This window comes from Microbacterium sp. IO18, from assembly GCF_049099505.1.
In the GTDB taxonomy this organism is placed as follows: domain Bacteria; phylum Actinomycetota; class Actinomycetes; order Actinomycetales; family Microbacteriaceae; genus Microbacterium; species Microbacterium aurugineum.
This window is the reverse complement of the sequence record NZ_JBMJAF010000001.1, coordinates 1-112,165: the sequence shown is the minus strand read 5'-3', so window position 1 is coordinate 112,165 and position 112,165 is coordinate 1. Positions and strand designations below refer to the sequence as shown.

The window sequence follows — 112,165 nt, the reverse complement described above, 5'->3', positions numbered from 1 at the left end:
ACGTAGCCGAGACGCTCGTTGAGCATGCGCCCGGTCCACTTGGGCCACCAGAAGTAGAAGCCGGCGAACATGGCGAACACGACCGTACCGAACACCACGTAGTGGAAGTGCGCGACGACGAAGTAGGAGTCGGAGAGCGCGAAGTCCAGCGGCGGGGCCGCCAGGATCACACCGGTCAGACCACCGAAGACGAACGAGACCAGGAACCCGAGGGCGAACACCATCGGCGTCTCGAAGGTCACGGACCCTCGCCAGAGCGTTCCGATCCAGTTGAAGATCTTCACGCCGGTCGGCACCGCGATGAGCATCGTCATCAGAGCGAAGAACGGCAGCAGGACCGAGCCGGTGACGTACATGTGGTGAGCCCACACCGCCACCGAGAGCGCGGCGATCGCGATCGTGGCGTAGACGAGCGTCTTGTACCCGAAGATCGGCTTGCGGCTGAAGACCGGGAAGATCTCCGACACGATGCCGAAGAACGGCAGGGCGATGATGTAGACCTCAGGGTGCCCGAAGAACCAGAACAGGTGCTGCCAGAGCAGGACACCACCGTTGGCCGGATCGTAGATGTGAGCGCCCAGGATACGGTCCGCGGCTGCGGCGAAGATGGCCGCAGCGAGAACCGGGAACGCCATCAGGATCAGGAGGCTCGTGATGAGCGTGTTCCACGAGAAGATCGGCATGCGCCACATCGTCATACCGGGAGCACGCATCGTGATGATCGTGGTGATGAAGTTGACGGCACCGAGGATCGTTCCGAAACCGGAGATTCCCAGTCCCACCATCCACAGGTTCCCACCGGCACCCGGCGAGAAGGACGCGCCGGCGAGTGGCTGATAGGCGAACCATCCGAAGGAGGCCGCACCCTGCGGCGTGAGGAAGCCCGCGACCGCGATGGTCGAGCCGAAGAGGAAGAGCCAGAAGGCGAAGGCGTTCAGACGCGGGAAGGCGACGTCGGGCGCACCGATCTGCAGCGGAAGGATCGCGTTGGCGAAACCTGCGAACAGCGGCGTCGCGAACATCAGCAGCATGATCGTGCCGTGCATCGTGAACAGCTGGTTGTACTGCTCCTTCGTCGGGATGATCTGCATGCCCGGCGCGAACAGCTCAGCACGGATGACGAGGGCCATCACACCACCGAGGAGGAAGAACATCACCGAGGCGATCAGGTACATGTACCCGATGGTCTTGTGGTCGGTGGACGTGATCCACTTGACGACGATGTTGCCCTTCTGCTCCACGCGCGAGGAGCTCATGAGAGCGGCCTGGCGGGCGGGCAGACTGGTGGGACGAGATCTGGGAGCCTCGTCGGTACGGGGAGCTTCAGTGGTCGACATGGCTTACTCCCCTCCTTCCTCGGTGTCGGTCGTCGGGGTCGTTCCCGGGAAGTTCGAGAGACGGTCATAGGCGTCGGTGATGTCGCCCGTGTTGCCCTTCTCTTCGAGCGTCTGGAGGTAGGCCTCGTAATCGTCCTCGGAGACGACCTTCACGTTGAAGAGCATCATCGAGTGGTATTCACCGCAGAGCTCGGCGCACTTGCCGGCGTACTCGCCCTCGCGGGTCGGGATGAAGGACCACGAGTTGTCCTTCCCGATGTACATGTCCTTCTTGTAGAGGAAGTCGATGATCCAGAAGGAGTGGATGACGTCACGCGACTGAAGGTTGATCGTGACCTTCTTGTCGACGGGCAGCACCAGCGTGGGCAGCTGCGCCTGGTCGATGTTGCCGTCCTTGTCGGGCTGAGCCTGGATGCCCATCGTCCAGACGGCGTCGGAGTTGTCCTCTTCGTCGCCGTCGTACTGGAAGTCCCACGCCCACTGCTTGGCGATCGCGGTGATCTCGACGTCGGGTTCGTCCCACTTGGCTTCGATCGCGGTCTGGTCGCGAGCCGTGAAGAAGAACATGCCCAGCACGAGGATGAGCGGCACGATCGTGTAGAAGATCTCGATCGGCATGTTGTAGCGCATCTGCACCGGCAGGCCGGTCTGGCCCTTGCGACGGCGGTACGCGATCGCAGCCCAGGCCATCAGGCCCCAGGTGATGATTCCGACGGCGAGGAGCACGATCCACGAGTTCACCCAGAGCGATGAGACGCGCTCGGTCTGATTGGTGGCTGCGGGGCCACCCTCCACGAAGCCCGGAAGAAAGCCGTTCAGCTCGGTGGGAGAGCATCCCGCCAGGGCCAAGGCTGCCGCAACTCCCACAGGGAGGGCGGCCCAACGAAGGCTGCGTTTCGAGGGCACGATGCACCTTTCAGATCGCGAACAGAGCACACCCAAGTCTAGGGCAACCTCACACCTGATTCATGCCATCCACGCAGGTTGCCGGATGCAGAACGGCCGCCGTCACCGATCGGTGACAGCGGCCGTGGTCCGCGAAGCGAGGATCAGTGGAAGCTGTCGCCGCACGCGCAGCTACCCGCTGCGTTGGGGTTGTCGATCGTGAAGCCCTGCTCGGAGATCGTGTCCTTGAAGTCGATCGCCGCACCATCGAGGTACGGGACGCTCATGTTGTCGATGATCACCTCGACGCCGTCGAAGTCGACGGTCTCATCGCCTTCGAGGTAGCGCTCGTCGAAGTACAGCTGATAGATCAGGCCCGAGCAGCCACCGGGCTGCACGGCGACGCGGAGGCGCAGATCGTCGCGCCCCTCCTGTTCGAGGAGGTTCTTCACCTTCGTGGCGGCAGCGTCGGTCAGGGTGACGCCGTGTGCGCGGGTGGTCTCTGGGGAGAGGGTGGTGTCGCTCATGTCGCTCCTTGTGACGGGCCGCAGGTGCACGGCTTCTCGGACGATTCTACCGCCGCAGATGCTGTGAGGCTCAGAGTTCGGTGGCATTCATCCGAGCCAGGAGCAGAGCCTCGCTCGCGACGGCATGGCGGAACGTGTCCAGGTGCAGCGACTCGTTCGGGCTGTGGGCCCGCGAGTGGGGGTCTTCGACACCGGTCACCAGGATCTGCGCGGCGGGAAATTCCCGTACCAGATCCGCGATGAAGGGGATGGATCCGCCCACGCCGAGGTCGACCGGAGCGACTCCGTAGCCGTCGCGCATCGCGTCACGGGTCAACGCCACGGCCCACCCGCTCGTGTCGACCAGGAAGCCGTCGCCGAGATCGACGTCGGAGAAGGTGAGTTCCGCGCCGAACGGTGCATGGGCGCGGAGGTGGGCTTCGAGCGCCTCGTAGGCTTCCTGCCCCGTCTGGCCCGGTGCGACACGAGCACTGATCACCACGGTGACCTCGGGAAGGAGCGTGTTGGAGGCTGCGGCGACGGTCGTGGAATCGATACCGATGACGGTGACCGCGGGCTTGTTCCAGATCCGGCTGAGGATCGTCCCGTTGCCGATCGGTGTGGTGGCGGGAAGCAGTCCGGCCTCATCCCGCAGCGTCGCCTCGGTGTAGTCCGGAGTGGCCGCATCGCGCGCGGTCATCCCCTCGACCGCGACCGCCCCGTCCTCATCCCAGAGCGTCGCGAGCAGCGTGACGGTGGCCATCATCGCGTCGGGCACCGCACCGCCGAACATCCCCGAGTGCGACGCGTGGTCGAGTGTGCGCACACGCAGCGTGAAGCGCGCGTTGCCGCGCAGCGAGACCGTGAGTCCCGGCGTCACGGAGTCCCAGTTGCCGGAGTCCGCCACGACGATCGCGTCTGCGCGCAGAGCCTCCTTGTTGTCGGAGAGGAACTGCGCGAAGGAGCGGGAACCGTACTCCTCCTCCCCCTCGATGAACATCGCGATACCCAGGTCGAGATCGTCCCCGAGGACCTCGCTGACCGCCCGGATCGACGCGATGTGCGCCATGACCCCCGCTTTGTCATCCGCCGCACCACGCCCGTAGAGACGTCCGTCCCGCACCGTCGGCTCGAACGGCGGCGTCTCCCACAGGGCGTCGTCCCCCGGAGGCTGCACGTCGTGGTGCGCGTAGAGGAGGATCGTCGGCTTCCCGTTCCGCGCCGCACGGGTGGCGAGGACCGCCGGCTGCCCCTGCTCGTCGGTGCCGGGGATCGCTGCGCGCAGCACACGGACCTCATCGAAGACACCGGTCTCCTCAGCCAGTGACGCGACAGCGGCCGCGCTGCGCTCCAGTTGCGTCTGATCGAACGCCGGCCATGCCATCCCGGGGATCCGCACGAGGTGTCCGAGATCCGACAGCGCAGCAGGGATTCCGGTGGCCACGGCTTCGAGAACGGCGGCATCGGGCTCAGGGGGAAGAACAGGAGAGGTCATGCGAGTAATCTTAAGGTGATCCCCCGCCAGCGAACCGAGGAACTCCGTGTCCACTAACCCCGCCTCCCCTTCGACGAACGACGACGCCTCCGAGACGACTGCCGTCGGCAAGGGGCGCGCGACGCCGACCCGCGCGGAGCAAGAGGCAGCACGTCGCCGCCCGCTGGTCGCCAACACCAAAGAGGCGAAGGCGGCTGCCAAAGCCGAGCTCAACGAGCGTCGCGCTCGCGCCCAGGCCGGCATGGCCGCCGGCGAGGAGAAGTACCTCCCGGTCCGCGACAAGGGCCCGCAGCGCCGCTGGGTGCGCGACTACGTGGACGCGGGGTGGCACCCGGCCGAGTTCGTGATGGGCGTCATGGTGCTGGTCATCCTCGCCTCGCTCCTGCCGACGAACATGATGATCTCGTTCTACGCCTACATCGTCATGATGGGGTATCTCGTGATCGCCATCGGCGGCATGGTGCTGCTCGGGATGCGGGTCAAGCGGAAGGCCGCAGCGAAGTTCGGCAAGGAGCGCCTCGAGCGCGGCCTCGGCTGGTACGCCGCGATGCGCGCGCTGCAGATGCGCTTCATGCGACTGCCGAAGCCGCAGGTCAAGCGCGGCCAGTACCCCGACTGACCAGCCCCCTGTTGATCTCGCGGCCCCAGAACGGACCGCGGTACAGGAATCCCGTGTAACCCTGCACGAGAGTGGCACCGGCCTGCAGACGCTCCTGCACATCGGCCGGAGTCTCGACTCCACCGACCGCGATCACGCAGAACTCTGCCGGTACGGCGTCACGCACGATCCGGAGCACTTCGAGCGAGCGCTTCTTCAGCGGCGCCCCCGACAGTCCGCCCGCGCCCGCGGCTTCGATCGACGCCGCGTCCGTGAGCAGTCCGTCTCGACTGATCGTGGTGTTGTGCGCGATGATTCCGGCGAGCCCCTCGGCCACGGCCAACTCCGCGATGGCGGTGATCTCGTCATCCGGAAGATCCGGAGCGATCTTGACGAGCAGCGGCGTGGACCCCGATGCTTCCTTGACCGCCCGGAGCAACGGTGCCAGCGTCTCCACTGCCTGCAGCCCGCGCAGTCCCGGGGTGTTCGGCGAGGACACGTTCACCGCGAGGTAGTCGGCCAGCGGGGCGAGGCGGGTTGCCGAGGCCACGTAGTCGGCGGTCGCATCCTCGACGTCCACGATGCGGCTCTTGCCGATGTTGACGCCGATCACCGTGTCCGGTGCGCCACGGCGCAGTCGAGCGAGGCGACGGGCGACCGCATCAGCGCCGTCGTTGTTGAAGCCCATCCGGTTGACGACGGCGCGGTCCGCCAACAGACGGAACAGACGCGGCTTGGGATTCCCCTCCTGCGGGATCGCCGTCACGGTACCGATCTCCACGTGGCCGAACCCGAGTGCCGCCAGTCCGCGGACACCGACGGCGTTCTTGTCGAAACCGGCCGCGATGCCGAACGGCGATGGGAAGCTGAGCCCGAGTGCGTCGACACGCAAGGACGGATCCGGCGCGGTCAGGGCACGGGTCGCCCAGGAGAACGGGGGCACTCCGAGGACGCGGATCACCGCCATGCCGGCGTGATGGGTGAACTCGGGATCGAAGCGCGAGAGGACAGCGCGGAAGAGCAGCGGATACATCCCTGCCAGATTACCGCTCCTCGGCCTCCTGCTTCGTGTGGTCGGCGCGGAGGTCGGTGATCGCCGCCTCGAAGTCCTCGAGCGAGTCGAACGCCTGGTAGACGCTGGCGAAGCGGAGGAACGCGACCTCATCGAGATCACGCAGCGGACCGAGGATGGCCAGACCGATCTCGTTCGTGTCGAGCTGCGACACCCCCGTCTGGCGAACAGCCTCCTCCACGCGCTGCGCGAGGATGGCGAGGTCGGCCTCGGTCACCGGCCGTCCCTGACACGCCTTGCGCACGCCGGAGATGACCTTCTCCCGGCTGAAAGGCTCCATCACGCCGGAACGCTTGATGACGTTGAGGCTCGCCGTCTCGGTGGTCGTGAAACGGCCCCCGCACTCCGGGCACTGACGACGCCGCCTGATCGAGAGCCCGTCGTCACTCGTGCGGGAATCGATGACGCGGGAGTCGGGATGACGGCAGAAGGGGCAGTGCATCTGACCGATCCTACGCGGTGAAGCGCGCCTCGATCGCCTCACCGTGCGCCGGCAGCGCCTCGGACTCGGCGAGTGCGACGACCCCCGCTCGGACAGCGGCCAGTGCGGCCCTGTCGTAGGAGATCACCTGCTGAGGACGCAGGAACGTGTACGCGCCGAGTCCCGGTGCATACCGCGCCTGACCGCCGGTCGGGAGCACGTGGTTGCTCCCCGCCATGTAGTCCCCCAGGCTCACCGGCGTCTGGTCTCCGACGAAGACCGCTCCGGCGCTCGTGAAGGCCGACGCGGCGCTCTCGGCATCGGCGAGGTGGAGTTCGAGGTGCTCGGGCGCGTAGGCGTTGCTGAACGCGGTCGCCATGGCGCGATCGTCGACGAGGACGATCGCCGACTGCGGTCCTCCCAAGGACGCGGCGACACGCTCGCTGTGACGGGTGAGGACGGAGATCCGCTCGACTTCGGTGGCGACGCGTGCAGCGAGCTCGGCGGCGTCCGTGACCAGTACCGCGGACGCCTGTTCGTCGTGCTCCGCCTGGCTCACGAGGTCGGCGGCGATGAGGCGCGGATCGGCATCGGCATCGGCGACGACCAGGATCTCGGTCGCGCCGGCCTCCGAGTCCGTCCCGACGACGCCGGCGACCGCGCGCTTGGCGGAGGCGACGTAGTTGTTGCCGGGCCCGGAGACGACGTCGACGGGGTCGAGCCCGAGCGAGGCGACACCGTGCGCGAACGCGCCGATCGCCCCCGCTCCGCCCATCGCATAGACCTCGGTCACGCCCAGCAGGGCGGCCGCGGCGAGGATCGTCGGGTGGATTCGCCCTCCCTGATCCGCCTGCGGCGGCGATGCCAATGCGATCTGCTCCACACCTGCCACCTGAGCCGGCACGACGTTCATGATCACGCTGGACGGGTAGACCGCTTTCCCACCGGGGATGTACACACCCACGCGGTGGACGGGCTGCCAGCGCTGCGTGATGACGGCACCGTCGCCGATGCGGGTGACCTGCGAAGCCGGCACCTGGGCTGCGGAGGCCAGTCGCACGCGGCGAATCGCCTCCTCGAGAGCGGTACGCACTTCGGGGGCGAGGTCGGCCAGCGCCTCGTCGATGTGCGCGGCAGGAACCCGGACGGAGTGTCCGGCGACCCGGTCGAAGCGTTCCGCCTGCTCACGGAGAGCGGCCTCACCGCGGTCGCGGACGTCGTCGACGAGGCGGGCGGCGGTGTCGAGCGCCTCGGCACGCGCCTGTGTGGCGCGCGGTACGGCGGCGAGCATGTCAGCGGGCGAGAGCTCGCGCCCCCGCAGATCGATCGTGCGCATTTCAGCCTTTCGTGATGTCGGAGATGTCGTGGAGGTAGCCGATCCGCCCGTCGTCATGTCGCACGACGTAGGCACCTCCACGGTCTTCGATCACGAGCGCCCAGGCATTCGGGCCGATGCGGAACAACGCGTCGCCGCGCTCGTCGTGGACGTCACGCTCAGAGGGCGCGAGGATCCAGAACGGCTGCGCGACCGGAGTCGACTCGCGCGGATTCGTCGCATCGAGGTCCGCGTCGGCGAAACCCTCCACGATCGGAGCTTCCGTGTCGTCGGGGACGACAGCGGTCTCGTATGTCGCAGCGGTCTCGAGGAGGGACTCGATGCTCCCGGTGTCCGAGACGATCTCGGGCTCCTGCCCCCGAGAACGCCGAGAGTACGCGGGCACGTACTCCTCGTCATCCGTGCCGTGCACGGTGCCGATGTCACCACCGGACGCGTGTGCCGTGAGGGGCACCTGCGCGGCGAGGTCGACGCGCTCGACCTCGTCCGTGGCCTGGCTCCCGGAATCCCGGCTGTCGTCTGCGACCGGAGGAAGCGCGGAAGCGTCCAGGCTCACATCCGTCCGGTCGCCGTCGGTGGCGGCCTGCGGCTCGGGCTCCGTGGCGACCGGTTCGGGTCGCGGTCGCGAGATGACGGGGCGCACCGGGTTGGCATTGCGGTGGGCGAGGGTGACCAGACGTCCGTGGAAGTCCTCTTTCAGCCCCGGGATGAGTGGAGCGAACACCGTGAGCACGACCAGAGCCAGAGCGGCGACGGCCATCACCACGCCGCTCCACGGAAGTGACCAGAACCCGGTGGCGATCAGCCCGGAGATCGTGAGCCACACGTTCCCGGCCCAGACGACGGCTGCGACCGAGAAGGCTACAGAGGCGAACTGGTCGATGCCGAGCGACCCTACGCGACGGATACCGTCCGGCGAGAAGCGACGGAGCACGAGCAGGAACACGGCGACCGTGGGGAGACCCACCGGAAGGATCCACTGGATTCCGACACCCCAGAGCGAGGCGCCCCCGGCCAGCGGGAAGAACGACACGACGAAGGAGACCAGCCACACGCTGACGATGAGCAGCTCACGGAGGGTGAATCCGAGGATCCCGTACTCCGGAGTCACCTCGTCGTCGTAGAGGACACCGTCGTCATCGCTGAAGTCCGCATCTTCGACACCCGGCTCAGGGAGTTCCGTGCTCATGCGTGGTCCTTTCGTCACCGTGCTCGACGGGGGGATTCGTCGTGCTGCCGACGGCTCATGATCCTACCCGCTCACCCCAGACAGGTGGGTCCGAGAAGGGACTTGAGGTCACCGAAGAGGTCTGCCGAGACCTTCACCGGCATGGGCACTTCGAAGACCTTCGCAGTGCCGCCGCGGTGCACGCGGAGCAGCACCTCCGTGTCGCCGTTGTGCCGACGCAGGACCTCGGCGAGCTCACCCATCACCCGCTCGGTGGCACGTTGCTCCGCCAAGACCAACGACAGTGGCCCTGCGGCATCGAACGAGCCGATGTCGGGCGCGAACGCGGACTGCGCGTGCAGGTTGAGGCCGTCATCACGACGGGACACGCGCCCGCGCACGGCGAGGATCGCGTCCTGTTGCAAGGTGTGCTGGAACTCGGTGTACGTCTTGCCCATGAACATCACGGTGACCTCGCCGTTGAAGTCCTCGACCGTGATCATGCCGTACGGATTACCGCTCGCCTTGGCCACGCGGTGCTGCACGCTGGTCACGAGGCCCGCCACAGTCACCTGATCGCCGTCCTGCAGGTCTTCGGAGTTGTTGAGGTCATGGATCGAGATCGACGCATGCTTCGCGAGCGGCACCTCGAGCCCGGCCAGCGGGTGATCGGAGACGTACAGGCCGAGCATCTCCCGCTCGAACGCGAGCTTGTCCTTCTTGACCCACTCGGGGCGGGCCGGCACCTTGGCCGGAGCGGCCTCTTCCATGCCGTCGTAGAGACTGTCGAAGTCGAACCCGATCGCGCCCTGTGCCTCGTTGCGCTTGCGGTCGACGGCTGCCTCGACCGCGTCTTCATGCACTTCCATGAGCGCTCGGCGGGTGTCGCCCATCGAGTCGAAGGCGCCGGCCTTGATCAGGGACTCCACGGTGCGCTTGTTCGAGACATGCAGCGGCACGGTGTCGAGGAAGTGGTGGAACGAGGTGAACCGCTCCCCCTTGCGCGCCTGCACGATCCCTTCGACGACGTTGCTGCCGACGTTGCGCACAGCGCCGAGGCCGAAGCGGATGTCGTCTCCGACGGCCGCGAAGAAGTTGATCGAGTCCGAGACATCGGGCGGAAGGACTTTGATCCCCATACGGCGGCACTCGTTCAGGTACAGGGCCATCTTGTCCTTGGAGTCGCCCACGCTGGTGAGCAACGCCGCCATGTACTCGGCGGGATAGTGCGCCTTGAGGTATGCGGTCCAGTACGACACGAGTCCGTACGCCGCGGAGTGGGCCTTGTTGAAGGCGTAGTCCGAGAAGGGCAGCAGGATGTCCCACAGCGCCTTGATCGCGTCCTCGCCGAAGCCGCGCTCCTTCATCCCGCCCGCGAAGCCCTCGTACTGCTTGTCGAGCTCCGACTTCTTCTTCTTGCCCATCGCGCGACGGAGGATGTCTGCTTGTCCGAGGCTGAAGCCGGCGACGGCCTGAGCAATGGCCATGACCTGCTCCTGGTAGATGATGAGCCCGTACGACTCCTCCAGGATCTCCGCGAGCGGCGCTTCGAGCTCGGGATGGATGGGGGTGATCTCCTGCACCCCGTTCTTGCGCAGTGCGTAGTTGGTGTGCGAGTTCGCGCCCATCGGGCCCGGGCGATACAGGGCGATGAGGGCCGAGATGTCACCGAAGTTGTCCGGCTTCATCAGGCGCATCAGCGAGCGCAGCGGCGGACTGTCGAGTTGGAAGACGCCCAGGGTGTCTCCGCGCGCGAGCAGCTGATACACACCCGGGTCGTCGAGACCGAGGTGCTCGAGGTCGAGTTCTTCGCCCCGGTTCGTCCGGATGTTGTCGAGCGCATCGGAGATGATCGTGAGGTTGCGCAGCCCGAGGAAGTCCATCTTGATCAGCCCGAGCGACTCACACGACGGGTAGTCGAACTGCGTGACGATCTGGCCGTCCTGCTCGCGCCTCATGATCGGGATGATGTCGAGCAGCGGATCGGACGACATGATCACGCCGGCGGCGTGGACGCCCCACTGACGCTTCAGCCCTTCGAGACCGAGAGCGCGGTCGAAGACGGTCTTGGCCTCCGGGTCGGTCTCGATCAGCGTGCGGAACTCGCTCGCTTCCTTGTACCGGGGGTGCGCCGAGTCGAACATGCCGTCCAGGGGCATGTCCTTGCCCATCACGGGCGGCGGCATCGCCTTCGTGAGGCGCTCCCCCATGCTGAAGGGGAACCCGAGGACGCGCCCCGCGTCCTTCAGCGCCTGCTTCGACTTGATCGTGCCGTAGGTGACGATCTGGGCGACGCGCTCGGATCCGTACTTCTCGGTGACGTATTCGATGACCTCGCCGCGGCGACGATCATCGAAGTCGACGTCGAAGTCGGGCATCGAGACACGGTCGGGGTTGAGGAAGCGCTCGAAGATCAGACCGTGCTCGAGCGGGTCGAGGTCGGTGATCCGCATCGCGTAGGCGACCATCGACCCGGCACCCGAACCACGGCCGGGACCGACACGGATGCCGTTGTCTTTGGCCCAGTTGATGAAGTCCGCGACGACGAGGAAGTAGCCGGGGAAGCCCATCTGCAGGATGATGCCGGTCTCGTACTCGGCCTGCTTGCGCACCTTGTCGGGGATGCCACCGGGGTACCGGTAGTGCAGGCCCGCCTCGACCTCCTTGATGAGCCAGCTGTCCTCGGTCTCACCGTCGGGGACCGGGAAGCGCGGCATGTAGTTCGCCGAGGTGTCGAACTCGACCTCGCAGCGCTCGGCGATCAGGAGCGTGTTGTCGCAGGCCTCGGGGTGATCGCGGAACAGCTGCCGCATCTCGGCGGCGGTCTTGATGTAGTAGCCGTCGCCGTCGAACTTGAACCGGTTCGGATCGTCCATGGTGGAACCCGACTGCACGCACAGCAGAGCCTCGTGAGCGTCGGCCTCGTGCTGGTGCGTGTAGTGCGAGTCGTTGGTCGCGACGAGCGGGATGTTGAGGTCTTTCGCGAGGCGGAGCAGGTCGGTCATCACCCGTCGCTCGATGGAGAGACCGTGGTCCATGATCTCGGCGAAGTAGTTCTCCTTGCCGAAGATGTCCTGGAACTCTGCAGCCGCCGCGCGTGCCGCGTCGTACTGCCCCAGCCGCAGTCGCGTCTGGATCTCGCCGGAGGGGCACCCTGTGGTCGCGATGATGCCCTTGCCGTAGGTCTGGAGCAGCTCGCGGTCCATGCGGGGCTTGAAGTAGTAACCCTCCATGCTCGACCGGGAGCTGATCCGGAAGAGGTTGTGCATGCCCGCGGTGCTCTGGCTCCACATCGTCATGTGGGTGTACGCGCCCGAACCGGAGACGTCGTCGCTCTTCTGGTCGGGTGAGCCCCACTGCACGCGCGTCTTGTCGCTGCGGTGCGTGCCCGGGGTCATGTATGCCTCGAGCCCGATGATGGGCTTGATGCCCGCGTTCCGCGCCGCGTTGTAGAACTCGAATGCCGCGAAGGTGTTGCCGTGATCGGTCACCGCGATGGCCGGCATCCCGTATTCGGCGGCTGCCTGGGTCATCGCATTGATCTTCGCCGCACCGTCCAGCATGGAGTACTCACTGTGCACGTGCAGGTGGACGAAGGAGTCGGATGCCATGCCTTCGAGTCTACGGCGGAGCCCCGACACCGGAGGTCGGCGCCGGGGCTGCGTCGAGGGCGGCTACGGGGCCGCGTCGACCACGCTCACCGTGATCGTCATCCACGTGTCAGGGACGTCTTCCGGCACGATGCCGGCCCCCGCGTCTTGCCTGATCGCGGAACCGACCACCAGGCCGGTCGTCATGTCGATCGAGATCTCGTTCTTCACCCACCGACCGGCGTGGGAGGGAAACGATATCGTCGTGATGTCTCCGTCCACCGCGGCGATCGTCGCGTTCGGCAGCTGTGCCAGAGCCAGGTACATCGATGCCCGCACGTCGGAGGGTGCTGTGTTGTACTGCAGCTCTTCGAGCAACACTTCTGTCACCGTGCCCATCGCCCACTCGGAGTCGTCAGTCGCACCGTTGCTGGTGCGGATCCATTCCAGGAGGGCCTCCGGATCCCTCGGGAAGTCGGCGTAGTATGCCTCCGACGCACGAGATGGCGCACCGTCACCGGACTGTCCGAGTCCCCCGGGGGTTCGCTGGTAGAAGGGTTCGCGCGTACCGCTGCCGAGCCACTCCTGAGCATGCGTCTCTGCGTCAAGGCCGAAGAAGGCCATCAGCTGAACCTGATTCGAGAATTCCTGGACCCACTCCTGGGATCGATCCGCCGGCACGTAGATCGTCCAATGCGACCGAGCCGTCCACGCAGCGGTCGCATCCGCCCGCGATGCATCGAACACGCTCTGCGGGTTGGTGTCCCCGTACAGGACGAGGTCAGTGACCTCCCGCTCGATCTTCAGGTACTGCCCCTGCTGTGGCCCCGGAGCCTCATTCGCGCCGGATACCCGCGCCGCCGCGCCCAGCACGGACGAGGCGGTCACCGGAGTCGGTGTCGGCGCGGGAACGGTCGGCGCGGGTGCCGGAGGCTCGTGGGTCGCGATCGGGGGCACGGCCTCGACGCGCGGGGGGTGAGCGGTCGACTGGGAGAGCACCACGACGGTCGCGGTGGCGGCCGCGGCACCGGCGACCGCTCCCGCGATCAGGAGCAGGGGGTGCTTCGCGAGTCGTTTCCGCTCCGCACTCCGGCTCTCGTCGATCCCGACGAGCAGCTGGGCCCGGGCCCTCCCGATCTGATCCTCCGTCAGGCTCGTTCCTGCGTTCACGTCACGCACGAGTTCGAAAACGTCCATCGGCTTCTCCTCCTTTCTCGCTCAGTGACCGTTGTCGGCTGATCGCTCTCTGTGGATCGAGCCGGGTTCGTATGCGGTTCATCCGAGATCGAACGGTTCCCACCGGCACGCCGAGGGAGACCGCGACTTCCTCATAGGTCAGATCTCCCCAGGCATAGAGCAGCAGCGTGTCCCTCTCCTTGACCGACAGCGCGGCGATGCGCGGCGCCAGTTCACGGGTGGACTTCTCGGCGTCGAGGCGCGCGATCGTCGTCTCGAGAACATCGTGTGAGATGTGCTCCTCGCGCTGCGCGGACTCCCGGCTCGACCGGAGGTGCTTGGCCTCGCGCACTCGATGCTTCTTGATCAGCCTCGAAGCGATCCCGTACAACCAAGGCAGCGCGGAGTTCCAAGCCGCGTCAAAAGACTTCCGCCGGGCGAATGCGACCAGGAATGTCTCGCTGAGAATGTCCTCGCCCGCATCGGGACCGACACGACGGGCGGCATATCCGCCGATCGATCGTGCATGTCGATCGAACAATTCAGCGAAGGCTCGGGGTTGCTCGAGCGACCGCTGAATGATGTCGCTGTCTGTGCTCACACTATGTATTGCCTCTGAACACGAGGACGGTTCGAAACTGGTCACGGCAGTGAATCGACCACGCTCATCTCGGGCAAATCTACGGAGCCTCATCGACGACTTGGACAGTCGTCGTGAGTTCGTGATCAGGAACGGAGTCCGGAACGATGCCCCCGCGCGGGCCGTCGTTGATGGTCGAGCGCACCACCTGCGCAGTGCGCGTGTCGATCGACATGGAATAGCTGCGATCAACTTGCGGGAGTCCTGAGAACAACAGCGTGACGACATCGCCCTCGCTGTCCACAATCGATACGCCAGGGATGAGGCTCAGGGCTCTGTACATCGCAGCCTTGAGATCCGCCGGTGCAGACCCCTGCTGCAACTCATCGATGAGGAATGTCACAGCACCGATACCCGCCGACGCCGCTTCGTCTGCTCGCAGGTATGCCGTCGTCCAAGCCAGGAGGGCAGCTGGATCTCGCGGCATCTCCGCGTACTGGACATAAGTCTGATTCGGAACCGGCGTCCCGACGTGCCCCCCACCCTGGTACCGCAAGACCTCCGGATCCACACGCCAACTGAATCGATCGAGCCACTCTTGAGACAGGCGACCCGCCTCCCCTCCGAACAGCTCGACGACCTGCAGGTCCGCGTTGAGCACCTGCACCCATTCACCTGCCCTGTCGGCGGGGATGTACCAGGTTTGGGAGCTTGTGGAGACCCACGCCGCCGTCGCCTGCGTCCGGTTCGCATTTCCTTGGTCCTGGGGGGAGTAAAGCTCGAGGTTTCGGATCTCCTGGTGAATTCTGAGGTACTGCCCGGGGCCTACAAGCGGCCCCGGGTCGTCACCGACGACCGTCGCCGCTCCGACCAAGACGGTCTTGGCCGTCGGCGGTTCAGGCGCAGGCGAGATCGTTGGCCCGGGCGTCGCGGTCGGCTCGAGAGCCGGCCCCGGCGTGCGCGTCGGCACCGCCTCCACGGTAGGCGTAGGCGACGGCGCCGTGATCGCACTCACGACGAGCACTCCGGCGGTGACTGCAGCCGCCGCGCCGAGGGCGCCGGCGGCGATGAACCAGGGCCGCCGCGCCGCCCGCGGACGCGCGGGTCGGCGCTCCTCCTGGATCTCGGTCAGAAGGAGTGCCCGCGCAGCGGCGAGGTTCTCTTCGGCTCCGTCGATCTCTGGCTTGGTCCGCCGAACCTTCTCAAACTCGTCCACGGGTCTCTCCCCTCTTCTGCTGCTGCTCGAATGCCTGAACTCGCCGAGTGGAGTCCAGTCGTCTGCGGACCCGGTTCAGCCGCGATCGCACGGTGCCCACGGGAACCCCGAGGGCGACGGCGACCTCGTCGTAGCTCATCCCCTGCCAGGCATAGAGCAGGAGGGTCTCGCGGTCTCGGGGAGCGAGCGCGGCGATACGCGCTCTCAGTGTCGCGACCTCGCGCTCCGCGTCGACGCGAGTCAGGGCATCGTCCAGGCCCCCGAGTGTTGATTGCTCATGCTGCGACACGGATGCCGCGAACGACCTCCACTGCTTGGCCTCGACCGCGCGCTGCCGGCGGATCAGTCGTGACGCGATCCCGAGCAACCAGGGCGCCGCCGATTCGGCGTCCGTGTCGAAATCGGCGCGCCGTCGGAAGGCGACGAGGAAGGTCTCGCTCAAGACGTCCTCTGCCGCATGGCGGCCGACTCTGTACGTCGCGAACGCGTTGACCGCGCGCGCGTGCCTGTCGAAAAGTTCGGCGAACGTTGCCGGACGTTGAAGAGATCGCTGGATGATCTCGCTGTCTGTGGTCACGCTATGTATTGGCCGTGAGGCACCGATCGGTTCACGCTTTCTTCGACGATCTCTGTGGCGTCCCCAGGTCGAGCCTCATCAGCACCCGCGGGAACCCGTCGAGCACGGAACCCGTATCCGCGGCCTTCACGAATCCTGCACTCTCGAAGAGCGCTCGCGTGCCGACGTACGCCATCGTCAGATTCACCTTCTCGCCCCCGTTGTCGACCGGATATCCCTCGATGGCGGGCGCGCCGCGCTCCGTCGCATATGCGACAGCACCGTCGATCAGCGCATGGGAGACGCCCTGCTTCCGGTACCCGGGGCGTACCCGGAAACACCACAGCGACCAGACGTCGAGGTCATCGATCTGCGGGATGAGCCGATTGCGGGCGAAGCTCGTCTCGCGCCGCGGATGCAGTGCCGCCCAGCCGACAGGCTCGTCGTCGAGATAGGCGATCACGCCGGGGGGAGGGTCCTCCTGGCACAGCTCGCGCACCCGGTCGGCGCGGGCCGGGCCCTTGAGCGCAAGGTTCTCCTTGTTGCCGATGCGATAGCTCAGGCAGAAGCACACGTTCGACGTCGGCTTCTTCGGCCCGACGAGGGTTGCGACGTCGTCGAACACGGTTGCAGGACGAACCTCGATGCTCATGCGCTCAGTGTCGCGCACGACACCGACATCGGGCCGGCGCAGCGCCGACTATTCGCCGCGCAGGACGTCCAACGCGTGGCGGAAGTCTGCCGGATAGGGCGACTCGAACTGCACCCAGTCCCCCGTCGCCGGGTGCGCGAACGCGAGCTGATGTGCGTGCAGCCACTGACGTGTGAGCCCGAGCCGGGCTGACATCGTGGGGTCGGCGCCGTACAGCGGATCGCCGACGCACGGATGCCGATGAGCAGCCATGTGCACGCGGATCTGATGCGTGCGCCCCGTCTCGAGATGGATCTCGAGGAGCGAAGCGCCCGGAAAAGCTTCGAGCGTCTCGTAGTGGGTCACCGAGGGCTTCCCGTCGGGAACGACGGCGAACTTCCAGGAGTGGTTCGGATGGCGCCCGATGGGAGCGTCGATCGTTCCCGCCAGCGGGTCAGGATGCCCCTGCACGACCGCGTGATAGACCTTCTCGACCGTACGGTCCTTGAACGCCTGCTTCAGCGTCGTGTAGGCCCGCTCGGACTTCGCCACGACCATGAGACCGCTCGTGCCGACGTCCAGCCGGTGCACGATCCCCTGACGCTCGGCGGCACCGCTCGTCGCGACGCGGAATCCGGCGGCCTCGAGTGCGCCGACGACGGTGGGGCCCTCCCACCCGACGGACGGATGCGCGGCCACGCCCGTGGGCTTGTCGACCACGATGATGTCGTCGTCGTCGTACACGACCCCGAGCTCGGGAACCGCGATCGGAATGACTCGCGGCGCCTCCTTCGGCGCCCATTCGACTTCGAGCCAGCCACCACCGCGCAAGCGGTCAGACTTGTCGAGCGTCACGCCGTCCAGACGGACGCCGCCGGCCGCGGCGACATCCGCAGCGAAGGTGCGGGAGAAACCCATCAGCTTCGCGAGCGCGGCATCCACCCGCGTGCCGTCCAAGCCGTCAGGAACCGGCAGAGATCGGGACTCCACGTCAGCGGCCTTCCGATGCGGGAGCCGCATCCTCCGAAGGTGCGTCATCGTCGCCCGCGTCCACCTCGTCCGCGTCCGTCTCTGTCGCCGCCTCGGCGGCGATCGCCGCAGCTTCCGCCTCTTCCTCGGTCTCGACCACCGCGTGATCGCGCTCGCGCGTACCGTCGAAGCGCAGGCCGAAGACCACGAGCAGGGCCACCGAGATCATGCCGGTGACGATGAAGATGTCCGCGACGTTGAAGATGGCCGGCATCATCCACGGCATCGAGATCATGTCGACGACATGTCCCACCGGGAACCCGGGCTCCCGGAACAGTCGATCGGTGAGGTTGCCGAGCACGCCGCCGAGCAGGCAGCCGAGAACCACGGCCCACAGCCGGGACTTGAGCCCGAACGCCTTCCAGATGATGATCGACGCGACGACCGCGAGGGCGATCGTGAAGATCCAGGTGACCTCGGAACCGAGCGAGAACGCCGCGCCGGGGTTGCGGACGTAGTACAGCTGAAGGAACTCACCGAGAACCGGGACCGGTACCTGCAGCGGCAGGTTCTCGATCGTGAGGTACTTCACAAACTGATCGGCGGCCAGTACGAGCGCTGCGAGGATCGCAACGATCGCACCGGCCGCCGACCGACGAAGGGGACGACGTCCTGACAAGAGGGCGCCTTACAGACCGATCGCGGAGACGGGCGTGGAGTCCGTGGACGCCGACTTCTCGTCGAGCTCGCGGAGCTGGCCTTCGATGTATCCGCGCAGCTGAGAGCGGTAGTCGCGCTCGAAGTTGCGGAGTTCGGTGATGCGAGCCTCGAGCGTGTTGCGCTCGCGCTCCAGGCGTGCCGACTCCTCGCGCTGCTTGGCCTCGGCCTCGGTGCGGATCCGGGCGACCTCGGTCTCGGCCTCGGCGATGAGCGCGTTGCGCTTCGCCTCACCCTCGGCGACGTGCTCGTCGTGCAGACGCTGTGCGAGCTCGATGATGCCGGCGGTCGCGGTCGCGGAGCCGGTCGGAGCAGGCTCTGCAGGAACCTCGGCGACGGGAGCCGGAGTCTCGGGCGCCGCAGGTGCCGCGGCCGGAGCGGCGGCCTCGGGGGCTTCGCCGGACTCGTAGGCGGCCAGCTTGGCCTTCAGCTCGACGTTCTCTTCGAGAGCCTTGCGCCACTCGATGACGATCTCGTCGAGGAAGTCGTCGACCTCATCCGGGTCGAAGCCGTCCTTGAAGCGGACGTGCTGGAACTGCTTGGTGACGACGTCATCCGGGGTAAGTGCCATGAGTGGCTCCTCTTTCGATGAGTACGAATGCCAGTATCGATGTATGGCGTGGTCGTGATGTGGCGCGAACCCGGGGCGCGCACCTGGGTGCCAGCATAGCCCCCGCGCCTCAGCGCCGCGATGTCACGACACCCAGAGAACACGAAGTCCGCGTGGCGGATCCGGGCGGATCGCCGGGAGTTCAGCGGATGAACAGCCGCACGATGTTCATCAGGACCAGCACGATCAACAGGGTGAGCGTGAACCCGAAATCGAGCGACAGGGAACCGATCCGCAGAGGCGGGATGAGCCGCCGGAAGAACCGGATGGGCGGATCCGTGACCGTGTAGACAGCCTCAGCGGCGACCAGACCGAACCCCTTGGGACGCCACTCCCGATTGAAGAGGGGGATGTAGTCCAGGATGAGGCGTGCGAAGAGCACGAAAATGTAGAGCAGCAGCACCAGATGAACGATGCTCGCTGCGACGGAGACCAACTCCACGAGCTACGACTGGTCGAAGCCCGCAGACTCAGCGTCTGCGTGCGCGATGCCCCCGTGGCCCGAAACGGCGATGTTCTCCGGCGAGAGCAGGAACACCTTCGAGGTGACCCGCTCGATACGGCCGTACAGGCCGAGGGAGAGCCCGCTCGCGAAGTCGATGAGACGGCGCGCGTCGGCATCGCTCATCTGGGAGAGGTTGATGATGACCGGGACGCCCTCGCGGAAGCTCTCCGCGATCAGCTGAGCGTCGCGGTACTGCTTGGGGTGGACGGTGAGGATCTCGTTCACGGCTCCTGCAGAGGGCTGGCGGACGGCGACGGGACGACGGAGGGGCGTGACGGGAGCCGGAGCCGGCTCTTCGCGCTCGCGGTCGCGCTCGCGGTGAGCGCGCGCAGGAGCCTGCGTCTCCTCCTCGTAGACCTCTTCCTCGTCGGCGAGGCCGAGATACACCATGGTCTTCTTCAGCGGGTTACCCATCGTGTCCTCCGGTTCGAACGTTTGGGGCTGGTCTTTTCACAGGTTAACCCCGGTCGGGCCGGGGGCCGGTGATTGCGGAGCCGATCCGCAGGTGTGTCGCGCCGGCGTCGATCGCCTCCACGAAGTCGCCGGTCATCCCGGCGGAGATCCACGATGCGGAGGGCTGAACGGCGCGGACGCCCTCAGCGACGGCACGCAAGCGCGCGAATGCAGCGCCGGGTTCCTCATCCAGTGGCGCGACCGCCATGACGCCCCGCAGACGGAGCGATGGCAGCGCCAGCACATGCTCGGCGAGTGCGACGGCATCAGCGGGTGCCACTCCCCCTCGACCAGGATCGTCGGTGAGGTTGACCTGTACGAGCACGTCGAGGAGGCCATCGTCCTGGGCCGCGCGGTCCAGCGCGTCGGCGAATCGGCCTCGGTCGACGGAATGCACGACGTCGGCGCTGCGCCGGATGGCCGCGGCCTTGTTCGTCTGCCCCTGACCGATGAAGTGCCAGGTCAGGTCGAGGGCTGCGAGTTCCGCCTGCTTCCCCGACAGCTCCTGTTGCCGATTCTCTCCCACGTCGCTCACGCCGAGCGCGCGCAGTTCACGGACCAGAGCGGCCGGATGGAACTTCGTCACGACGATGCGAGTGATCTCCGCCGGATCCCGCCCCGCGGCGCGCGCGGCGACGGCGATGCGTTCGTCGATCGCCGTCAGCCGCGCCGCCAGGTCCGACCGCCCCTGCCCGTCGGCCGCAGTGGTCACTTCAGGAATTCGGGGATGTCGATGTCGTCGTCTGCGAAAGCCGGCTCGATGCTGGTGGTCGGCACTCGCTGCTGCACCGGCTCTGCCGGTGCCGCGTCGCTCTTCGCCTCCGGCTCCTCCTCGAGGGAGACCTCGGGGAGAGTCGCCGCCGAGGGCCGGGAGACGACCATCGGGTCCAGTCGGAGCGAAGGCTCACCACCGTCGAATCCGGCCGCGATGACGGTCACGCGCACCTCGTCGCCGAGAGTGTCGTCGATGACGGTACCGAAGATGATGTTCGCCTCGGGGTGTGCCGCTTCCTTGACGAGGTCGGCCGCGTCGTGGATCTCGAAGATGCCGAGGTTCGATCCTCCCTGGATCGAGAGCAGCACGCCGTGCGCACCCTCGATGGAGGCCTCGAGCAGCGGCGATTCGACCGCGAGCTCGGCCGCCTTGATCGCGCGATCGGCACCGCGGGCGGAGCCGATGCCCATGAGGGCGGAACCTGCGCCCTGCATGACCGACTTGACGTCGGCGAAGTCGAGGTTGATCAGACCCGGGGTCGTGATCAGGTCGGTGATGCCCTGGACACCGGCGAGGAGCACCTGGTCCGCGGTGGCGAAGGCCTCGATCATGGAGATCCCACGGTCGCTGATCTCGAGGAGACGGTCGTTCGGCACCACGATGAGGGTGTCGACCTCTTCCTTGAGCTTCGCGACGCCCGCCTCTGCCTGGCTCTGGCGACGGCGACCTTCGAACGAGAACGGCTTGGTGACGACACCGATGGTCAGCGCGCCGATGGACTTCGCGATGCGGGCCACCACGGGAGCACCACCGGTTCCTGTGCCGCCTCCCTCGCCGGCGGTCACGAAGACCATGTCCGCACCGGTCAGGGCCTGCTCGATCTCCTCGGCGTGGTCCTCCGCGGCACGGCGCCCCACCTCGGGGTCTGCTCCGGCGCCGAGACCACGCGTGAGTTCCCGACCGACGTCGAGCTTGACGTCGGCATCGCTCATGAGCAGCGCCTGGGCGTCGGTGTTGACGGCGATGAACTCGACTCCGCGGAGACCGAGATCGATCATGCGGTTGACGGCGTTGACGCCGCCACCGCCGACGCCGACGACCTTGATCACGGCGAGGTAGTTCTGGTTCTGGCTCATGGCCGGCCTCCGATTATTCGAGCCTGAAAAGGATGAACCTTAAACCTCAACTAGAGGTGTAAAGTATTTCCCGGTATTGCGTTCTCTTGATCGAAGGTAAGCGCCGCCTGGCCGCGCGCACGCAACCACTTGGGCGTGTCGCGCCATTCCCCACGAAAGAGGTCAGCCGACGACGGCGACTTCGGGTGACGTGACGTCGATCGACCGCGCCCCGGGATGGGCGCCCATCGCCGCTGAGAGGGTCAGTGCCTTGAGCCCCGAGTCCTCCGCGCTCCCCCAGACCACCGTCAGCCCACTGCTCAGCGTCAGGGTCACGTCGTCCTGGGTGGTCGCCGCGACCCCCGCCAACTGCGATCGGACATCGGTGGGCAAGGACCTCACGACGAGCCCCGCGCTGCGGAACGCGGCGGAATCGACCCCGCTGTCGATCTCGATCAGAGGCTGCCCTGCGGGCTGATCGGGCGTGGTCGAAAGCGCCACCCCCGCCGCGTCCACGAGCGTGAATCCGGCGTTCGAGCGGATCACGCCGACCGGAGTGCGTTCGACGATGCGCACCGTCAGGTCATGCGGAGGCCGCGCCTCCAGCGCATACGTCTCGATGAGAGGGAACGCCAGCAGCGCGGCCTTCACCTCACTGGAATCGACCAGAGCCAGCGGCGTGCCGAGCTGATCGCTGAGCGCCGCCTCGACCGCGGAGGGATCGAGGCTGGTCGACCCGACGACCGTGATCTTCTCGACGGCGAACAGCGGGCTGTACGCGGCCGCGATGCTCCCTCCGATCACGACGACCACGGCGGCGAGGCTGCTCCACCAGATGATCCGTCGTCGCCGAGAGCGTTGGGTGAACCGGCGGATCTCTGCGCGGAGAGCCTTGCGCCGGGCGCGCGCCGCGCGCCAGACATCCCTCGTCGAGGTCGGTTGCGGCGCATCGACCGTCGCTTCCTCCGCCGGTGCGCGCTCCTCGGCGACAGCGGGCCTCTCCTCCGCCGCGGCGCCGGGCCGACTCGGACGCCGCGTCGCCTGCGTCGCGGCGCCCTTCTCCCCCGAACTCTCCGGGGTGGACGGAAGCGGTGCGGGCCGACGCATCGGCTATGCCTCGTCGGTCCGGCGGAGGGACTCCAAGACCTGCGGGATGATCTGATACACGTTGCCGCAGCCGAGGGTCACGACGAAGTCTCCGTCGCGCGCCACGGTAGCCGTGTAGTCGGCGGCCTGTTGCCAATCCGCGACGAAGTGCACGTGCGACGGGTCGCGGAACGCGTTGCTCACCAGTTCGCCGGTGACTCCGGGGACCGGATCCTCACGCGCCCCGTAGACGTCCAGCATCACCGTGTGGTCGGCGAACTCCTCGAGGACGTCGGCGAACTCCTGGTACATGTGCTGCGTGCGGGAGTAGGTGTGCGGTTGCTGGATGGCGATGACCCGCCCCGTGCCAGCGATGCCGCGCATCGCCTCCAGTGCCGCCCTGACCTCGGTCGGATGGTGCGAGTAGTCGTCGTACACCGTCACGCCGCGCGCGACCCCGTGCTGTTCGAGGCGGCGAACCGTTCCCGCGAAACCTTCGACGGCGCGGACCGCGTCGACGAGCGGATACCCGAGGGCGCGCAGCACCGTGACGACGCCGGCCGCGTTGATGGCGTTGTGCACACCGGGGACGGCGAGCTGCATCCGCACCTGCTCGCCACCGTGGGTGATGGTCGCTGCGACGCCTCCGACGGTCACGAAGTCGGTGACGCGCACATCCGCATCCGCCGCTTGACCGAACGTGAGCACGTTCGGGTGGGTGATCCCGGCGCCGACTCGGAGCGCCCCGGCATCGTCGCTCGAGATCACGACGGCCTCCGAGGCGGCATTCGCGAACCGGACGAACGCGTCGTGGAAGGCCTCGTCCGAACCGTAGTGGTCCAAGTGATCGGGATCCACATTCGTGATGAGAGCGACCGCGGTGTCGTAGAGCAGGAAGGTGCCGTCCGATTCGTCTGCTTCGACGACGAACAGGTCGCCCGATCCGGTGGCGCTCGACGTTCCGAGCTGCTCGATCACACCGCCGTTGACGAAATGGGGGTCGGCCCCGAGCTCCCGCAGTGCGGTGACGATCATGCCCGTCGAGGTCGTCTTGCCGTGCGCGCCGGCGACCGACACCAGGCGACGGGACCCGATCAGCCAGTGCAGCGCCTGGGAACGGTGGATCACGTGCAGGCCACGCGCCTTCGCGGTGACGAACTCGGGGTTCTCGGGCCAGATCGCGCCGGTGTGCACGACCGTGTCGGCGTCGCCCAGGTACGCGGCATCGTGACCGACATGGACCGTGGCTCCCGCCGCGGCCAACGCCCGCAGGTTGTCGCTGTCGGCGCGGTCGCTTCCGGAGACGCGGATGCCCGCGTCGAGGAACATCTTCGCGAGCCCGCTCATGCCGGAACCGCCGATGCCGATGAAGTGCGCGGAGGTGATCGTCTCGGGAAGAGGGAGGGAGAGGTCGGGTCTGATCATGTCCGCTTCAGTCTACTTTTCGTTCGGTGGTGTCGACCGCGTCAGGCCGCATGCAGCGCGCGGTCGATCAGGGTGATCACGTTCTCCGTGCCGTTGCGGGTTCCTGCCGTCACGGCGGCGGCCGCCATCCGGTCGATCCGCGCCTGATCGCCCAAGAGGGGCACGACGATCCGGCGTACCGCGTCGCCGTCGAAGGTGGCGTCGTCCAAGAGCTCGGCAGCGCCGGCCGCCACTGCAGAGGCCGCGTTCAGTCGCTGCTCACCGTTGCCCACCGAATAGGGCACGTAGAGCGCGGGGATCCCCAGCGCGCTGATCTCGCTCACCGTCGCCGAGCCGGACCGCGACACGATCAGGTCTGCGAGCGCGAAGGCCAGGTCCATGCGATCCACATACCGACGCAACGCGTAGCCGTCGACTCCGGGATCCGCCAGATCGCTGCGTTCGCCGGTCACATGCAGCAGCTGCCAGCCCGCTGCGAGGACGTCCTGCCAGGAATCCGCCAGAGCCTCGTTGAGGCGCTGTGCACCGAGCGAACCACCGAAGACGAGCAGCACCGGACGCTGGGCGTCGAGCCCGAAGTGCTCCGCGGCCTCCGCGCGCGCCGCCGAACGATCGAGCGCGATCACCTCGCGGCGCAGGGGCATCCCGACCACTTCGCTGCCACGGAGAGGCGTGCCCTCGAACGCGACGCCCACGGCCGCCGCGCGGCGGGCACCGAGCACGTTGGCCAGTCCGGGCTTGGCATTGGCCTCGTGCACCACGAACGGAACACCCTCGCGACGAGCGGCGACGTACGCCGGCGCCGACGCATACCCGCCGAACCCGACGACGACGTCGATGTCGTGCCGACGGATGTGCTCGCGCACTTGGGCGATCGCCCGGCGGAACCTCCCGGGGAAGGCGGCCGCCTGGCGGTTCGGTCGGCGCGGGAACGGAACCTTGTCCACGATCAGCAGGTCATAGCCTCGCTCGGGCACGAGTCGCGATTCGAGCCCCTCCGCCGTGCCGAGCACGAGGACCGAGTCGTCGGGGACGCGCTCACGGAGCGCATCGGCGACGGCGAGCAGGGGATTCACATGGCCGGCGGTGCCACCGCCGGCGAGGAGATACGAGGTCACCTGGCGACCCTACCCCGCTCCGCTGACTGCTTCTCGGTCACGGGGATCGTGCGCGCGAACGCGAGCAGCACACCGCAGGCGATCAGCACGGCGAGCAGTGCTGTGCCTCCCTGCGACATGAACGGGAGAGGGACGCCCATCACGGGGAAGATACCGATGACGACGCCGATGTTCAGGACGGCCTGACCGACGATCCACACCGTGATGCCCCCGGCCGCGACGCGGATGAAGGCATCCGGCGTCTTCCGGATGATGTGGAACGCGCCGACCGTGAAGAACGTGAACAGGGCCAGGACGACGATGCAGCCGATCAGCCCGAGCTCTTCTCCGACGATGGCGAAGATGAAGTCGTTGCCCGCTGCGGGCAGCCATCCGTACTTCTCCTGGGAGTTGCCGAGTCCGAGTCCGAAGATCCCCCCGGATGCCATGCCCCAGATGCCGTGGATCGACTGATAGCAGTCGCCCTCGTACAGCGCCATGTCGTCGCACGTGGCGACGATGCGGCGCATGCGGTCCTGGCTGGACAGCGCGTAGGCGAGCACCGCGATGACGCCGAGAATCACGGGCAGGATGAACAACCGGAGCTTGACCCCGGAGAAGAACAGACACCCCAGGAGGATGAGGACCAGCACCATCGCGGTGCCGAGGTCCTTTCCGGCGAGCACGGTACCGATCGCGAGCGCACCGACCGGGATCACGGGAATGAAGACGTGATGCCAGGTGCCGAGCATCGCCTGTTTGCGCAGCAGCACCGCCGCGATCCAGAGGGCCAGGGCGAGCTTGAGGAACTCGGAGGGCTGCAGCGTGAACCCGGCGATCTGGATCCAGTTCCGGTTTCCGCCGTCCTCGATACCCAGCGGCGTGAACACGAGCAGTTGCAGAGCGACCGCGCCGAACAGTGCGGGCCACGCCATCTTCTTCAGGAACGCGACCGGCATCCGACTGACGAGGAACATCAGCGGCACACCCAGAAGGGCGAACACCCCCTGACGCAGCACACCGCCCATCGGGTCCTTGCCGCTCGCGACCGCGGAGGCACTTGTGGCGGACAGCACCATGACCAGACCGAACAGCGTCAGCAGCAGGGCGGTCGATGCGATGAGGAGGAACTCCGTCGACACCGGAGTGAACCGACGCCCGAGGGAGACTCGGGCTGCGAGCCCGCCGGACTCAGAGCGCGGAGGGCGGGACACCTGTGTCATCGGCGCTCCCCCGGTCGATCCAGTCCTGCACCGCCTCGGCGAAGCGATGCCCGCGATCCGCATAGCCGGAGAACTGATCGAAAGATGCCGCAGCCGGGGCCAGCAGGACTGTGCCCTCGCCGTCGACGATCCCCGACGCGATCTCCACGACACGGTTCATGACCTGACCAGTCTCGCCAGCATCCACCTCGAACACCGGCACCGTCGGCGCGTGTCGCCGGAATGCCGCGACGACGGAGGCACGTTCGACGCCGATCACGACGGCCGCACGAGCCGTAGTGCCGACCTCGGCGACGAGCTCGGCGATGTCCACGCCCTTGAGGTCGCCTCCGACGATCCACACGGCCCCCGGGTAGGCACGCAGCGACGACGCTGCCGCGTGCGGATTCGTCGCCTTGGAATCGTCGACCCAGGTGATCCCCCGGTGTCGCGCGACCACCTGGATGCGGTGGGCGTCGAGGCGGAAGGACTGGAGCGCTGCGTGGATCGCCTCCGGCTCCACACCGAGGGAGCGCGCCAACGCACTCGCTGCGAGGATGTTCTGCACGATGTGCGGAGCCGCGAGGCCCGCCTCATCGAGAGCGGCGACGGTCGTGAGCTCGAGGGCGCTGCGTGCACGGTCGTCCAGGAAGGCCCTGTCGACCAGGAGCCCCTCCACGATGCCGAGGTCGCTCGGACCTGGGATCCCGAGATCGAAGCCGATGGCGCGGGCCCCCTCGACGACCTCCGCCTCCTCCACCATGTGGCGGGTGGCCTCATCCGCCTTGTTGTAGACGCAGGCGACACGGGTGTTCCGATAGACCACGGCCTTCGCGTCGCGGTACGCCTGTGCGCTGCCGTGCCAGACCAGGTGATCGTCGGCGAGGTTGAGGCAGACGGCGGAGTACGGGAACAGCTCACCCTCGGGGCGGGACTGACCGAGGTACCAGAGCTGATGGCTCGAGAGCTCGACCACCAGCACGTCGAAGCCCGCCGGGTCGCGCACGGCATCGAGCACCGGCACGCCGATGTTGCCGCACGGTGCCGCGCGCAGCCCCCCCGCCACGAGGAGTGATGCGGTCAGCTGAGTCGTGGTCGTCTTGCCGTTCGTCCCGGTGATCAGCACCCAGTCGGCCGGCGAACCGTCAGCGCGGACGACCTTGTCGCAGACGCGCCACGCGAGCTCCACGTCGCCCCAGATCGCCACGCCCGACTCCTGGGCCCACCGGATGAGCGGGTGCGACGGCGAGAACCCCGGCGAAGCGATGACGACCTCCGGCGCGAAATCCACCAGCACGGCGGGGACCTCGGCGAGTGATCCGAGCTCGAGGCGCGCACCGATCACCGGAAGCAGCCGCTCGTATTCCTCCTCCGCCGATTCGCTGAGCACCAGCACGTCCGCGCCGAGTTCGGTGAGTGTATCGGCAACGGAGAAGCCGGTCATGGACAGCCCGAGAACCGCGACCCGGAGACCCCGCCAGTCGGCGTTCCAACTGGTGAGTCCGGCGAGGCGCTCAGTCGACACGGGTGAGCCATTCGACGTAGAACAGGCCGACGGCCGACACGGCGAGCAGACCGGCGATGATCCACATGCGGACGACGATCGTGACCTCGGACCAGCCGCGCATCTCGAGGTGGTGATGGAACGGGCTCATCAGGAAGAGGCGCTTGCCTCGGGTGAGCTTGAAGTAGCCCCGCTGCAGGATGACCGAACCGGAAGACAGCACGAACACCCCGGCGATCACGAGGAGGAGGAGTTCGGTGCGGGTGAGGATCGCCATGGCGGTGATCACGCCACCGATGGCCATCGAGCCGACGTCACCCATGAAGACCTTCGCCTTGGGGGCGTTCCACCAGAGGAACCCGATGAGGCTCGCCGCGACCGAAGCCGCGATGATGGCGAGGTTGAAGGGATCGCGGACCTCGTAGCATCCGCCGAGCGCATCGGGGTCTCCGCCGATGCAGGGCTGCTTGAACTGCCAGAACGCGATCACGCTGTACGCACCGACGACGATGACACCGGCACCGGCGGCGAGGCCGTCCAGCCCGTCCGTCAGGTTGACGCTGTTCGACGTGGCGACGCCGATGACCGAGATCCACACCAGATAGAGGATCCAGCCGAGCACGACACCGAAGGCGAACAGGTTGAGCCAGGTGATGTCGCGGAAGAGGGAGATCGCGGAACTCGCAGGCGTCTGCCCCCACTTGTTGGGGAAGTTGAGCGCGACGATGCCGAAGGGCACGATCACGATGAGCTGGCCGATGACCTTGCGCCAGCCCGACAGCCCGAGGCTCCGCTGGCTGCGCACCTTCATGTAGTCGTCGATGAAGCCCACGGCACCGAAGCCGACCATCAGCCAGATCACCAGAAGCGCCGAGAGGGCGGGAACCTCGCCGCTGACGAGGACTCCCGTGAAGTAGCCCACGATCGAGCCGAGGATGAAGATGACGCCGCCCATCGTGGGGGTCCCCCGCTTCGCCTCATGGCTCGGGTTGTGGACCGACTCCGGGGTACGGATGACCTGCCCCCAGCCCCACTTCCGGAAGAGCCGGAGGAAGACGGGGGTCAGGAACAGGGTGAAGGCGAGCGAGATCGCCGCCGACATGATGAGAGACCTCACGAGAACAATTCTCCCAGACGATCGCCGAGATGCCGGAGGCCCACGGAATTGGATGACTTCACGAGCACGCGATCGCCGTCGCGGAGCTCGGTGCGGAGGTACTCGTACGCCGCGTCCTGGTCGGGAAGGTGCACGGCCTCACTGTCCCAGGAGCCTTCGCCGACGGCGGCGAGATAGAGCCGCCTGGCCTCCGGTCCGACGACGACGATTCGCTGGATGTTCAGACGCACGGCGAGCAGACCGATCCGATCGTGCTCCTCCCCCGCGCTCTCGCCGAGTTCACTCATGGCCCCGAGCACGGCGACCGTCCGCTCGTCGGGACCGGTGATCTGGGCGAGGGTGCGCAGCGCCGCAGCCATCGAGTCCGGGCTGGCGTTGTAGGCGTCGTTGATGATGCGGACGCGATCGCTGCCGAGCGGTTGCATACGCCATCGTTCGGCGATCTCCACCGTCTCCAGACGCGCGACGGCGTCTGCCGGGGCGATGCCGAGGACGAGGGCGGAGGCGATCGCCGCCAGGGCATTGGTGATGTGATGTGCACCGAGCACGCGAAGTCGCAACGGGAGCCGCTCCCCGCCGACCTCGATGACGCAGGACGTGCCCGAGGCCGATACCTCGATGTCGACCGCGCGCACGTCGGCGGCGTCACTCTGCCCGAAGCCGATGACGTCCAGGCCGCGCGAGAGCGCGAGATCCTTCATCGCGGCCACTCGGGGATCGTCGATGTTGAGCACGGCCGTGCCGGGCACGCGGGCTGCCGAGACGAGCTCCGACTTCGCCTTGGCCGTCGCCTCGATCCCGCCGAACCCTCCGGCATGAGCCATGCCGACCATGAGGACCACGGCGAGATCCGGCTCCACCAGGCCCGCGAGGTGCGCGATGCTCCCCGGCGCGGCCGCACCGAACTCGCTCACGAGGAAACGGGTGCTCTTCGTCACGCGGAGCATGGTGACGGGAGCGCCGACCTCATTGTTGAACGACTTGACGGGAGCGACGGTCTCGCCCTCGTCCTCCAGGATGCGCGCGAGGAAGTTCTTGGTCGTCGTCTTGCCGTTCGACCCGGTGATGCCGACGATGCGGAGGCACCCCTCGGCACGGACGCGAGCGACCACCTCGCGCGCGAGGGCGCCGAGGGCCACGACGGCGTCCGGCACGACGACCTGGCTGACGGGGACGTCGACGGTGTGCTCGACGATCGCCACGGCGGCCCCTGCTGCGACAGCCGCACCCACGAACCGGTGGCCGTCGGTCTCCGCGCCGGGCTTCGCGACGAAGACCGAGCCGGGAGTCATCGTGCGGGAGTCGGTGTCGACGATCCCGTCGACGACGGTCTCGGTCGTGTCCTCTCCGGCCACGCGCAGTTCACCGCCGACTGCGGCGGCGATCTCAGCGAGCGTCAGGGCGATCATTTCATCTCCATGCGCGGCTCTCGCCGACTATCCGAACTTGGGAAGGAGCTCGTCCATCGGGACAGTGGACGGCATCACGCGATAGGTCTTCATCACCTGCGTCATCGCCTTCTGGAAGGCGGATGCGGTGGCCGCGGACGATACAACCTTAGTCGGCTCGTCCAGGGTGACCACGACGACGTACTGCGGATCGTCCACCGGGGCGAACCCCACCATGCTGGTGTAGTAGACGCCGGCCTTGTAGCCGCCGTTGCCGTCGGACACCTGCGCGGTACCGGTCTTGCTGGTCACGCGGTAGCCCGGCACCTGGATGCGGTCCGCGTTGCCGCCCTGCACCGCCACGTTCTCCAGCATGCGCGTCAGCTCGGCCGCGGTCTGCTTCTTGATGATCTGCTCATGCTTCGGCGCCTCGGACTTCACGACGGTGCCGTCCTCGGCCGTGCACGATTCGACGAGGGAGAGATCGATCTTCTCCCCGCCGTTGGCGATCGCCTGGTAGGCACCGGCGAGTTGCGGCGCCGTCACCGTGAAGTACTGGCCGAACGTCGTCGTGTAGAGGGACTGGCTGTCCCAGTCGCTGACCGGGTGGAGGATGCCGCCGACCTCCGAGGGGAAGTCGAGCGTCTTCTGGCCGACTCCGAACCTCTCGAGGTAGTCGTAGCGCACGTCCGGGGAGACCATGGTGCCGAACTTCGACAGCGCCACGTTCGACGAATCGATGAGCCCACCGGCGAGCGTGTAGTTGTAGGCGGGGTGATTGAATGCGTCGTTCACGACGGCTCCGTTGGGGAACGTCTCCCGCGACGACGCGGTGACCGTGCTCCGCGGCGTGAGGCCCGCGCCCTCGATGACGGCGGCGGCCGTGATCGCCTTGAACGTGGATCCCGGCTCGAAGTCCTTGTGGAAGATCTGGCTGTACCGGGTCTCCGGCGTCGAGGAGTCCAGATCGTTGGGGTCCATCGAGGGCCACTCGGCTGCCGCGCGGATCTTGCCGGTCTTGACCTCGACGACCGTGACGGTGCCGCCCTTGGCGCCCTGCTTCTGCGCCTCCTCACCGATCATCTGCTGCAGATACCACTGGAGGTCGCTGTTGATGGTGAGCTCCACGGAACCGCCGTCGACGGCCTCCACCGTGCGTTCACTGCCGGGGATCACCACGCCGTTCGATCCCCTGCGGTACGACTCCTCGCCGTCGATGGGTGCGAGGCACTTCTCGCTCAGTTGCTCGATCCCGGCCTGTGCCGTCCCCGATCCGTCCAGGAAGCCGAGGATGTTCCCGGCGACCGCACCGTTCGGATAGACGCGGGTCTCCCTGCCCGCCATGTGGAGGTAGGCGAGCTTCAGGTCGCGCAGTTCGATGTACTGCTCCGTGGTGAGCGAATTCTTGAGCGGTGCGTACTGACTCTGCGGGTCGTTCGCGAGCGCATCCGACACGAGGGCGCGCACGTCGTCACCGCTCTGCCCGGTGATCGCGGCGATCTTCTCGGACGCCTCGGCCCACGGCACCTCGGGATCCTTCTCCTCCAGCTGCATGATGACCTTCGGATTCAGCTGCGCGTCGTAGACCAGCACGCTCGATGCGAGCACGGTGCCCCCCGCGTCGACGATCGATCCGCGTCGGCCGGGGATCGTGTTTCCCGCGCCGATCTTGGTGAGGGATTGCGCGACGTGCTCGTCGGCGCTCACGACCTGGATGTCGATCAGGCGTACGACGAAGGCCGCCAACACGGAGAGGATGACGGCGAGGGCGACGACGGTACGTCGCCGAGGACCGCGGGTTGCTCGTGTCGTCATGCGATCTCTCCATCGATCATTTCGTGCGGGTCAGTGCGTGGTGGGACTCGGGAGCCCGTCGGTGATGGCCGGCGGAAGGTCCGGCGTCGTCTGGGCCGTGTCGCCGTCGTCGGTCACGGTCTCCGCCGGCGGCGGTTCCACGATCAGGGAGTTGGCCACAGCCGCCGCGCCGTCGGGGTTGACGGTCGAGATCCCCTCCGCGCCGGCTCCGGTGCCGAAGAGCGCTCCGTCGCTGAGCCGCAGGTACGAGGGAGAACCGGCGACGACCATGCCGAGATCGGCAGCGCTGCTGGCGAGCACCTGCGGCGAGCTGAGGCCGGTGAGCTCTTCCTGCAACGCGTGGGACCGGAGATCCAGTTCACGCTGCTGCGAGGAGAGCGCGGCCAAGGTGAACGAATCCTGGGTGATCGCGAGCGAAAACCCCACCTGTGCCGCACCGATCGCCAGGGCCCCACCCAGGGCGACGAGCGCGTACGCGAGCTTCGGCTTGCGACGGACCGCCGGCCGTGTGACGGGCTGCAACCGCCTCTGCGGCTCGCGGGTCGGGGTGAGGGGCGTCGCGGGCTTGCGGACCACCGCGTTCAGACTCATGCGCTCTCCCGCAGTTTCTCGGCGGCGCGCAGCCGCACCGGGATCGCCCGGGGGTTGCGCGCGCGTTCGTCTTCGCCGGCGAGTTCCGCACCCTTGGTGAGGATGCGGAACCGCGGAGCATGTTCGGGCAGTTCCACCGGAAGCCCGGCCGGCGCCGTCGAGGCCGACGCCGCGGCGAAGGCCTGCTTGACGAGCCGGTCCTCGAGCGACTGGTACGACATCACCACGATGCGTCCGCCGACATCGAGCGCATCCATCGCTGACGGGATCGCGTCGGCCAGCACGTTGAGCTCGGTGTTCACCTCGATGCGCAGGGCCTGGAACACGCGCTTGGCCGGATGCCCGGCACGCTGTGCGGCAGCGGGAGTCGCCGCGATCAGGATCTCGACGAGCTCGCCGGAGCGGGTGATCGGCTGCTTCTGACGCGCCTCGATGATGAAGCGCGCGTAGCGACCGGCGAGCTTCTCCTCCCCGTACCGCTCGAAGATGCGGCGCAGGTTGCCTTCGCTGTATGTCGCGATGACATCGGCAGCGGTGACGCCCTTGGTCTGGTCCATGCGCATGTCGAGAGGAGCATCCTTCGAGTACGCGAATCCGCGCTCGGCCTCGTCGAGTTGGAGGGAGGAGACCCCGAGGTCGAAGAGGATCCCTGCCGCGCCCTGCGCGTGCAGTCCGATCTCGTCGTACACCGTGTGCACCAGCGTGACGCGGTCCCCGAATCGGGCGAGCCGCTCCCCCGCGATGCGCAACGCGTCGGTGTCGCGGTCGAGCCCGATCAGTCGGATGTTCGGAAAACGCTCGAGCAGAGCTTCGGAGTGGCCGCCCATACCGAGCGTGGCGTCCACGAGCACCGCTCCGTCCGCTTGAAGGGCGGGAGCGAGCAACTCGACGCAGCGGTCGAGCAGGACGGGGGTGTGGATGTCTCGGAGGTTCATGATCTTTCTCGGGGGTGACCATCGGCTCTGATCCCCCTCCGCTTCTCGACCCGGCACCGGGGAAGTGTGTCGGGGCGGGAGCGGCGGGGCATCACAGCCGTGGTCAGAAGAGTCCCGGAATCACCTCCTGCTCGAGGTCGGAGTAGGTCTCCTCACCAGCGGCGAGGTAGGCGTTCCAGCTCTCCGCGTCCCAGATCTCGGCGTGGGCGCCGACTCCGGTGACGATGAGCTCCTTCTGCAGCCCTGCGTACTGACGCAGGTGCGCGGGGATGGTGATGCGGTTCTGACTGTCGGGCATCTCCGCACTCGCACCGGAGAGGAACAGACGCATGAAGTCACGCGCCTGCTTGTTGGCGAGCGGAGCCTGGCGGATCCGCTCGTGCATCGCCTCGAACTCGGCCGTGCTGAACACGTAGAGGCACCGTTCCTGGCCGCGGGTGACGACGATGCCGCCACCGAGGTCCTCGCGGAACTTCGCAGGAAGGATGACCCGTCCTTTGTCGTCCAGCTTCGGAGAGTGCGTACCCAGCAACATCGGCCATCACCCCCTCTGCGTCCGGCCAACTCGAGGTGCGCCCCACTTTACTCCACTTTCCTCCACTTACCTACGACCAATCCGGGAAATCACGGGTCGTGAGCAAAAGGGCATGCTGAAATCCCGCGGAATTCCGCGGTGGAGCGAAGTGGAGGCTCAGTGGAGGAGCGTGGCGGCCCGCGCGTTAACGACAGAAGCCCGGATGCTCAGCATCCGGGCTTCTGTCGTGAGAAGTGTGTGGGGGTCAGTGACCGTCCTGCCGACGATCCCAGCGGTCGTTCATACGGTCCATGAACGAGGCGGAATCCTGCCGCTTCGCCGCAGAGCGTTCCCGAGGCTGCGCAGGAGCCGTGCGCCGCACGGGCGTGACGGCCACGATGACACCGGCGAGCATCGCCACGAATCCGATCACGCCGACCACGATGCCCCATACGCCGCCGAGGATGACGCCGGCCACGAGGCCGCCGACACCGGCGAGGAGAAGGAGAGCACCGTAGACCAGATTTCGGTAGCTCAGTGCGCGGTCGCCGGACGGCGCGCTCACGACGTCGGCATCATTGTGAAGGAGATGGCGTTCCATCTCGTCGAGCAGACGCTGCTCCTGTTCGGAGAGTGGCATTTCGTCCCCCTCGGGTATCGTGCCTCCCATTCTACGCGCGCGGAGGCGTCCGGGGCTAGCAGTTCGACGTCCCCTTGCTTTACGTATGCTGGGAGTCGTGTCGTCCTCCTCCCCCGTCCCCGGCGCGGTCGCCGCTCGCCTCGACCGCTTCCTCGCACGGATGCGCGACGAATCCGCCGACTACGGCCCGGACGCCGTCTCCTTTCTCGATGCCGCGGCCGGCACCCTCGAAGGAGGGAAGAGACTGCGCGCCCGGTTCTGCCACGCCGGCTGGCGCGCAGTTGCACGCTTCCACGAGCGTGACGCGGCAGAGACCGAGGCGCTCTGGGACGTGTGCACCGCGTTGGAGATCTTCCAATCCGCGGCTCTCGTGCACGACGATCTGATCGACAACTCCGACACCCGTCGCGGGAGGCCGGCAGCCCATCGCGCGCTCCAGGCGTCGCACGACGAAGCCGGGTGGTCGGGAGATGCCGAGTCGTTCGGCCGCGCCTCCGCGATTCTTCTCGGCGACCTCCTCGTCGCCTGGAGCGACGATCTGCTCGAGGCCGCGCTGGACGACCAGCCGCACGCGCGCGCCGTGCGCTCCGAGTACGCCCGGATGCGCCGGGACGTGACCACGGGGCAGTTCCTCGACATCGCCGAGGAGTCGGCCTGGAGCGTCAACGACGGAGCCCTCCACGCCGATCGGGCGCTGCGGGTGGCATCTCTCAAGTCGGCCAGATACAGCATCGAGCAGCCGCTGGTCCTCGGCGGCGCACTCGCCGGCGCCGACGCCGATCAACTGGACGCGCTTCGCCGTTTCGGTCACCCGATCGGGATGGCCTTCCAGCTACGCGACGACGTGCTCGGAGTGTTCGGCGACGCCTCCGTCACCGGGAAACCGGCCGGTGACGACCTTCGGGAAGGCAAGCGCACGGTTCTGATCGCTCTCACGCGGCAGGCGCTCGACACCTCAGCGAGGAATCTGCTCGACGAGATGCTCGGAGACGTCGAGCTGACACCGCAGCAGGTGACCTCCTTGCAGGCGACGATCACCGACTCGGGTGCGCTCGCTCAGGTCGAGACCATGATCGCGGACTACGCCCGGGAAGCCGACCGCGCCCTCTCGGGCGCCCGGCTCGACAACACCGCGGTCGGCGAACTGCGTGAACTCGCACGCGCAGCGACGGTCCGGTCCGCCTGACGCGACGGACCCCTCAGGCGAGAGTGCGTGCGAGTCGACGGACGGCGCTCTTGTGCCCCGCCAGCAGCGCGTCGATCGGCGAACGCCCCAGGCTCTCCTCGTCCGCGAGCAGCCAGTCGATCAGCTCGTCGTCGGTGAAGCCCGCATCCTGGAGCACGATGATCGTTCCCCGCAAGGAGCTCAGAGGACGCCCGTCGACGATGAACACCGCAGGCACGGCGAAGGTGCCGGTGCGACGGGACCCGACCAGGTAGTGCTCGTCGATCAGACGGCGCACGCGACCGAGCGGCTCGTCGAGCACCTCGACGAGGTCGGGCATCGTCAGCCACTCGACGGCAGCGGCGGCAGGGGTTCCAGCAACGTTCTCAGACACGTTGCCCACTATCTCATCTCCGCCGGGATGCCGCATATCGACCCATCAGCCCCATGAGTCACTTCCGTCACTTCTGTTGACTTCCGTTTACATCCGTGTCAGCGTGAAGTGCTCGAAAAGGGGGCTCGCCTTGGGAATCAAGACCGCCACGCGTCGAACGCGCAACCTGCAGCTCGGACTGCCTGCGGCCGTCCTGGGGGCTTTGGCCGCCACGCTCACCACCGCTCCCGCCGACGCCGCCTCGACGACGACGACGGACTTCTCGCCGATCGAGCGCCCGCGCAGCGTCCCCGTGCGCACGGTACCCGCCCAGTCCGCACCGTCGAACTATGTCGTCCAGCCTGGTGACACCGTCTCGGCGATCGCCTCACGCTTCGGGCTCCGCACGGTCGACGTGCTGTCCTGGAACGGGCTCTCGTGGCGTTCGGTCATCTACCCGGGCCAGACCCTGACCCTGCGGGCGTCGGCCGCACCGGCCGTCGCGCCGGCGCCGGCTCGGACGGCGACCTCGACATCGCATCAGGTCGTCGCCGGCGACACCGTGTACGCGATCGCCCGGAAGTACGGCACCACCGTGGATGCCGTGCTCGCTGCGAACGGGCTGACACGCGCTTCGGTGATCTATCCGGGACAGCGCCTCGTCGTCTCCGGCGCAGCTGCGCCGCAGGCGGCCGCCGCGCCGGCTGCCACGCCTGCCACTCCGCCTGCATCCGCGGCGGCCCACACCGTCGTCGCGGGTGACACCCTGTTCGGCATCGCGCAGAAGTACGGGACCACCACCCACGCGCTGTTCACCCTGAACGGACTCGGCCCGTCATCGATCATCTACCCCGGTCAGCGACTCGCCGTGCAGGCCGCCCCTGCCCCTGCGGCGTCGAGCACCGCTGCGACCGGCGGGCAGCGCTCCGCGACCCTCACCGCCGAGCAGGCGTCGAACGCCGCCCTCATCATCCGCATCGGCCGCGAGCTCGGTGTGAGCGATCGCGCCATCGCTCTGGCACTCGCGACCGGCATGGTCGAGTCGGGACTCCGCAACCTCGATTGGGGCGACCGCGATTCACTCGGGATCTTCCAGCAACGCCCGAGCACCGGATGGGGAACGCCCGCGCAGATCATGGACGCGGACCGCAGCACGCGAGTGTTCTTCGGTGGTCAGCACGATCCGAACGGACAGGCGACGCGAGGGCTCCTCGACATCCCCGGCTGGGAGAGCATGCCGTTCACCTCGGCCGCTCAGGCCGTGCAGATCTCGGCCTATCCCGACCGATACGGCCAATGGGAGACGCAAGCTTATGCCTGGCTCGCGCTCTACGGGTGACGACATCCGGAAAACCGACACCGCCGAGAGGTGAGCCGCTCCCCTGACTTTCAGGCAGTCCTCCATAGAATTCTGACGTGACGACCAATCAGCAGGCCGACCCCCTCATCGGGCGGCTTGTCGACGGCCGCTACCGTGTGCGTGCTCGCATCGCCCGTGGCGGGATGGCGACGGTGTACGTCGCCACCGACCTTCGGCTGGAGCGGCGCATCGCCCTCAAGGTGATGCATGCGCACCTCAGCGATGACTCCGCGTTCCAGAGCCGCTTCATCCAGGAAGCCCGCGCGGCCGCCCGCCTGGCGGATCCGCACGTGGTCAACGTCTTCGACCAGGGGCAGGACGGCGAGCTCGCCTACCTCGTGATGGAGTACCTCCCCGGGATCACTCTGCGCGAGCTGCTGCGCGAGCAGAAGCGCCTCACCATCCCGCAGACCATCACGATCATGGATGCGATCCTGGCCGGGCTCTCCGCAGCGCACCGGGCCGGCATCGTGCACCGTGACGTCAAGCCGGAGAACGTGCTCCTCGCGGAGGACGGACGCATCAAGATCGGCGACTTCGGCCTCGCCAGAGCGACGACGGCGAACACGGCGACCGGACAGCAGCTGCTCGGGACCATCGCGTACCTCGCGCCTGAATTGGTCACCCGAGGCACGGCCGACGCGCGCAGCGACATCTACGCGCTCGGCATCATGCTCTACGAGATGCTCGTGGGTGAGCAACCGTACAAGGGCGAGCAGCCGATGCAGATCGCCTTCCAGCACGCCACGGAATCCGTCCCGCGTCCGAGCGTCCGCAACCCCGCGGTGCCGGAGCAGCTCGACGAACTCGTGCTCTGGGCGACCGAGAAGTCGCCGGACGAGCGCCCGGACGACGCCCAGCAGATGCTCGAGCGTCTGCGCGAGATCGAACGCGAACTCGGCATCACCCCGATGGCCGCCCGCGCAACCGCTCCGCAGCACAGCCCCGGCGACTCCGGCGACCTCACCAAGGTGATGCCGAGCACGATGGTGATCGCGGATCCTGCCGCCCCCGTGGCCGCCCCGATCGACAACGCGACGCTCCTTCGACGGCGCGCGTCGAAACGACGCGCGCGCGGCGCCTTCCTCCTCACGCTCGTGCTGCTGCTGGCCGTGCTCGCGGGTGGCGTCGGCTGGTGGTTCGGCTCCGGCCCCGGGTCGCTCATCGCTGTGCCCAGCGTCGCCGGCAAGACCTACGACGACGCCGCGGCCGTGCTGGTGGATGCCGGCTTCGTCCCCACGCAGAAAGACGAGTTCTCCGTCGACATCGACGCCGGAACCGTGATCGAGACCGACCCCGGCGAAGGCACTCGGCTCGACAAGGGTGACGCCGTCACGGTGATCGTGTCCGCAGGCCCCGCCTCGCACGACCTCGAAAAGCTCAACGGACGAACGGAGCAGGACGCGCGCGACTATCTCGCCGGGGTCAACGTCAACGTCGACGACGAGACCCTCATCCTCTTCTCGAATGCCGACGCGGGCATCGTCATCAACGCCTACGTCACCCCGCGCGCAGGCGGTGACGCCTATGCCTGCGGCGACGGATGCACCGTCTTCGAAGACGACTCCGTGGAACTGTCCGTCTCAGCGGGTGCTTTCCCCGACGTGTCCGGCATGTCGGTCGACGAGGCGACCTCGACCTTGACCGGAAAGGACCTGGTCGTCAGCGAGGAGTCCCAGTACGTCTTCAGCAACGATGTCGCCAAGGACATCGTCATCGGCGTGGCGGACCGGGCTTCCGAGGGCAACTGGCGCCCCGGAGACACGGTGCAGCTCATCGTCTCGAAGGGACCCGAGCTCTTCCCGGTCCCCGATGTCACGAACAGGACCCTGAACGAAGCGAAACAGATCCTCTCGGACAACGGCTTCACGGCCAGCTACGCGGCCTGGGGCGACCTGCCGGGGTTCGCGGAGATGGCCACGGTGACCGGCCAGGACCCGGGAGCGGACAAGTCACTGCCGCGAGGGGGCACCGTGAACCTCTCCATCCAGCTCACCGGCTGATCCCCCAGCCCACACGAAGAGAGCCGCCCTCCCGAGGTTCGGGGAGGGCGGCTCTCTTCGTGACGCGAGGAGCTGATCAGCGCTTCTCGAGCTCCTCAGCCACCAGGAACGCGAGCTCCAGGGACTGCATGTGGTTCAGGCGCGGGTCGCACAGGCTCTCGTAGCGCGTCGCGAGAGCCGCCTCGTCGATCTGCTCGGATCCACCCAGGCATTCCGTGACGTCGTCGCCGGTGAGCTCGACGTGGATGCCGCCCGGGAACGTCCCGACTGCGCGGTGCGCCTCGAAGAAGCCGCGCACCTCGTCGACCACGTCGTCGAAGCGACGCGTCTTGTAGCCCGTCGGCGTGGTGATGCCGTTGCCGTGCATCGGGTCCGTGACCCACAGCGGCTGCGCACCGGAATCGCGGACCGCCTCCAGCAGGGGCGGCAGGGCGTCACGGATCTTGCCCGAGCCCATCCGCGTGATGAACGTGAGTCGGCCGGGCTCGCGGTCCGGGTCGAGCTTGTCGATCAGCTGCAGCGCCGTCTCGGGCGACGTCGTCGGTCCGAGCTTCACGCCGATGGGGTTGCGGATCTTGGAGAAGTAGTCGACGTGCGCGCCATCGAGCTCGCGGGTGCGCTCGCCGATCCAGAGGAAGTGAGCCGACGTGTTGTACGGAGTGTCCGTGCGCGAGTCGATACGCGTCATCGGTCGTTCGTAGTCCATCAGCAGGCCTTCGTGACCGGTGAAGAACTCGACGCGCTTCAGCTCGTCGAAGTCGGCGCCGGCCGCCTCCATGAACTTGATCGCGCGATCGATCTCGGCCGCCATGCGCTCGTAGCGCTGATTGGCGGGGTTCTGCGCGAAGCCCTTGTTCCACGAGTGCACCTCGCGGAGGTCGGCGAATCCACCCTGGGTGAACGCGCGGATCAGGTTCAGCGTCGACGCGGCGGTGTGGTAGCCCTGGAGCAACCGACCCGGGTCGGCCGTACGAGAGCCCTCGGTGAAGTCGTAGCCGTTGACGATGTCGCCCCGGTACGCCGGCAACGTGACGTCGCCGCGCGTCTCGGAGTCGCTCGAGCGCGGCTTCGCGAACTGACCGGCCATGCGGCCCATCTTGACGACCGGCATCGATGCGCCATAGGTGAGCACCACGGCCATCTGCAGCACCGTCTTGATGCGGTTGCGGATCTGCTCGGCCGTCGCGCCGGCGAAGGTCTCGGCGCAGTCGCCGCCCTGGAGCAGGAACGCCTGTCCCGAAGCCGCGCGGGCGAGCCGGTCGCGGAGGTTGTCGACCTCACCCGCGAAGACCAGCGGCGGGAGGGTTGCGATCTGGCGCGAGACGTCGGCGACGCGGTCCGCGTCGGGCCACTGCGGCTGCTGCTTGATGGGAAGCGAACGCCATGCATCAAGTGCTTCGATGTGGTGCGGGAGCATGCCTTCCAGCCTAGTGGTCGCGGGGACCACGCAGATGCGCGCGGGAGGCTATGTGACGCGGGTGGGGAGCCGGTCCTTGACCGTCGACGCGTAGACGTCTTCGTACTTCTGCTCACCGAGGCGCTGCAGGGCCACCATGATCTCGTCGGTGACGGAGCGGAGGATGTAGCGGTCGTTCTCCATCCCGGCGTAGCGGGAGAAGTCGAGAGGTTCCCCGATGACGATCCCGACGCGGACGATGCGCGGCAACCGCCGTCCGATCGGCATCGCCGTATCGGTGTCGACCATGATCACGGGGATCACCGGGACCTTGGCTTCGAGAGCCATGCGGGCGATCCCCGTGCGGCCGCGGTACAGCGTGCCGTCGGGACTCCGCGTCCCCTCCGGGTAGATGCCCAGGAGGTCGCCTCCGCCGAGGACCTGGAGGCCCGTGTTCAGCGACGCCTCCGAAGCCTTGCCCCCGGAACGGTCGATCGGGATCTGTCCGGTGGCTTTCATGAAGAACTTCGTGGACCACCCCTTCAGGCCCCGGCCCGTGAAGTAGTCGCTCTTGGCCAGGAACGACATCGACCGGTCGATCATGAGCGGAAGGAAGATGGAATCGGCGAAGGACAGATGGTTACTGGCGAGGATCGCCGCACCGCTTGCGGGCACGTTCTTCCGCCCCACGATCCACGGTCGGAAGACCGCCTTGACCACGGGGCCGATCACCACGTACTTCATCAGCCAATAGAACATCGAGTGGAAGTCTAGCGCCGAGGGTCGCATCCACCCCGGTCTTCTCCACGGCGCTTCCGCGTGAGCGACCCAGTTTCACCCCGGACGCAACTCGGTTCCATGCCCTAGACTCGAAGCCACGCCCTGCCCGACCGGTACCGAAGGAGCTGCCGTGGTCCAGTTTGAAGTCCCTGCGATCGTCCCCGCCGACCCCGATGCGAACGTCGCCGACCTCCTGGTCAAGCGCGTCGAAGCCACTCCGGATCGCGCCCTCTTCTCCGTGCCGGAGGGCGACGGCTGGCGCGACATCTCCGCCGCCGACTTCCAGACGGCGGTCGTCGCCCTGGCGAAGGGCTTCGCCGCCGCCGGGATCCAGCCCGGCGAGAAGGTCGGCTTCCTGGCGCGCACCACGTACGAGTGGACGCTCATCGACTTCGCCCTCTTCTACGCCGGCGCCGTGATGGTGCCGATCTACGAGACGAGCTCGCCCTCGCAGATCCAGTGGATCCTCGAAGACTCAGGTGCGATCGCGCTGATCGTGGAGTCCCCCGAGCACTTCGCCCGCTTCGATGAGGTCCGCGGCGACCTGCCGCTGATCCGGGAGGTCTGGCAGCTGCACCTCGGAGCGATCGACACCCTCACCGCGCAGGGTGCGTCGGTGACGGACGGAGAGATCGAGCGCCGCCGCAGCCTCGCCGTCGGATCCGACATCGCGACGCTCATCTACACCTCCGGTTCGACCGGCCGCCCGAAGGGATGCGTGCTCACGCACAGCAACTTCGTCGAGCTCTCCCGGAACTCGGCCAAGGCCCTGGACGAAGTCGTGCAGACGCCCGGCGCGTCCACGTTGCTGTTCATCACGACCGCACACGTGTTCGCCCGCTTCATCTCCATCCTCGACGTCCACGCCGGCGTCCGCACCGGACACCAGCCCGACACCCGTCAGCTGCTGCCGGCGCTCGGTTCCTTCAAGCCGACCTTCCTCCTCGCGGTCCCGCGGGTCTTCGAGAAGGTCTACAACTCCGCGGAGCAGAAGGCGGAGGCGGGCGGCAAGGGCAAGATCTTCCGCTCGGCGGCCGACGTCGCCATCGAGCATTCGAAGCTGCTCGAGCAGGGCAAGAAGATCCCGTTCGGCATGAAGCTCAAGTTCGCGCTGTTCAACAAGCTCGTCTACAGCAAGCTCCGCGAGGCGATGGGCGGCAACGTCGTGTACGCCGTCTCGGGCTCCGCTCCCCTGGGCTCGCGCCTCGGCCACTTCTTCCACAGCCTGGGCGTCGTCATCCTCGAGGGCTACGGCCTCACCGAGACGACTGCCCCGGCGACGGTCAACCTGGCCGACAAGTCGAAGATCGGCACGGTCGGCCCCGCTCTCCCGGGTGTCGGACTGCGCCTCGCCGAGGACGGCGAGATCGAGGTCCGCGGCATCAACGTCTTCAAGGAGTACTGGAACAACCCCGAGGCGACGGCCGAGGCCTTCAGTGACGGCGGCTGGTTCCACACCGGCGACATCGGCAGCTTCGACTCCGAAGGCTTCCTCACGATCACCGGGCGCAAGAAGGAGATCATCGTCACCGCCGGAGGGAAGAACGTCGCTCCCGCTGCGCTCGAGGATCCGATCCGTGCGAACCCGATCATCGGGCAGGTCGTCGTGGTCGGTGACCAGCGTCCGTTCATCTCCGCTCTGATCACGCTCGACCCGGAGATGCTTCCGACCTGGCTCGCGAACAACGGCCTCGATGCCAAGATGTCGCTGGCGGATGCATCCACGAACGCCGCCGTCCGCGCGGAGGTGCAGCGGGCGGTCGACGCCGCGAACGACCGGGTGTCGCGCGCGGAGTCGATCCGGAAGTTCACGATCCTCGACTCCGAGTGGACGGAGGCCTCCGGCCACCTCACCCCGAAGCTCTCGATCAAGCGCAACGTCATCATGAACGACTTTGCCGACGAGATCGCCGCGATCTACGACGAGCCGGTCGCCACGACCAACGTCGCCATCGGCGGCTGACACCCCGGACAGCAAGAAGGGCCCCGCTCGCGCGGGGCCCTTCTTCGTGTGGTCGGAGTTCAGGCCGTCAGAACCAGGCGCTCTCCCGCACCTCGCGCATGGCGACCTTGCGCGTCTCGGCATCGAGCCTCGTCAGGAAGAGCTTGCCGTCGAGATGGTCGGTCTCGTGCTGCAGAGCCTGCGCGAGGAGTCCTTCCCCCTCGAGCACCACGGCATTGCCGTCGAGATCGATGCCCTCCACGCGTGCCCACGGATGCCGCAGTGCGTCGTGCCACAGTCCGGGTACCGAGAGGCATCCCTCGCCCGTCGGCTCCGGCTCCCCCCGCACTTCGGTGAGGACGGGATTGAGCACGTAGCCGATGTCGCCGTCGATGTTGTAGCTGAACGCACGCAGCGCGACGCCGATCTGCGGTGCGGCGACGCCGGCGCGACCCGGCAGCTCCACCGTGTCGACCAGGTCGGCCACGAGTGCGCGCACCCCCTCGTCGATCTCCTCGATCGGGGCACACACCGTGCGCAGGACGGGGTCGCCGAAGATGCGGATCTCTCGGACCGGCATCAGGCGGCCCTGGCCCGCAGGCCCTCGACCAGGAGCGCCGCCAGCTCACGCGCAGCGATGCGGGTCTCCGGCAACAGGTTCGCGAAGACGATCGTCCCCCCTCCCGCGATCTGCGGGTCGTAGGGGACGCGGACGACGCTCCGCGCACGGGTGGCGAAGTGGGATTCCAGCTCGTTCAGCCGCACCAGCGGAGTCCCGGGCGTGGACTGGTTGAGGACGACGATCGCCTCACGCGCCTGCTCCGCGAAGCCGTTCGTCTCGAGCCAGGTGAGCGTCTCGGATGCCAGACGAGCCTCATCGACGCTCAATCCCGAGACGATGACGATCTGGTCCGCGAGGTCGAGCGTCGCCGACATCACGGAGTGGACGATCCCGGTGCCGGTGTCGGTCAGGACCAGCGAGTAGTAGTGGGCAGCCACGCCGGCCACGTCGCGGTAGTCGCTGTCACTGAACGCCTCGGCGACGCGCGGATCGGAATCGGAGGCGAGGACATCGAGACGTGTCGCGTCGCGCGCGACGATGGCGGAGATGTCGTGGTAGCCCTTGACGTCATCGTGGATCCGAACCAGATCACGCACCGACTTGCTGTGATGCGGCCGCACGATGCGCTCGGCGAGGGTTCCTCGATCGGGGTTGGCATCGACGGCGATCACCCGGTCCTCGCGGGCGTCGGCGAGTGCCATCCCCAGCAGCGCGGTGATCGTCGTCTTGCCGACCCCGCCCTTGCGGGAGAGCACCGGGACGAAGCGTGCACCGCCCGCGAGCGGAGCCGCGATCCGCGCCGAGAGCGCCTTGCGTTCCCGCGCGCGTCTGCCGTCGCCGATGTTGATCCGACGCCCGGAGATCGTGTACAGGAAGTGGCTCCACGCTCCCTCCGGTTCCGGCTTGGCCACCCGATGCGGATCGAGCAGTCTGTCGGCGGTGAGGAGATCCGCGGACTCGCGCGAGGACTCTCCCAAGTCGTCCAGACGCTTGGACGTCAGCGTCACGTCGGTGCGCGGTGTCGTGCGGGTGGACTGCGAGATGACGGTCTTCTTCTCCTCCGGAGCGGACACGGATCTGTTCTCCTTCTCGACGGATGTTCGTACGGGAGCAGATGTCGACGGGGACGGCGGCGCTTCAGCGCTCGCTCGTGCGAGGAATCGTGCCGCGACGGCTGCCTCTTCGGCCTGGTCCCGGGCGTCGTCGGTGACCTCGACGACCGCAGGCGTCTCGGAGGTCTCGGGGGTCTCGGGGGTCCCGACCACGACGGCATCGATGACCTTCTCCGAAGACGGCCGCACGATTCGAGGCGCCGCGACGGCGGGGGTCTCGACCGGACGGGCGTCGGTCGCCTGCTCCTCGACGCGAGGCGGATCGATCACGAGCTCGCCGACGACCTCGCCGTCCACGACCCCGTCGTCGGCGAGGTCGTCGTCCTCGTCCTTCGGCAGCGTCACACTGACCTGCGCGGTCGCCCCGAGGATGCCGATGCCTGCTGTGTCGAGTGACGCGGCTTCGTCGAGCACCCCCAGCGGGTTATCCTCGGGGTCCGTGGTGTTCTTCGGTGTCACGATGTCGCTCCCAGCCTGTGCGGGCCCCGGGTACGCACATCGTGCGCTGGCCTCGCCCGCACAAGATTAGTGCGCCGGACGGATCACGACCAAAAGATCTCCGGCATCCACCTGCTGCGTCTCGGCGATCGCGTGACGTTCGATGACGCCGTCCACGGGGGCCGTGATGGCCGCCTCCATCTTCATCGCCTCGATGGATGCGACGGGTTCGCCAGCGCGGACGGTGGCGCCCACCTCGGCCTTCAGAGTGACCACCCCGGAGAAGGGCGCCGCGACCTGGCCGGGCACGGAGGTGTCCGCCTTCTCGACCTCGTGCACGTCCACGACGATCGACCGATCCCTCACGAAGACGGGCCGGAGCTGCCCGTTGAGGGTCGTCATCACGGTGCGCATCCCCTTGTCGTCTGCATCCCCGATGGCTTCGAGACCCACGTAGAGCTGGACGCCGCGATCGATCTCGATCAGGTGCTCCTGCCCGGCCACGAGCCCGTACAGGTAGTCGGCCGTGTCGAGCACGGAGAGGTCTCCGAACAACTCCCGCCGCTCCGCGAACTCGGCGCTCGGACCGGGGAACAGCAGGGTGTTCAGCCGTGCACGGCGTTCGGCACTGGTCCCGGCGAGTGCGGCCTCATCGTCAGCACTGATCTCGGTGAGGCCGACGCGCACCGTGCGTCCGGCGAGCACCTTGCTGCGGAACGGCTCGGGCCATCCACCCGGAAGGTCGCCGAGTTCGCCCGCCATGAAACCGACGACCGAGTCCGGCACGTCGTACTTCTCTGGGTTGGCCTCGAAGTCGGCCGGATCCGCCTTCACCGCGGCCAGGTGCAGGGCCAGATCACCGACGACCTTGGAGGACGGAGTGACCTTGGGAACGCGACCGAGCATGCGATCGGCCGCGGCGTACATGTCCTCGATGAGCTCGAAATCGTCGGCGAGCCCCAGCGCCTTGGCCTGCTGGCGCAGGTTCGACAGCTGGCCACCGGGAATCTCGTGGTGGTAGACACGTCCCGTGGGTCCCGGAAGCCCGGATTCGAACGGCGCATACTGCCGCCGCACCGCCTCCCAGTAGGGCTCGAGATCGGAGACGCCGTCGAGGGAGATGCCGCTGTCCCGGTCGGTGTGGGCGAGGGCGGCGACGAGGGACGACAGCGAGGGCTGGCTCGTGGTGCCGGAAAGCGGCGCGGACGCGGCATCCACCGCATCCACCCCGACGGCGCTCGCGGCGAGCAGGGTCGCCAGCTGCCCGCCGGGGGTGTCATGCGTGTGCAGATGCACCGGCAGGTCGAACCGCTCCCGCAGCGCTGCGACGAGCTTCGCTGCGGCGGCCGGGCGCAGCAGCCCCGCCATGTCCTTGATGGCGAGGATGTGCGCCCCCGCGTCGACGATCTGGTCTGCGAGGTGCAGGTAGTAGTCGAGGGTGTAGAGGTCTTCGGCCGGATCGAGCAGGTCCCCGGTGTAGCAGAGCGCCACCTCGGCGACCGCCGTTCCGGTCTTGCGCACGGCCTCGATCGCCGGCCGCATCTGCTCCACGTCGTTGAGCGCGTCGAAGATGCGGAAGATGTCGACACCGCTGGCCGCCGCCTCGGCGACGAACGCCTCGGTGACCGCCGTCGGGTAGGGCGTGTAGCCGACCGTGTTGCGGCCGCGCAGGAGCATCTGGATCGCGACATTCGGCAGTGCGGCGCGCAGCTTGTCGAGGCGCTCCCACGGGTCCTCACCGAGGAAGCGGAGGGCGACGTCGTAGGTCGCCCCGCCCCACGCCTCGACGGACAGGAGTCCGGGGGTCGACCGGGCGAGGTAGGGCGCCGCGGCCACGAGGTCCTTCGTGCGCACTCGCGTCGCCAGGAGGGACTGATGCGCGTCGCGGAAGGTCGTGTCGGTGATCGCGAGCGCCGTCTGTTCCCGGAGGCTGCGGGCGAATCCCTCGGGCCCGAGCTCGAGGAGGCGCTGGCGGGAGCCGGGAGCCGGCTCCGCGCTCAGATCGATCGCCGGCAGCTTGGATGCGGGATCGATCACACCGGGGTGGGCACCGTTCGGCTTGTTGACCGTGACGTCGACCAGCCAGTTCAGGAGCTTCGTCCCGCGGTCCTTCGAGACACGACCGCGAAGCAGTCCGGGGCGCTCGTCGATGAAGGAGGTGCTCACGTCTCCGGCGATGAAGGCGTCATCCTCGAGGAGAGCCTGCAGGAAGGGGATGTTGGTCGCGACGCCGCGGATGCGGAACTCGGCGAGTGCTCGGCGCGCCCGAGCGACCGCGGCCGGGAAGTCCCGCCCGCGACAGGTGAGCTTCGCCAACATCGAATCGAAATGCGGGCTGATCTGTGCGCCCTGGTGCACGGTGCCGCCGTCGAGACGGATCCCGGCCCCACCGGGAGAGCGGTACGTGGTGATCTTCCCCGTGTCGGGACGGAAGCCCTGCGTCGGGTCCTCGGTCGTGATCCGGCACTGCAGCGCGGCGCCGCGCAGGTGCAGATTCTCCTGCTGCAGACCGAGGTCGGCCAGCGTCTGCCCCGAGGCGATCCGCATCTGGCTCTGCACCAGGTCGACGTCGGTGACCTCCTCGGTCACGGTGTGCTCGACCTGGATACGGGGGTTCATCTCGATGAAGACGACTTCGCCTGCCCGCTCCCCCGCCGTCTCGAGGAGGAACTCGACCGTGCCCGCGTTCTCGTACCCGATGGAGCGGGCGAACGCGACGGCGTATCCGTGCAGTGCCGTGCGGATGTCGTCGTCGAGGTTCGGCGCCGGAGCGATCTCCACGACCTTCTGGTGACGACGCTGCACGGAGCAGTCGCGCTCGAACAGATGCACGGTCTCGCCGGTCTTGTCGGCGAGGATCTGCACCTCGATGTGCCGGGGGCGGACGACGGCTTGCTCCAGGAACATCCGCGCATCACCGAACGCGCTGGCGGCCTCGCGCATGGCCTCGGCCAACGCCGGAGCGAGGTCACCGGACGTCTCGACGCGGCGCATCCCCCGGCCACCGCCACCCGCGACCGCCTTCGCGAAGAGCGGGAACCCGATGTCCTCTGCCTGGGCGACGAGTGCGTCGACGTCGTCGGAGGCCTCCGTGGAACGCAGGACCGGGACTCCCGCGTCGATCGCGTGGCGCTTGGCCTCGACCTTGTTGCCCGCCATCTCCAGCACGTTCGAGGGAGGACCGATGAAGACGATGCCGTTCGCCGCAGCCTTCTCCGCGAGCTCGGGATTCTCTGACAGGAAGCCGTAGCCCGGATAGATGGCATCCGCTCCCGACTCCAGCGCGACGCGGATGATCTCGTCGACATCGAGGTACGCCCGCACCGGGTGCCCGCGCTCGCCGATCTCGTAGGCCTCGTCGGCCTTGAGACGATGCACAGAACCCCGGTCTTCATGGGGGAAGACCGCGACGGTGCGCGCCCCCACCTCGACAGCCGCACGGAAGGCGCGGATCGCGATCTCGCCGCGGTTCGCCACAAGGATCTTCTGGAACATGCACACCTCTGGGAGCTCGATGCACAGCGTTTTCGATGCGCATGGGGCGGGGCTGAGTGTTCCCCCAGCCTAGGGGAAGGTAACGTGGTGTCCGTGCACGTACTCAGCGTCAGCTCTCTCAAGGGGGGCGTCGGCAAGACGACCGTGACACTCGGGCTGGCCTCCGCGGCTTTCGCTCGGGGCGTCCGGACTCTCGTCGTCGACCTCGACCCTCAGTCCGACGTCTCCACCGGGATGGACATCCAAGTGGCAGGTCGGCTCAACATCGCCGACGTCCTGGCGAACCCGAAGGAGAAGGTCGTCCGACAGGCGATCACCTCGAGCGGATGGGCGAAGGTCCACCCCGGCACCATCGATGTGCTGATCGGGAGCCCCTCCGCGATCAACTTCGACGGGCCGCACCCGAGCGTGCGTGACGTGTGGAAGCTCGAGGAGGCGCTCGCCTCGGTCGAGGCCGACTACGACCTCGTCCTCGTCGACTGCGCTCCCTCCCTGAACGCGCTCACCCGCACCGCTTGGGCCGCCAGCGACCGCGTCATGGTGGTCACGGAACCCGGACTGTTCTCCGTCGCCGCCGCCGACCGTGCCCTCCGCGCCATCGAGGAGATCCGTCGGGGACTCTCGCCCCGGCTCCAGCCCCTCGGCATCGTCGTGAACCGCGTGCGCCCGCAGTCCATCGAGCACCAGTTCCGCATCAAGGAGCTGCGCGACATGTTCGGACCTCTCGTGCTCTCCCCTCAGCTGCCTGAGCGCACCTCGCTGCAGCAGGCCCAGGGTGCCGCGAAGCCGCTGCACATCTGGCCCGGCGATTCCGCGCAGGAACTCGCCGCCGACTTCGACCAGCTCCTGGACAGGATCATCCGCACCGGTCGGATCGCCGTTCCGGAGAACGGCCCACAGAGCTGATCCGCACGACGCGCACGACGAAACGGCCGCCCTCATCGAGGGCGGCCGTTTTCCGTCTGAAGCGGAAAGTCGTGGTCAGGCGGAACGCTTCGCGCGACGAGCGGTGAGTTCGTCGACGGGGTCCGGGGCCGTCGGGTCGAATGCCACGAGGGTCGACTCCACCTCGCGGAGGACCTTTCCGACGGCGATGCCGAAGACACCCTGGCCGCGGCTCACGAGGTCGATGACCTCGTCGTTCGACGTGCAGAGGTAGACCGACGCACCGTCGCTCATCAGCGTGGTGCCCGCGAGATCGCGGATGCCTGCGCGGCGCAGCTCCTCGACGGCGGTGCGGATCTGCTGGAGGGAGATGCCGGTGTCGAGAAGGCTCTTCACCAGCTTCAGGACGAGGATGTCACGGAAGCCGTAGAGGCGCTGCGAACCGGAGCCGCTGGCGCCGCGCACGGTGGGCTCCACCAACTCGGTGCGCGCCCAGTAGTCGAGCTGACGGTACGTGATGCCAGCTGCACGAGCGGCGACCGCACCGCGGTATCCGACCTCGTCGTCCATGGCCGGGAGGCCGTCGGTGAAGAGGAGTTCGGGTACGAACCGCGGGTCGCCTGCGAGCTCATCCGCATTCATCTGAAATCCTCCCTGGAACGGTTTCTTCCACGGTAGAGCAGTGCCTGGGCACCGGCAATGACATCCGTGCGACGACGAAGGTGTGTCGCAATCAGTTCGTTACGAAAGCACTCGCGACAGCGCATCCTTGACGAAGAGCGAGCGCACTTCGTCGATCCGCGTCGCCAGTTCCGGCGCCAATTCGCTGGCCTTCGCCCGGGATGCGGCGTCGGTCCGCCGCAGGAGTGCGGACATCGCCGACTCGATGAGCGCGACTTCCCGCTCAGCCCCTTGGCGCAACGACCGGAGGTGCCGGGGTTCGATGCCGTGGCGATCCAGGGCGACGAGACCGCGCAGCAGCATGACGGTGGCTTCCGGGTAGCTCTCCTGCGCCGTGATGACGCCGGTGCTGATCGCATCGTTGAGCAGCTGCGGCCCCGCGCCGGCGGCGGCGAGCAACTCGTCTCGGCGGTAGCGACGCGGCGCCGGCGTGATCGAGGGCGGCGGGGCGAGGGCGGACGCCTCCCCGCCGGCGGCGGCTTCATCGAGCTGCTCCCGGATGACGCTCAGCGGAAGATAGTGATCGCGCTGCAGCGTGAGACCGAGACGCAACCGCTCGATGTCCGAGGCGGAGAACTTGCGGTAGCCCGACTCCGTGCGGGAGGGGCTGACGATGCCCTGCACTTCGAGGAAGCGCAGCTTGCTGGACGTGAGGTCGGGGAACTCCGGTGTGAGCCGAGCAAGGACCTGGCCGATACTCAGCAAGCCCGCGGACGCGGAACGTTCGCGGGCGGGAGTGGCCGCCATCAGTCGTTCGCCGCCGCGCGATCGTGAGGGGAGACGAAGAAGTTCAGACGGAACTTGCCGACGCGCACTTCGGAGCCGTCGACCAGGGCGCTGCGGTCGACGCGCTCCCCGTTGACATACGTCCCGTTGAGGGAGCGCTGGTCGATGATCTCGAAGGCGGATCCGCTGCGGGTGATCTCGGCGTGCCGGCGCGAGACGGTCACATCGTCGAAGAAGATGTCGGCCTCGGGGTGCCGCCCGACCGTGGTCACATCGGTGTCGAGCAGATAGCGCGCACCGGCGAGAGCGCCCGAGCGCACCAGCAGCAACGCGGATCCCGCAGGCAGTGCGGCGATGGCCGTCTGCTCCACGTCGGTCAATTCCACCCCGAACGGCACGAAAGACAGGTCGGAATCGTGTCCGAACGTCTGCGTCACGTCGTGTTTCTGCTCGCCGGAGCGGTGGATCGCGTCCTCACCGGCCGGTCGGCTGTCGCTGTCTGTCACTGTGCCCTCCTGATCATCCAGACTAACGGATGCCGAGGCGCTCGCGGGAGGCCGCATTCACACTCAGCCGTCACATACTGCTTATCCATAAGGTGGAGTGGTGAAGACCAAAGCTCTGCGCCCGTCGGCCACCCCGATCGCCCTCGCCGCGACCCTGCTCGCCGCGTTCCTCGTGCTCTTCTCCCCGCTCTCGGCGTCCGCGCACGACGCGCTCGTGTCGTCGTCTCCCGCTGCCGATGAATCGGTCGATACCGTCCCCGAAGAGCTCACGCTGACCTTCAGCGCCAAGCTCATCGACGGTGAGGGTGCGACGGAGGTCGTCGTGACCGCCCCCGATGGCACGTCGGTCACCGAAGGCGCGGCGACGGTCGAAGGCGCGATCGTCACCCAGCCCTTGCAGGGGTCCGGTCCGGCCGGCGAATACCACGTGATCTGGAAGGTCGTCTCCAGCGACGGACACCCCACTTCCGGCGAGTACTCCTTCATGGTGACCGTCGGCGACGACGGGTCTGCGACCGCGGAGCCCACGGCGGCCCCGACCAGCGCAGCGCCGACGGCGGAGGAGACCACGGAGCCCGAGGCTACCTCGACGCCCACACCGGTCCCCGACGATGCCGACACGGGTTCCGCATGGGTCTGGGTGCTCGCGATCATCGCCGTCCTGGTCGTCGCCGGAGTGGTCATCTGGATCGTCGCGAGCCGCCGACGAGGTGGGGCTCCGACCGATTCCGACACCCCGTCGGAGCGATAGGCTTAAGGCATGCCACACTACGACGTCGTCATCCTTGGTGCAGGTCCTGGCGGATACGTCGCTGCGGTTCGCAGCGCGCAGCTCGGTCTGTCCACCGCCATCATCGAGGAGAAGTACTGGGGCGGTGTCTGCCTCAACGTCGGCTGCATCCCCTCCAAGGCGCTCCTGAAGAACGCGGAGCTCGCGCACACCCTGAACCACAAGGCGGACTTCTTCGGGATCTCCGGCGAGTTCACGATCGACTTCGGCAAGGCGTTCGATCGCAGCCGCGAGGTCGCCGAGGGTCGCGTCAAGGGCATCCACTTCCTGATGAAGAAGAACAAGGTGACCGAGTACAACGGTCGCGGCACCTTCACCGGCCCGAAGGCGATCTCGGTTGCCAAGGCCGACGGCACGTCCGAAGAGGTCACCTTCGACAACGCCATCATCGCCACCGGCTCCAAGGTCCGTCTGCTGCCGGGCGTGACGCTCAGCGAGAACGTCGTCACCTACGAAGAGCAGATCATGACCCGTGAGCTGCCGAAGTCGATCGTCATCGTCGGCGCGGGCGCGATCGGCATGGAGTTCGCCTATGTGATGACGAACTACGGGGTCAAGGTCACGATCATCGAGTTCCTCGACCGCGCGCTCCCCAACGAGGACGCCGACGTGTCGAAGGAGATCACGAAGCAGTACAAGAACTACGGCGTCGACATCCTGACCTCCACCAAGGTGGAGACGGTCGTCGACAACGGCTCCTCCGTCACCGTCACCTACACGGGCAAGGACGGTCAGCAGTCGTCGATCGAGGCCGACAAGGTGCTGATGTCGGTCGGCTTCGCGCCGAACATCGAGGGCTTCGGCCTCGACAAGACCGGTGTGAAGCTCACCGAACGCGGCGCGATCGACATCGACGATCACATGCGCACGAACGTCGAGGGCATCTACGCGATCGGCGATGTGACCGCCAAGCTGCAGCTCGCCCATGTGGCGGAGGCACAGGGCGTCGTCGCCGCCGAGACGATCGGTGGCGCGGAGACGCAGACCCTCGGCGACTACCGGATGATGCCGCGTGCGACGTTCTGCTCGCCGCAGGTCGCATCGTTCGGGCTCACCGAGCAGCAGGCCAAGGACGAGGGGCGCGAGATCAAGGTCGCGACCTTCCCGTTCATGGCCAACGGCAAGGCGCACGGCCTCGGCGAGCCGGTCGGCTTCGTCAAGCTGATCGCCGACGCGGAGCACCTCGAGCTCATCGGCGCGCACATGATCGGCCCCGACGTCTCCGAGCTCCTGCCCGAGCTGACGCTGGCCCAGAAGTGGGACCTGACCGCACTCGAGCTCGCCCGCAACGTGCACACCCACCCGACGCTGTCGGAGGCGCTGCAGGAAGGCTTCCACGGCCTCGCAGGACACATGATCAACTTCTGATCCTCACATCACGAAGGCCCGGTTCGCAGAGTGCGGACCGGGCCTTCGTGCGTCACAGGCCGCGCATCGTGAGGAGCCCTGCCGTCCAGCCGCGCAGCGGAGCGGACCCGAGTGCACGCATCAGCATCTCCCTGCCGCGCACCACCGGCGCCGGGGCGGGCGCCCCCATCGCCATGTAGAACGCGGAGCGGCGCTGGGCCCGGGATGCCGATCGGCGCACCCGTCGGTCGTACGGACCCAGCTCGGGCACCGCGCCGGGCCGCGTGCCGGAGAGTCGTTCCGCGAGACGAACGGCATCGACCCACCCGAGGTTCATGCCCTGTCCGCCGATCGGACTGATCTCGTGTGCGGCATCGCCCAGAAGCACCACCCGGCCCTGATGGAGGCGCGTCGCCGCATGCTGTGCGGCGAGAAAGGGAGTGGGGGCGTCCGTGGCGGCCGGTTCGATGCCGATCCCGGTACGCCGCTCGATCGTCGCACGGAAGTCATCGGCGGTACGAAGGGCGTCTGCACTGCCCCGCACCACCCATCGACGGCGACCACCGGGGAGGGGGAAGGACTCGACCAGACCCTCCGGCTCGCAGTGCAGGACGGCCCGGTTCTCCGACGTCGGCTCCTCGACATCGAGCATCGAATACGCGGCGCGTCCGGCCCGACGACGCCATCCGGCATCGAGCCCCTCACGCAGACGGCTCCGCACGCCGTCGGCCACCACGACCACGGCCGCCGAGATCATCCGTGTTCCCTCCGCGGAGTCCGCCGTGACGTGCACGGCATCCGCGTCCTGCCGGACGAGGCGCACGGCGCATCCGGTGATCAGGGCCTCCTCCGAGAGCGAGTGCATCCGGCCCCGCAGCAGCGCGCCGCTTCGCGGCTGCGGGAGGATCAGGACCGGACGATCCGATGCGAAGTCGACGGACGCCAAGGTGCGCCGACGACTGCGCACCTCCCCACCTTCGAGCCGAAGCGCCTCCGCGCGCACCTCGTCTCCGACGCCCGCGGCGTCCAACGCGTCCAACCCGGGGCGGTGGATGCCGATCGCCCTGGTCCGCTGATCCGCGTCCGCTCGACGTTCGCACACCACCACCCGCAGACCGCGCTGCAGCAGCAGGCAGCCCAGCAGCAGACCCACCGGCCCCGCGCCGACGATCAGCACGTCATGGTCGGGCATGTGCCCCGTCCCATCGCAGCTCCACGCGGAAGGGTGCACCGCCGCGTACGCTCCACCCGTCTGGGGCGACCGCCGCGAGCTCGGCGAGGGTGTAGGAGCGACGGATGCTGAGGAGCCCGTCCTCGCGGATGAACGAGTCGGCGAGGAGGCTGCGGGAGATGGGCCAGGTGGCCGCGGCGAACAGGGCGTACGCGGTGTGGCTGCGGGCGATGTCGTGGTGCGCCACCACTCCGTCCGCAGCGACGAGGCGCACGGAGTCGCTGAGCACGCCCTGGAGCTCGGCGTCATCGAGGTGGTGCAGCACGTGGTTGGACAGCACGACGTCGTAGGTCTCCCCCGCGGCGACGAGCTCCGTGGTCAGCGCGCAGCGGTAGCGCACGCCCGCACCGCCATCATGCGCCGCTGCCCAGCGGATCGCACGGTCGTCGGCGTCGAGCGCGGTGACCTCCGCCGAGAGACCGTCTCGACGCAGACGCCACGCGAGCAGTCGACAGAGGTCTCCCCCACCGGCCCCCACATCGAGGATCCGCAGTCGCCCGGTACGGGCCGCGCGAGGACGGATGTCGCGCCGATACATCGCCCCGGGCCGGGAGACGAGCGCGTTGACGAGACCGAACCGTCCGTAGGTCCGCGCCAGCTTCCGAGCGTCGGCGTGCGGATCGTCCATCCGCTCGCGGACCTCCCCATCTCGCAGCGTGAGATCGGGGCTCATGACCCGGTCGGCGCGACGACGGTCATCAGCGCGCTCTCGGCCGTGAGCCCTGGCCCGAATGCCATCGCCGCCACGCGCTCTCCGCCACTGGCCCCCTCATCCTCCAGGATCCGTTTGAGGACGAAAAGCACCGTCGCGCTCGACATGTTGCCGTTCTCCCGCAGGACCTCCCGCGCCGGGTGCAGCTGCGCGTCGCTGAGCTGCATCCGCTCCTGCACCCGGTCGAGGATGCTGCGGCCGCCGGGGTGGATGGCCCAGTGCTGCACCTGGTCCCCCACCGTCCCGGCCTCGAAGGCTTCGGCCAGGCCATTCTCGGCCGAGTACAGCGGTCGAAGGGCACCGATGATCGTCTCCCCGATGATCTGCGGAACAGACGTCGAGAGGATCATCTCGAAGCCGGTGTCACCGATCGTCCAGGCCATGTCCTTCTCGCCCTCCGGCGCGATGGCCGTGTGGAAACGGTCCAGCTGCAGCGAGGAGGACGGCGACGGAAGATCACGGGACGTCACGATGCCGGCTGCCGCACCGTCGGCGAACAACGAGGACGCGACGATCGTGTCCGGGTCCTCGGAGGAACGCAGATGGAGGGTGCACAGCTCGACGCTGACGACCAGGACCACGGCGTTCTCATCGGCGACGCAGAACTGGCTCGCCGCACGCAACGCCGGCATCGACGCGTAGCAGCCCATGAAGCCGAGATGGAAACGCTGCACCGCATCGGAGAGTCCCAGTCCGCGGACGATCTCGTACTCCGGACCCGGGGCGTGGAACCCGGTGCAGGAGACCGTGATGACGTGGGTGACGTCTTCGGGGCCGATCTCAGGATCGGCGTCGAGGGCCTGCCGCGCGACCTCGACGAAGAGCTTCGCCGCCTCCCGGGTGTACAGGTCGTTGCGTGCTCTCGTGCCGGGCGCGAGGAGCATCCCGGTACGACGGTCGAAGAAGACGGGGTCGGCCGGTTCCGACTCCAGCGACAGCTCATCGATCACGGTGTGCCGGGTGTCGATGCCCGAGACGTTGAACGACGTCGTCACGATCCGCTGCGCGAGCCGTCCGAGATCGGGCTGCTGCGCGAAGACGTCGCGCACCTGCTCCTGCACGAGAACGGTTTCGGGGACGATCGTCTGCAGCGATCGAAGCACAGGCGGTCGGCTCATGCTGTCACTCAAGCATGCGCCGCGCCTCTGGGGGAAGGGGTTGCGTTCGCGAGCGGCCTCTGCCTAGAAACCGAGCGCGCGAGCGAGCTTGGAGCCGGATGCCGATTCGCGGCCGCCCGCGGCGAGGACGGCGTGCTCCACGGCGTCGAAGAACGCCGTGCGCCGCAGCTCATCGTCAGGAGCGGCGGGCCCCAGCTCCATCTCCCACTCGCGCCATTCGCGCTGCACGCCGCCGCGGAGGTCGGTGGCCCGCACTCGGTCGTCGACGAACTCGGCCACGACCCCGTCCGGACCGGTGAGCAGATAGGCGGTGCGATCGTTTTCGATGCGCGCCAGCGGGGTGAGCGGTGCGGTCGTCCAGGTCGCGACGGTCTCCGCGACGGCCGGAGGAAGGTCGTCACCGTCGCCGAGCGGCCAGCCGAGTTCGAGCCGGCCGTCGCCCTGGCGAGGACCCTTCACGTGCCAACCCGCGTCCGGCCCGCCGGTACGACGACGCAGCGCCACGCCGGCACGGGCGAGCGCACCGTCGGCGGTGTCGAAGTATCGGGCGTCCAATGCGCGACGCTCGCCAGCGGTGACGGCGTCGACGCCGGGGATCGCGTCCCAGCGCGGCAACGGGGTCTCGATGTCGACGTCGTACTTGCGTTCCACCTCGACGGTGCGAGACGGTTCAGTCATCGTCGAGCGTGAGATCCTCGAGAGACTCCTCGAACCAGTAGTCGACCTCCGTGGGCCCATCGTCCGGACCGGTGTTCTGAGGCCCACCGCGGCGGTTGTACACCACCTGCGTCTCGCTGTAGGGGACGATCAGCTTGTCGTCCGCATCGCCGAGAGGGATGATCTGCCCGTCCAGCGGGCCGCCGTGAAGTCGTGCGAGTGCCATGTGCTCAGGGTAGCCCGTCCTCGCGGTGTCGGCACGAGGACGGGCGGATTCAGCCGAGGACGATGCCGAGAAGGGCTCCGGCGATCATCCAGGGCCCGAAGGCGATGCGGGTCGCCCCCGTCGCCCGACGCAGGAGGATGAGCACCAGTGCGTAGAACGCGCCCAGCACGAATGCCGCCGCGGCACCGATCACGAGCGAATCCCACCCGTGCCACCCCAGCACGAGGCCGATCACGGCAGCGAGCTTCACGTCTCCGCCGCCCATCCCTGCGCGGCTGATCGCTCGCAGCACGGCATAGAACCCGCCGAGGATCACCAGGCCGAGGAGGGCGCGGAGGAGCGCGTCGCCGCGCCCGGTGAGGAGGGCGTCGACCGCGGTGAGGGCTGCGAGTGATGCGAGCGTCGGCAGCACGATCAGGTCGGGCAGTCGGTGCGTGCGGGCGTCGATCACGATCAGTGCGCCGCCGACGACGACCAGGGCGACGTGCACGAGGGCGATGAGCGCGAACCGGATGTCCATCCCCGCAGGTTAGGAGATGGGCGGATCGCCCGCGTGAGCCCTGTGGAGAACTCGACACGATGTCCGATGTACGAACTATCGTCATCCGTGCGACTTGTTTTATTCGTACATATCTTCGAGAATGGACACATGGTGATCGGGCTCGATGCGGTGACCTCGCTCTCTCCGGCGAGCGACTCCCGCGCGGGTGAAGTACTGCGACTGCGCCGCGAGATCAGCAGGATGCAACGACGTCGCAGCGAGCATGCGCTGCTCCCCCTCGATCCCGCCTTCGCGGCGCTCCTGCCGGAAGAGGGCCTGCAGACCGGCACGTCCTATACCGTCTCCCCCTCGCCGAGCCTGGTGCTCGCGCTGCTCAGCGCCGCATCCCGGAAAGGGCACTGGTGCGCGGTGGTGGGCATGCCCACGCTCGGCATCGAAGCAGCGGCCGCGTTCGGCATCGACCTCGCCCGCCTGATCCTCGTGCCCACCCCCGGCGAGCGCTGGCTCGCGGCGACCTCCGCGCTGGCCGAGGTCGTGCCTCTGATCGTCGTCGCCCCCGGCACCCGGGCCGGAGACGCCGACGTCTCCCGACTGAGCGCTCGCCTGCGTGATCGCGGCTGCACGCTTCTGGTCACCGAGTCCCCCGGCACCGGACGATGGCCGCAGAGCGAGGGCACGATACGCCTTCATGACCCGCACTGGCACGGTCTCGGCGCCGGCTGGGGGTTGCTCTCCGACTGCACCGTGACGGTGACGGCGCAGACACGACACAGCCCTCGCCCCTCGAGTGTGCGCGTGCAGCTGCCGGGAGGGCACGGCGCTCTCGAGGCCGTCGGGGCAGAGCTCACCGCACTCCCTGCGCTCTCGCCGGAGAGGTCCTCCCTCGGTGAATCCGCTCCCCCGGAGCTGTTGCGATGGGCGGAAGCAGGATGAACGCCCCTCTCCGTGTCCTCGTGCTGTGGTTCCCCGACTGGCCGATGCGAGCCGCGCTCGGCGGCGCATCTCCACATCCGCCCACCGCCCTGGTGCAAGCCAACACGATCGTCGCCTGCACCGCCTCCGCCAGGGAGCACGGCGTCCGCACCGGTCAGCGCCGCCGAGTCGCGCAGGGCCACCTCTCCTCCCTCCAGGTCCTCCCGCACGACCAGGCCCGTGACGAACGCGCCTTCCTTCCCGTGCTCCAACTCATCGAAAAGCACGCCCCGGGAGTCACTCTGCTGCGCCCCGGACTCGCGATCCTCCGCGCCAGAGGCATCTCCCGCTATCACGGTGGGGAAGCGGAGGCCGCCGCGTCACTCGCCACCATCCTCGGAGAGGCCGGGTTCCCCGAGGTGCGCATCGGCATCGCAGACGGCCCCTTCACCGCCGAGATCGCCGCGCGAGGCCCGACGCCCTGGACGGTCGTACCGTCCGGCACCGCTCGGGAGTTCCTGGCCCCCTACCCCGTGCAGGTGCTGCGCGACGAACAGATCACCGGACTCCTCCTCCGGCTCGGCATACGCACCCTCGGCGAGTTCACCGCCCTCGCCGCGCCTGACGTGCGCGACCGCTTCGGTGAACACGGTGCGCGTCTGCACGCGCTCGCCGCGGGTGCCGACTCCCGCCCCCTGACCCCGCGCCCACCCGACCCCGAGCTCGTGCGCAGCGTCGAGTTCGACTCGCCGCTGGGCGGAGCCGATCAGATCGCCTTCGCGGTGCGGCAGACAGCCGACGCGGTGATGCTCGCTCTCGGTGAGGCCTCGGTCGTCTGCACGGAGGTGCGGATCGATCTGACCGACGACAACGGGGCAGTCTTCTCGAGATCCTGGCTGCACCCCACCTGTTTCGACGCCTCCGACCTCGTCGATCGGGTGCGCTGGCAGTTGGAGGCCTTGGCCACGCAGTCCGCGAAGGAACCGGTCGACGAGGCACGAGCGTTCGGCGGCATCACCGCCGTACGGATCACCCCCGCTGCTGTGGATGATGCCGCCCATCACCAACCGGGGCTCTTCGGCTCCGGCACCGATGAGCGCCTGCACCACGCGGTCTCGCGCGTGCAGACCATGTTGGGCCATCAGGGCGTGGTCACCGCGGCGATCTCCGGTGGTCGCTGGCTCGCCGACCGTCAGGTGCTGACCCCGTGGGGGGAGCGCGCCGTCCCTCCACGGGATCCGGGATCGCCGTGGCCCGGCAGCCTCCCCGACCCTCTGCCTGCCGAGGTGTTCCACCCTCCGCGCCCCATCGGAGTCCTCGCCGCGGATGAGACCACGGTCAGCGTCGATGAACGCGGAGCCCTCTCGCAAGACCCCGCCCGCATCGACGGTGTCTCCGTGCAGGCCTGGGCCGGTCCCTGGCCCGTTCACGAACGCCGCTGGGCCGCAGGGGGCGGAAAGCGCGGGCATCGGCTCCAGATCGTCGATGACCAGGATCGCGCCTGGCTGGTCTTCCATACCGGCGAGCGCTGGTGGGCCGAGGGGAGGTATCGCTGATGGGCTGGCACAATCCGCCCCTGTCGTGGAACGAGTTGGAGCGCACCCTCAGCGGCGAGGAGTCCCCTTCGCCCCCTCCGGGCGCCGAGCCGAAGAACACACGGAGCGATCCCGGACCGGTCAGCCGTCGCCGCAAGCGCACTCCCCCCATCGGCATCCCCCGTCCGCACGATGCCGTGCCCTACGCCGAGTTGCACGCCCATTCGTCCTACTCGTTCCTCGACGGGGCCTCTTCCCCCGAAGATCTGCTCGCCGAAGCCGACCGCCTCGGACTGACCGCACTCGCGCTCACGGACCACGACGGCTTCTACGGTGCCGCACGCTTCGCCGAAGTCGCCGATCTCATGGAGAGTCCGCTGCAGACCGTGTTCGGGGCCGAGCTGTCCCTCGATCTGCCCGCGCCGCAACGAGGTTCCGCCGACCCCGCGGGAGAACATCTGCTGGTCCTCGCCAGGGGGAAGGAGGGGTACCACCGCCTTTCGGGGGCGATCACCGCGGCGCAGTTGCGCGGGGGCGAGAAAGGACGACCGGTGTACGACCTCGACGATCTGGCCGAACGCGCAGGAGGCCACTGGACGATCCTGACCGGCTGCCGCAAAGGTGCCGTGCGCCGCGGGCTCGAAGCAGGCGACGGCCTCACCCCGCTGCGAACCCTGGTCGACCTGTTCGGAAGCGATCACGTCGCCGTCGAACTCTTCGACCACGGGGACCCGTTGGACACCCGCCGCAACGACGCTCTCGCCGGGCTCGCACGACGGATGCGGCTGCCGGTGGTGGCGACCAACAACGTGCACTACGCCACTCCCGCACAGGCGCCACTCGCCGAGGCCGTGGCTGCGGTCCGCGCGGTGCGGAGCATGGATGAGCTCGACGGCTGGCTGCCCGCGCACGGGGGCGCCCATCTCCGCAGCGGCGCAGAGATGTCGGCGCGCTTCCACCGGCATCCCGGAGCGATCTCCTACGGGCTCGAATTGGCGACGGCTTCCGCCTTCCCCCTGCGCCTGGCACGACCCGCGCTCCCGCAGCAGAAGGTGCCGGAGGGGCATACACCGATGAGCTGGCTGCGTCACCTGGTCTGGGCGGCCGTGCCGTCGAAGTATCCCCGCCTGGACGAGGAGGGCAAACACCGGATCGCCCGTGAGCTGGATGTGATCGAGGAGAAGGACTTCCCCGGATACTTCCTGATCGTGCACGGCATCGTCACCGAGGCACGCAGACGCGGCATCCTCTGCCAGGGGCGAGGTTCGGCTGCGGCGAGCGCGGTCTGCTACCTGCTCGGGATCACGGCGGTCGACCCGATCCTCTACCGTCTCCCCTTCGAGAGGTTCCTCGCGACCACGCGGACGGAGGAGCCTGACATCGACGTCGACTTCGACTCCGACCGTCGCGAGGAGATCATCCAGTGGGTCTACCAGGAGTACGGCCGGGAGCGGGCGGCCCAGGTGGCGAATGTCATCCAGTACCGGCCGAAGAACGCGGTGCGCGACATGGCCAGAGCGCTCGGTCACTCCCCCGGTCAGCAGGATGCCTGGTCCCGCCAGGTCGACGGCTGGGGTGCGGGGCTGGAGCCGGCCGAGGACCACGACATCCCCGAGAACGTGCTCGCCTATGCCGGCGAACTGCTGAAAGCCCCCCGCCACCTCGGCATCCACTCCGGCGGCATGGTGCTCACCGCGCGTCCGGTCGGCGAGGTCGTACCGGTGGAGCATGCGCGCATGGAGAACCGCACCGTCATCCAGTGGGACAAAGACGACTCCGCCTTCATGGGGCTCGTGAAGTTCGACCTCCTGGGCCTCGGGATGCTCGCCGCCCTCCAGCACTGCTTCGATCTGATCCGACAGGCCACGGGTGAGGAGTGGCGGCTCGAGACCATTCCCAAGGAGGAGCCCGCCGTCTACGACATGCTCTGTCGCGCGGACTCCATCGGTGTCTTCCAGGTGGAGTCCCGCGCACAGATCGGGCTGCTCCCCCGTCTGCAGCCGCGGAGCTTCTACGACCTCGCCATCCAGATCGCCCTCATCCGTCCCGGCCCCATCCAGGGCGGTGCGGTGCATCCGTTCGTGCGGCGGAAGATCGCCAAGGACCGGGTCGACGAGGAGAACCGGGAGCGTGCACGGCGTGGTGAAGACCCCGTGGAGTTCACGATCCCCTACCCGCACAGCGATCTGGAAGACATCCTGAAACGCACGCTGGGCATTCCGATCTTCCAGGAGCAGCTCATCCAGATGGCGACGGCGATCGGTGACTGCACCGCGGATGAGGCCGACCTGCTGCGGCGCGCCATGGGCTCCAAGCGCGGCCTGGAGAAGATCGAGAAGGTCAAGGACAAGCTCTACGCGGGCATGCGCAGACGAGGGCTCGATGCCGACGCCGCCGACCGGATCTACGCGCAGATCCAGGCGTTCTCGAACTTCGGGTTCGCCGAGTCGCACTCGCTGTCGTTCGCCCTGCTGGTCTACGCCAGCTCCTGGGTGAAGCTGCACTATCCCGCCGCGTTCCTCGCCGGGCTGTTGCGCGCGCAGCCGATGGGCTTCTACTCCGCCGCGACCCTCACTGCGGATGCACGGCGGCATGGAGTGGAGGTCCGTCGGCCCGATCTGCACCTGTCCGGAGCGACGGATTCGTTGGAGCCGCTCGCCGATGACTCCGAAGGCGGACCCACCGGCCGGACGCAGTGCCTCGCCGCTCCTCAACCTGCTGTCCTCCGCTTCGATCGGGAGGCTCCCGACGAGTCCGCTGCCCACCGCAGGGACGGCGGATTCGCGGTGCGACTGGGCTTCAGCGGCATCCGGGGGATCGGTGTGCCGTTGGCGGAGAGGATCGTCGCGGAACGTGACGCACACGGTCCTTACCGGGATCTGCATGATCTGGTGCGGCGTACGGATGCCACCGCCGCACAGCTGGAGGCCCTCGCCACGGCAGGGGCCTTCGACTGTCTGGGGCTGGAGCGCCGAGAGGCGATCTGGCTGGCCGGAGCCGCGGCGGACGACCGCTCACGCTTCCTCCCGGGGACCACGGTCGCCGTGCAGCCTCCCCTGTTCGCCGACCAGACCAGCTACGAGCGTCTCTCCGCCGATCTCTGGGCGACCGGTGTGTCCACCGATGACCATCCGATGGCGCATTTCCGGGAGGCGCTGCGCACCCGCGGGGTGCTCACCGCCGTCGATCTGCAGAGCCACGAGGTCGGTCGGCGCATCGAGGTCGCGGGACTCGTCACTCACAGGCAACGACCGGCGACGGCCGCCGGGATCACCTTCGTGAATCTCGAGGACGAGAGCGGCCTGGTGAACGTCGTCTGCTCGGCAGGGGTCTGGAATCGCTACCGTCGCGTCGCCCGGGATTCACCGGCTCTCATCATCCGCGGCATCCTGGAGCGGTCGAGCGAGGGGGTGGTCAATGTGCTCGCCGACGGGTTCGAGGATCTCCGCACCGGCCTCACACACCGGTCCAGGGACTTCCGATGAGCGACGGGAGCCCTGTACCCGGCGTCACCAGAAGCGTTCGTGTTCCTCGGGAGGTGGACGGTCGGCGCCGCCCCATCTGTCGGCCTCGGCCTTCGCTGCATCCGCGGCGGCGTCCGCGCCACGCAGAGCGCGCTTCGCTCCGGTCGCCCCCGGACCGATGGGATCGACGAGCAAAGAGGTGCGGGAGTCGGCTCCCCCGATGGTCACCGTGCACTCCAGCACACGTCCGATCCACCGAGAGAGGTCGCCACTCGGATCCTCTGCACGTCGGTAGCGGATCCCGTTGTCGAGGTCGACGATGGACAGGACCACAGGCTCCCCGGCGAGCGGGTCGATCTGCTCCGTCACCTCGACCCGGTGCCCATGAGCGATGGCGACCTGTGCGGCGACGACGAGCAACCTGTCCATGTGTCCACCCTAGGCAACGCCGCCCGGAAGGCAACAGAACGTCTCTGCGAGAAAGTTCCGAAAATATCTTTGTCCCCCAAATGGCGGACAAGGCGATTAAGCGATACTCTGCTCACGTAGCGGGGGCTACGAGGCTGATGGACTGGGGATTCAGCCGTGAGCGCAGCGAACTTCGCCGCCTCCCCCACCGTCCGGGAAGGACGGAGAGCCCTCTCGGCGATACGTCTGGGGCGGATCGTTCGGGAGGGCCCACTCCCGCGCCGCACCCGATGCCTCGGAACCGCACTCAGTCGATCGGGATGACCTCGAGGGTGTTCGACCGCACCGGCTCCTGTCCCATCTCCGGCGCGTAGGGGCTCGGCGTGTACTTGTCGAGGTACTCGGCATCGATCGCCACATTGGTCGCCTCGTCGGTGACGGGCTCGAAGCGGACGTCCTTCGTGATGCCGCCCGCCGACACACGCCCTCGCAGGCTCGCGAGAGCCGGGGCGTACCACTTGCCGGCAAGGCCCGTGTAGGAGCGAACGAACAGGCGGCCATCCACGGCGACCGCCCAGATGCCGACCGTCTTCGGCGTCGTGCCGTCTGCGAGCTGCGCGGAGAGGTCGAACATCTCCGGCGCGGCGATGCGGGCCAGCTCCTCGGGGTTCCAGGTCGTCATGAGTCCTCCTCGAGATCGGTGGGTGAGGCAGAGTGCATGCTACGTCAGATCGAGGAGGATCTCACGATCGCTCACCGGGTGAGCCGTGCACGCAGGGAGTCGATGAGAAGACCGACGCCGAGCTCGAACGTGCGATCCGATCGCGCACTCCCCTGTTCGGCTCCGTCGATGAGCCGACCGAGAGTGCGCGTCTCGCCCTCGGGCTGCCAGATCTCGTCGGGTGAGGCGAGGTCGAGACCGAAGCCGATCGCGAAGGCGTCGAGCACGGCGATGACCGAGAGCACCTCATCTTCGGGAAATCCCCCGTCGACGAGCACCGAGGCCAGGTCGTCGTACACGGCGATCACCGCGGGGCTCGTGATCGTCTTGCCGACCAGCAGGGGCACGAGCTGCGGATGATCCGCGTACATCCGGCGTTGCGTGCGGAGCATCACGTGCAGGAACTCGGCCCAGGGCTCACCCCGCCACTCGACGCGGTATTCCTCCACGAGCCTGCCGCGCATGAGCTCGAGGATCTCATCCATGCCGTCCGCGTGGTTGTACAACGAGGACGGCCGCACGCCCAACTCGCGCGCGATCGCGTTGACCCCGAACGGCTTCCCCGCCTTCGCGAGCGCCAGCCCGGCGGATCCGATGATCTCCGGAGAGAGCAGCGGGGAAGAGGGCCTGGGCATGGTGGGCTCGCTTTCTCCGGAAGACCGGACATGAAGATCGGGGTTCCGCACGAACCCTCTCCTGTGCATAATAGTGAACACCATTCGTTGACGAACACCATTCGTTTATGAAGTCGTGCCCACCGACGCACGCCCCCCCGCCCTCCCTCGCGCACAATGCCGTGCCCTCCCCTTGGAGCCTCATGACCACTCTCGACCTCCGCACCCGGATCCCCCTCCGTCTCCCCACCGCCACCGCCACCTTCGCCATCGGGATCGCGGGATACCTCGGGGTCAACCTGTCGCCGTACATGATCTCCGCCGCCCAGAGCGGCCTCGGGATCGACGTCCTCTCCGCGAGCTGGCTGGTCACCGCGACCCTCCTGCTCACCGCGGTCACCGGATTGGCCATCGCTCCGCTGTGCGCCGGGATTCACCGTCGGACCGTGGCACGCGCCGGCCTCAGCCTCGCCGTGGTCGGCTTCGCGACCGCGGCGCTCGCCCCCGCGGCCATACTCCCGGGCCTGCTCCTGGGAGGAGCAGGAGCCGGCGGTGCCGTCGCCGCTTCCGGTGCCGCCCTCGCCGCCTTCCGGAACCCGGACCGGGTCGCCGGCTTCAACGGGCTCGCCAATCGCGGTGTCATCACCGTGGTGCTCGCCGTGATCCCCCTCATCGGGCTCGCACCGATCGACGTCTTCGGCGCGCTGGCCCTGTTCAACCTGATCGGCCTGGTCGCTTCGGTGTGGCTCCCCGCCGCACCGGTCGTCGCTCCACAGGCGGGAGCAGCCGTCGCCGAGGCGATGCCGATCGAGATCCCGCCGACCGGGACGGTTCGCGTCTCCCCGGCCCGCTCGCGGAAGGTCACGATCGCGGGCTTCGGGCTCCTCATCACGTTCGCGCTGTGGGCGGTGAGTGAGGATTCGCTCTGGGCCATGGCCGGGGTGATGGGCGCGGAACAAGCAGCCCTGACACCGGAAGGCCTCGGGATCGCACTCAGCGGTGCGACCGCCGGCGGACTCCTCGGTTCGGTCCTGCTCATGATCGTCGGTGCCCGTTTCGGGCGCGCCGTCCCCCTTGTGATCCTGCTGATCGCCGGTGGAGTCCTGAAGATCTGCGAAGGCTTCGTGACCGACCCGACCGCCTTCATCGTCGTCTTCATCGCCTGGAACTCCGTGTATGCCATCGCGTTCATGTACTTCGTCTCGACCTCGGCCGCACTGGATGCCGACGGCCGTTGGTCGGGCCCGCTGCTGGCCGTGTACCTCGTCGGATCGGCGCTCACGCCGGTGATCGGCGCAGCGCTCGTCGGCACCCTCGGCTACCAGGGCTTCGCCGTCGCACTCGGGATCGCGAGTTTCGTCCTGGCCATCCCCACCGGAGCCATCGCCCTGGTCTCGACCCGCTTGGAACGCCTCACCGCACAGGAGAACGACGCATGACCCGCACCCTCTACCGCAACGGCCGGATCTTCACCGGAGACGAATCACGATGGGCCGACGCGGTCGTCGTCGACGGTGACGCGTTCGTCCACGTCGGATCCGACACCGACGCGCCCGCCGCCGACACGGTGGTGGACCTGGAAGGTCGCACCGTGCTCCCCGGATTCACGGACGCGCACACCCACCTGCTGATGATGGGCGAAGCTCTCGGACAGGTGGGGCTCACGGATGCCACCTCTCTCGAGGAGATACAGCGCCGACTTCGCGGGGCTCGCGAGGCGGCATCCGGCGTGCTTCGCGGGCGCGGCTGGCTCTTCGATGCGATCCCGGACGGAGAGCCGACCGCCGCGATGATCGACGCGGTCGTCGCCGACATCCCGGTCTACCTCGACGCGAACGACTACCACTCATGCTGGGTGAACACGGCGGCTCTCGCGGAGCTGGGGATCACCCGGGACACGCCCGATCCCCTCGGCGGACGCATCGCCCGCGACGCCTCCGGTGAGCCGACCGGAATGCTCTACGAAACCGCCGCACAGTTGCACGCCTGGGCGCACCGCGACGCGCACACGACCGACGCGCAGCGCGATGCGGCGGTCCGGCGAGTCGTGTCCGCCTACATCGCCGCAGGCGTGACGGGGGCGGTGGACATGGCCTTCGATGAGCTCGGGCTCGCCGCACTCGCACGCGCCGCCGAGCGCGGCGAACTGCCTCTGCGTGTCGCCGCGCACTGGTTCGTCGCGAACACCGGCGACGATGCCGCGAACCTCGCGCAGGTCGAGCAGGCCGCCGTGCACGCCTCGACACCGACGGCGGGGGCACGCGTGCTCGGCATCAAGCTCGTCCTCGACGGCACCATCGATGCCTGTACGGCAGCCATGGGCGCGCCGTACGCGGACGGCACCAACGCGGGGCCGATCTGGCCCGCCGAGCGCCTGTTCCCGGTCGTCGCGGCGGCGGATGCGGCCGGGTTGCAGATCGCCATGCACGCGATCGGGGACGCCGCGAGCACGCTCGCCCTCGACGCGATCGAGCACGCGATCGCGACCAACGGTGAACGACCGCGCCGACACCGCATCGAACACCTCGAGTACGCAGCGCCGGGAACGGCGGAACGGATGGCGCGCCTCGGCGTCACCGCCTCCATGCAGCCTGTGCACGCCGACCCGGCGATCTTCGGGAACTGGGCGGCACAGCTCGGAGACGAACGCGTCGACCGCGCGTTCGCCTGGTCGGAGTACGAGCAGGCGGGTGCGCTCCTCGCCTTCTCCACCGATGCGCCGACCGCTCCGCATCAGGCGCTCCCGAACATGTTCGTCGCGTCGACCCGAGCGTCCGCGCTGGTGCCCGGTATGGCAGGCGTGCACCCGGAGCAGGCGCTCCCGCTCGAACGGGCGATCGCGCATGCCACGCGAGATGCGGCGACGTCGATGGGCGACGGAAGCTGGCGCGGACGTATCACCCCCGGATCCGCGGCCGATTTCGTGGTCCTGGACGCCGATCCGTTCAGTGGGGATCTCGAGACGCTGCTGAGCGCCCGGGTCGTGCAGACCGTGATCGCGGGACGCACGGTCTTCGCGGAGTCGTCTCCGCCCGCGCGACGCGAGAACTCGTGATCCTCACCTGACGGGCGCGCCGCCTATCCCGGGTCGCCGACGTGCCCCGGAGCGGCCACCCCCTTGACCGTACGCGCCGTCAGTGCACGAGAGCCTTCAGAACGACGAAGACGAGCCCGAAGGATGCGGTTCCGAGGGCGCCGAGGACGCGGACGAAGAAGGGACTCCCCCGGCGGAGGAAGGCGACATAGCCGAGGAAGGCGAGGATCACGACTCCCGACCAGAGCGCGAGGTCGTTCGCGGGCCCGTCGGGGATCACCCGCGTCGTTCCCGCGAGCAGGATGACGGCCGGCACGGTCGCGGAACTGAGCATGCCGAGGGAGTGCTTCACGGACGCGGCGAACGCTGCTCGCACGCCGACCGCTTCCCCCTGCTCACGTTCCGCACGGTCGCTGACCCTCGCCACCGTTCCGGCGTAGACGTGGGCTCCCCAGAACACGAGGACGGTGACCGCGACGGTCAGGAGCACCGCGAACGACGTCTCGCCGTGCGCGGACGACACCGCGACGAGGCCGCTGACCAGAATCGTGCCGTACACGGCCGCTTCGGTCCCGAACCCCGACCTCAACGCTCGGTGGACCCGGAGGATCCCGTCGTCGGCAGCCGATCGCCGCGTCTTCCTCTCGTCTGTCACACCGAACACCCTCTCAACGTTCGGCACGCAGCGGTACCTTCACGTCTCCTCCGGCTTCCTCCGTGATCCGCGCCCCCATCTGCACGAATGTCGGCGCCGAGATGAACCCGCCCGCGAAGAGAGCCTGCCCCTGCACGAACTCCGCGGAGCGCCGGATGGCGTCCTCCGAGGCGAACCCGAACACGTCGGCCAGTTCCGCGAGGTCACGGGGCGCGTTGACGCGCATGAGCGCCAGGTTGTCGCACTGCGAGAGCACGTTGGGATGGATCTTGGTCGGCCGTTGCGTGGAGAGCAGCAGCCACAGCCCGAACTTCCGTCCCTCGGCGGCGATCTGCACGAGCTGTTCGGTGAGGGCCCGCTCGACCGCGGTCTCAGGGTTGGGTGAGCAGAGGTTGTGCGCCTCGTCGATCACGATCAGCACGGGGCGCCGCTCTTCACGTCGCGCCCAGAGATGTTCGAGCACCGCGAGGGCGGCGACCTTGGGTTCCGCCGGGTGCTCGAAGCCGCCGAGGTCGAGGACCGTGACACGCGGCCGCTCATCGACGACGTCGACGACGGAATTCGCACCGCGAGACCACAGGTTCCATTCGAGCACCTGCAGATTCTCGATCCGTTTCGCGAGCCTCACTTTGGCAGGGTCGGCCGACGCGAGCAGGTCCGGCACCATGCCGCGCCCGTCCAGGCTCTCGGCGTCCTGCTCCAGATGGATCAGGGCGTTGTACTCGTCCGCGTCCGCGATCGGGTCCATCTGCAGCACCGCCGCTTTCGAGGCCGCCGAGAGATCGACGAACCGCGCGTGCAGTCGTTCCCCCTCCCCTGCCCCGGAACGGAACACACGGATGTCCGATGCCGCGACTCTGGCCGCATCCGCCTCGTTCGCCGTGAGGCGCGTCTCCTGCAACCGGGTGAAGTCCCCGTTCGGGTCGAAGACGATCATCGGCAGCTCGGTCTCCAGAAGGAGCTGCTCGAGCACCACGCCGAGCGCGTAGGTCTTGCCGCTTCCGCTCTGACCGACCCAGAACGTGTGGCGGTTGAAACGCCTCGCGTCCAGCGCGACTTTGGCGTCGGGATCGCCGAGGGCAGTTCCGATCGTGAGGGTGGTCATCGTTCCGGTGGGCCTTTCGTTCGAGATGCTGTGGCGATCCGATCGGATGCGATCGCTTCACCGAGGCGGTGATCGACATCTTCCTTGATCGAGCGCCCGTTCACCAGTGCAGAGGTGCTCTCACGCCATCGCGAAGCCCGGCGCCCAGGCCACCACCGCGTATGACACGAACGGCGCGGACGCGAGGAGGACCACTCCGACGACGAGCACACCCCGCGCGCGACGGAGCAGCGCCGGGAGGAGGGCGAGGAGGTAGACGGCGATGACGATCACGGTCATCACCAGCGCGCTCCCCTGACGGTGAGACAGGAAGCAGTTGCTCGTCGGCGGATCCACCGCAGCGCAGACGAGGGGCCCCACGGGCACGGCCACGAGCCAGATGAACGCGACGGTTCCGAGGGTGAGCACCGTGGCGAGAAGCATCAGCACCCACGGAAGCCGCTGGCGCACCGGGCGCTGCACAACGGAGGCGGACGTCGTCATGAGCCCAGCGTACGGAAATCGCTGCGTGCGCCGCGATCAGGGTCAGCCAGTCGTGGTGTCAGGTGCCCACAGAAGCGGCGGCCGTCCCCCGCACCGAGCGAGGGCCGGCCGCGGCCCGATCAGGCGCCGCGTGCGGGCTGCACGTCGATCACCCAGGTCACACCGAAACGATCGGTGAGCATTCCGAAGCCTGGGCTCCACGGCGACGCGGCGAGGGGCTCGACGACGTCCGCGCCGGCTGCGAGCGCGTTCCAGATCGCGGTGACCTCATCGAGCGTCTCGCCGCGCACAGACTGGAAGAACGTGCGATCGGTCACCGTGACGCCGTTCTCACGACGTGTGCTCCCGGCGGTGCGCGACGTGTCAGTGGTGTCCTGCCCAGGGATGTCGTAGGCCATGACGCGGAACCCGTGGTCGTTCTCGACCTGGCCGAAGACGATCTTGTCCGCACCGGGGGCATCTGCCGGCATGCCGAGGTCACCGTAGGTCGCCGCGACGACGGTGCCCCCGAACACGGACTGATAGAAGTCGAGCGCCTGCCGCGCCGTACCGGGGAAGTTGAGGTGGGTGGTCGTGGTGATGCTCATCTGCGTGTCCTTCTTCTGCGTTGGTCACGGCGGGATGCCGTGACCCCACACTGCAAGACGTAGAGGACAGGATGAGTCCTCTACTTCGCGGATACTGGAATCATGTCGGGAACGTCTTCACGCATGCTCGCGCTGCTCTCGTTGCTGCAGTCGCGCCGGGACTGGCCGGGACACGTGCTCGCGGAGCGGCTGGAGGTGACGACGCGCACGGTCCGCCGAGACGTCGACCGGCTACGGGAACTCGGATACTCGATCGCCGCGATCAAGGGGCCTGACGGTGGCTACCGGCTCGCGGCCGGAGCAGAACTTCCGCCACTGCTGTTCGACGATGAGCAAGCGGTGGCGATCGCCGTGGCTCTGCAGAGCTCCCCGTCCACCGGAGTCGATCTCGACGAGGCCGCGGCGCGGGCCCTGGCTACCGTGCGACAGGTGATGCCGTCGAGGTTGCGTCACCGGATCGACGGCATCCGCTTCACCGACACCGCAGCCGAGTCGCGGGTCGACCCGCAGGTGCTCGAAGCGGTCAGCGCTGCCGTCCAGGAGCAGAGGACTCTCCGCTTCGACTACGGTGAGTCGACCGATCGCCCGCCTCGTCGCGTGGAGCCTCACTCGGTGCTGGCGCGGAACGGTCGCTGGTACCTCATCGCCTGGGACCTCGACGTGTCCGACTGGCGCATCTTCCGGCTCGACAGGATGGTCCCGAAGTTCGCCGGCGGAACACGCTTCACACCACGCGCTCTGCCGACCGGAGACGCTCGCACCTTCCTGGCAGCGCGCTCCAAAGGCTCGGTCAGCGAGGACGTCTGGCCCTGCCACGGCGAGTTCCTCCTGCACCTCCCCGCCGCCGACATAGCGCCCTGGCTCGGCGACGCCGAGATGGAACAGGTCTCCTCCTCCGAGTGCCGCATCCGGGTCGGATCCTGGTCCTGGGCAGGACTGCTCTCGTGGATCCTACGATTCGACGCCCCTTTCACCATCCTCGGACCCGAAGAGTTTCTCGATGCCGCCGACGGACTCGCCGCCCGCATCACCGGCTCGACACCGCCAGTGCGGCGCTGACCCTCAGTCGATGCCGAGGAGCCCCTTCGCCACGCCGACGGCCGCGGGCCCGTCGAGGGCAGGGCGGTCTCCCCACTGTCCACCGGTGATGTCGATGTTGATGCCGGGCACGCGGACGGATGTGACGGTGACCGCGGCCACAGCCGTTTCACCGTCGAGACCGTAGGCGATGCCTCCCGCCGCGTCGAGCGCACCGTCAGGGATGAGCGTCAAACCGGCCTGCTCGATGATGTCGGGATCTTCCACCTCACTGGTCTCGCTGGGAACGACCATGACCTCGACGGACGCGAGATCTCCGAGGTCGGCGAGGTCTTCGGGGGCTTCCCACTGACAGTACGCACCGTATTCGTCCACCGCGTTGGAATCCAACGGCACAAGACCTTCGATGTACGGGGCGACATGGGTCGCGACCGTGTCGCAGCTGCCGATCCGGTCGAAGACGTCGGCGACATCGGGGCCACCGTCGACGCTGATCGTCTCGTCCCCCATGGTCGTATCTTCTCCGGGCGGTTCCGGATCCTGCGCAGAGCAGGCGCTCAGGAGAAGAGCGGAGGTGAGCACGAACGGGATCAAGACCGAAGAGCGATTCACCCGAAACACCGTAGCAACGCCGACCACCCGGAGCGCAAGCGCTACGAAGCCACGGCCTTCAGACTCATCGACACATAGGCGGAGAACCCGGCACGTCCGGCGAACCGCACTCGGCGGCTGCTCGACTCCGTGAAGCCGAACTTTCGATAGAGCCCGAGCGCGGGCGCATTCGTGTCTTTGATGTCGCGGAGCACGAACTCGTCGTAGGGCAACTGCAACAGGTGACTCATCAGGGCCGTGGCGACTCCCTTGCCCTGGTGCTGCGGCGCGGTGGTCACGAAGCCGATCTCCGCCAGGCCGGGGCGTGCCCCCTCGTACGCGCCGAGGAACTGGCTCCGGACGATGAAGGAGCACACGAGGCCGCGCAGTCCACCGAGCGTGCGCTGGATCTCTCGACGGTCAGGGTCGAAGCACTCCTGCTGCCCCTCGGTGACCGAGGCGATCGCGGCGGGCTCTCCGTCGACCAGCGCCACGAAGAAGCGGTCGAGGAGGATCATGTGCGCGAACGCATCCGCGAGGACCCGTGGATCCTTCGAGAAGAACTCGAAGTCCTCGGCGAACCCCTGGACGAGGACCTCGGTGATGCGCCGGCGATACGCCTCCCCCAGTGTGTCACCGCGTTCGACTGTGATCGTCATGAAGCGTCCTTTCTCATCAGCAGGCGGAGCACCAGGTCGATGCCCGCCTCGGTCATCGCAGTCGGGATGACCGTTCGCATGCCGGCGATGCCCGAGAGCATCGCGAAGTAGTAGGCGGTCAGCTGCGCCGGATCGCCGTCATCGAACTGTCCAGCCGCCTGCCCCCGACGTACGACGGCTTCGAAGGCATCCCAGAGCGGCCGCTGGGTGCGTGCCAGTCGTTCCGCAGTACCGGCCGGGGTGTCGGAGATGAATCCCTGGTTGATGACCAGGAAGAACTCGGCCTCGCCGTTCCCGTTCATCAGATCGGTCACGAACACGCGGGTGAACTTACGTACCAGGACAACGGGGGCGGCATCGGCGGAGAGCATCGCGGACGCTGCGACCAGACCGGATGACGCCTGCTCGAGCAAGGCGTCGAACAGCGCCTCTTTGCTGGCGTAGTGGCGATAGATCGAGCCGGCGCTGAGGCCGGCCTCGTCGGCGATGTCTTTGATGCTCGATGCGGCGAACCCGCGCCTCGCGAAGACGCGCACGGCTGCGGTCTCAATCCGCTCGCGCGTGGCCACGCGCAGCGCGGCGTTCTGTTCCGGTGATCTCACCATGGTCACCCCTTTGAAATGAATCTATCTTCATTATATGGGGTGCGGTGAGAAGATCACGCTCGATCCGGTATCGAGCGTGCCGCGACTGGCTCGGCGACGGAGATCTACCCCGGCCAGCGCCAGTCGGCGATCGCCGGCTCGTCCTCGCCGTGTTCGCGGGTGTAGGCGCGCGCCTCGTCCCGCCGGTCGTGCAGCTCCTGGCGGAGAGTCGCGTGGCGCCCGGCCGCGCCCGGCACCCGGTCGAGTACGTCGATCACCAGCTGGAAGCGATCGAGATCGTTGAGCAGCACCATGTCGAAGGGTGTCGTCGTGGTGCCCTTCTCCTTGTAGCCGCGCACGTGAAGGTTCGCATGGTTGTTCCGCTTGTAGGTCAGCCTGTGGATGAGCCACGGATAGCCGTGGAAGGCGAAGATGATCGGCCGGTCAGTCGTGAACAGCCCGTCGAAGTCGGCTTCCGAGAGCCCATGCGGGTGAGCGTCCTCGGACTGCAGCCGCATCAGATCGACGACGTTGATGACGCGGGTCGCGATCTCGGGCGCCCGCTCGCGCAGGATCGCCGTGGCGGCGAGCATCTCCTCGGTCGGAACGTCCCCCGCCGCCGCGAGGACGACGTCGGGCTCCTCACCGTCCGATTCGGTGCCTGCCCACGGGAGGGTGCCGAGTCCACGGGAACAGTGCAGGATCGCTTCGTCCATCGTCATCCACTGCGGGCTGTCCTGCTTGCCTGCCACGACGACATTGACGTAGTCGACGCTGCGCAGGCAGTGGTCGTAAGTGCTCAACAGTGTGTTCGCGTCGAAGGGAAGGTATACCCGGACGATGTCGGAACTCTTATTGACGACGACGTCCAGGAATCCGGGGTCCTGGTGCGTGAAGCCATTGTGGTCCTGTCGCCACACGTGGCTCGACAGCAGATAGTTGAGCGAGGCGATCGACGCGCGCCACGGCACCTGCGCCGACGCCTCGAGCCACTTCGCGTGTTGATTGAACATCGAGTCGACGATGTGGATGAACGCCTCATAGCTGTTGAACAGGCCATGCCTTCCCGTGAGCAGGTAGCCCTCCAGCCAGCCCTGGCACTGATGCTCGCTGAGCACCTCCATCACCCGGCCCGCACGCGCAAGGTGCTCGTCGAGGTCGAGGATCTGCGCGTTCCACTGCTTGTCGGTCGCTTCGTAGACCGCGGGTGCCAGCCGATTGGACGCGGTCTCGTCCGGACCGAACAGCCGGAACGTGCGCGGGTTGCGCCGGATCACCTCGGCCAGGTAGCGGCCGAGAACCGCGGTGGCCTGCGCGTCCGCTGCGCCGGGCGACTCGACCTCGACCGCGAACCCGCGGAAGTCCGGGAGGTCGAGGTCCTGCCGGAGCAGACCACCGTTCGCATGAGGGGTCGCTGACATGCGGTGATCACCGCCCGGGGCGAGAGCGACGGTGTCGGGCAGCGGTGCACCCGAGTCGTCGAACAGCTCGTCGGGCCGATACGACCGCAGCCAATCCTCGAGTTGCCGCAGGTGCTCCTCGGTGTCCCGCGCGGAGGGTAGCGGAACCTGGTGTGCGCGCCACGTGCCCTCGACGGGGAGCCCGTCGACCTCCACCGGGCCGGTCCACCCCTTGGGGGATCGCAGGACGAGCATCGGCCAGACGGGGCGGTCGGCCGTAGCCCCTTCGCGAGCTGTCCGTTGAATCGCGGCGATGCGATCCAACGCGGTCTCGAGTGCGTCGCCGAACCGACGGTGCACATCCTCTGCCGCATCCGTCGCCTCGAAGGACACGATGATCGGGTCATGACCGTATCCGCGCATCAGATTGACGAGTTCCTCTTCGGGGATGCGCGCCAGCAGCGTGGGATTGGCGATCTTCCAGCCGTTCAGGTGCAGGATCGGTAGCACCGCACCATCCGAAACCGGGTTGAGGAACTTGTTCCCGTGCCACCCGGTGGCGAGCGGACCCGTCTCGGCTTCACCGTCGCCGACGACGCAGAAGACCGTCAGGTCGGGGTTGTCGAAGGCGGCGCCGTACGCGTGGCTGAGCGAGTAGCCGAGCTCGCCGCCCTCATGGATCGACCCGGGCGTCTCGGGTGCAGCGTGGCTCGGGATGCCTCCGGGCGCGGAGAACTGGCGGAAGAGTCGGGTCATCCCGGTCACGTCACGGGTCACGGAGGGATAGCGCTCGGTGTATGTCCCGTCGAGCCAGGCGTTGGCGACCATCCCCGGGCCTCCGTGGCCCGGTCCTGCGATGTACAGGGCGGAGAGATCGCGCTCGCGGATCAGCCGATTCGCGTGGGCATAGATCAGATTGAGCCCGGGAACGGTCCCGAAATGGCCGAGCAGGCGTGGCTTGACATCGTCGACCGCGAGCTCGCGGCGGAGAAGCGGATTGTCACGAAGATAGATCTGTCCCACGCTGAGATAGTTGGCGGCGCGCCACCACGCGTCGAGCTGCCGGATCTGTTGTTCTCGCATACGGGTTGCCTCCCTTTCTCGGGCTCGCGCCCGGGCGAGTGCGGATGGAGACCTGCCTCGGTCAGTCCTTCTCGTCGATGAGCGCGAGAAGGGACTTCAGCGCATCTCTGATCTCAGTGTGGTCATACTGGCCCGCTCGGCTCTCCGCTGAGATCACGCCCGAGCGGTGGACTCGTCGGAAGTCGCCGAACGGGAAGCTGTAGGCCTGCTTCGTCTCGGAGCTCTCGGTCTTGTCGACGCCGAGGTGCCAGTACGAGAACTCCGTCCAGCCGTTCTCCTCGATGAAGGCGTTCTCCTCATCCGCCGAGGGCGCCGCTTCCGACCAGTCGTCTCGCTCGTCTCGGACGACCTTTCCGGCCCGAACGAGTTGGCGGGCGTGGCGCAGTGCGGGGTTGTTCAGTTCGATCGCCATGACGCCACGGTACGAAGCGCGCCCTCGCACCGCGAAGGGGGTTGACAGCGGTCGGGCGGCGCCTGCGGCTGCGGCGCGCACTGTCTTCAGCGATGCCGCGTCACCGACTGAGCGGCTTTCCGGCTTCCAACCACTGATCGCTCGTCACCTCGGGGTGGTCGAGCCAGTAGTCGGCGTAGTAGTCCACGAGCGGAGCGTACTCGTCGAAGATGCGGCGCAGCTCGTGGATCGAGTCCGCACCATCGGGCGCGATGTCGACCCGCAGGTCCAGTCGAGCGCGCCGCGCACCGCGCGTGGTCGTGATGATCGCCGACGAGAGATGTCGCCTGCCCTCGCCACCCGCCGCGAGCCCCGCCTCCAACGACCGCATCAGCCGCTCCTCGAAAGGCAGACCGGGCGACGACTCGAACTGCGCGGCTATGGCGTCGAGCACGCCAGCGCCCACCACGCCGTTGCCGAGTGCGGCGTAGCCGTCGCCGACGACATGGCCGGCGTACAGATCGCCCTCGACGAAGTCTCCGGTGTGGGCCGCGACGCGGCCATCGTCGATCACGATGCCGACCTGCCGGTAGCGGAAGCACGGGTCCGCGGTCTCCAGTGCCGCGATGATCGACCGCGGGTCCATCCCTGTTTGCCCGAGATCCCACGCGCGCTGACCGAGACGCCAGTCGGAGTGCCATTGGCTGGTGACCGCGACGCCGCCCGCCACCTGCGGGCAGCGCGACGCGATCGCGATCGACCCGGTGCCCTGGCACACGCCCACCATGCCGGTGGCCGGGTCGGTGGCGATGATACTGAAAGTCATGTTGTCCCTCTCGTCGAATGGGGGGGGCGGACCCTCCTACCCACCCCCGCAGGTGGCGCTCAGCGCGCCGTGATCTCCCAGCGGACAACGATCTTCCGCAGCACCCGCACCGCAAGATTGAGCAGGATTCCGAGCACGGACAGGATGATCAGCAGTGCGAACACCGCTGCCGTCTCCATCCGTCCCTGCGCCTGCAGGATCAGCACGCCGAGCCCCTTCTGCGCTCCGACGAACTCCGCCACGATCGCGCCGATCATCGAGTTGGCCACGGCCAGCTCGAGCCCGGAGAAGATCTGCGGGAGAGCGGCAGGCAGCATGAGCCTGGTCTGGATCTGCAGCGGCTTCGCGCCGTTGACCCGGAACAGATCCAGCTGGTCACGGTCGACGCCACGGAATCCGTGCAGCGAGTTCACGAGCATCGGGAAGAACGCCAGCAGCACCACGACGACGACCTTCGACGGCATCCCGAACCCGAACCAGATGATGAACAGCGGGGCGACCGCCACCTTCGGAATCGACTCGATCGCGACGATGTATGGGAACACCACGGCGTAGGCGGTGGGCGACTGCGCCAGCGCGATGGCCAGCACCAGCCCCGCCACGACTCCGATGACGAGGCCGAGCAGCACGATCGACATGGTCGAGCCTGCGTTCTCCATGTACCGCGGGAAGGCTGCCGGATCCAGCAGGGCCGCCAGGACATCGCTCAACGGCGGAACGACGTACTCAGGCGTGTGCGTCCATCCGGGAACGAACTGCCACACGAGCAGCAGCGCCGCCAACACGCCCAAGGAGGCGAGAGTGCGCTTCATGGGGGTATTCACGAGCGGCCGTCTGGCCGCCACAGTCTGCATAGGTGCGGTCTGCGCGGGCGCGGTCATGCTGCCACCTCGAAGTGTCGACGGATGTGTGCGGTGAGTGCGGCGAATTCGGGGTCGCCGAGCAAGTCCGGGGTGCGGGTCTTTCCGAAGGGGACGTCGATGATCTCCGCGATCCTCCCCGGACGGGCGGTCATCACCACGACGCGTTCGGCGAGGAACACGGCTTCGCTGATGCTGTGAGTGATGAGCACCGCGGTGGTCGTCGTCTCGCGCCAGATGCGGTTGAGCTCGACGTTCAGCGCGTCGCGGGTCATCGCGTCCAGGGCACCGAATGGCTCATCCATCAACAGCACAGCCGGATCGTGCACGAGCGCCCGGCAGATCGCGGCACGTTGCTGCATGCCGCCCGACAGCTCATGCGGATGCTTGGACACGAACTCCGCGAGCCCCACCATCGTCAACAGACTCGTGGCATGGATACGGTCGTCCGCCGTGATGCGCCGTTTCAGGCTCAGCGGCAGCAGCACATTGTCGAGGATGTTCAGCCATGGCAGCAGCGTCGCCTTCTGGAACACCATCCCTGCCTCCCCGCGCGGGGCTCCGATCGGTACGCCGGAGATCGTCGCCGCTCCGGCCGTGTGCTGCTCCAGTCCCGCGAGGATCCGCAGCAGTGTCGTCTTACCGCACCCACTGGGCCCGAGGATCGAGACGAACTCGCCTTCACCGATCCCCAGATCCACATGCGAGAGCGCGGTCACATCCCCGGTCCGGGTCTGATACACCTTCGACAGGGCTTCGATCTCGATCAGCTCGCTCACAACGCCTCCAACCCATAGACACGGCAGAGATTGCCGTTCATCACACGACCGGCCAGCCACTCCGCCTGCGTCGTCGTCCACAACCGGTCCGCCACACCGGATCCGAGGACCCGATCCAGCAGCAGGCGTCCGCGGGCCACCGAGGCGACGTGGAACTCCGGTTGCCCGGTGTCTGTCCCGAACATGACCTTGTCCGCCGGCAGCAGCTCGAGCCATTCCTGCAGCATCCGCTCCAGTGCGTGGTGATGCAGATACGGCATCCAGGAGAAGTCGAGGTACACGTTCCCGTGCGCCTGGCTGAGAGCGGCGAGGTGCGACGTGTACGGGAACCCGCCGTGGATGAGGATCACCCGCAGGCGGTTCAGCGCCCGATCTGACAGCAGCGGCTCCAGCAGGCGGGGGTCGGCACCTGACAGCAGCAGTCCCGGCTCGGAGTGACCCATGCCGGTGTGGATCTGCACCGGCAACTCCCGCTCGACCGCCAGTTCGGCGATCGCGAACACGAGGTAGTCCGCGAGAGCTTTGTACGCCGGGGGCTCCAGCGCGCCCTCATCTCGCATCTGCGCGTACGCCGCCTCGGCCTCCTCACGCGAGCGTCGCGTGAAGTCGAGTGAACGCACATATGCCGAGGCGATCTTCAGACCGACGAACCCGCTCTCCTGTCGGCGGATGATCGAGCCGCGCACGAACTCGACGTAGGCACCGAGTGTCGCTGGCGGCTGGGTGAGACCTTCGGCATCGAGAAGGTCCCGCAGGATCGAGGAGAAGACCCGGCGGAATCGCGGAGTATCCGAGCCACGGCGCTCGAACGCCGGATGACCGAACGGATACAGGTAGGGGTCGATGCGTGCGACCGGCTTGTACCGTTCCGGCGACCAGGAACGCGCATCGATCGCGGGGATGTCGGTGAGCACGAAGGCCGTCTCAGACAGTTGCAGCGCCCGGTCGTACAGGCCGGGGAAGTCGTCCTCTCGCTGCTGGGCGCTCACCCGAACGGCTTCCTCCTGATCGAGCTCCCCGTACAGCGCACGGGTGCCCTCTGCGAGTGAGACGCCGTAGACCGAGGTCGACTGGAAGATGCTGCTCTCGTCGAAGAGCGCCCGGATGCCGTGCTGGGTGTCCAGCCGGTGGAGCTCGCCAGTGTCTCCGGCGGCCCGCGCCGCGACGAACGCATCGAACACGTCGACGGGAAGATTCGCCTCGAGGTACCCCATCGCGTTCTCACGTTGGAGGGAGTCGATTCCCTCCAACCGCTCGCCGGGGCGTATGTACCCGGCATGGGAGTGGTGGTCGACCGCCGGGATGCCGTCGGTGAAGGTCAGGGTGCTCATTCGGCGCTCCAGTTCTCTGCCTCGGCGACGACAGCGTCGGCGTCGAAGTCGTTGTACGCGTCGACGAAGGTGTTCGGTGCCGCGGCGACGGTGTCGACAGCGGAGTCGATGATGCCGGCATCCAGCGCGAACGTGCCCCAGGCTTTCAGCGCGGACTCGTCGTATGCGCCCCACGACTGCGTTGCCTGAGGGTCGCCGGCGGTCAGCAGCGCGATCCGCGCATTGAGGGCGACCAGGTCGACCTTCAGCTGATCGTCGATCGAGTTGCCGGCCACGAGGGTGTCGGGGTACTCGTCGTACATGATGCGCAGCGCCGCCTCGGGATTGGTCGCCGTGAACAAGGTCGCCTTGGCCATGGCGCGCCCGAATCCCTCGATCACCTCCGGGTTGTCCGCTGCATAGTCGGCATTGGAGAAGTACGTCGTGGAGAACAGGGACGCGACCTCGTCCGTCGTGAAGTAGCGCAGAGGCGTGCCCTGAGCCTCGAACGCCGCATACTCGGTGTCCCACAGCGACAGCGCATCGACTTGGCCGGTCGTCAGCGCCTGCAGCGCGGCGGCGCCCGTGCCCACGGCCAGATGCGTGTAGTCGACATCGGGCTCCAGTCCCGCCGAGGCGAGGATCCCCTCCGACAGCAGCATGTTCGAGGTGCCGAGGCTGTATTGGCCGATCACAGCGCCCTCGAAGTCCTCGAGCGACGTGATCGGGCTGTCTTCGAGCACAGCGAGCGAACCGGTCTGCTTGCGGATGTAGTTGTAGACGAGCTGCAGATCGCTGCCCTTCGTCATCGCCTGCCAGATGGGCTCGGGGGGTGTGCTGCCGATGTTCAAGGAGCCGGAGTCGATGCCCTGCACGATCGAGGTCGAGTCTCCCGTGACGACGATGTCGACGCTCAGCCCTTCGTCCTGGAAGTAGCCCAGCGCCTCGGCTACGGCCATCGGCGAGTTGTTGGCGCCCATGTTCGTGGGCAGACCGAACTCGACCGTCGTCAGGGCGTCGGTCGAGTCGTCAGCGCTGCCTGAGTCGGTCGAGCAGCCAGCGAGAGTAGCGATCATTGCGGCAGCGGTGAACGCTGCCGCGGTGGTCCGGATGGTCTTCATGGTGTCTCCTTGCGCATAGTCGGGGTGGTGCGGTTCGGGTGGAGCGGTAGTGAAGGTGGAACGTTTTCGGGATCGCCGAACACCGCTGCCGTCGAACGACGAAGCGGGGCGTGCAGGGGTGCGGCATCGGTGCCGCATCCGGGATCAGGTGGTGACGGGCGGGGCCGCGGAGGGTGGGGTCACCACCCAGAGCGCTTCGCCGACGGAGTCGCCGACGTTCACGATGCTGTGCGGGGTCGACGTGCGGTAGTCGATACTGTCCCCGGGTTCGAGGATGAACTCCTGGTTGCCGAGATTGAAGCGGAAGCTTCCTCGCAGGATCACGCAGACCTCCTGCGAGTCGCCGTGCGTGTAGTTCTCGCCCCCTTCACCGTGGCCGGGCTCGTATTCCGAGGTCAGCACCTCGACGTTGCCTAGCGGCGGTTGCGTGATGCGGAAGTGTCGAACGGAATTGCCCGATGCGAGCATCGGACGCTCGCCACGCCGCAGGACCGTACCCACCGCGGGCTGGGCGCTGAACAACTCGGTCCACGGAATGCCGAAGGCCGCGGCAATGCGACGCACGACATCCAGGCTGGTGTTGGCCTGGCCGTTCTCGATCTGGCTGACATACCCCGCGCTGATGGACGCTCGGCGGGCGAGTTCGCGCGTGGACATCTGTCGTAACGTGCGCAGTTCCCGCACACGAGCGCCGAGATTGCTGTCGTCCATCAGGCCGTGCCTCTCTCCTGGTAATCAGGTCGATTACTTCCAGTAATCACACTGTAAACTGGGCGGCGCGCGCTGACAAGACGTTTCTGTTACGGACCCGTAAACTCTCGCGGAGACCGGCCGAGCGGGTCCCGGCTCTGGCAGTAGCGCCTGCCGGTTGGTCCCGAGCAACTGCATAGCGCCGGGACAACCACAGCACGGCGGCGGATACGACAGAGGCTCGGAACCTCGCGACGTCCGCGCGATTCCGAGCCTCTCATTGGTCGGGCTGACAGGATTTGAACCTGCGACCCCTTGACCCCCAGAGAACCCTCAGCCGTGAGAAGCGGTGATGTCTAGTGCTGGGGAGTAGTCGCCCGTTGACTCTCCCCAGCACTGTCATGCCGTTTCGTGTCGACTCGTCGCAGCGAATGACGGGCAGTATGCACAACTCTTTGCACAACCGGGCGCCGTTGCATGACCTACCGTTGCCGAGGCATCGAGCCTCTGACTCGGTCGCCTAATCGAGCGTCAGGCGGAGTCCGAAGGATCCGACTCGGGGTCTAGCAGTGGCTCAACTAGTGCACGCCAACCAGAGATAACAGCGATGCCTTCGAGATAGGTGTTCGCCGATCCTTCCAAAGACCGGGAGACAGACTTGAGTACAGAACTGAACTTGCGAAGGTTTGCAGCACTACGGCCATAGTTGGAGATATTCACGGAGGCCTCTTCCGCTGCGTCGACCAACGAGATCACGCTTGCGAAGAAGCCTTGCAGATCCGCCCGGTCGGACTCTGAATCCGCGCCACGACCGGCCACGTAACGCACCATGACGTCCATAGCCTGCACGTGGTCGATGAACCCTGCGACTGAGACCGCAAAGTCGTCAGCTGGCTCGGCAAGCGTTGTCGCGAGTTCCTTGGCGATCAGCAGTCGTCCGGCGAAACCCTTATTGGCCGCGTCCGAAGCCTTGATCGCTTCAGTGGCCACTGCCGTATGCTCACCGATCTCTTGAATCGTTGTGGACGCATCAGTGAGCACCTCAGACACTCCGTAGACGGCGCGCTCCCCCTCAGCAAGCAATTCCAGCGTGCCCGGCTCGTCGTCTTCTTCGTTGTCGTCCTCAGCCGCCGAAACCTCCACCGCCTGCTCGATCACGGCTACCGGCGCAACCGCGCCTTCCGCCCAGATACGCGTCGCAGAAACCGGCAATCCGCCGCCCGCAAGCGCAGATCGTAGTGCTGCAATCAGCGAGTCACGGAGGTCGATCAATCCGCCTTCGGTGCGTCGGAACTGGATCGTCCGAATGGTGTTGACGTCGAACGGCAGTCGGTCGTATTCGCCGACAATGACCGTCGGGCGATCGAGGGTGTGGCGCAGACCCAACTCATACATGACGTTGGGATTCGCGCCACTCACGTCAGCGATGACAACGTCGGCGTCGCGAAGGAAGGTAAAGATCTGCTCTGTGATCTCGCCCGACTCGCTGATCTTGTCTGCACGAACGGCACGCAAGTCCAGTTCCTCGCAAGCCGCCTCGAACACGTCTTCCCACATCCGGACGTTATCGTCATACCACCGACGCTCGACGCTGCCTCGGGGGGCAAACTTGTTCCCAATCGGGCACGCGATGAACGCGATGGGCCGACTATCGACGGACTCTGTCATATGGATCTCTCCTTTATGCCCGGCAACAGCGCGCGAGCACTCGTTCAGGCTACCGCGCCGTGACGACGGGAGACACAGAGGCATCCCCCGTCGTCACGCCCGGTCGACGACGCTCTACGCGAGATCGAGTCGACGCGCCCACTCGTCGACCTGGCCGTCGAAGCCCTCGCGCACGATCTCGTAGCCCTCCGGGTCGGCGCGGTAGACGTTCTGCCAGGCCGCGACGGTCGCGTCGCTGCCCGCCGCGGTTTCAGTCATCGCCTGGTGCCAGGCGATCGCGGGCGCGTTCTGCTGCTCGACGTCGCGCACGCTCGCAGCCGCGTCGACGCCGAGATCGGCGAGCCGATCGAAGACGCGTCCGCGAACCTCGGCGACGATCTCAGCGCCGCTGTTCGATTCGAGCACCTGCGGCAGCGTCTCGACGTGATCGGCGATCGCGAGAGCGCGCACGTCGTCGGCATCGGCGATGATCTGGGCGAGCGGAAGTCCGGCGTCGAGCAGCGCCCGCACCTTGCCCTGCTCGTGCTGCATGCGGGCGATCTCGTCGGCAGTCGTCGCGCTCAGCACGGCGAGCACGTCATCGCGGCTCTGCGCGCCTTGCGGCAGCGGTGGCACCGCAGACAGCAGGCGGGCGCGTGCGGCGGCGACAGCGGCGCGCTGGCGCTCTACCAGGCCGGATGCGCTCAGGCTGCCGTCTCTGATGTTCATCGCGGCGGTGATCTCGTCGCGGTAGCCGCGCACGGCGGCGGCGAATCGGTTGGTGTCAGTCACGGTTGTTCCTCTCTTCGGTGATCTGCTCGCTTGTGCGGGCCAGACGTTCTTCTTCGGCATCGACGTCGGTCGCGAGCGTCGCAGCCCATGCCTTCAGCACGGTCTTGAACTCGTCGACGCCCGTGTCGTTCGGCACGGCGTACAGGCCCGCGAGTCGTGCGCGTGCATCCATCAGCCGCAGCATCCGGTCGATCGCGCCGAGATGCCCGGTGAGTACCTGGCGCATGATCGCGCGCTGTGCGACGTCGAGCGCTTCGAGTTCCTGCTCCCGCAGTTCCTTCGCGCTCTCCTTCGGCAGTGCCTTCAGCGCGCGCTCGACTGCGCGATACGCGCTGCCGGGGTTGGCGTAGCCGACCCGCTTCGCGACATCCCTGTACGAGACGCGCATGAGCCGCAGTTGCAGCGCTTCGTTCGCTCGCTGCGCGGCTGTGTACCGTGCGGGCACGCTGTTGCGGTCGCCGCCGTGGTCGGATTCGGTCACTGGTGCTCTCCGTTCTTCTTGCGGGCATAGCGCTCGCGTTCGCGCGCGTTCTCGTGCGCTCGGTACTCGGGATCGGCTCGGCGGGCGCGCGACCTGTCACGGCGGCATCCGCGACAACCGCCGTCCGCGTCCGTACCGAACGTGAGCCGGTAGTGGCCGCGCGGGCAGTGCTGCCAGTCGCCGCCGCGATCCAACTGCGCATTGTGGCTGTAGCACAGCGGGGCGTAGTCGTTCGGGTGGGTCGACCAGCGCACGATCTTCTCGTCGCCGCCTTTCTCGCCGTAGTGCGTCGCTTCGCCGACGAGTCCCCAACCGTCGGCGAGACGGGTGCAGCGGGGCGCGACGCACGGGCGACCTACTGCGCTGCCGAACTCGCGCACGAGCGTCTCATGCATGCGCCGATAGCCCGTGGTCATCACTCACCCCGATGCGGAGGATTGCGGCGAGCAGGTTGCGCAGTTCGTTCGCTTCAGCGCGGTTCGCTGCGGCTTCGGCGCTGAGTGCGGCGGCGTACGCCTTCACCGCCCTGTAATGCTGCGGCCGCATCTGATCGAGCGCGTTCTTGTAGCCGCCGAGCGCTTGTCGGCGCTGGGCACGCGCGTCGCGCAGACTGTTGCGCTCCGAAGTCGAGACGACGCGGTGAGCGCGTTCGATGAGCGCAGCGCGTTCGAGCGCCGAGCCGGTCGGTGTGGTGGTCATCGCGCCGTCTCTCTCTCATCACGCGCTTGATCCGCAATCAAGCGCCTACCTGTCTGATCTGCGGTTTCTTCGCGGGTTGTGCAGGCGTTGTGCAGCAATCCGAGCGCATCGAGCAGCCCGACGAGCGCGGCGGTGATCATCAGCAGCCCAGCGACGGCGATCATCATGCGGTCGTCCTCTCGTCGTCGAGCAGCAGCCCGTGCTCTCGCGCGTACCGGCGCGCCTCGGGTGACAGATCAGCGGCAGAGCACTCGACGCCCCCGCCGTTGTGCGCGCGGCGCTGCACTTCCTGCCAGTGCTCGCCGATGAACGCGTGAGCGTCGGCGAACGTCTGCGGCTGCGGATCATCGAGCGCGAGCATGCTGCGCAGATCAGCGATGAACACCGCCTGGCGCTTCGTCGGACGGCGCGCGCCGCTCGCGGTGCGCTTTCCCTCTCGTCCTTGACTCTCGTTGGTAACTCTCGTTCGAGTCGCTGGGAGCGACCACCCCTGGGTGCTGTCAGCGACTACCTGGTCGCTGTGAGCGTCTACCCCGCGCGCGGTCGCGCTGCTCGCTGAGTGGTCGCTGTCAGCGACTACCCGGCCCTGCTCGACGTGCAGCGTGTACCGGTTCGGCAGATTCTTCGAGCCGACGCGTCGACGCTCGATCGAGATCAGCCCGCGCCCTTCGAGCGAGCGCAGTGCTCGCATGACGGTGTCACGAGAGACGCGCGCCTGAGCCGCGATCGTCGCGAAGCCGGGATGACACTTCCCGGTGCTGCGCGCGTGCTTCATCAGGACGATCAGGACGGCGTAGTCGTGCAGCGAGATCGCGCTGCTCTCGACGAGCCAGTCGGGGATCATCGTGAAGCCGTCGCGCTCGCGGCGGTCTGCGGTCGTGGTCATCGTGTGTGCTCGCCCTCCGTCGAGTAGGTCGGTCGGCTCGGTCGATCAGCCCTCTCCCAGCAGAGCGAGCAGACGCGGCACGGGCACGACGAGACGCCGACCGATGCGCAGGCTCGGGATCGTCCCCTCGCGGACGGCCTTGTAGGCGCTGTCGCGACCCAGCCCGAGAATGCGCCCCGCACTCTCGACGTCGATCGTCGCGCGCTCCCTGATCTCGCTCAGCGTCGGCGTCGCCGTATCGACGGACGCAGCGGGTGCGGTGGTCGTGGTGTTCATCGGTGTCCCCTTTCGGTCGTGCTGTTCAGTGGGACTCTAAGTGCGGCAGTGCGACACCTGTGCTGCCAGCGTCTTTTCACAGCGATCTGCTGCTGTTACGTCGCTGGGATGGGCTATGGTGCTGGGAATCACAGCAATCACTCGGGAGGCATCGTGAGCAACATCGACGAGATCGTCGGTCAGAACGTGCAGCGCATGCGCACATCGCTCGGCGTAGGACGCGAAGCATTCGCCCGCGATCGCTTCAGCAGTGATCTCGGGTATAGCCGTCACGTCATCTACGCGATCGAGACGGGCACCCGGCACTGCACCGTGACCGACGTGCTCGCGCTGTCCGAAGCGCTCGACTGCACCGTCGCCGACCTGCTCGCGAGTAGCGACCCGGTCATGCTCGCCGACGACCACGAGATCGACGTCGCCGCGCGCCTGCGCTCGCCGGATGAGTCGCCGGATGCTCGGGCATGGTCGTACTTCGAGAGCGCCGGGGACGCGCTCGCCGAAGCGCGCAACGCCTGGGATCGCTACGTGGCCGCGATGGACGCGGTACGTCGACGCGTCGCGAAGAGTCCCCCGCTGCGCGAGCGGATCGAGCGGATGCTCGCGAAGCGGCTTCGCGAGCACGCCGAGTATGCGGTCGAGTTGTTCGAGTTCCGCCCGCCCGACGAGTTCGAGGGCTACGACGCTTGGGCTGCGGCGAACCCAACACCCGGCATCGTCACGGCGCGCGACGCGCTCGACCGGCGTGCCCTGCATCCGCACCTGTGGCGAGCGCGCCCGCGCGCGACGTCATCGCGTGAGAACGTCCGTCCATCTGAGACGGCCAATTGAGAGAGGGAGATCATGATCTACAGCAGATGCTCGTGCCGCGACGAGCGCGGCAAGCCGTACGGCAACCTGCCTGAGAACGCGACCGAGCAGCAGATCGCGCGCGCCTGCCCGGCGCTCGTCGCTGCACGTGAGAGCGGCGGGAAGCACGGCAAGTGGGGCTACTACCTGTCGCGCGGATTCGACACGGCAGGGCGGCGGCTACAGACGCGCGTCGCGAACTTCGACAGTCGCCGTGCGGCGCAATCCGCGTACGCGAAGGCGAAGACGCAGCACGATCAGGGCGAGTTCGTCGAGACGAGCCGCGTGCGGTTCGCGCAGTGGCTCGACGAGTGGCTGACCGGACGCGAGCAGCGCGGCGATATCAAGCGCTCGACGCTCGACAACTACCGCCGATACGTCGAGCAGGACATCGCGCCGAGCACGCTCGGACGGTTGCGGCTGACCGACATCAAGCGCGCCGACGTGCGACGCTTCGTCGACGCGTTGATCACGGCTGGACGCGGCGCGACAACGGTGCGTCGGATCGTCGCCGTGGTGCAGGGCGCGCTCACGGCGGCGATGCGTGACGACATCATCGCGGCGAATCCCGCGCGCGGTGTCCGGCTGCCGAGCGTCGACGCGCACGAGTTCGAGCCGTGGACGCCTGTGCAGGTCGGCGCGTTCCTGGATCGAGCCGCACAGCATCGGCTCGGGGCGCTGTTCGAGGTCGCTGTCCTGACCGGGCTTCGCCGGGCTGAACTCGTCGGGCTGCGCTGGGGCGACGTCGATCTCGCGCGGCGTGAACTGACCGTGCGCAGCACGCGCGTGCAGGCGAGCGGCGAAGTCGTCGAGAACTCACCGAAAACGAGCGCGGGCCGTCGCGTCGTGCAACTCGACGATGCTGCGGTCGGTGCACTCGTTGCCTGGCAGATCGCGCAGGACGGCGAGCGCTCGGCGTGGGATGCCGCCTGGCTCGGCTCGGGCTACGTGTTCACATACGAGAACGGCGAGCCGCTGCGCCCGCAGTACGTGACGCGCCTGTTCGACGCGCTGCGGCGCGACGTCGCCCTGCCCGCGATGACGCTGCACGGCTTGCGGCACATGCACGCGTCGCTGCTGCTCGCGAGCGGTGCCGACATCGCGCTCGTGTCGAAGCGGCTCGGTCACTCGTCGATCTCGGTCACGAGCGACATCTACACGCACCTGATCGGCGATGCCGCTCGGCGTGCTGCCGAGAGCGCTTCAGCGCTCGTCCCGCGCGCAAGTGCACAACGGGTGCACAACCACGGCACGGCGGCGGATACGACAGAGGCTCGGAACCTCGCGACTTCCGCGTGATTCCGAGCCTCAATGTGGTCGGGCTGACAGGATTTGAACCTGCGACCCCTTGACCCCCAGTCAAGTGCGCTACCAAGCTGCGCCACAGCCCGTTGTTCTGCACTCTCGCGCAGGCAACTCCCCTATCTTAGCCGCATCTCGACCGCCTCCGCGAACCGAGGCGTTGCGGGTGTCGGAGGTCGCGCGTACCGTCACGTGCATGGCGACGATCACGACCGAGCTGGCGACCGCTCCCCGCTGGGGCGATGTCCAGCACGCGCTCACGGGCGGCGGCGACGGGGCGAGCTGCCAGTGCATCTGGCCGGTGCTGACCAACAAAGAGTGGAACGCGACGACGACGCCGCAGCGCACCGAGATGTTCCGCGCCGAGATCGACGAAGGACCACCGCCGGGGATCGTCGCGTACGTCGACGGCGAGGCTGCCGGATGGATCCGGATCGGCCCCCGCACCCGCCAGGCACGGATCCCCCGCACCCGCATCATCGCCGCCGCGACGACGGAGCCCTTCGACGACGAGTCGGTCTGGGCGATCACGTGCTTCGTCGTCCGGCGAGAGCATCGCGGAGCCGGACTCAACCGCATCCTGCTGGATGCCGCCGTCGAGTATGCGCGCAGATCCGGCGCCCGCGTGATCGAGGGCTACCCGGTCGATACCGGGGGTGAGAAGCAGCGCGCCAACGACCTGTTCCACGGCACGCTCGGCACATTCCTGGCCGCCGGCTTCACCGAGAGGGCGGAACTCAAGCCGGGGCGCACTCTCGTCGCGCTCGACCTCGCCGCATGAGCGTGCAGCGGGCTCGCCAGCCACTAGCGTGAAAGGATGACCGACGCGCACTCGACCATCGACGACCCCGAGCTCGGCGCCTTCACCCGGGCAACGTCCGAACTCACCGATGGCTCCGTACTCACCCATGATTGGTTCGTCGGGACGGTCTCGGTCGCAGGCACGGACCTCGACCTCATGCTCGAAGGAACGACTGTCGATGAGGTGACGCCTCTCCTCCCCCGTCTGCGCGAGGTCATCGCGCGGCTCGATGTGTTGCGACGGCTCGCGACAGACGCCGTGGTCACGAACTTCAGCACCGGTGAGCCCGAGCCACACGAACTCGATGATGCCTTCGCCGACCTCGCACTCGAGACGATCGAGGCCTCCTCCGACGGAACCGTGGTCCTGCACCTGACGGACACCTGCGGCGAACACTTCCCCGAGGGCTACTGGCCCGCTGCACACCTGGGCGTCGACGACACCGTCGATCAGGTCACCGTCGAATCCTGAGTGTCCGCGTGAAGAACACGGCGCCTACGGCCGCAACGCCGCGACCCTACGATGGGGAGATGCAGCGGCGGACGCGTTCCTCATCGATCGTGTGGGCGTTCCTCCCGTACGCCGCGGTCTCGCTGTTGCATGTCGTGCTCCTCGCGGTGGACAGTCCGCTCGCCAGCCCGACCAAACTCTTCCTGATGCCGCTGCTGGCGGTTCCGGTGGTGCTGTCCGTGCGCTGGCTGAAGCCTCCGGCGACACTGATCCTGCTCCTCGCAGCGGTCCTGTTCTCCTGGCTCGGCGACGGTGCGGGCGCCCTCTTCCCCAGCGCACCGGAGCTGCCGCTGATGCTGCTCTTCTTCGGTATCGCGCACCTGGCATACATCCTGTTGGTCGTTCGCCACCTCGCACGGCGGCGGATGCCGTGGTGGGCGTTGGTCTATGTCGCCTGGTGGATCGCGATGATCGCGGTCGTGGGCCCGCACGCGGGCGGGCTGCTCATCGCGGTCGCCGTCTACGGACTCGTGCTCGGCGGCACGGCGGCATTCGCGGCCCGCTGCCACCCGCTCATCGCGGTCGGTGGAGCGTTCTTCCTCGCCAGCGACACGCTCCTCGCATTCCGGCTGTTCCTCCCCTCGGGGCTCCCGGCTTGGAGCAGCCCGGCGGTGATGCTCACCTACACCCTCGGCCAGGGCCTCATCGTCGCCGGCGCACTGATCGCGTTGCGGAAGCGGACCACGTGATGGATGCCGCACGTGTCGACAGCTGGCTCTGGGCGATCCGTGTCTACAAGACGCGGTCGGCAGCGACCACCGCATGCCGTGCGGGGCATGTACGAGTGAACGGCGACAAGGTGAAGGCGGCGCAGCAGATCAGGGTGGGCGACGAACTGCGCATCCGCATCGCCGGATTCGACCGGATCCTCATCGTCCGCCAGCTCCTGGTCAAGCGCGTCGGGGCGCCTCTCGCGGCTCTTGCTTATGAGGACAAGACACCCGAACGCGAGCCACAGGCTGCCCTCGGCCTTCGGGATCGCGGCGCGGGGCGCCCGACCAAACGCGAACGCCGCGACATCGACAAGCTGCGCGGTCGCCACGATGACCGCCTGAACTGATATCCCGGCATGCGTCGCCTCCGATACCTCGACTCTTTCGAACATACGTTCTAAACTGGAGGCATGGCGAACACGACCGATCTCGACCTCGACGAAAGGCGTCGCATCGTGGATGCGTGGGTCGCGACGAGACGTCGGATCGCGGCGCTCGAAGCCGAAGCAGCAGAGTTGCTCGTCGAGCAGATCGCCCTCAACGACGCCGATGTCGCCGCAAGTCCGTTCCATCGCGAAGCGATCCACCGCTCGATGGTCGCGGAGTTCTCCGCAGCCGGCCATCTCTCGAAGGGCTCCGTGGAATTCGCCTTTGCCGATGCGCAGGCGTTGCAGGCCCATCTCCCCGCCGTCCGAGCCTCGTTCGCGAGTGGCGCCGTCAGCGTCCAACACGTACGCGAGATCGCGAGGGCAGCTGCCGTCGTCGCCGAAGCCATCCGCAACCGCAAGGTCGATGCCACCGTCATGGAGCTCTTCGAGGCCGCGGTGCTCGTTGTCGCCGAACAAGACACAGCTGCGCGCACGAAAGCGCATGCACGTCAGGTCGCTGCCGCCCTCGTCGGCGAGACGCTGGTTGAAAGACACCGACGCGCCGCCGAAGAACGATGCGTGACGGTGAAGTCGCTCGACGACGGGTTGGCACTGCTCACCGCCGTACTCCCCGAGTGGATCGCCACCGCGATCGCCGACAGGCTGAACCGCATGACCCGCGCGGTCGTACGCGCCCGAGACAACCGCGAAGTCACGCCTCTCCCCTGGTGGTTCGACGACGACGGCGAAGGTATCGATCCCGGAGATCTCTCGCTCGACGACCCAGCGTTCGACCCGTACGACAGCAGGGTGATCCAAAGCGCCGACGGTGACATGTTCGCGACCGACCCCACGGTCGAGCATCTCCCTGTCGACACGCGGACGTGGGCGCAGACGGAAGCCGATCTCTTCACCGATCTTCTCCTGACCGCAGACCCCAGCGCCGCGCACGGAGACGGCCTCGACGGCATTCACGCTCGGGTGCAGGTCACGGTCTCGGCGACCACGCTCACCGGTGCGGATGACAACCCCGCTGAACTCGACGGCCACGGACCGCTGCATCCCGACATCGCCCGCGACCTCGCGGGTCGGAACACCGGTTGGACCCGGCTCTTCCTCGACCCGTCCGGCATGGTGGTCGAGACCGACACCTACACGCCCACCGAAGGGATGCGCCGGTTCCTCCGCGCGCGCGACCGTCATTGCCGGTTCCCGGGGTGCCGCATGCCAGCCCACCGGTGCGAGATCGACCACAACCATGATCACGCCAAGGGCGGAAAGACCAGCCTCGACAACCTCGGCCACTTCTGCCGAAGCCATCACACCCTCAAGCATCCGGACATCCCCGACACGCATCGCTGGAACGCCCAGCAGGAGAAGGACGGCAGCGTCACTTGGCACAGTCCGCTGGGGCGTGACTACGCCGACCCGCCACCCCGACGCGTGATGTTCGTCTGAATGACGATGACGGAGAAGCTGGAGCAGAAGTCAGCCGTGCGCCGCGAGGAGTTGGAGCAGCCACCCGGCAGATCGGACCTTCACGGCACCGGCGCGCTCAGCTCGTTCGCTGAGCTCCCGGTCGCTGGTGACCACGACGACTGTGCGCACATCAGCGACGCGTCGCTCGACTTCGGCGACGATCGCGTCGTCACCCGCGCCCTCCGCTCGAACCACGGCGACCGTGCTCGCTTTGTCTTCGATGTCCCGCGCCTGACCCTCGACCACCATCGAGACCTCGGGGAACCACTCGTCTCCGCCGACATCCAGATCCTCCGCGGGGACCACCAGCGCCTCCAGCCGGAGACGAAGGCGCGCCGCCGCTCCCGCCCGGTCCTTCCACCAGCCGTCGGGCACGGACCCCACGACATTCGCGGCGTCGACCACGACCACCGGCCGCACCTCGAGCAGCGCCCGCAGCATCGGCCATGCCGCGGCGAACCCGGGGTGCAACGGTCGCTCGTCGACCTCATCGATGGGCACCCACTCGAGGGCCACGCTCTCCGGGTCGCTGATCACCGGGTCAAAGGGCACCTGCACATCGGCGATGACCGTCGTGTACGACCAGATGCCCAGATCGAGCACGCTGGTGAACCGAGGACGGACCACCCCATCAGGCACGCCCGCTTCCTCCTGCGCCTCACGGATCGCCCCGACGATCGGGCTCTCGCCCTCGTGCAGCGCCCCACCGGGCAGCCCCCAGGTGCCACCGAAGTGGCTCCAAGAGACGCGATGCTGCAGCAGGATGCCCCGGGCCGGGTCAAAGGCGAGAAGCCCGGCAGCGCCGAAACGCCCCCAGTATTTCTCGCCCGACTCCGCGATCACCCAGGCATCGCCCGGGTTCCGCGGCCCGTCCGGGCGACGCGGCTCACCAGAGGCAGGAGGTACGACCGTCACCCCTTCAGCCTTTCACAGCATCGGGGTCGTGGCGCCACGGCGCGACACGCGTCGGAACAGATCAGCGCTGACGCTTCTCGCGCACCCGCATGTTGATCACGATGGGCGTGCCCTCGAAGGAGTACAGCTCACGCAGGCGGCGCTGGATGAACCGGCGGTACCCCGGGTCGAGGAACCCGGTGGTGAACAGCACGAACGTCGGCGGGCGGGTCGATGCCTGCGTCCCGAACAGGATGCGCGGCTGCTTGCCGCCGCGCAGCGGGTGCGGGTGCTCGGCGACGAGCTCGGCGAGGAACGCGTTGAACTTGCCGGTCGGGATGCGCCGGTCCCAGTTCTCCAGCGAGGTCTCCAGCGCGGGGACGAGCTTGTCGAGGTGACGCCCCGTCGTCGCCGAGATGTTCACGCGCGGCGCCCAGGCGACGTGTGCGAGGTCCTGCTCGATCTCACGCTCCAGGTAGCGGCGGCGATCGGCGTTCTCGAGGTCATCGTCGTTCAGGCGATCCCACTTGTTGAACGCGAGGACGAGCGCACGGCCCGACTCGAGGACGAGGTCGATGATGCGCACGTCCTGCTCGCTGATCGTCTCCGAGACGTCGAGCACGACGACCGCGACCTCGGCCTTCTCCAGCGCGGCAGAGGTACGCAGCGAGGCGTAGAAGTCCGCGCCCTGCGCCATGTGCACGCGGCGGCGGATGCCGGCTGTGTCGACCAGGCGCCACATCTTCCCGCCGAGCTCCACGACCTCGTCCACCGGGTCGCGGGTCGTGCCGGCGAGGTCGTTGACGACGACGCGCTCTTCACCGGCGGCCTTGTTCAGCAGCGACGACTTGCCGACATTCGGGCGACCGAGGATGGCCACTCGACGCGGGCCGCCGATCTCCTGCTTCGCGACGGCCGAGACCTCGGGGAGCTTCTTCAGCACGGCATCCAGCAGGTCGGCGACACCACGCCCGTGGATGGCCGAGACGGGATACGGCTCGCCGAGCCCGAGGCTCCACAGCGGTGCCGTCTCCGGCTCCTGCCGGGCGTCATCGATCTTGTTGGCGACGAGGAACACCGGCTTACCGCTCTTGCGCAGCAGCTTCACGACGTGCTCGTCGGTCGAGGTGGCTCCGACCATCGCGTCGACGACGAACAACACCATGTCGGCCAGGTCGATCGCGACCTCCGCCTGCATCGCGACCGAGCGGTCGATGCCACGCGCATCGGGCTCCCACCCGCCGGTGTCGACGAGCGAGAAGCGACGGTCGCCCCACTCGGCCTTGTAGGTCACGCGGTCGCGGGTCACGCCAGGTGTGTCCTCCACGACGGCCTCACGGCGTCCGAGGATGCGGTTCACGAGCGCGGACTTGCCGACGTTCGGGCGTCCGACGATCGCCACCACGGGCAGAGCCGGGCTGTAGTGGATGCCGTCCTCGCCGAGCGTGACACCGGCGAGGAGCGCGGCGTCCTCGTCGTCCAGCTCGTAGTCGGAGAGGCCGGCGCGCAGGGTCTCCGCGCGCTGCTCGGCGAGATTCTCGTCGAGCTGGTCCATCTTCTCGGCGAGCTGGTCGGGGCCGCCTTCGTATTCGTCGTCAGCCACGGTGTGCTCCTTGGATTCGCTCGATCACCGTGAGCACGGCGTCGATGGTCTGGGGGAAGTCGAGTTCCGTCGAGTCGACGACCTCGACGCCGTCCGCGGCGTTGAGGAAGTCGACGACGGCACTGTCTGAGGCATCGCGCTTGTGGAGCGCCGCGGCGACAGCAGCCGCGTTCTCGCCGGCGAGTTCGCCGGCGCGTCGAGCGGCACGCACTTCGGGTGCCGCGGTGAGCAGGATCCGCACGGGCGCATCCGGAGCGACGACGGTCGTGATGTCACGGCCTTCGACCACCACGGCGGGGTAGGCGGATTCAGCGACCAGTGCGCGGAACAGCTCGTTGACCTGCGCGCGCACCTCGGGCACGCGGGCCACGCCGCTCACCGCGGCGGAAACCCGCGAATCGCGGATGGCCTCGGTGATCTCGGTGTCGCCGACGCGAACCGTGCGGTCGTCGGGGTCGAGTCCCAGACGCACCGGGAAGTCGGATGCCGCCGCGCGAACCGCCTCGGGGTCCGAGGTGTCGGCGCCGCGATCGAGCACGTGCCAGGCGAGTGCGCGGTAGGCGGAGCCGGTGTCGAGGTATCCGAAGCCGAGCATGCGCGCGACGGCCTTCGACACGCTGGACTTGCCCGAACCAGCTGGTCCGTCGATCGCGATGAACTTCGTCGCATCGGCCACGTGTGCGGGCGCCGTGGATGCGTTCGAGGTGTCAGTCATTGGTGTTCCCTGCAATCCGCCAGCCGCGTTCCTGGAGTCCGGTGATCGCCCCGTGCAGCGCGGCCGGGTCGACGCTGATCTCGGCGAGGCCGAACTGGGCCCCTGGCGAGTGCTCGAGTCGGAGGTCTTCGACGTTGACGCCCAGTTCGCCGAGCTCGCCGAACAGGCGACCCAGCTGACCGGCGGTGTCGTCCACCATGACCACGAGCGACTCGAAGCGCTGGTTCTGTCCGTGCTTGCCGGGGAGGCGGTCGACGCCGTCGTTGCCCTGGCGGATCGTCTCGGCGACCACGCGTCGTGCTCCGGGCGCGCTCGGCTCCCGCAATGCGGCCGCCACTTCTCCGAGGTCGGCGGCGAGAGCATCGAGGATCTCGACGACGGGGCCGGCGTTGGCGCCGAGGATCTGCACCCACAGCTCGGGAGCCGAGGCCGCGATGCGCGTCGTGTCACGAACGCCCTGGCCTGCAAGACGGAGCGCCCCCTCCTCCGCCTCCGCGAGGCGGGCGGCGAGCAGGCTCGCGACGACCTGAGGCACGTGCGACGTGAGCGCGACCGAACGGTCATGCTCCTCCGGCGTCATCTCGAGCGGCATCGCCCCGACGTCGAGCGCGAGCGCTTCGACCAGGGCGAGGTCCGTCGCCTTCGTGTCCTCGTCGCGGCACACGACCCACGGTCGCCCGACGAACAGATCGGCACGGGCGGAGATGGCCCCACCGCGCTCACGGCCGGCGAGCGGATGCGATCCGATGTATCGGGTGAGGTCGACGCCCCGCGACTGCAGGGTGCGGAAGGGCTCCAGCTTCACACTCGCCACATCGGTCACCACAGCGTCCGGGAAGCGCTGGAGTTCGGCTTGGATGACGTCCGCGGTCACATCCGGCGGCACGGCGACCACGATGAGCGAGGGGGTGTCGTCGTCGGTGGCGAGGCGGCCGGCCCCGTAGTCGACGGCGAGGCGCAGCTGTGCGGGCGACGCATCCGTCAGAACGACGTCGATGCCCTTCGACCGGAGTGCGTGGCCGACGCTCGCCCCGAGCAGACCGGCGCCGACGACGCGGACGGTCCCGGAGAGACGAGGCGCGACAGCGCCTGCCCTCCGCGCCGTGGGCGCACTCGTCGTATCGGTCATTCGTTCTCCTGCTCGCCTGGCGCCTCGGCGACACCGGAATCACGGCGCGACAAGGTCAAAAGCGCGCCGAGTTCGATTTTAGTCAGTTCCCGCGTCTTCCCGGCCGGGAGGGTTCCCAGGTGGAGCGGCCCGAACTGCCGGCGCACGAGTTCCGTGACCGGATGACCGACCGCGGCGAGCATCCGACGGACGATCCGGTTGCGTCCGGAGTGCAGGGTCAGCTCGACCAGGCTCGACCCGCGCGAGGTGTCCAGCAGCCGCGCCTTGTCCGCAGCGATGGGGCCGTCTTCGAGCTCGATGCCCTTGGTGAGCTTCGAGATCGTCTGGGGCAGCACCGTCCCCTCGACCTTCGCGATGTACACCTTCGTCACGCCGAACGAGGGGTGAGCGAGCACGTGGGCGAGAGCGCCGTCATTCGTGAGGATCAAGAGACCGCTCGTCTCGGCGTCGAGGCGTCCGACGTTGTACAGGCGCTCCTCGAACTGCTCCGTGAAGCGACGAAGGTCGGGCCTGCCGTTCTCGTCCTTCATGCTGCTGACGACGCCGGTCGGCTTGTTCAGCATGACGTACCGCTTGGAGACGTCGAGCTGCACCGCGGTGCCGTCGACGTCCACGAGGTCGTGCTCGGGGTCGATCCGGCGTCCGAGCTCCGTGACGACGACGCCGTTGACGCGGATGCGCCCTTCCGTGATGTACTGCTCCACCACTCGGCGCGACGCCACACCCGCGCCGGCGAGGACCTTCTGGAGGCGCACACCCTCGGGCGCGCCCTCGAATCCTGCGGATGCCTCGAAACCGGTCATCGGATGGTCCCTTCGTCGAAACCGTCTGCGCCGTCATCGAGCAGAGGGGAGATCGGGGGCAGCTCGTCGAGCGAGTTGATGCCCAGGTGCTGCAGGAGCGCGTCGGTCGTGCCGTAGTTGATCGCGCCGGTCTCGGAGTCGGCGAAGAGTTCGGTGATCAGGCCGCGGGCGAGCAGCGTGCGCACGACGGAGTCGACGTTCACCGCACGGATGGAGGCGACCTGGCTGCGGGTGACGGGCTGCTTGTAGGCGATCACGGCCAGCGTCTCGAGCGCGGCCTGCGAAAGCCGCGCGGGCGCCTGTCCGCCGACGAACGCCGCCACGAGCGGGTCGAGCTCCTCGCGGACGTACAGTCGCCAGCCGCCGCCGACCTCGCGCAGCTCGAATCCGCGCCGCGGGCCCGTGCCGTTGCCGTCGTAGTCGTCGACGAGCGTCTCGAGCGTCTGCCGCACCGCCGGCACCGGCGAACCGACGGCGGCGGCGAGAGCCACCAGCCCCAGCGGCTCGTCGACGATCAACAGGATGGCCTCGATGCGCTCGGAGAGCGGGATCTCGGTGGACCCGCCGATCCCGTCGTCCGCCGTCTCGGTCTCGGTCTCCGCGTCGATCGACGTCTCGGTCTCGGTCTCGGTCAGGTCATCGGTCATAGTCGGCCCCCAGGCTCGCGAGTGTCTCGTCCGACCAGGAGTCGGCTGCCCAGCGCAGCGTGAGCTCGCCGAGCGGTTCCAGTTGTTCGAAGGTCAGCGCCGCGTGCCGGTACAGCTCCAACACCGAGATGAAACGCGCCACCACGATGCCCGGCTCGCTCACGCCCGCGACGAGTTCGCGGAAGCTCAGCGACTCGGTGCCGCGCAGGAGGGTGACGACGATCGCCGCCTGCTCGCGGATGCTGACCAACGGTGCGTGCAGATGGTCGAGTCCGACATGCGGGATCTCTTTAGGCGCGAAGGCCAGCAACGCCAGCGCCGCGAAGTCGTCCACGGTGAGCGACCACACGAGCTCGGGCGTCTGCGAGCGGTGCTTCTCATCGAGGCGTGCCGCGCGGACGTGCCGCTTGTCTTCGCGTTGCAGGCAACGGGAGAACCACGCCGACACCTCTTTGAAGGCCCGGTACTGCAGCAACCGGGCGAACAGCAGGTCGCGTGCCTCCAAGAGCGCGACGGCCTCAGCGTCCACGAGCTCGCCCTGCGGGAGGAGTCCGGCGACCTTCATGTCGAGCAGGGTCGCCGCGACCACGAGGAACTCGGAGGCCTGATCGAGTTCCTCATCGTTCTCGAGCTCGCCCAGGTAGGCGATGAACTCGTTCGTGACCGCGCTCAACGAGACCTCGGTGATGTCCATCTCATGCTTCGAGATGAGGTTCAGGAGCAGGTCGAACGGTCCGTCGAAATTCGACAGGGAGACCCGGAAGCCCGGTTCGATCGCCGCGGATCCGACGGGCTCGTCCGATCCGCTGCTCACGTCTTCGGCGCGCTCGATGGCCGAAGGGTCGACGGACTCTCCGCTAGGCGACAGCGCCACGGGCGACCAGCTCCCGCGCCAGCCGCAGGTATGCCTGAGCGGCCGCGTGCTCGGGGGCGAACTCGGTGATGGGCACCCCCGACACCGAGGCGTCGGGGAACTTCACAGTGCGGCCGATCACGGTCTCGAGCACGTCGTCTCCGAATGCTTCGACGACACGCTCGAGCACCTCGCGCGAGTGCAGGGTGCGCGGGTCGTACATCGTGGCCAGCAGGCCGTCCATCGTGATGGACGGATTCAACCTGTCGCGGACCTTGTCGATCGTCTCGATGAGCAGTGCCACGCCGCGCAGCGCGAAGAACTCGCACTCGAGCGGGATGATCACACCGTGCGCCGCCGTCAGCGCGTTGACCGTGAGGATCCCGAGGGAGGGCTGGCAGTCGACGAGGATGACGTCGTACTCCCCCGCGACCTGGCGCAGCACCCGGGCGAGGATCGTCTCCCGTGCGACCTCGTTGACCAGGTGCACCTCGGCGGCCGACAGATCGATGTTCGCCGGCATGACGTCGAGACCCTCGACGCTCGACTTCACGATCGCATCGTGGGCGTCGCGCTTGGTGTCGAGCAGGAGGTCGTAGATCGTCGGCACATCGTGGGTCGGGATGCCGAGCCCCGCGGACAGGGCGCCCTGCGGGTCGAAATCGACCGCGAGCACCTTGCGGCCGTACTCGGCGAGCGCCGCGGCCAGGTTGATGGACGTGGTCGTCTTACCGACGCCGCCCTTCTGGTTGCACAGCGCGATGATGCGCGCGGGCCCGTGGGACTTCAACGGTTCGGGGGTCGGGAACCCGTGATACGGACGGCCCGTGGGTCCCATGGGGGTCTCGTCGGCCTTCTGCGCCTTCGCCCTGGACTTCGCCACTTTCTCAGCCACCGATTCTCCTGCTCCGTTCGTGCTTGGTCGATTGTACCGGGCGGCCCGTTCCGCAGCCGCCTCGGCACGCGGCAGGGGGCTCTCCCGGATGGGCCGTGTCAGCGGGCGCGGGGATGCGAGGTCGCGTAGATGTCACGCAAGGTGTCGACCGAGACGTGGGTGTAGATCTGGGTCGTCGCGACCGAGGAATGTCCGAGCAGCTCCTGCACGACGCGGACGTCGGCTCCCCCCTGCAGCAGGTGTGTGGCGAACGAGTGACGCAGGGTGTGCGGCGACACCTCCGACGTGATCTGCGCCTTCTCCGCCGCCGCGCGGATCACCAGCCAGGCGCTCTGTCGTGACAGGGGCGCGCCACGGGCGCCGAGGAACAGCCGCGCCGATGCCCGTCCTTTCGCCGCGAGCGCCGGCCGCACCCTCGTGAGATAGGCGTCGACCGCTTCTCGTGCATAGGAGCCGATCGGCACGATGCGCTCCTTCGAGCCCTTCCCGCGCAGCCGCAGCACATCGCCGTGGGCGAGGTCGTCGACGTCGAGCCCGGTCGCCTCCGAGACGCGGGCGCCGGTGGCATAGAGGAGCTCCAGGAGAGCGCGATCCCGCACCCCGATCGGGTCCTCGGGCGACGGTGCGGCGAGCAGTCTCTCGACCTGGTCGATCGTCAGCGCTTTGGGGAGCCGACGAGGAGCCTTGGGCGGACGCAGTCTCCCGCTCGGATCGTCGACCTCGATGCCCTCACGGGCCAGGAACCGGTGCCAGCCCCGCACAGACGACTGCAGGCGCGCCAGCGAGGTGGAGGCCGGGGCAGGGTCTGCCGACGCACGCTCCGTGATGAAGCGGTCGATCACGGCCGGCGTCACCTCCGACGTGTCGGCGATCCCCTCCCCGGCCAGCCACTCGCAGTACCCCCCGAGGTCACGCCGGTAGGCCGCGATCGTGTGCTCGCTCAGACCGCGCTCGATCGTGACGTGACGCAGGTAGGCGTCGAGAGCGCGCTCCAGCAGCATGCGTCAGCCCCGGTCGCGCAGCCTCTGCGCCGCAGCCAGCACACCGATCGAGAGGATGCCGTTGTGCATCCGTCCGCCGAGGACGGCGTCCACCGCGTCCGCCAACGGCACCCACTCGACGCGGATGTCCGCCTCTTCGTCCTCCCGATCGTGTGCCGAAGACGCCGCGGCGACTCCTGTGGCCAAGAAGATGTGGATCATCTCGTTGTTGCCACCCGGGGTGGTCCACGAGGAGACCAGCGGCTCCCAGTGCGCGGCGACGAGGTCAGCCTCCTCGGCGAGCTCACGACGGGCGGCGTCGAGCGGCGCCTCTCCGTCCACGTCGAGCAGACCGGCGGGCAGCTCCCAGTCGCGGTGACGGATCGGGTGGCGGTACTGCTGGATCAGCAGCACGCGGTCCTCGTCGTCGAGCGCGAGGATCGCCACGGCGCCGGTGTGCGCGACATACTCGCGCACGATCTCCCCGTCGCCGTAGCGCACCCGGTCGGAGCGGACGTCCCAGACCCAGCCCTTGTAGACGCGGTCGCTCTGGAGGACCTCCGGCTCGAACGGCTCGTCGCGGAGGTACTCCGCCGACTCAGTCATCGGCACTGACGTCGAACAGCTCGCTCGCGCGGTGACGCTCGATCGCGGCGCCGACGAGCCCGCGGAACAGCGGGTGCGGGGCGGTCGGACGCGAACGCAGCTCCGGGTGCGCCTGCGTGGCGATGTAGTACGGGTGCACGTCACGCGGCAGCTCGACGTACTCGACCAGGTCGAGTTCCGGGTTGAGCCCGGAGAACACCAGACCGGCGTCGGTGAGACGATCACGGTAGGAGTTGTTGACCTCGTAGCGGTGACGGTGCCGTTCCGCGGCCTCCGGAGCCCCATACAGCTCGCGCGCGAGGGATCCCTCGGCGAGTGCCGCCTGGTACAGGCCGAGACGCATGGTGCCGCCGAGGTCGCCGCCGTCGAGGATGTCCACCTGCTCCGCCATCGTCGCGATCACGGGCTCGGCGGTCTCCGGGTCGAACTCACTGGAAGACGCGCCCGCGATGCCGGCGACGTCCCGCGCGTACTCGATGACCATGCACTGCAGGCCCAAGCACAGCCCGAGGGTCGGGATGCCCTGCTCTCGTGCGAACTTGAGCGCACCGAGCTTGCCCTCGATGCCGCGGATGCCGAAGCCGCCGGGCACGCAGATGCCGTCGAGCTCGGCCAGCTGCTCCTGGGCACCCTCCGGCGTCTCGCACAGATCCGAGGGGATCCAGCGGATGTTCACCTTGGTCTCCTGTGCGAAGCCACCCGCCTTGAGCGCTTCGGTCACCGACAGGTAGGCGTCGGGAAGATCGATGTACTTGCCGACCAGGCCGATCGTCACCTCGTGCTTGGGGTTGTGCACGGCGTGCAGCACCTTGTTCCAGCGCGTCCAGTCGACGTCGGCCGCCTTCTGGTCGAGACCGAGCCGACGCACGATGTACGAATCGAGGCCCTGCTCGTTCAGCGTGGAGGGGATGTCGTAGATGCTCGGCAGGTCGACCGTGTTGATGACGCCTTCCACGTCGACATCGCACATGAGGGCGATCTTGTTCCGGTTGCTCGCGCTCACCGGACGGTCGCTGCGGAGCACGAGCGCGTCGGGCTGGATACCCACCTGACGGAGAGCCGCGACGGAGTGCTGGGTGGGCTTGGTCTTCTGCTCCCCCGAGGCGCCCATGAACGGCACCAGCGAGACGTGGACGAAGAACACGCTGTCCCGTCCGAGCTCATGACGGAGCTGGCGCGCGGATTCGAGGAACGGCTGCGACTCGATGTCTCCGACCGTGCCACCGACCTCGGTGATGATCACGTCGGGGCGCGGGTCCTCGCTCGCCTGCAGACGCATGCGACGCTTGATCTCGTCGGTGATGTGCGGGATCACCTGCACGGTGTCGCCGAGGTACTCGCCGCGACGCTCGCGCGCGATCACCTGCGAGTAGATCTGGCCGGTCGTCACGTTGGCGGCCTCGGACAGATTGATGTCGAGGAAGCGCTCGTAGTGACCGATGTCGAGATCGGTCTCCGCGCCGTCGTCCGTGACGAAGACCTCACCGTGCTGGAACGGGTTCATCGTGCCGGGATCGACGTTCAGGTACGGGTCGAGCTTCTGCATCACGACGCGCAGACCGCGGGCGGTGAGGAGGTTGCCGAGACTGGCCGCCGTCAGTCCCTTGCCCAAAGACGAAACGACACCACCAGTCACGAAGATGTGCTTGGTCGTGTCGTTCTTGGGTCCCGCGGAAGAAGAGTTCATCACGGGCTTCGATCCTATCAGGCGGCGGGGGCGCGGAGGCTGAGAAGTTCGCGCGCGTGGGTGAGAGCAGCGTCGGAATCGGCGAGTCCCGAGAGCAGTCGGGCCATCTCCGCTTCCCGCTCACCGCCTTCCAGACGCCGGACGCTGGAGGCGGTGACCGCGCCGTCATTGGCTTTGACGACGGAGAGGTGGTTGTTCGCGAAGGCCGCGACCTGCGCGAGGTGGGTGACGGCGATGACCTGCGACTTCTCGGCGAGTCGGGCGAGTCGCCGTCCGACCTCGATCGCGGCGGCGCCTCCGATTCCCGCATCGACCTCGTCGAAGACGAAGGTCGGCACGGGGTCGGTCGCGGCGATGACGACCTCGATGGCCAGCATGACCCGGGACAACTCGCCACCGGAGGCCCCCTTCGAGACCGATCGCGGCTCGGCGCCCGGATGCGGAGCGAGGAGGATCGCGACGTCATCGCGACCATGGGTGCTCTCCGCGCCCTCGGAGACCGCGACCTCGAGTCGCGCATCGGGCATCGCGAGGGCGTGGAGCTCTGCAGTCACCGCCTCGCCGAGGCGGACGGCGGCATCGGTACGTGTCGCCGTCAGCGTCGCCGCGTCGGCGTCCAGCTCGGCTCGTGCCGCATCGCGCTCAGCGATGAGCCGCTCGAGGCGGTCGCCGTCGTCATCGAGTTCCGCGAGCCGCGTGGAGCCCGTCTGCCAGAGCGCCAATGCCGCGTCGAGGGAGCCGTGAGCGCGCACGAGGGTACCCAGCGCCGCGCGACGATCTTCCACGGCGGCGAGTTCATGAGGGCCGGACTCGTCGAGATCCGCCAGATAGGCGGACAGGAGTCCCGCAGCGTCCGCGATCCGGTAGCCGATGTCCGCGAGGCTCTCCCCGATCTCGGTCAGCTTGGCGTCCGACGCACGCTCGATCACGCGACGGGCCTCCGCGACGAGGGCGGAGGCGTCAGGTTCGCCGTCCTCGTTGGAGAGCGCTCCGTGCGCGAGGGATGCCGCGACACGAAGTTCTTCGGCATTCGCGAGACGCTCGGCCCGATCTGCGAGTTCCTGGTCCTCGCCCGGCTCCGGTGCGGTCGCCTCGATCAGTGCCAGGTCTTCCCGGAGGCGGGAGGCCTCCTCGGCACGACGGTCCCGGTTCTCGGTGATCTCGGAGATCTCGGAGTCCAGTGCCCGCCAGCGGGTGAAGGACTCCGTGTACTTCGCGAGCGCGTCCGTGATCGGCGTCCCACCGAAGCGGTCGAGCGCGTCGCGCTGTGCCGCGGCGGAGCGCAGACGCAGCTGCTCGGACTGTCCGTGCACCACGACGAGCTCTTCCGCCAGCGACGAGAGCACCCCTGCGGGCGCCGCCCGGCCTCCGACGCTCGCCCTGCTGCGTCCTTCGGCGCTGAGCGTGCGCGAGACGTACAACTCCGCGGTTCCCGCTCCTGCGGGCTCCAACTCGCCGCCGGCCTCCTCGACGATCTCGGCGACGTCTCCGCCCTCCGGAACGATCCAGACACCCGCCACCGATGCCTGTGCGGCACCGGCCCTGACAGCCCCGGAGTCGGCGCGCTGGCCCAGCAGCAGTCCCAGTCCGGTGACGACCATGGTCTTCCCCGCGCCGGTCTCTCCGGTGATCGCGGTGAACCCCGGGCCCAGAGGCAGCACCGCATCGGCGATGACGCCGAGCCCCTGCATGCGCATCTCCTCGATCATGACGGCGTCCCCAGGGTTTGGCCGCGCCATCCTTCGACGGGCAGCTGGAACTTGCGCACGAGCCTGTCGGTGAAGGCCGTGGGGTGCAGACGCGCGAGCCGCACGGGGCGCGACGACCGGCGGACGACGACCCGAGCGCCGGGCGGGAGATCGTGGGAGCGACGCCCGTCGCACCAGAGGATCCCCGACCCGTCGGTGCGCTCGAGCATCTCGATCGCGACCGCGGCGCCGGGGCTGACGACGAGCGGTTTGGCGAACAGCGCGTGCGCCGACAGCGGCACCACCGCGATCGCCTCGACGCTGGGCCAGATGACCGGTCCCCCGGCCGAGAAGTTGTAGGCGGTCGAGCCGGTGGGAGTGGAGATGACCATGCCGTCGCATCCGAAGCTCGACAACGGCCTGCCGTCGATCTCCAGGACGACCTCGATCATCCGCTCCCGGCTGGCCTTCTCCACGGTGGCCTCGTTCAGGGCCCAGGTCTCGTACACGACCGTGCCGGCGGCGTCCTTCACGCGCACCGACAGGGCGAGTCGCTCCTCGACCTCGTAGTCGCGGTCGATCACCCGGCGCACGGCCTTGTCCATGTCGTCTCGATCGATCTCGGCGAGGAAGCCGACATGGCCCATGTTGATGCCGAGCACGGGCGCTCCCGTATCGCGGACCAGCTCGGCCGCGCGCAGGATCGTGCCGTCTCCGCCCAGCACGATCGCGAGTTCGAGGTCCGCCGGATCGACGGAGCGGCCCAGAACATCGGTGCCGGCGAAGAAGGCGTCCACCGCCGTGAGGGCCTCGTGGTCGTCGTCGGCCAGGACCGGCCGTGCTCCTGCTTCCCGCAGGGCATCGATCACGCGTCGCGCCGCGTCGACGGTGTCGACCCGGCCGGCATGGGCGACGACCAGGATGTTGCGCTCGTTCATCGTCCTCCTGCCAGTCGATTGATGGTGTCCAACCATTCTGTCGGATTGCTGCCGCGCCCCGGCGCGAGGTGCACGAGATATTCCGCGTTACCGTGCGTTCCCAGAAGTGGTGAGGGAAGGATGCCGAGCATCCCCATGCCGACGTCCCAGGCGCTCCACACCGTGCGCGCGACTGCATCGGCGCGGGTGGCGGGGTCGGTGACCAGTCCCCCGCGCACCGCCGTCCGTCCGACCTCGAACTGCGGTTTCACGAGCAGCAGGATGTCGGACTCCGCGGTCGCGACCGCCGCGACGGCCGGAAGCACGAGTTCGAGGGAGATGAAGGAGAGGTCGCCGACCACGAGGTCGGGGGACTCCGTGACGCCGGTGGCCTCGGCGAGATTCTCGTGCGTCATGTGTCGGACGTTGAAGCCCTCCACGGTGATCACCCCGGGGTCGGCGGCGATGGACGGAGCCATCTGGCCGTGCCCGACGTCGACGGCGAGCACGGTTCGGGCTCCCCGCTCGCGCAGCACCTGCGTGAAACCTCCCGTGGACGCCCCCATGTCGAGCGCGAGTCGTCCCGCCACCGGGATGCCGAATCCGTCGAGTCCGGCGATGAGCTTGTGGGCCGCACGGCCGACGTAGTGGTCGGAGCCCGCGACCGTGATCTCGGCCTCATCGTCCACGGCGGTCGAGGCCTTCACGACCTGGCGGCCGGCGACACTCACGAGGCCTTCGGCGATGAGAGTCGCCGCATGGCTGCGCGAACGGGCGAGTCCTCGGGCGGCGAGGGCAGCGTCGAGTCGCGTCATCGGGATCCCGAGGTCTCCCGAGGATCGAGCTTCGCGCCGCTCTCGAGGCGGCGGGAGAGCTCATCGTGCACGGCCGCATAGGCGGCGGCGCGCACGGGAAGCGGCTGCCCCTCGATCAGGCGCAGACGGCTCCACAGGCCGTCGGTCGGCTCGCTCGTCGTCTCTTCACTCACGGTTCCACTGTACGCGGCCCCTCCGACGCGCGAAGGAGCCACGCGAGATCGCTCAGGGGCGGTGGAAGGGATCGTCGTAGAGGCGCTCGGGAACACGAAGGACGAACACCGGGGTACCGGACGCCCAGATGGCAGCGGCGCCGGCGCGCAGCAGATCGATCTGCGACCCGGACTCCGACACGATCTCGACGTCAGCCCCGGAGACACGCACGGCGGCACCGTTCACGGCAAAGACACCGTCTCGCTCCGTCACCTCTGGATAAGGCTCGTGCAGTTCGCGGAGGTCGCCGAGGATGTACGTCGGACGCGAGCCTTCCGGTGCCGCGAGGACGTGCTTGGGGCGGTCGATCCCTGTCAGCACCAGCGCCGAGTCGATGCCGACACGGCTCGCCCCCATGATGTCGGTGTCGAGGCGGTCGCCGATGAACAGCGCCTTCTCGGCACCGAAACGGGCGAGCGCCTCTTCGAAGATGGGCGCCTCCGGCTTGCCTGCGACAGTCGCCAGCCGACCGATGGCTGTGTGGACGGCCGAGACCAGGGTCCCGTTGCCCGGAGCGACTCCCCGCTCACGAGGAATCGTCCAGTCCGTGTTCGTCGCGATCCAGGGGATGCCGCCCTCTTCTTCGGGAAGCTTGAGCGCGAACGCCGCCTCCGCCAGATCGGTCCAGGCGACCTCGGGAGCGAATCCCTGCACCACTGCACTCGGCGCGTCGTCCGCGCTGCGCGTCACCGTGTACCCGGCCTTCTGCACCTCATCGACGAGACCGTCACCACCCACGACCAGGATCGTCGCCGGTGCCGGCACGATCGTCGCCATCAGACGCATCGCGGCCTGCGGGCTCGTCACGACCTCGGAGGCCTCGACCTGGAGCCCGAGACTGCTCAGATGCTCCGCGACGGAGACATCGGTCCGCGCCGCGTTGTTCGTGATGTAGCCGAGCCGTGCGGACTTCGCCGCCTCGTTGAGGCTGTCCACCGCGAACGGCAGCGCACCGGGTCCGGCGTAGACCACGCCGTCCAGGTCAGCCAGCACGGTGTCGACCCCGTCGAGAGGCGTGCGGAGCGGGCGCCGGCGAGAGAACAGCGCCACTACGCCTCCGGGTCCGTGTCGTCGGCCTCGTCTTCGCCCAGGAGCTCGCGCACCTCGTCCTCGACCGTGAGCTCCACAGCCTCGGGTTCGACCGGCGCGGGCTCGGCCGGCGCGGTCTCGGCCTGAACAGGCTCAGCAGGCACAGGCTCGGCCGGTGCATCGGTGTCGTCCTCGTCGAGGTCGATCTCGATCATGCTGTCTTCGATGAAGATCTCCTCGTCACCGGCCTCATCGACTCCCAGAGCTTCAGCGGCGACCTGGGCCCGGTGCGACCAGAACTCGGCTTCCTCGGTGCGGCCGAGGTCTTCGAGCACAGCAGCGCGCGCTGCGAACAGCGCGGGGCTCCACTCGAACGCACGATCCGGATCCAGCTCCGGGATCTCCAGCTCGCCGAGGGCGAGTTCAAGGTCGCCCTGATCCAGGCGCGCACCCGACATCGCGATCGCCAACGCGACGCGGACGGGCGTGTCCAGCGTCGAACGATCGACGGCCCTGCCGGTCTCGAGCGCACGATCGGACCGGCCGATGCCACGCTCGCTGTCCACCATCAGAGCGATCTGGTCGTCCTTGCCCGAGATCCGTCGATAGGTCCGCAGCTCACGCAGTGCGAGGGCGAAGTCCTCAGTGGCATAGGCGGTGATGCCGAGAGTCTCACGGACGATCGCGATACGGCCGGCACGGCGCGATGCGGCCAGCGCATGCTGGTGGGCGAGCGCAGGGTCCTCGTCGATGAGGCGGGAGGCCATCGCGAGGTGACGCGCGACGTGCTCGGCATTCTCCTTGCTCAGCGTCTTCAGCTCATTACGAGCCGCGCCGTTGAGATCACGAGCGGTGACGTCGTCCGGGATCTGCGGCTCATCGAACCGCGGACGCTCGTTCGCCGCCTGCGCGGGACGTTCGCGTCCGGCTCCCCCACGTTGCGGGTAGGAGCGCGAACGATCCCGGTCGCCACCTTCGCGGCGCGGGGCGGCGCCATCACGCTTGTACCCGCCCTCACGACGAGGAGCAGCGCCATCACGGTTGTACCCGCCCTCACGACGCGGAGCAGCGCCGTCACGCTTGTACCCGCCACCTTCGCGACGAGGGGCGCCGCCGTCGCGGTTGTACCCGCCACCCTCACGACGAGGAGCAGCGCCATCACGCTTGTACCCGCCCGCGCGACGAGGGGCGCCGCCGTCGCGGTTGTACCCGCCCTCACGACGAGGAGCAGCGCCATCACGTTGGTACCCGCCCGCGCGACGAGGGGCGCCGCCATCGCGTTTGTACCCGCCCTCACGGCGAGGAGCAGCGCCATCACGTTGGTACCCGCCCGCGCGACGAGGGGCGCCGCCATCGCGTTTGTACCCGCCCTCACGGCGAGGAGCAGCGCCATCACGTTGGTACCCGCCCGCGCGACGAGGGGCGCCGCCATCGCGTTTGTACCCGCCCTCACGGCGAGGAGCAGCGCCATCACGGTTGTACCCGCCCTCACGACGAGGAGCAGCACCGTCACGCTTGTACCCGCCAGCTTCACGACGAGGGGCGGCGCCGTCGCGGTTGTACCCGCCCTCACGACGAGGAGCGCCACCGTCGCGGTGGTACCCGCCCTCACGACGAGGGGCGCCGCCGGCGCGGTGGTACCCGCCCTCACGACGAGGGGCGCCGCCGGCGCGGTGGTACCCGCCCTCACGACGAGGGGCGCCGCCGGCGCGGTGGTACCCGCCCTCACGACGAGGGGCGCCGCCGGCGCGGTGGTACCCGCCCTCACGACGAGGAGCAGCACCGTCGCGGTTGTACCCGCCACCGTCGCGGCGAGGAGCAGCGCCATCACGGGTATACCCGCCACCCTCACGACGAGGAGCGGCACCGTCGCGGTTGTACCCGCCCTCACGACGGGGGGCAGCGCCATCACGACTGCGATCAGAACTTTTGCCGGAAGGGCGATTGCTGCGCGATCCCTTGTCGTCGTTGCGACGCGGACGGCGCTCTTCCTCTTCCGGCATGATGATCCCTGTTCTCTTCGTGTAAACGCAAAATGGCCACCCAGCGTTGGGTGGCCATTTTGTTT

General features: G+C 67.9%; 111 protein-coding genes, 1 tRNA gene and 2 pseudogenes (1 of these 114 cut by a window edge). 21 read left to right on the top strand and 93 right to left on the bottom strand.

Annotation, left to right across the window (positions count from 1 at the left end; genetic code table 11):
• The 4 genes from ctaD to ACLF6J_RS00555 all read right to left on the bottom strand — a co-directional run.
• A protein-coding gene (ctaD, locus tag ACLF6J_RS00570) for a cytochrome c oxidase subunit I (protein WP_047524054.1) crosses the window boundary here: on the bottom strand, nt 1-1,337 show its 5' portion. The gene continues 397 nt to the left of window position 1, outside the view; 1,337 of the gene's 1,734 nt are visible here — the first part of the coding sequence; the start codon lies at nt 1,335-1,337; its stop codon lies off the left edge, out of view.
• Between the two features lie 3 nt (nt 1,338-1,340).
• The gene (coxB, locus tag ACLF6J_RS00565; RefSeq protein ID WP_047524055.1) at nt 1,341-2,243 is read right to left on the bottom strand and encodes a cytochrome c oxidase subunit II; all 903 of its coding nucleotides are present in this window, start codon (nt 2,241-2,243) and stop codon (nt 1,341-1,343) included.
• A gap of 143 nt (nt 2,244-2,386) precedes the next feature.
• A complete protein-coding gene (erpA, locus tag ACLF6J_RS00560) occupies nt 2,387-2,749 on the bottom strand; it encodes an iron-sulfur cluster insertion protein ErpA (protein WP_017830247.1) in 363 nt (120 codons plus the stop codon).
• Nucleotides 2,750-2,819: 70 nt separating this feature from the next.
• Nucleotides 2,820-4,223 carry a dipeptidase gene (locus ACLF6J_RS00555; RefSeq protein WP_134351509.1) on the bottom strand — a complete coding sequence of 468 codons (1,404 nt, stop codon included), beginning with the start codon at nt 4,221-4,223 and terminating at the stop codon, nt 2,820-2,822.
• A gap of 46 nt (nt 4,224-4,269) precedes the next feature.
• Between ACLF6J_RS00555 and ACLF6J_RS00550 the strand changes: the two genes are divergently transcribed.
• Nucleotides 4,270-4,842 carry a DUF3043 domain-containing protein gene (locus ACLF6J_RS00550; protein ID WP_047524057.1) on the top strand — a complete coding sequence of 191 codons (573 nt, stop codon included), beginning with the start codon at nt 4,270-4,272 and terminating at the stop codon, nt 4,840-4,842.
• Here the strand turns inward: ACLF6J_RS00550 and ACLF6J_RS00545 are convergent.
• The 29 genes from ACLF6J_RS00545 to ACLF6J_RS00405 all read right to left on the bottom strand — a co-directional run bounded on the left by ACLF6J_RS00545 (nt 4,817) and on the right by ACLF6J_RS00405 (nt 34,965).
• Nucleotides 4,817-5,854, bottom strand: a complete 1,038-nt coding sequence (locus tag ACLF6J_RS00545) for a quinone-dependent dihydroorotate dehydrogenase (protein ID WP_131491274.1) — start codon at nt 5,852-5,854, stop codon at nt 4,817-4,819. The two genes, ACLF6J_RS00550 and ACLF6J_RS00545, sit on opposite strands and share 26 nt — an antisense overlap.
• Before the next feature lie 10 nt (nt 5,855-5,864).
• The gene (gene nrdR / locus ACLF6J_RS00540) at nt 5,865-6,335 is read right to left on the bottom strand and encodes a transcriptional regulator NrdR (protein WP_047524059.1); all 471 of its coding nucleotides are present in this window, start codon (nt 6,333-6,335) and stop codon (nt 5,865-5,867) included.
• 10 nt (nt 6,336-6,345) lie between these two features.
• Nucleotides 6,346-7,650 (bottom strand): histidinol dehydrogenase, encoded by a 1,305-nt coding sequence (gene hisD / locus ACLF6J_RS00535; RefSeq protein WP_047524060.1) that lies wholly within the window; start codon nt 7,648-7,650, stop codon nt 6,346-6,348.
• Nucleotide 7,651: 1 nt separating this feature from the next.
• On the bottom strand, nt 7,652-8,839 hold the full coding sequence (locus ACLF6J_RS00530) for a hypothetical protein (protein ID WP_134351511.1): 1,188 nt from the start codon (nt 8,837-8,839) through the stop codon (nt 7,652-7,654).
• 71 nt (nt 8,840-8,910) lie between these two features.
• The gene (gene dnaE, locus ACLF6J_RS00525) at nt 8,911-12,429 is read right to left on the bottom strand and encodes a DNA polymerase III subunit alpha (protein ID WP_047524062.1); all 3,519 of its coding nucleotides are present in this window, start codon (nt 12,427-12,429) and stop codon (nt 8,911-8,913) included.
• 63 nt (nt 12,430-12,492) lie between these two features.
• Nucleotides 12,493-13,605 carry a hypothetical protein gene (locus tag ACLF6J_RS00520; RefSeq protein ID WP_134351513.1) on the bottom strand — a complete coding sequence of 371 codons (1,113 nt, stop codon included), beginning with the start codon at nt 13,603-13,605 and terminating at the stop codon, nt 12,493-12,495.
• Complete coding sequence (locus tag ACLF6J_RS00515; RefSeq protein WP_134351515.1) at nt 13,580-14,185, bottom strand: RNA polymerase sigma factor; 606 nt, start codon at nt 14,183-14,185, stop codon at nt 13,580-13,582. Before ACLF6J_RS00515 ends, ACLF6J_RS00520 begins: the two co-directional genes overlap by 26 nt.
• A gap of 79 nt (nt 14,186-14,264) precedes the next feature.
• A complete protein-coding gene (locus tag ACLF6J_RS00510; RefSeq protein ID WP_166804643.1) occupies nt 14,265-15,380 on the bottom strand; it encodes a hypothetical protein in 1,116 nt (371 codons plus the stop codon).
• Nucleotides 15,367-15,957, bottom strand: a complete 591-nt coding sequence (locus ACLF6J_RS00505) for an RNA polymerase sigma factor (protein ID WP_134351521.1) — start codon at nt 15,955-15,957, stop codon at nt 15,367-15,369. The genes ACLF6J_RS00510 and ACLF6J_RS00505 overlap by 14 nt, the downstream gene beginning before the upstream one ends.
• Before the next feature lie 31 nt (nt 15,958-15,988).
• Entirely contained in the window at nt 15,989-16,588 is a 600-nt protein-coding gene (locus tag ACLF6J_RS00500) for a GNAT family N-acetyltransferase (protein ID WP_134351523.1), read from the bottom strand.
• Between the two features lie 48 nt (nt 16,589-16,636).
• Nucleotides 16,637-17,557, bottom strand: a complete 921-nt coding sequence (locus tag ACLF6J_RS00495; protein ID WP_134351525.1) for an RluA family pseudouridine synthase — start codon at nt 17,555-17,557, stop codon at nt 16,637-16,639.
• A 1-nt stretch (nt 17,558) separates the two neighbouring features.
• Nucleotides 17,559-18,215 carry a signal peptidase II gene (lspA, locus tag ACLF6J_RS00490; RefSeq protein WP_081997080.1) on the bottom strand — a complete coding sequence of 219 codons (657 nt, stop codon included), beginning with the start codon at nt 18,213-18,215 and terminating at the stop codon, nt 17,559-17,561.
• A 9-nt stretch (nt 18,216-18,224) separates the two neighbouring features.
• Entirely contained in the window at nt 18,225-18,824 is a 600-nt protein-coding gene (locus tag ACLF6J_RS00485) for a DivIVA domain-containing protein (protein ID WP_047524063.1), read from the bottom strand.
• A 181-nt stretch (nt 18,825-19,005) separates the two neighbouring features.
• Nucleotides 19,006-19,305, bottom strand: coding sequence for a YggT family protein (locus tag ACLF6J_RS00480; RefSeq protein ID WP_047524064.1), 300 nt, complete (start codon nt 19,303-19,305; stop codon nt 19,006-19,008).
• Nucleotides 19,306-19,308: 3 nt separating this feature from the next.
• Nucleotides 19,309-19,782, bottom strand: a complete 474-nt coding sequence (locus ACLF6J_RS00475) for a cell division protein SepF (protein WP_131491280.1) — start codon at nt 19,780-19,782, stop codon at nt 19,309-19,311.
• A gap of 43 nt (nt 19,783-19,825) precedes the next feature.
• Nucleotides 19,826-20,533, bottom strand: coding sequence for a YggS family pyridoxal phosphate-dependent enzyme (locus ACLF6J_RS00470; protein WP_134351527.1), 708 nt, complete (start codon nt 20,531-20,533; stop codon nt 19,826-19,828).
• The gene (ftsZ, locus tag ACLF6J_RS00465; RefSeq protein ID WP_134351529.1) at nt 20,530-21,672 is read right to left on the bottom strand and encodes a cell division protein FtsZ; all 1,143 of its coding nucleotides are present in this window, start codon (nt 21,670-21,672) and stop codon (nt 20,530-20,532) included. Before ftsZ ends, ACLF6J_RS00470 begins: the two co-directional genes overlap by 4 nt.
• A gap of 162 nt (nt 21,673-21,834) precedes the next feature.
• Nucleotides 21,835-22,758 carry an FtsQ-type POTRA domain-containing protein gene (locus tag ACLF6J_RS00460; RefSeq protein ID WP_134351531.1) on the bottom strand — a complete coding sequence of 308 codons (924 nt, stop codon included), beginning with the start codon at nt 22,756-22,758 and terminating at the stop codon, nt 21,835-21,837.
• Nucleotides 22,759-22,761: 3 nt separating this feature from the next.
• Nucleotides 22,762-24,162: a UDP-N-acetylmuramate--L-alanine ligase gene (gene murC / locus ACLF6J_RS00455; RefSeq protein WP_134351533.1), complete on the bottom strand. Its 1,401-nt coding sequence runs from the start codon at nt 24,160-24,162 to the stop codon at nt 22,762-22,764.
• Nucleotides 24,163-24,203: 41 nt separating this feature from the next.
• Nucleotides 24,204-25,280: a UDP-N-acetylglucosamine--N-acetylmuramyl-(pentapeptide) pyrophosphoryl-undecaprenol N-acetylglucosamine transferase gene (locus ACLF6J_RS00450; protein WP_134351535.1), complete on the bottom strand. Its 1,077-nt coding sequence runs from the start codon at nt 25,278-25,280 to the stop codon at nt 24,204-24,206.
• Complete coding sequence (ftsW, locus tag ACLF6J_RS00445) at nt 25,277-26,482, bottom strand: putative lipid II flippase FtsW (protein ID WP_047522004.1); 1,206 nt, start codon at nt 26,480-26,482, stop codon at nt 25,277-25,279. Before ftsW ends, ACLF6J_RS00450 begins: the two co-directional genes overlap by 4 nt.
• Complete coding sequence (gene murD, locus ACLF6J_RS00440; protein ID WP_134351537.1) at nt 26,451-27,986, bottom strand: UDP-N-acetylmuramoyl-L-alanine--D-glutamate ligase; 1,536 nt, start codon at nt 27,984-27,986, stop codon at nt 26,451-26,453. The genes ftsW and murD overlap by 32 nt, the downstream gene beginning before the upstream one ends.
• Entirely contained in the window at nt 27,976-29,082 is a 1,107-nt protein-coding gene (gene mraY, locus ACLF6J_RS00435; protein ID WP_047522001.1) for a phospho-N-acetylmuramoyl-pentapeptide-transferase, read from the bottom strand. Before mraY ends, murD begins: the two co-directional genes overlap by 11 nt.
• Nucleotides 29,079-30,491, bottom strand: coding sequence for a UDP-N-acetylmuramoyl-tripeptide--D-alanyl-D-alanine ligase (locus ACLF6J_RS00430; RefSeq protein WP_134351539.1), 1,413 nt, complete (start codon nt 30,489-30,491; stop codon nt 29,079-29,081). Before ACLF6J_RS00430 ends, mraY begins: the two co-directional genes overlap by 4 nt.
• 27 nt (nt 30,492-30,518) lie before the next feature.
• Complete coding sequence (locus ACLF6J_RS00425; protein WP_134351541.1) at nt 30,519-32,285, bottom strand: peptidoglycan D,D-transpeptidase FtsI family protein; 1,767 nt, start codon at nt 32,283-32,285, stop codon at nt 30,519-30,521.
• A 30-nt stretch (nt 32,286-32,315) separates the two neighbouring features.
• Nucleotides 32,316-32,876, bottom strand: coding sequence for a hypothetical protein (locus ACLF6J_RS00420; RefSeq protein WP_134351543.1), 561 nt, complete (start codon nt 32,874-32,876; stop codon nt 32,316-32,318).
• The gene (gene rsmH / locus ACLF6J_RS00415) at nt 32,873-33,811 is read right to left on the bottom strand and encodes a 16S rRNA (cytosine(1402)-N(4))-methyltransferase RsmH (RefSeq protein WP_134351545.1); all 939 of its coding nucleotides are present in this window, start codon (nt 33,809-33,811) and stop codon (nt 32,873-32,875) included. Before rsmH ends, ACLF6J_RS00420 begins: the two co-directional genes overlap by 4 nt.
• Nucleotides 33,812-33,914: 103 nt before the next feature.
• Nucleotides 33,915-34,346 carry a division/cell wall cluster transcriptional repressor MraZ gene (gene mraZ / locus ACLF6J_RS00410; RefSeq protein WP_017830220.1) on the bottom strand — a complete coding sequence of 144 codons (432 nt, stop codon included), beginning with the start codon at nt 34,344-34,346 and terminating at the stop codon, nt 33,915-33,917.
• A gap of 244 nt (nt 34,347-34,590) precedes the next feature.
• Complete coding sequence (locus tag ACLF6J_RS00405) at nt 34,591-34,965, bottom strand: DUF3040 domain-containing protein (RefSeq protein WP_134351547.1); 375 nt, start codon at nt 34,963-34,965, stop codon at nt 34,591-34,593.
• Between the two features lie 97 nt (nt 34,966-35,062).
• On the opposite strand from ACLF6J_RS00405, the gene ACLF6J_RS00400 reads away from it, so the two are divergent.
• Nucleotides 35,063-36,151 (top strand): polyprenyl synthetase family protein, encoded by a 1,089-nt coding sequence (locus ACLF6J_RS00400; protein WP_244093466.1) that lies wholly within the window; start codon nt 35,063-35,065, stop codon nt 36,149-36,151.
• A gap of 13 nt (nt 36,152-36,164) precedes the next feature.
• On the opposite strand, the gene ACLF6J_RS00395 is transcribed toward ACLF6J_RS00400, so the two are convergent.
• On the bottom strand, nt 36,165-36,533 hold the full coding sequence (locus ACLF6J_RS00395) for an Rv2175c family DNA-binding protein (RefSeq protein ID WP_323131586.1): 369 nt from the start codon (nt 36,531-36,533) through the stop codon (nt 36,165-36,167).
• A gap of 121 nt (nt 36,534-36,654) precedes the next feature.
• Between ACLF6J_RS00395 and ACLF6J_RS00390 the strand changes: the two genes are divergently transcribed.
• On the top strand, nt 36,655-37,842 hold the full coding sequence (locus tag ACLF6J_RS00390; protein WP_134351551.1) for a LysM peptidoglycan-binding domain-containing protein: 1,188 nt from the start codon (nt 36,655-36,657) through the stop codon (nt 37,840-37,842).
• 77 nt (nt 37,843-37,919) lie between these two features.
• A complete protein-coding gene (pknB, locus tag ACLF6J_RS00385; protein WP_421076802.1) occupies nt 37,920-39,866 on the top strand; it encodes a Stk1 family PASTA domain-containing Ser/Thr kinase in 1,947 nt (648 codons plus the stop codon).
• Between the two features lie 76 nt (nt 39,867-39,942).
• On the opposite strand, the gene ACLF6J_RS00380 is transcribed toward pknB, so the two are convergent.
• Nucleotides 39,943-41,283 carry a class II 3-deoxy-7-phosphoheptulonate synthase gene (locus tag ACLF6J_RS00380; RefSeq protein ID WP_131491295.1) on the bottom strand — a complete coding sequence of 447 codons (1,341 nt, stop codon included), beginning with the start codon at nt 41,281-41,283 and terminating at the stop codon, nt 39,943-39,945.
• A 48-nt stretch (nt 41,284-41,331) separates the two neighbouring features.
• The gene (locus tag ACLF6J_RS00375) at nt 41,332-42,021 is read right to left on the bottom strand and encodes a lysophospholipid acyltransferase family protein (protein ID WP_052193411.1); all 690 of its coding nucleotides are present in this window, start codon (nt 42,019-42,021) and stop codon (nt 41,332-41,334) included.
• Nucleotides 42,022-42,172: 151 nt separating this feature from the next.
• Here ACLF6J_RS00375 and ACLF6J_RS00370 point away from each other — a divergent pair, with 151 nt between their 5' ends.
• Nucleotides 42,173-44,005 carry an AMP-dependent synthetase/ligase gene (locus tag ACLF6J_RS00370; RefSeq protein ID WP_047521985.1) on the top strand — a complete coding sequence of 611 codons (1,833 nt, stop codon included), beginning with the start codon at nt 42,173-42,175 and terminating at the stop codon, nt 44,003-44,005.
• 67 nt (nt 44,006-44,072) lie between these two features.
• Here ACLF6J_RS00370 and ACLF6J_RS00365 read toward each other — a convergent pair whose 3' ends face one another.
• From ACLF6J_RS00365 to ACLF6J_RS00355, 3 genes are all read right to left on the bottom strand, one after another.
• On the bottom strand, nt 44,073-44,564 hold the full coding sequence (locus ACLF6J_RS00365) for a peptide deformylase (RefSeq protein WP_134351555.1): 492 nt from the start codon (nt 44,562-44,564) through the stop codon (nt 44,073-44,075).
• Nucleotides 44,564-46,117, bottom strand: a complete 1,554-nt coding sequence (locus tag ACLF6J_RS00360; protein WP_134351557.1) for a MinD/ParA family ATP-binding protein — start codon at nt 46,115-46,117, stop codon at nt 44,564-44,566. Before ACLF6J_RS00360 ends, ACLF6J_RS00365 begins: the two co-directional genes overlap by 1 nt.
• A 66-nt stretch (nt 46,118-46,183) precedes the next feature.
• Nucleotides 46,184-49,591 (bottom strand): pyruvate carboxylase, encoded by a 3,408-nt coding sequence (locus tag ACLF6J_RS00355; RefSeq protein WP_134351559.1) that lies wholly within the window; start codon nt 49,589-49,591, stop codon nt 46,184-46,186.
• Between the two features lie 93 nt (nt 49,592-49,684).
• On the opposite strand from ACLF6J_RS00355, the gene ACLF6J_RS00350 reads away from it, so the two are divergent.
• On the top strand, nt 49,685-50,497 hold the full coding sequence (locus tag ACLF6J_RS00350) for a ParA family protein (RefSeq protein WP_047521976.1): 813 nt from the start codon (nt 49,685-49,687) through the stop codon (nt 50,495-50,497).
• 75 nt (nt 50,498-50,572) lie between these two features.
• Here ACLF6J_RS00350 and ACLF6J_RS00345 read toward each other — a convergent pair whose 3' ends face one another.
• From ACLF6J_RS00345 to ACLF6J_RS00335, 3 genes are all read right to left on the bottom strand, one after another.
• Nucleotides 50,573-51,118, bottom strand: coding sequence for a MerR family transcriptional regulator (locus ACLF6J_RS00345; RefSeq protein ID WP_047521931.1), 546 nt, complete (start codon nt 51,116-51,118; stop codon nt 50,573-50,575).
• Nucleotides 51,119-51,217: 99 nt separating this feature from the next.
• A complete protein-coding gene (locus ACLF6J_RS00340) occupies nt 51,218-51,904 on the bottom strand; it encodes a MerR family transcriptional regulator (protein WP_134351561.1) in 687 nt (228 codons plus the stop codon).
• Entirely contained in the window at nt 51,904-52,389 is a 486-nt protein-coding gene (locus ACLF6J_RS00335; RefSeq protein WP_047521927.1) for an FHA domain-containing protein, read from the bottom strand. The genes ACLF6J_RS00340 and ACLF6J_RS00335 overlap by 1 nt, the downstream gene beginning before the upstream one ends.
• Nucleotides 52,390-52,489: 100 nt before the next feature.
• Here ACLF6J_RS00335 and ACLF6J_RS00330 point away from each other — a divergent pair, with 100 nt between their 5' ends.
• The gene (locus tag ACLF6J_RS00330; protein WP_047521925.1) at nt 52,490-53,140 is read left to right on the top strand and encodes a copper resistance CopC family protein; all 651 of its coding nucleotides are present in this window, start codon (nt 52,490-52,492) and stop codon (nt 53,138-53,140) included.
• 9 nt (nt 53,141-53,149) lie between these two features.
• The gene (gene lpdA, locus ACLF6J_RS00325) at nt 53,150-54,547 is read left to right on the top strand and encodes a dihydrolipoyl dehydrogenase (RefSeq protein ID WP_047521923.1); all 1,398 of its coding nucleotides are present in this window, start codon (nt 53,150-53,152) and stop codon (nt 54,545-54,547) included.
• Nucleotides 54,548-54,599: 52 nt separating this feature from the next.
• On the opposite strand, the gene ACLF6J_RS00320 is transcribed toward lpdA, so the two are convergent.
• The 6 genes from ACLF6J_RS00320 to ACLF6J_RS00295 all read right to left on the bottom strand — a co-directional run bounded on the left by ACLF6J_RS00320 (nt 54,600) and on the right by ACLF6J_RS00295 (nt 58,990).
• Nucleotides 54,600-55,718: an FAD-dependent oxidoreductase gene (locus tag ACLF6J_RS00320; RefSeq protein ID WP_134351563.1), complete on the bottom strand. Its 1,119-nt coding sequence runs from the start codon at nt 55,716-55,718 to the stop codon at nt 54,600-54,602.
• Nucleotides 55,705-56,430: a methyltransferase domain-containing protein gene (locus tag ACLF6J_RS00315; protein ID WP_134351565.1), complete on the bottom strand. Its 726-nt coding sequence runs from the start codon at nt 56,428-56,430 to the stop codon at nt 55,705-55,707. The genes ACLF6J_RS00320 and ACLF6J_RS00315 overlap by 14 nt, the downstream gene beginning before the upstream one ends.
• Entirely contained in the window at nt 56,427-57,587 is a 1,161-nt protein-coding gene (locus ACLF6J_RS00310; protein WP_244093468.1) for a type III polyketide synthase, read from the bottom strand. The genes ACLF6J_RS00315 and ACLF6J_RS00310 overlap by 4 nt, the downstream gene beginning before the upstream one ends.
• Before the next feature lie 63 nt (nt 57,588-57,650).
• Nucleotides 57,651-58,265 carry a CYTH domain-containing protein gene (locus ACLF6J_RS00305; RefSeq protein ID WP_047521918.1) on the bottom strand — a complete coding sequence of 205 codons (615 nt, stop codon included), beginning with the start codon at nt 58,263-58,265 and terminating at the stop codon, nt 57,651-57,653.
• Nucleotides 58,258-58,470: a hypothetical protein gene (locus tag ACLF6J_RS00300; protein ID WP_047521915.1), complete on the bottom strand. Its 213-nt coding sequence runs from the start codon at nt 58,468-58,470 to the stop codon at nt 58,258-58,260. Before ACLF6J_RS00300 ends, ACLF6J_RS00305 begins: the two co-directional genes overlap by 8 nt.
• Nucleotides 58,471-58,519: 49 nt before the next feature.
• Entirely contained in the window at nt 58,520-58,990 is a 471-nt protein-coding gene (locus ACLF6J_RS00295) for a prepilin peptidase (protein WP_134351567.1), read from the bottom strand.
• 129 nt (nt 58,991-59,119) lie between these two features.
• Here ACLF6J_RS00295 and ACLF6J_RS00290 point away from each other — a divergent pair, with 129 nt between their 5' ends.
• From ACLF6J_RS00290 to ACLF6J_RS00280, 3 genes are read left to right on the top strand one after another with little or no spacing between them, the layout of a single operon-like run.
• Complete coding sequence (locus ACLF6J_RS00290) at nt 59,120-59,905, top strand: hypothetical protein (RefSeq protein ID WP_244093469.1); 786 nt, start codon at nt 59,120-59,122, stop codon at nt 59,903-59,905.
• The gene (locus tag ACLF6J_RS00285; RefSeq protein WP_134351569.1) at nt 59,902-61,440 is read left to right on the top strand and encodes a DNA polymerase Y family protein; all 1,539 of its coding nucleotides are present in this window, start codon (nt 59,902-59,904) and stop codon (nt 61,438-61,440) included. Before ACLF6J_RS00290 ends, ACLF6J_RS00285 begins: the two co-directional genes overlap by 4 nt.
• On the top strand, nt 61,440-64,904 hold the full coding sequence (locus ACLF6J_RS00280; RefSeq protein ID WP_134351571.1) for an error-prone DNA polymerase: 3,465 nt from the start codon (nt 61,440-61,442) through the stop codon (nt 64,902-64,904). Before ACLF6J_RS00285 ends, ACLF6J_RS00280 begins: the two co-directional genes overlap by 1 nt.
• 24 nt (nt 64,905-64,928) lie before the next feature.
• On the opposite strand, the gene ACLF6J_RS00275 is transcribed toward ACLF6J_RS00280, so the two are convergent.
• From ACLF6J_RS00275 to ACLF6J_RS00265, 3 genes are all read right to left on the bottom strand, one after another.
• Nucleotides 64,929-65,312 (bottom strand): hypothetical protein, encoded by a 384-nt coding sequence (locus ACLF6J_RS00275; RefSeq protein WP_134351573.1) that lies wholly within the window; start codon nt 65,310-65,312, stop codon nt 64,929-64,931.
• A gap of 286 nt (nt 65,313-65,598) precedes the next feature.
• Nucleotides 65,599-65,973, bottom strand: coding sequence for a DUF2255 family protein (locus ACLF6J_RS00270; RefSeq protein WP_134351575.1), 375 nt, complete (start codon nt 65,971-65,973; stop codon nt 65,599-65,601).
• 71 nt (nt 65,974-66,044) lie between these two features.
• Complete coding sequence (locus ACLF6J_RS00265) at nt 66,045-66,647, bottom strand: TetR/AcrR family transcriptional regulator C-terminal domain-containing protein (RefSeq protein ID WP_166804644.1); 603 nt, start codon at nt 66,645-66,647, stop codon at nt 66,045-66,047.
• A gap of 182 nt (nt 66,648-66,829) precedes the next feature.
• On the opposite strand from ACLF6J_RS00265, the gene ACLF6J_RS00260 reads away from it, so the two are divergent.
• A complete protein-coding gene (locus ACLF6J_RS00260; protein WP_134351579.1) occupies nt 66,830-68,065 on the top strand; it encodes an MFS transporter in 1,236 nt (411 codons plus the stop codon).
• Nucleotides 68,062-69,681: an amidohydrolase gene (locus ACLF6J_RS00255; protein WP_134351581.1), complete on the top strand. Its 1,620-nt coding sequence runs from the start codon at nt 68,062-68,064 to the stop codon at nt 69,679-69,681. Before ACLF6J_RS00260 ends, ACLF6J_RS00255 begins: the two co-directional genes overlap by 4 nt.
• A 79-nt stretch (nt 69,682-69,760) precedes the next feature.
• Here the strand turns inward: ACLF6J_RS00255 and ACLF6J_RS00250 are convergent, their stop codons facing one another.
• The 4 genes from ACLF6J_RS00250 to ACLF6J_RS00235 form a co-directional block, all read right to left on the bottom strand.
• On the bottom strand, nt 69,761-70,315 hold the full coding sequence (locus tag ACLF6J_RS00250) for a hypothetical protein (protein ID WP_244093471.1): 555 nt from the start codon (nt 70,313-70,315) through the stop codon (nt 69,761-69,763).
• A 13-nt stretch (nt 70,316-70,328) separates the two neighbouring features.
• Complete coding sequence (locus tag ACLF6J_RS00245) at nt 70,329-71,420, bottom strand: ATP-binding protein (RefSeq protein WP_134351583.1); 1,092 nt, start codon at nt 71,418-71,420, stop codon at nt 70,329-70,331.
• Nucleotides 71,421-71,540: 120 nt separating this feature from the next.
• The gene (locus ACLF6J_RS00240) at nt 71,541-71,903 is read right to left on the bottom strand and encodes a hypothetical protein (protein ID WP_134351585.1); all 363 of its coding nucleotides are present in this window, start codon (nt 71,901-71,903) and stop codon (nt 71,541-71,543) included.
• A 119-nt stretch (nt 71,904-72,022) separates the two neighbouring features.
• Complete coding sequence (locus ACLF6J_RS00235; RefSeq protein WP_134351587.1) at nt 72,023-72,490, bottom strand: VOC family protein; 468 nt, start codon at nt 72,488-72,490, stop codon at nt 72,023-72,025.
• 102 nt (nt 72,491-72,592) lie between these two features.
• Here ACLF6J_RS00235 and ACLF6J_RS00230 point away from each other — a divergent pair, with 102 nt between their 5' ends.
• Nucleotides 72,593-73,549: a helix-turn-helix transcriptional regulator gene (locus ACLF6J_RS00230; RefSeq protein WP_134351589.1), complete on the top strand. Its 957-nt coding sequence runs from the start codon at nt 72,593-72,595 to the stop codon at nt 73,547-73,549.
• A 3-nt stretch (nt 73,550-73,552) separates the two neighbouring features.
• Here the strand turns inward: ACLF6J_RS00230 and ACLF6J_RS00225 are convergent, their stop codons facing one another.
• From ACLF6J_RS00225 to ACLF6J_RS00135, 19 genes and pseudogenes are all read right to left on the bottom strand, one after another.
• Nucleotides 73,553-74,038 (bottom strand): hypothetical protein, encoded by a 486-nt coding sequence (locus tag ACLF6J_RS00225; protein ID WP_134351591.1) that lies wholly within the window; start codon nt 74,036-74,038, stop codon nt 73,553-73,555.
• Between the two features lie 143 nt (nt 74,039-74,181).
• Nucleotides 74,182-74,778, bottom strand: coding sequence for a GNAT family N-acetyltransferase (locus ACLF6J_RS00220; RefSeq protein WP_134351593.1), 597 nt, complete (start codon nt 74,776-74,778; stop codon nt 74,182-74,184).
• Nucleotides 74,775-75,383: a TetR/AcrR family transcriptional regulator gene (locus ACLF6J_RS00215; protein WP_134351595.1), complete on the bottom strand. Its 609-nt coding sequence runs from the start codon at nt 75,381-75,383 to the stop codon at nt 74,775-74,777. Before ACLF6J_RS00215 ends, ACLF6J_RS00220 begins: the two co-directional genes overlap by 4 nt.
• 104 nt (nt 75,384-75,487) lie before the next feature.
• Nucleotides 75,488-77,866 (bottom strand): annotated as a pseudogene (locus tag ACLF6J_RS00210) (phosphoketolase family protein); the annotation flags it as partial.
• Nucleotides 77,867-77,906: 40 nt separating this feature from the next.
• The gene (locus ACLF6J_RS00205; RefSeq protein WP_134351599.1) at nt 77,907-78,257 is read right to left on the bottom strand and encodes a hypothetical protein; all 351 of its coding nucleotides are present in this window, start codon (nt 78,255-78,257) and stop codon (nt 77,907-77,909) included.
• A gap of 100 nt (nt 78,258-78,357) precedes the next feature.
• On the bottom strand, nt 78,358-79,062 hold the full coding sequence (locus ACLF6J_RS00200; RefSeq protein WP_134351601.1) for a DUF1028 domain-containing protein: 705 nt from the start codon (nt 79,060-79,062) through the stop codon (nt 78,358-78,360).
• Nucleotides 79,063-79,121: 59 nt separating this feature from the next.
• On the bottom strand, nt 79,122-79,874 hold the full coding sequence (locus tag ACLF6J_RS00195) for an ABC transporter permease (RefSeq protein WP_165875380.1): 753 nt from the start codon (nt 79,872-79,874) through the stop codon (nt 79,122-79,124).
• A 65-nt stretch (nt 79,875-79,939) separates the two neighbouring features.
• Complete coding sequence (locus ACLF6J_RS00190; protein ID WP_208526469.1) at nt 79,940-80,701, bottom strand: ABC transporter ATP-binding protein; 762 nt, start codon at nt 80,699-80,701, stop codon at nt 79,940-79,942.
• A complete protein-coding gene (locus ACLF6J_RS00185) occupies nt 80,698-82,032 on the bottom strand; it encodes an amidohydrolase family protein (protein ID WP_134351605.1) in 1,335 nt (444 codons plus the stop codon). Before ACLF6J_RS00185 ends, ACLF6J_RS00190 begins: the two co-directional genes overlap by 4 nt.
• On the bottom strand, nt 82,029-83,132 hold the full coding sequence (locus ACLF6J_RS00180) for an ABC transporter substrate-binding protein (RefSeq protein ID WP_166804645.1): 1,104 nt from the start codon (nt 83,130-83,132) through the stop codon (nt 82,029-82,031). Before ACLF6J_RS00180 ends, ACLF6J_RS00185 begins: the two co-directional genes overlap by 4 nt.
• 144 nt (nt 83,133-83,276) lie before the next feature.
• Nucleotides 83,277-83,843 carry a helix-turn-helix domain-containing protein gene (locus ACLF6J_RS00175; RefSeq protein WP_131491327.1) on the bottom strand — a complete coding sequence of 189 codons (567 nt, stop codon included), beginning with the start codon at nt 83,841-83,843 and terminating at the stop codon, nt 83,277-83,279.
• A 510-nt stretch (nt 83,844-84,353) separates the two neighbouring features.
• Nucleotides 84,354-85,490: a hypothetical protein gene (locus tag ACLF6J_RS00170; protein WP_421076801.1), complete on the bottom strand. Its 1,137-nt coding sequence runs from the start codon at nt 85,488-85,490 to the stop codon at nt 84,354-84,356.
• 114 nt (nt 85,491-85,604) lie between these two features.
• Complete coding sequence (locus ACLF6J_RS00165) at nt 85,605-86,261, bottom strand: hypothetical protein (RefSeq protein ID WP_421076800.1); 657 nt, start codon at nt 86,259-86,261, stop codon at nt 85,605-85,607.
• Nucleotides 86,254-86,742, bottom strand: a complete 489-nt coding sequence (locus tag ACLF6J_RS00160; protein WP_421076799.1) for a hypothetical protein — start codon at nt 86,740-86,742, stop codon at nt 86,254-86,256. Before ACLF6J_RS00160 ends, ACLF6J_RS00165 begins: the two co-directional genes overlap by 8 nt.
• Nucleotides 86,739-87,158, bottom strand: coding sequence for a hypothetical protein (locus tag ACLF6J_RS00155; protein ID WP_421076798.1), 420 nt, complete (start codon nt 87,156-87,158; stop codon nt 86,739-86,741). The genes ACLF6J_RS00160 and ACLF6J_RS00155 overlap by 4 nt, the downstream gene beginning before the upstream one ends.
• A complete protein-coding gene (locus ACLF6J_RS00150) occupies nt 87,130-87,441 on the bottom strand; it encodes a hypothetical protein (RefSeq protein ID WP_421076797.1) in 312 nt (103 codons plus the stop codon). Before ACLF6J_RS00150 ends, ACLF6J_RS00155 begins: the two co-directional genes overlap by 29 nt.
• A complete protein-coding gene (locus ACLF6J_RS00145; protein WP_421076796.1) occupies nt 87,438-87,608 on the bottom strand; it encodes a hypothetical protein in 171 nt (56 codons plus the stop codon). Before ACLF6J_RS00145 ends, ACLF6J_RS00150 begins: the two co-directional genes overlap by 4 nt.
• Nucleotides 87,605-88,327: a helix-turn-helix domain-containing protein gene (locus ACLF6J_RS00140; protein WP_421076795.1), complete on the bottom strand. Its 723-nt coding sequence runs from the start codon at nt 88,325-88,327 to the stop codon at nt 87,605-87,607. The genes ACLF6J_RS00145 and ACLF6J_RS00140 overlap by 4 nt, the downstream gene beginning before the upstream one ends.
• Before the next feature lie 45 nt (nt 88,328-88,372).
• On the bottom strand, nt 88,373-88,603 hold the full coding sequence (locus ACLF6J_RS00135; RefSeq protein ID WP_376106976.1) for a hypothetical protein: 231 nt from the start codon (nt 88,601-88,603) through the stop codon (nt 88,373-88,375).
• Between the two features lie 153 nt (nt 88,604-88,756).
• Between ACLF6J_RS00135 and ACLF6J_RS00130 the strand changes: the two genes are divergently transcribed.
• Nucleotides 88,757-89,431, top strand: a complete 675-nt coding sequence (locus ACLF6J_RS00130; RefSeq protein WP_421076794.1) for a helix-turn-helix domain-containing protein — start codon at nt 88,757-88,759, stop codon at nt 89,429-89,431.
• Between the two features lie 12 nt (nt 89,432-89,443).
• The gene (locus ACLF6J_RS00125) at nt 89,444-90,748 is read left to right on the top strand and encodes a site-specific integrase (RefSeq protein WP_421076793.1); all 1,305 of its coding nucleotides are present in this window, start codon (nt 89,444-89,446) and stop codon (nt 90,746-90,748) included.
• A gap of 15 nt (nt 90,749-90,763) precedes the next feature.
• Here ACLF6J_RS00125 and ACLF6J_RS00120 read toward each other — a convergent pair.
• Nucleotides 90,764-90,840: transfer RNA gene (locus ACLF6J_RS00120), tRNA-Pro, on the bottom strand.
• 107 nt (nt 90,841-90,947) lie between these two features.
• On the opposite strand from ACLF6J_RS00120, the gene ACLF6J_RS00115 reads away from it, so the two are divergent.
• From ACLF6J_RS00115 to ACLF6J_RS00095, 5 genes are all read left to right on the top strand, one after another.
• A complete protein-coding gene (locus tag ACLF6J_RS00115; RefSeq protein ID WP_134351609.1) occupies nt 90,948-91,532 on the top strand; it encodes a GNAT family N-acetyltransferase in 585 nt (194 codons plus the stop codon).
• 36 nt (nt 91,533-91,568) lie between these two features.
• Nucleotides 91,569-92,024 carry a hypothetical protein gene (locus ACLF6J_RS00110; RefSeq protein WP_134351611.1) on the top strand — a complete coding sequence of 152 codons (456 nt, stop codon included), beginning with the start codon at nt 91,569-91,571 and terminating at the stop codon, nt 92,022-92,024.
• A 59-nt stretch (nt 92,025-92,083) separates the two neighbouring features.
• Nucleotides 92,084-92,752: a lysoplasmalogenase family protein gene (locus ACLF6J_RS00105; protein WP_134351613.1), complete on the top strand. Its 669-nt coding sequence runs from the start codon at nt 92,084-92,086 to the stop codon at nt 92,750-92,752.
• The gene (locus tag ACLF6J_RS00100; RefSeq protein WP_194239265.1) at nt 92,752-93,123 is read left to right on the top strand and encodes an RNA-binding S4 domain-containing protein; all 372 of its coding nucleotides are present in this window, start codon (nt 92,752-92,754) and stop codon (nt 93,121-93,123) included. Before ACLF6J_RS00105 ends, ACLF6J_RS00100 begins: the two co-directional genes overlap by 1 nt.
• A gap of 63 nt (nt 93,124-93,186) precedes the next feature.
• The gene (locus ACLF6J_RS00095; RefSeq protein ID WP_134351615.1) at nt 93,187-94,602 is read left to right on the top strand and encodes an HNH endonuclease signature motif containing protein; all 1,416 of its coding nucleotides are present in this window, start codon (nt 93,187-93,189) and stop codon (nt 94,600-94,602) included.
• 30 nt (nt 94,603-94,632) lie between these two features.
• Here ACLF6J_RS00095 and ACLF6J_RS00090 read toward each other — a convergent pair whose 3' ends face one another.
• The 18 genes and pseudogenes from ACLF6J_RS00090 to ACLF6J_RS00005 all read right to left on the bottom strand — a co-directional run.
• A complete protein-coding gene (locus ACLF6J_RS00090) occupies nt 94,633-95,538 on the bottom strand; it encodes an NUDIX domain-containing protein (RefSeq protein ID WP_134351617.1) in 906 nt (301 codons plus the stop codon).
• Nucleotides 95,539-95,599: 61 nt separating this feature from the next.
• Nucleotides 95,600-97,072, bottom strand: coding sequence for a ribosome biogenesis GTPase Der (gene der / locus ACLF6J_RS00085; protein WP_244093664.1), 1,473 nt, complete (start codon nt 97,070-97,072; stop codon nt 95,600-95,602).
• Between the two features lie 40 nt (nt 97,073-97,112).
• Entirely contained in the window at nt 97,113-97,835 is a 723-nt protein-coding gene (gene cmk, locus ACLF6J_RS00080; RefSeq protein WP_134351621.1) for a (d)CMP kinase, read from the bottom strand.
• The gene (locus ACLF6J_RS00075; protein ID WP_134351623.1) at nt 97,828-98,964 is read right to left on the bottom strand and encodes a prephenate dehydrogenase; all 1,137 of its coding nucleotides are present in this window, start codon (nt 98,962-98,964) and stop codon (nt 97,828-97,830) included. Before ACLF6J_RS00075 ends, cmk begins: the two co-directional genes overlap by 8 nt.
• Nucleotides 98,961-99,767 carry a pseudouridine synthase gene (locus tag ACLF6J_RS00070; protein WP_134351625.1) on the bottom strand — a complete coding sequence of 269 codons (807 nt, stop codon included), beginning with the start codon at nt 99,765-99,767 and terminating at the stop codon, nt 98,961-98,963. The genes ACLF6J_RS00075 and ACLF6J_RS00070 overlap by 4 nt, the downstream gene beginning before the upstream one ends.
• Entirely contained in the window at nt 99,764-100,414 is a 651-nt protein-coding gene (scpB, locus tag ACLF6J_RS00065) for an SMC-Scp complex subunit ScpB (protein ID WP_227991701.1), read from the bottom strand. The genes ACLF6J_RS00070 and scpB overlap by 4 nt, the downstream gene beginning before the upstream one ends.
• Nucleotides 100,404-101,228 (bottom strand): segregation and condensation protein A, encoded by an 825-nt coding sequence (locus ACLF6J_RS00060; protein ID WP_194239374.1) that lies wholly within the window; start codon nt 101,226-101,228, stop codon nt 100,404-100,406. Before ACLF6J_RS00060 ends, scpB begins: the two co-directional genes overlap by 11 nt.
• A 43-nt stretch (nt 101,229-101,271) precedes the next feature.
• Nucleotides 101,272-102,105 carry a ParA family protein gene (locus ACLF6J_RS00055; protein WP_194239375.1) on the bottom strand — a complete coding sequence of 278 codons (834 nt, stop codon included), beginning with the start codon at nt 102,103-102,105 and terminating at the stop codon, nt 101,272-101,274.
• A 155-nt stretch (nt 102,106-102,260) separates the two neighbouring features.
• Nucleotides 102,261-103,163 carry a site-specific tyrosine recombinase XerD gene (xerD, locus tag ACLF6J_RS00050; protein ID WP_047521825.1) on the bottom strand — a complete coding sequence of 301 codons (903 nt, stop codon included), beginning with the start codon at nt 103,161-103,163 and terminating at the stop codon, nt 102,261-102,263.
• A 3-nt stretch (nt 103,164-103,166) separates the two neighbouring features.
• Complete coding sequence (locus ACLF6J_RS00045; RefSeq protein ID WP_134351627.1) at nt 103,167-103,748, bottom strand: NUDIX domain-containing protein; 582 nt, start codon at nt 103,746-103,748, stop codon at nt 103,167-103,169.
• Complete coding sequence (locus ACLF6J_RS00040) at nt 103,741-105,435, bottom strand: CTP synthase (RefSeq protein ID WP_134351629.1); 1,695 nt, start codon at nt 105,433-105,435, stop codon at nt 103,741-103,743. The genes ACLF6J_RS00045 and ACLF6J_RS00040 overlap by 8 nt, the downstream gene beginning before the upstream one ends.
• Nucleotides 105,436-105,452: 17 nt before the next feature.
• Complete coding sequence (gene recN / locus ACLF6J_RS00035; protein WP_134351631.1) at nt 105,453-107,144, bottom strand: DNA repair protein RecN; 1,692 nt, start codon at nt 107,142-107,144, stop codon at nt 105,453-105,455.
• The gene (locus ACLF6J_RS00030) at nt 107,141-108,061 is read right to left on the bottom strand and encodes an NAD kinase (protein WP_134351633.1); all 921 of its coding nucleotides are present in this window, start codon (nt 108,059-108,061) and stop codon (nt 107,141-107,143) included. The genes recN and ACLF6J_RS00030 overlap by 4 nt, the downstream gene beginning before the upstream one ends.
• Nucleotides 108,058-108,855 (bottom strand): TlyA family RNA methyltransferase, encoded by a 798-nt coding sequence (locus tag ACLF6J_RS00025; protein ID WP_134351635.1) that lies wholly within the window; start codon nt 108,853-108,855, stop codon nt 108,058-108,060. Before ACLF6J_RS00025 ends, ACLF6J_RS00030 begins: the two co-directional genes overlap by 4 nt.
• Nucleotides 108,852-109,028: a hypothetical protein gene (locus ACLF6J_RS00020; RefSeq protein ID WP_165875382.1), complete on the bottom strand. Its 177-nt coding sequence runs from the start codon at nt 109,026-109,028 to the stop codon at nt 108,852-108,854. The genes ACLF6J_RS00025 and ACLF6J_RS00020 overlap by 4 nt, the downstream gene beginning before the upstream one ends.
• 52 nt (nt 109,029-109,080) lie before the next feature.
• Nucleotides 109,081-110,118, bottom strand: a complete 1,038-nt coding sequence (locus ACLF6J_RS00015; RefSeq protein WP_134351638.1) for an HAD-IIA family hydrolase — start codon at nt 110,116-110,118, stop codon at nt 109,081-109,083.
• A complete protein-coding gene (locus ACLF6J_RS00010) occupies nt 110,118-110,864 on the bottom strand; it encodes a hypothetical protein (RefSeq protein ID WP_134351640.1) in 747 nt (248 codons plus the stop codon). Before ACLF6J_RS00010 ends, ACLF6J_RS00015 begins: the two co-directional genes overlap by 1 nt.
• A 47-nt stretch (nt 110,865-110,911) precedes the next feature.
• Nucleotides 110,912-112,165, bottom strand: a pseudogene (locus tag ACLF6J_RS00005) (hypothetical protein); the annotation flags it as partial.

Bases quoted from the DNA above. Each gene is read 5' to 3' on its own strand.
- erpA (WP_017830247.1), bottom strand. From the start codon at position 2,749: ATGAGCGACACCACCCTCTCCCCAGAGACCACCCGCGCACACGGCGTC.
- ACLF6J_RS00555 (WP_134351509.1), bottom strand. From the start codon at position 4,223: ATGACCTCTCCTGTTCTTCCCCCTGAGCCCGATGCCGCCGTTCTCGAA.
- ACLF6J_RS00545 (WP_131491274.1), bottom strand. From the start codon at position 5,854: ATGTATCCGCTGCTCTTCCGCGCTGTCCTCTCGCGCTTCGATCCCGAG.
- nrdR (WP_047524059.1), bottom strand. From the start codon at position 6,335: ATGCACTGCCCCTTCTGCCGTCATCCCGACTCCCGCGTCATCGATTCC.
- hisD (WP_047524060.1), bottom strand. From the start codon at position 7,650: ATGCGCACGATCGATCTGCGGGGGCGCGAGCTCTCGCCCGCTGACATG.
- ACLF6J_RS00530 (WP_134351511.1), bottom strand. From the start codon at position 8,839: ATGAGCACGGAACTCCCTGAGCCGGGTGTCGAAGATGCGGACTTCAGC.
- dnaE (WP_047524062.1), bottom strand. From the start codon at position 12,429: ATGGCATCCGACTCCTTCGTCCACCTGCACGTGCACAGTGAGTACTCC.
- ACLF6J_RS00520 (WP_134351513.1), bottom strand. From the start codon at position 13,605: ATGGACGTTTTCGAACTCGTGCGTGACGTGAACGCAGGAACGAGCCTG.
- ACLF6J_RS00500 (WP_134351523.1), bottom strand. From the start codon at position 16,588: ATGAGCATCGAGGTTCGTCCTGCAACCGTGTTCGACGACGTCGCAACC.
- ACLF6J_RS00485 (WP_047524063.1), bottom strand. From the start codon at position 18,824: ATGGCACTTACCCCGGATGACGTCGTCACCAAGCAGTTCCAGCACGTC.
- ACLF6J_RS00475 (WP_131491280.1), bottom strand. From the start codon at position 19,782: ATGGGTAACCCGCTGAAGAAGACCATGGTGTATCTCGGCCTCGCCGAC.
- ftsZ (WP_134351529.1), bottom strand. From the start codon at position 21,672: ATGAGCCAGAACCAGAACTACCTCGCCGTGATCAAGGTCGTCGGCGTC.
- ACLF6J_RS00460 (WP_134351531.1), bottom strand. From the start codon at position 22,758: ATGCGTCGGCCCGCACCGCTTCCGTCCACCCCGGAGAGTTCGGGGGAG.
- murC (WP_134351533.1), bottom strand. From the start codon at position 24,162: ATGATCAGACCCGACCTCTCCCTCCCTCTTCCCGAGACGATCACCTCC.
- ftsW (WP_047522004.1), bottom strand. From the start codon at position 26,482: ATGACACAGGTGTCCCGCCCTCCGCGCTCTGAGTCCGGCGGGCTCGCA.
- ACLF6J_RS00430 (WP_134351539.1), bottom strand. From the start codon at position 30,491: ATGATCGCCCTGACGCTCGCTGAGATCGCCGCCGCAGTCGGCGGTGAA.
- ACLF6J_RS00425 (WP_134351541.1), bottom strand. From the start codon at position 32,285: ATGACGACACGAGCAACCCGCGGTCCTCGGCGACGTACCGTCGTCGCC.
- ACLF6J_RS00420 (WP_134351543.1), bottom strand. From the start codon at position 32,876: ATGAGTCTGAACGCGGTGGTCCGCAAGCCCGCGACGCCCCTCACCCCG.
- rsmH (WP_134351545.1), bottom strand. From the start codon at position 33,811: ATGAACCTCCGAGACATCCACACCCCCGTCCTGCTCGACCGCTGCGTC.
- mraZ (WP_017830220.1), bottom strand. From the start codon at position 34,346: ATGTTGCTGGGTACGCACTCTCCGAAGCTGGACGACAAAGGACGGGTC.
- ACLF6J_RS00405 (WP_134351547.1), bottom strand. From the start codon at position 34,965: ATGCCACTCTCCGAACAGGAGCAGCGTCTGCTCGACGAGATGGAACGC.
- ACLF6J_RS00380 (WP_131491295.1), bottom strand. From the start codon at position 41,283: ATGCTCCCGCACCACATCGAAGCACTTGATGCATGGCGTTCGCTTCCC.
- ACLF6J_RS00375 (WP_052193411.1), bottom strand. From the start codon at position 42,021: ATGTTCTATTGGCTGATGAAGTACGTGGTGATCGGCCCCGTGGTCAAG.
- ACLF6J_RS00365 (WP_134351555.1), bottom strand. From the start codon at position 44,564: ATGCCGGTCCGAGAGATCCGCATCTTCGGCGACCCCGTCCTGCGCACG.
- ACLF6J_RS00355 (WP_134351559.1), bottom strand. From the start codon at position 49,591: ATGTTCCAGAAGATCCTTGTGGCGAACCGCGGCGAGATCGCGATCCGC.
- ACLF6J_RS00345 (WP_047521931.1), bottom strand. From the start codon at position 51,118: ATGAATGCGGATGAGCTCGCAGGCGACCCGCGGTTCGTACCCGAACTC.
- ACLF6J_RS00340 (WP_134351561.1), bottom strand. From the start codon at position 51,904: ATGGCGGCCACTCCCGCCCGCGAACGTTCCGCGTCCGCGGGCTTGCTG.
- lpdA (WP_047521923.1), top strand. From the start codon at position 53,150: ATGCCACACTACGACGTCGTCATCCTTGGTGCAGGTCCTGGCGGATAC.
- ACLF6J_RS00320 (WP_134351563.1), bottom strand. From the start codon at position 55,718: ATGCCCGACCATGACGTGCTGATCGTCGGCGCGGGGCCGGTGGGTCTG.
- ACLF6J_RS00315 (WP_134351565.1), bottom strand. From the start codon at position 56,430: ATGAGCCCCGATCTCACGCTGCGAGATGGGGAGGTCCGCGAGCGGATG.
- ACLF6J_RS00310 (WP_244093468.1), bottom strand. From the start codon at position 57,587: ATGAGCCGACCGCCTGTGCTTCGATCGCTGCAGACGATCGTCCCCGAA.
- ACLF6J_RS00305 (WP_047521918.1), bottom strand. From the start codon at position 58,265: ATGACTGAACCGTCTCGCACCGTCGAGGTGGAACGCAAGTACGACGTC.
- ACLF6J_RS00300 (WP_047521915.1), bottom strand. From the start codon at position 58,470: ATGGCACTCGCACGACTTCACGGCGGCCCGCTGGACGGGCAGATCATC.
- ACLF6J_RS00295 (WP_134351567.1), bottom strand. From the start codon at position 58,990: ATGGACATCCGGTTCGCGCTCATCGCCCTCGTGCACGTCGCCCTGGTC.
- ACLF6J_RS00290 (WP_244093469.1), top strand. From the start codon at position 59,120: ATGGTGATCGGGCTCGATGCGGTGACCTCGCTCTCTCCGGCGAGCGAC.
- ACLF6J_RS00285 (WP_134351569.1), top strand. From the start codon at position 59,902: ATGAACGCCCCTCTCCGTGTCCTCGTGCTGTGGTTCCCCGACTGGCCG.
- ACLF6J_RS00280 (WP_134351571.1), top strand. From the start codon at position 61,440: ATGGGCTGGCACAATCCGCCCCTGTCGTGGAACGAGTTGGAGCGCACC.
- ACLF6J_RS00275 (WP_134351573.1), bottom strand. From the start codon at position 65,312: ATGGACAGGTTGCTCGTCGTCGCCGCACAGGTCGCCATCGCTCATGGG.
- ACLF6J_RS00270 (WP_134351575.1), bottom strand. From the start codon at position 65,973: ATGACGACCTGGAACCCCGAGGAGCTGGCCCGCATCGCCGCGCCGGAG.
- ACLF6J_RS00265 (WP_166804644.1), bottom strand. From the start codon at position 66,647: ATGCCCAGGCCCTCTTCCCCGCTGCTCTCTCCGGAGATCATCGGATCC.
- ACLF6J_RS00260 (WP_134351579.1), top strand. From the start codon at position 66,830: ATGACCACTCTCGACCTCCGCACCCGGATCCCCCTCCGTCTCCCCACC.
- ACLF6J_RS00255 (WP_134351581.1), top strand. From the start codon at position 68,062: ATGACCCGCACCCTCTACCGCAACGGCCGGATCTTCACCGGAGACGAA.
- ACLF6J_RS00245 (WP_134351583.1), bottom strand. From the start codon at position 71,420: ATGACCACCCTCACGATCGGAACTGCCCTCGGCGATCCCGACGCCAAA.
- ACLF6J_RS00240 (WP_134351585.1), bottom strand. From the start codon at position 71,903: ATGACGACGTCCGCCTCCGTTGTGCAGCGCCCGGTGCGCCAGCGGCTT.
- ACLF6J_RS00235 (WP_134351587.1), bottom strand. From the start codon at position 72,490: ATGAGCATCACCACGACCACCCACCTCAACTTCCCCGGTACGGCGCGG.
- ACLF6J_RS00230 (WP_134351589.1), top strand. From the start codon at position 72,593: ATGTCGGGAACGTCTTCACGCATGCTCGCGCTGCTCTCGTTGCTGCAG.
- ACLF6J_RS00225 (WP_134351591.1), bottom strand. From the start codon at position 74,038: ATGGGGGACGAGACGATCAGCGTCGACGGTGGCCCCGATGTCGCCGAC.
- ACLF6J_RS00220 (WP_134351593.1), bottom strand. From the start codon at position 74,778: ATGACGATCACAGTCGAACGCGGTGACACACTGGGGGAGGCGTATCGC.
- ACLF6J_RS00215 (WP_134351595.1), bottom strand. From the start codon at position 75,383: ATGGTGAGATCACCGGAACAGAACGCCGCGCTGCGCGTGGCCACGCGC.
- ACLF6J_RS00205 (WP_134351599.1), bottom strand. From the start codon at position 78,257: ATGGCGATCGAACTGAACAACCCCGCACTGCGCCACGCCCGCCAACTC.
- ACLF6J_RS00200 (WP_134351601.1), bottom strand. From the start codon at position 79,062: ATGACTTTCAGTATCATCGCCACCGACCCGGCCACCGGCATGGTGGGC.
- ACLF6J_RS00195 (WP_165875380.1), bottom strand. From the start codon at position 79,874: ATGAAGCGCACTCTCGCCTCCTTGGGCGTGTTGGCGGCGCTGCTGCTC.
- ACLF6J_RS00185 (WP_134351605.1), bottom strand. From the start codon at position 82,032: ATGAGCACCCTGACCTTCACCGACGGCATCCCGGCGGTCGACCACCAC.
- ACLF6J_RS00180 (WP_166804645.1), bottom strand. From the start codon at position 83,132: ATGAAGACCATCCGGACCACCGCGGCAGCGTTCACCGCTGCCGCAATG.
- ACLF6J_RS00175 (WP_131491327.1), bottom strand. From the start codon at position 83,843: ATGGACGACAGCAATCTCGGCGCTCGTGTGCGGGAACTGCGCACGTTA.
- ACLF6J_RS00170 (WP_421076801.1), bottom strand. From the start codon at position 85,490: ATGACAGAGTCCGTCGATAGTCGGCCCATCGCGTTCATCGCGTGCCCG.
- ACLF6J_RS00155 (WP_421076798.1), bottom strand. From the start codon at position 87,158: ATGACCACGGGCTATCGGCGCATGCATGAGACGCTCGTGCGCGAGTTC.
- ACLF6J_RS00150 (WP_421076797.1), bottom strand. From the start codon at position 87,441: ATGACCACCACACCGACCGGCTCGGCGCTCGAACGCGCTGCGCTCATC.
- ACLF6J_RS00145 (WP_421076796.1), bottom strand. From the start codon at position 87,608: ATGATGATCGCCGTCGCTGGGCTGCTGATGATCACCGCCGCGCTCGTC.
- ACLF6J_RS00140 (WP_421076795.1), bottom strand. From the start codon at position 88,327: ATGACCACGACCGCAGACCGCCGCGAGCGCGACGGCTTCACGATGATC.
- ACLF6J_RS00135 (WP_376106976.1), bottom strand. From the start codon at position 88,603: ATGAACACCACGACCACCGCACCCGCTGCGTCCGTCGATACGGCGACG.
- ACLF6J_RS00125 (WP_421076793.1), top strand. From the start codon at position 89,444: ATGATCTACAGCAGATGCTCGTGCCGCGACGAGCGCGGCAAGCCGTAC.
- ACLF6J_RS00115 (WP_134351609.1), top strand. From the start codon at position 90,948: ATGGCGACGATCACGACCGAGCTGGCGACCGCTCCCCGCTGGGGCGAT.
- ACLF6J_RS00110 (WP_134351611.1), top strand. From the start codon at position 91,569: ATGACCGACGCGCACTCGACCATCGACGACCCCGAGCTCGGCGCCTTC.
- ACLF6J_RS00105 (WP_134351613.1), top strand. From the start codon at position 92,084: ATGCAGCGGCGGACGCGTTCCTCATCGATCGTGTGGGCGTTCCTCCCG.
- ACLF6J_RS00100 (WP_194239265.1), top strand. From the start codon at position 92,752: ATGGATGCCGCACGTGTCGACAGCTGGCTCTGGGCGATCCGTGTCTAC.
- ACLF6J_RS00095 (WP_134351615.1), top strand. From the start codon at position 93,187: ATGGCGAACACGACCGATCTCGACCTCGACGAAAGGCGTCGCATCGTG.
- der (WP_244093664.1), bottom strand. From the start codon at position 97,072: ATGGACCAGCTCGACGAGAATCTCGCCGAGCAGCGCGCGGAGACCCTG.
- cmk (WP_134351621.1), bottom strand. From the start codon at position 97,835: ATGACTGACACCTCGAACGCATCCACGGCGCCCGCACACGTGGCCGAT.
- ACLF6J_RS00075 (WP_134351623.1), bottom strand. From the start codon at position 98,964: ATGACCGATACGACGAGTGCGCCCACGGCGCGGAGGGCAGGCGCTGTC.
- ACLF6J_RS00070 (WP_134351625.1), bottom strand. From the start codon at position 99,767: ATGACCGGTTTCGAGGCATCCGCAGGATTCGAGGGCGCGCCCGAGGGT.
- scpB (WP_227991701.1), bottom strand. From the start codon at position 100,414: ATGACCGATGACCTGACCGAGACCGAGACCGAGACGTCGATCGACGCG.
- ACLF6J_RS00055 (WP_194239375.1), bottom strand. From the start codon at position 102,105: ATGGGACCCACGGGCCGTCCGTATCACGGGTTCCCGACCCCCGAACCG.
- xerD (WP_047521825.1), bottom strand. From the start codon at position 103,163: ATGCTGCTGGAGCGCGCTCTCGACGCCTACCTGCGTCACGTCACGATC.
- ACLF6J_RS00045 (WP_134351627.1), bottom strand. From the start codon at position 103,748: ATGACTGAGTCGGCGGAGTACCTCCGCGACGAGCCGTTCGAGCCGGAG.
- ACLF6J_RS00040 (WP_134351629.1), bottom strand. From the start codon at position 105,435: ATGAACTCTTCTTCCGCGGGACCCAAGAACGACACGACCAAGCACATC.
- recN (WP_134351631.1), bottom strand. From the start codon at position 107,144: ATGATCGAGGAGATGCGCATGCAGGGGCTCGGCGTCATCGCCGATGCG.
- ACLF6J_RS00030 (WP_134351633.1), bottom strand. From the start codon at position 108,061: ATGAACGAGCGCAACATCCTGGTCGTCGCCCATGCCGGCCGGGTCGAC.
- ACLF6J_RS00025 (WP_134351635.1), bottom strand. From the start codon at position 108,855: ATGACGCGACTCGACGCTGCCCTCGCCGCCCGAGGACTCGCCCGTTCG.
- ACLF6J_RS00010 (WP_134351640.1), bottom strand. From the start codon at position 110,864: ATGGCCTCCCGCCTCATCGACGAGGACCCTGCGCTCGCCCACCAGCAT.